Annotated in this window: 103 protein-coding genes and 1 pseudogene (1 of these 104 running past the window's edge); 44 read left to right on the forward strand and 60 right to left on the reverse strand. The window is 48.2% G+C overall.

Annotation, left to right across the window (positions count from 1 at the left end):
• The first annotated feature begins 873 nt into the window (after window positions 1-873).
• From AC5JR3_RS17960 to AC5JR3_RS17990, 7 genes are all read left to right on the forward strand, one after another.
• Window positions 874-2,820 carry an iron uptake porin gene (locus AC5JR3_RS17960; protein ID WP_495847925.1) on the forward strand — a complete coding sequence of 649 codons (1,947 nt, stop codon included), beginning with the start codon at window positions 874-876 and terminating at the stop codon, window positions 2,818-2,820.
• Window positions 2,821-2,971: 151 nt separating this feature from the next.
• Window positions 2,972-3,409 (forward strand): RrF2 family transcriptional regulator, encoded by a 438-nt coding sequence (locus AC5JR3_RS17965; RefSeq protein ID WP_495848070.1) that lies wholly within the window; start codon window positions 2,972-2,974, stop codon window positions 3,407-3,409.
• A 43-nt stretch (window positions 3,410-3,452) separates the two neighbouring features.
• Window positions 3,453-4,415: a cysteine synthase A gene (gene cysK, locus AC5JR3_RS17970; RefSeq protein ID WP_495847926.1), complete on the forward strand. Its 963-nt coding sequence runs from the start codon at window positions 3,453-3,455 to the stop codon at window positions 4,413-4,415.
• Window positions 4,416-4,602: 187 nt separating this feature from the next.
• Entirely contained in the window at window positions 4,603-5,307 is a 705-nt protein-coding gene (locus tag AC5JR3_RS17975) for a J domain-containing protein (RefSeq protein WP_495847927.1), read from the forward strand.
• Window positions 5,308-5,487: 180 nt separating this feature from the next.
• On the forward strand, window positions 5,488-6,360 hold the full coding sequence (locus AC5JR3_RS17980; protein ID WP_495847928.1) for a 6-carboxytetrahydropterin synthase: 873 nt from the start codon (window positions 5,488-5,490) through the stop codon (window positions 6,358-6,360).
• 248 nt (window positions 6,361-6,608) lie between these two features.
• Window positions 6,609-7,724: a tetratricopeptide repeat protein gene (locus AC5JR3_RS17985; protein ID WP_495847929.1), complete on the forward strand. Its 1,116-nt coding sequence runs from the start codon at window positions 6,609-6,611 to the stop codon at window positions 7,722-7,724.
• Between the two features lie 308 nt (window positions 7,725-8,032).
• Window positions 8,033-8,503 (forward strand): CAAD domain-containing protein, encoded by a 471-nt coding sequence (locus AC5JR3_RS17990; RefSeq protein ID WP_495847930.1) that lies wholly within the window; start codon window positions 8,033-8,035, stop codon window positions 8,501-8,503.
• A 514-nt stretch (window positions 8,504-9,017) separates the two neighbouring features.
• Here AC5JR3_RS17990 and AC5JR3_RS17995 read toward each other — a convergent pair.
• The 4 genes from AC5JR3_RS17995 to AC5JR3_RS18010 form a co-directional block, all read right to left on the reverse strand.
• Window positions 9,018-10,043 carry an S-layer homology domain-containing protein gene (locus AC5JR3_RS17995; RefSeq protein WP_495847931.1) on the reverse strand — a complete coding sequence of 342 codons (1,026 nt, stop codon included), beginning with the start codon at window positions 10,041-10,043 and terminating at the stop codon, window positions 9,018-9,020.
• 40 nt (window positions 10,044-10,083) lie between these two features.
• The gene (locus AC5JR3_RS18000) at window positions 10,084-10,716 is read right to left on the reverse strand and encodes a (2Fe-2S) ferredoxin domain-containing protein (protein ID WP_495847932.1); all 633 of its coding nucleotides are present in this window, start codon (window positions 10,714-10,716) and stop codon (window positions 10,084-10,086) included.
• Window positions 10,717-10,894: 178 nt separating this feature from the next.
• Window positions 10,895-12,109, reverse strand: a complete 1,215-nt coding sequence (locus AC5JR3_RS18005; RefSeq protein WP_495847933.1) for a GspE/PulE/PilB domain-containing protein — start codon at window positions 12,107-12,109, stop codon at window positions 10,895-10,897.
• 175 nt (window positions 12,110-12,284) lie between these two features.
• On the reverse strand, window positions 12,285-13,457 hold the full coding sequence (locus AC5JR3_RS18010; RefSeq protein WP_495848071.1) for a HetZ-related protein 2: 1,173 nt from the start codon (window positions 13,455-13,457) through the stop codon (window positions 12,285-12,287).
• A gap of 791 nt (window positions 13,458-14,248) precedes the next feature.
• Between AC5JR3_RS18010 and AC5JR3_RS18015 the strand changes: the two genes are divergently transcribed.
• Window positions 14,249-14,437 (forward strand): CsbD family protein, encoded by a 189-nt coding sequence (locus tag AC5JR3_RS18015; protein WP_495847934.1) that lies wholly within the window; start codon window positions 14,249-14,251, stop codon window positions 14,435-14,437.
• Window positions 14,438-14,791: 354 nt separating this feature from the next.
• On the opposite strand, the gene AC5JR3_RS18020 is transcribed toward AC5JR3_RS18015, so the two are convergent.
• The 6 genes from AC5JR3_RS18020 to AC5JR3_RS18045 all read right to left on the reverse strand — a co-directional run bounded on the left by AC5JR3_RS18020 (window position 14,792) and on the right by AC5JR3_RS18045 (window position 20,662).
• Window positions 14,792-16,144: a pentapeptide repeat-containing protein gene (locus tag AC5JR3_RS18020; RefSeq protein WP_495847935.1), complete on the reverse strand. Its 1,353-nt coding sequence runs from the start codon at window positions 16,142-16,144 to the stop codon at window positions 14,792-14,794.
• 279 nt (window positions 16,145-16,423) lie between these two features.
• On the reverse strand, window positions 16,424-17,041 hold the full coding sequence (locus AC5JR3_RS18025; RefSeq protein WP_495847936.1) for a TMEM165/GDT1 family protein: 618 nt from the start codon (window positions 17,039-17,041) through the stop codon (window positions 16,424-16,426).
• 377 nt (window positions 17,042-17,418) lie between these two features.
• Window positions 17,419-19,434, reverse strand: a complete 2,016-nt coding sequence (locus tag AC5JR3_RS18030; RefSeq protein ID WP_495847937.1) for a ribonuclease catalytic domain-containing protein — start codon at window positions 19,432-19,434, stop codon at window positions 17,419-17,421.
• 154 nt (window positions 19,435-19,588) lie between these two features.
• Window positions 19,589-19,804 carry a 30S ribosomal protein S18 gene (rpsR, locus tag AC5JR3_RS18035; protein WP_495847938.1) on the reverse strand — a complete coding sequence of 72 codons (216 nt, stop codon included), beginning with the start codon at window positions 19,802-19,804 and terminating at the stop codon, window positions 19,589-19,591.
• 62 nt (window positions 19,805-19,866) lie between these two features.
• The gene (rpmG, locus tag AC5JR3_RS18040; protein ID WP_495847939.1) at window positions 19,867-20,061 is read right to left on the reverse strand and encodes a 50S ribosomal protein L33; all 195 of its coding nucleotides are present in this window, start codon (window positions 20,059-20,061) and stop codon (window positions 19,867-19,869) included.
• 55 nt (window positions 20,062-20,116) lie between these two features.
• Complete coding sequence (locus tag AC5JR3_RS18045) at window positions 20,117-20,662, reverse strand: RDD family protein (RefSeq protein WP_495847940.1); 546 nt, start codon at window positions 20,660-20,662, stop codon at window positions 20,117-20,119.
• A gap of 152 nt (window positions 20,663-20,814) precedes the next feature.
• Between AC5JR3_RS18045 and AC5JR3_RS18050 the strand changes: the two genes are divergently transcribed.
• Complete coding sequence (locus AC5JR3_RS18050; protein WP_495847941.1) at window positions 20,815-22,059, forward strand: molybdopterin molybdotransferase MoeA; 1,245 nt, start codon at window positions 20,815-20,817, stop codon at window positions 22,057-22,059.
• Between the two features lie 199 nt (window positions 22,060-22,258).
• Here AC5JR3_RS18050 and AC5JR3_RS18055 read toward each other — a convergent pair whose 3' ends face one another.
• Complete coding sequence (locus tag AC5JR3_RS18055) at window positions 22,259-23,881, reverse strand: serine/threonine-protein kinase (protein WP_495847942.1); 1,623 nt, start codon at window positions 23,879-23,881, stop codon at window positions 22,259-22,261.
• Between the two features lie 406 nt (window positions 23,882-24,287).
• On the opposite strand from AC5JR3_RS18055, the gene pheT reads away from it, so the two are divergent.
• On the forward strand, window positions 24,288-26,753 hold the full coding sequence (gene pheT / locus AC5JR3_RS18060; RefSeq protein WP_495847943.1) for a phenylalanine--tRNA ligase subunit beta: 2,466 nt from the start codon (window positions 24,288-24,290) through the stop codon (window positions 26,751-26,753).
• A 141-nt stretch (window positions 26,754-26,894) separates the two neighbouring features.
• Window positions 26,895-27,164 (forward strand): YciI family protein, encoded by a 270-nt coding sequence (locus AC5JR3_RS18065; RefSeq protein ID WP_495847944.1) that lies wholly within the window; start codon window positions 26,895-26,897, stop codon window positions 27,162-27,164.
• 111 nt (window positions 27,165-27,275) lie between these two features.
• Here AC5JR3_RS18065 and AC5JR3_RS18070 read toward each other — a convergent pair whose 3' ends face one another.
• Both AC5JR3_RS18070 and AC5JR3_RS18075 read right to left on the reverse strand, forming a co-directional pair.
• Window positions 27,276-28,067, reverse strand: a complete 792-nt coding sequence (locus tag AC5JR3_RS18070; protein WP_495847945.1) for a cobalt-precorrin-6A reductase — start codon at window positions 28,065-28,067, stop codon at window positions 27,276-27,278.
• Between the two features lie 11 nt (window positions 28,068-28,078).
• Window positions 28,079-28,267: a hypothetical protein gene (locus tag AC5JR3_RS18075; RefSeq protein ID WP_495847946.1), complete on the reverse strand. Its 189-nt coding sequence runs from the start codon at window positions 28,265-28,267 to the stop codon at window positions 28,079-28,081.
• A 503-nt stretch (window positions 28,268-28,770) separates the two neighbouring features.
• Between AC5JR3_RS18075 and AC5JR3_RS18080 the strand changes: the two genes are divergently transcribed.
• The gene (locus AC5JR3_RS18080; RefSeq protein ID WP_495847947.1) at window positions 28,771-31,311 is read left to right on the forward strand and encodes a sugar phosphate nucleotidyltransferase; all 2,541 of its coding nucleotides are present in this window, start codon (window positions 28,771-28,773) and stop codon (window positions 31,309-31,311) included.
• 310 nt (window positions 31,312-31,621) lie between these two features.
• Window positions 31,622-32,158: a single-stranded DNA-binding protein gene (locus AC5JR3_RS18085; RefSeq protein WP_495847948.1), complete on the forward strand. Its 537-nt coding sequence runs from the start codon at window positions 31,622-31,624 to the stop codon at window positions 32,156-32,158.
• Window positions 32,159-32,169: 11 nt separating this feature from the next.
• Here AC5JR3_RS18085 and AC5JR3_RS18090 read toward each other — a convergent pair whose 3' ends face one another.
• Window positions 32,170-32,466 carry a hypothetical protein gene (locus AC5JR3_RS18090; protein WP_495847949.1) on the reverse strand — a complete coding sequence of 99 codons (297 nt, stop codon included), beginning with the start codon at window positions 32,464-32,466 and terminating at the stop codon, window positions 32,170-32,172.
• A gap of 464 nt (window positions 32,467-32,930) precedes the next feature.
• Here AC5JR3_RS18090 and AC5JR3_RS18095 point away from each other — a divergent pair, with 464 nt between their 5' ends.
• On the forward strand, window positions 32,931-33,224 hold the full coding sequence (locus AC5JR3_RS18095; RefSeq protein ID WP_495847950.1) for a hypothetical protein: 294 nt from the start codon (window positions 32,931-32,933) through the stop codon (window positions 33,222-33,224).
• Window positions 33,225-33,261: 37 nt separating this feature from the next.
• Window positions 33,262-33,633 (forward strand): cupin domain-containing protein, encoded by a 372-nt coding sequence (locus AC5JR3_RS18100; protein WP_495847951.1) that lies wholly within the window; start codon window positions 33,262-33,264, stop codon window positions 33,631-33,633.
• A gap of 118 nt (window positions 33,634-33,751) precedes the next feature.
• Here the strand turns inward: AC5JR3_RS18100 and AC5JR3_RS18105 are convergent, their stop codons facing one another.
• The gene (locus AC5JR3_RS18105) at window positions 33,752-36,898 is read right to left on the reverse strand and encodes an MFS transporter (RefSeq protein ID WP_495847952.1); all 3,147 of its coding nucleotides are present in this window, start codon (window positions 36,896-36,898) and stop codon (window positions 33,752-33,754) included.
• Window positions 36,899-37,054: 156 nt separating this feature from the next.
• Here AC5JR3_RS18105 and AC5JR3_RS18110 point away from each other — a divergent pair, with 156 nt between their 5' ends.
• On the forward strand, window positions 37,055-37,192 hold the full coding sequence (locus tag AC5JR3_RS18110; RefSeq protein ID WP_495847953.1) for a hypothetical protein: 138 nt from the start codon (window positions 37,055-37,057) through the stop codon (window positions 37,190-37,192).
• Between the two features lie 57 nt (window positions 37,193-37,249).
• Here AC5JR3_RS18110 and AC5JR3_RS18115 read toward each other — a convergent pair whose 3' ends face one another.
• The 5 genes from AC5JR3_RS18115 to fbp form a co-directional block, all read right to left on the reverse strand.
• Complete coding sequence (locus AC5JR3_RS18115) at window positions 37,250-38,620, reverse strand: cobyrinic acid a,c-diamide synthase CobB (RefSeq protein ID WP_495847954.1); 1,371 nt, start codon at window positions 38,618-38,620, stop codon at window positions 37,250-37,252.
• 63 nt (window positions 38,621-38,683) lie between these two features.
• On the reverse strand, window positions 38,684-40,051 hold the full coding sequence (gene opcA, locus AC5JR3_RS18120) for a glucose-6-phosphate dehydrogenase assembly protein OpcA (RefSeq protein WP_495847955.1): 1,368 nt from the start codon (window positions 40,049-40,051) through the stop codon (window positions 38,684-38,686).
• A gap of 150 nt (window positions 40,052-40,201) precedes the next feature.
• Window positions 40,202-41,731 (reverse strand): glucose-6-phosphate dehydrogenase, encoded by a 1,530-nt coding sequence (gene zwf / locus AC5JR3_RS18125; RefSeq protein WP_495847956.1) that lies wholly within the window; start codon window positions 41,729-41,731, stop codon window positions 40,202-40,204.
• Window positions 41,732-41,862: 131 nt separating this feature from the next.
• Window positions 41,863-43,023 carry a transaldolase gene (tal, locus tag AC5JR3_RS18130; RefSeq protein ID WP_495847957.1) on the reverse strand — a complete coding sequence of 387 codons (1,161 nt, stop codon included), beginning with the start codon at window positions 43,021-43,023 and terminating at the stop codon, window positions 41,863-41,865.
• A 92-nt stretch (window positions 43,024-43,115) separates the two neighbouring features.
• On the reverse strand, window positions 43,116-44,183 hold the full coding sequence (gene fbp / locus AC5JR3_RS18135; RefSeq protein ID WP_495847958.1) for a class 1 fructose-bisphosphatase: 1,068 nt from the start codon (window positions 44,181-44,183) through the stop codon (window positions 43,116-43,118).
• Between the two features lie 228 nt (window positions 44,184-44,411).
• Between fbp and AC5JR3_RS18140 the strand changes: the two genes are divergently transcribed.
• On the forward strand, window positions 44,412-45,494 hold the full coding sequence (locus AC5JR3_RS18140; protein WP_495847959.1) for an ATP-dependent 6-phosphofructokinase: 1,083 nt from the start codon (window positions 44,412-44,414) through the stop codon (window positions 45,492-45,494).
• A gap of 150 nt (window positions 45,495-45,644) precedes the next feature.
• Here AC5JR3_RS18140 and rbp read toward each other — a convergent pair whose 3' ends face one another.
• The 3 genes from rbp to nrdJ form a co-directional block, all read right to left on the reverse strand.
• The gene (gene rbp, locus AC5JR3_RS18145; RefSeq protein WP_495847960.1) at window positions 45,645-45,926 is read right to left on the reverse strand and encodes an RNA-binding regulator; all 282 of its coding nucleotides are present in this window, start codon (window positions 45,924-45,926) and stop codon (window positions 45,645-45,647) included.
• 327 nt (window positions 45,927-46,253) lie between these two features.
• Complete coding sequence (locus AC5JR3_RS18150; RefSeq protein ID WP_495847961.1) at window positions 46,254-46,469, reverse strand: ssl0294 family protein; 216 nt, start codon at window positions 46,467-46,469, stop codon at window positions 46,254-46,256.
• 287 nt (window positions 46,470-46,756) lie between these two features.
• Window positions 46,757-50,278, reverse strand: a complete 3,522-nt coding sequence (gene nrdJ / locus AC5JR3_RS18155) for a ribonucleoside-triphosphate reductase, adenosylcobalamin-dependent (protein ID WP_495847962.1) — start codon at window positions 50,276-50,278, stop codon at window positions 46,757-46,759.
• A gap of 189 nt (window positions 50,279-50,467) precedes the next feature.
• Here nrdJ and AC5JR3_RS18160 point away from each other — a divergent pair.
• Window positions 50,468-50,614 (forward strand): annotated as a pseudogene (locus AC5JR3_RS18160) (REP-associated tyrosine transposase); the annotation flags it as partial.
• Between the two features lie 182 nt (window positions 50,615-50,796).
• Here the strand turns inward: AC5JR3_RS18160 and AC5JR3_RS18165 are convergent.
• Together AC5JR3_RS18165 and AC5JR3_RS18170 are read right to left on the reverse strand one after the other, a co-directional pair.
• Window positions 50,797-51,375 carry a pentapeptide repeat-containing protein gene (locus tag AC5JR3_RS18165; protein WP_495847963.1) on the reverse strand — a complete coding sequence of 193 codons (579 nt, stop codon included), beginning with the start codon at window positions 51,373-51,375 and terminating at the stop codon, window positions 50,797-50,799.
• 87 nt (window positions 51,376-51,462) lie between these two features.
• The gene (locus tag AC5JR3_RS18170) at window positions 51,463-51,966 is read right to left on the reverse strand and encodes a pentapeptide repeat-containing protein (protein WP_495847964.1); all 504 of its coding nucleotides are present in this window, start codon (window positions 51,964-51,966) and stop codon (window positions 51,463-51,465) included.
• A 33-nt stretch (window positions 51,967-51,999) separates the two neighbouring features.
• Between AC5JR3_RS18170 and AC5JR3_RS18175 the strand changes: the two genes are divergently transcribed.
• Window positions 52,000-52,332 carry a hypothetical protein gene (locus AC5JR3_RS18175; protein WP_495847965.1) on the forward strand — a complete coding sequence of 111 codons (333 nt, stop codon included), beginning with the start codon at window positions 52,000-52,002 and terminating at the stop codon, window positions 52,330-52,332.
• Window positions 52,333-52,474: 142 nt separating this feature from the next.
• Here the strand turns inward: AC5JR3_RS18175 and AC5JR3_RS18180 are convergent, their stop codons facing one another.
• The 6 genes from AC5JR3_RS18180 to AC5JR3_RS18205 form a co-directional block, all read right to left on the reverse strand.
• Complete coding sequence (locus AC5JR3_RS18180; RefSeq protein WP_495847966.1) at window positions 52,475-52,867, reverse strand: hypothetical protein; 393 nt, start codon at window positions 52,865-52,867, stop codon at window positions 52,475-52,477.
• 350 nt (window positions 52,868-53,217) lie between these two features.
• The gene (gene cysE, locus AC5JR3_RS18185) at window positions 53,218-53,979 is read right to left on the reverse strand and encodes a serine O-acetyltransferase (RefSeq protein WP_495847967.1); all 762 of its coding nucleotides are present in this window, start codon (window positions 53,977-53,979) and stop codon (window positions 53,218-53,220) included.
• A gap of 161 nt (window positions 53,980-54,140) precedes the next feature.
• Window positions 54,141-54,689, reverse strand: a complete 549-nt coding sequence (locus AC5JR3_RS18190) for a hypothetical protein (protein ID WP_495847968.1) — start codon at window positions 54,687-54,689, stop codon at window positions 54,141-54,143.
• A gap of 504 nt (window positions 54,690-55,193) precedes the next feature.
• Entirely contained in the window at window positions 55,194-55,907 is a 714-nt protein-coding gene (locus AC5JR3_RS18195) for an alternative oxidase (RefSeq protein ID WP_495847969.1), read from the reverse strand.
• Between the two features lie 182 nt (window positions 55,908-56,089).
• The gene (locus AC5JR3_RS18200) at window positions 56,090-56,776 is read right to left on the reverse strand and encodes a phosphoribosylanthranilate isomerase (RefSeq protein WP_495847970.1); all 687 of its coding nucleotides are present in this window, start codon (window positions 56,774-56,776) and stop codon (window positions 56,090-56,092) included.
• 43 nt (window positions 56,777-56,819) lie between these two features.
• Window positions 56,820-58,535 (reverse strand): DUF3352 domain-containing protein, encoded by a 1,716-nt coding sequence (locus tag AC5JR3_RS18205; protein WP_495847971.1) that lies wholly within the window; start codon window positions 58,533-58,535, stop codon window positions 56,820-56,822.
• A 321-nt stretch (window positions 58,536-58,856) separates the two neighbouring features.
• On the opposite strand from AC5JR3_RS18205, the gene AC5JR3_RS18210 reads away from it, so the two are divergent.
• The 3 genes from AC5JR3_RS18210 (at window position 58,857) to AC5JR3_RS18220 (ending at window position 61,255) form a co-directional block, all read left to right on the forward strand.
• A complete protein-coding gene (locus tag AC5JR3_RS18210) occupies window positions 58,857-59,216 on the forward strand; it encodes a rhodanese-like domain-containing protein (RefSeq protein WP_495847972.1) in 360 nt (119 codons plus the stop codon).
• 270 nt (window positions 59,217-59,486) lie between these two features.
• Complete coding sequence (gene hrcA / locus AC5JR3_RS18215) at window positions 59,487-60,566, forward strand: heat-inducible transcriptional repressor HrcA (protein ID WP_495848072.1); 1,080 nt, start codon at window positions 59,487-59,489, stop codon at window positions 60,564-60,566.
• 35 nt (window positions 60,567-60,601) lie between these two features.
• Window positions 60,602-61,255, forward strand: coding sequence for a DUF2834 domain-containing protein (locus AC5JR3_RS18220; RefSeq protein ID WP_495847973.1), 654 nt, complete (start codon window positions 60,602-60,604; stop codon window positions 61,253-61,255).
• Window positions 61,256-61,430: 175 nt separating this feature from the next.
• Here the strand turns inward: AC5JR3_RS18220 and AC5JR3_RS18225 are convergent, their stop codons facing one another.
• A complete protein-coding gene (locus AC5JR3_RS18225) occupies window positions 61,431-62,066 on the reverse strand; it encodes a class I SAM-dependent methyltransferase (protein ID WP_495847974.1) in 636 nt (211 codons plus the stop codon).
• A 111-nt stretch (window positions 62,067-62,177) separates the two neighbouring features.
• On the opposite strand from AC5JR3_RS18225, the gene hemH reads away from it, so the two are divergent.
• Complete coding sequence (hemH, locus tag AC5JR3_RS18230) at window positions 62,178-63,341, forward strand: ferrochelatase (RefSeq protein ID WP_495847975.1); 1,164 nt, start codon at window positions 62,178-62,180, stop codon at window positions 63,339-63,341.
• A gap of 163 nt (window positions 63,342-63,504) precedes the next feature.
• Here the strand turns inward: hemH and AC5JR3_RS18235 are convergent, their stop codons facing one another.
• Window positions 63,505-64,089 carry a DUF4126 domain-containing protein gene (locus tag AC5JR3_RS18235; protein ID WP_495847976.1) on the reverse strand — a complete coding sequence of 195 codons (585 nt, stop codon included), beginning with the start codon at window positions 64,087-64,089 and terminating at the stop codon, window positions 63,505-63,507.
• 339 nt (window positions 64,090-64,428) lie between these two features.
• Window positions 64,429-64,662, reverse strand: a complete 234-nt coding sequence (locus tag AC5JR3_RS18240; protein WP_495847977.1) for a hypothetical protein — start codon at window positions 64,660-64,662, stop codon at window positions 64,429-64,431.
• On the opposite strand from AC5JR3_RS18240, the gene AC5JR3_RS18245 reads away from it, so the two are divergent.
• Window positions 64,661-66,055 carry a PrsW family glutamic-type intramembrane protease gene (locus AC5JR3_RS18245; RefSeq protein ID WP_495847978.1) on the forward strand — a complete coding sequence of 465 codons (1,395 nt, stop codon included), beginning with the start codon at window positions 64,661-64,663 and terminating at the stop codon, window positions 66,053-66,055. The genes AC5JR3_RS18240 and AC5JR3_RS18245 overlap by 2 nt on opposite strands.
• Before the next feature lie 530 nt (window positions 66,056-66,585).
• On the opposite strand, the gene AC5JR3_RS18250 is transcribed toward AC5JR3_RS18245, so the two are convergent.
• The 4 genes from AC5JR3_RS18250 to AC5JR3_RS18265 all read right to left on the reverse strand — a co-directional run bounded on the left by AC5JR3_RS18250 (window position 66,586) and on the right by AC5JR3_RS18265 (window position 71,875).
• On the reverse strand, window positions 66,586-67,218 hold the full coding sequence (locus tag AC5JR3_RS18250; protein ID WP_495847979.1) for a hypothetical protein: 633 nt from the start codon (window positions 67,216-67,218) through the stop codon (window positions 66,586-66,588).
• Window positions 67,219-67,323: 105 nt separating this feature from the next.
• Entirely contained in the window at window positions 67,324-68,961 is a 1,638-nt protein-coding gene (locus AC5JR3_RS18255) for a CHAT domain-containing protein (RefSeq protein WP_495847980.1), read from the reverse strand.
• Between the two features lie 95 nt (window positions 68,962-69,056).
• On the reverse strand, window positions 69,057-71,462 hold the full coding sequence (locus AC5JR3_RS18260) for a protein phosphatase 2C domain-containing protein (protein ID WP_495847981.1): 2,406 nt from the start codon (window positions 71,460-71,462) through the stop codon (window positions 69,057-69,059).
• 137 nt (window positions 71,463-71,599) lie between these two features.
• On the reverse strand, window positions 71,600-71,875 hold the full coding sequence (locus AC5JR3_RS18265) for a DUF6737 family protein (protein WP_495847982.1): 276 nt from the start codon (window positions 71,873-71,875) through the stop codon (window positions 71,600-71,602).
• 177 nt (window positions 71,876-72,052) lie between these two features.
• Between AC5JR3_RS18265 and AC5JR3_RS18270 the strand changes: the two genes are divergently transcribed.
• Both AC5JR3_RS18270 and AC5JR3_RS18275 read left to right on the forward strand, forming a co-directional pair.
• A complete protein-coding gene (locus AC5JR3_RS18270; protein WP_495847983.1) occupies window positions 72,053-72,382 on the forward strand; it encodes a hypothetical protein in 330 nt (109 codons plus the stop codon).
• A 238-nt stretch (window positions 72,383-72,620) separates the two neighbouring features.
• A complete protein-coding gene (locus tag AC5JR3_RS18275; RefSeq protein ID WP_495848073.1) occupies window positions 72,621-72,905 on the forward strand; it encodes a hypothetical protein in 285 nt (94 codons plus the stop codon).
• 4 nt (window positions 72,906-72,909) lie between these two features.
• On the opposite strand, the gene AC5JR3_RS18280 is transcribed toward AC5JR3_RS18275, so the two are convergent.
• Entirely contained in the window at window positions 72,910-73,254 is a 345-nt protein-coding gene (locus tag AC5JR3_RS18280) for an NAD(P)H-quinone oxidoreductase subunit M (RefSeq protein ID WP_495847984.1), read from the reverse strand.
• A gap of 151 nt (window positions 73,255-73,405) precedes the next feature.
• Window positions 73,406-74,629, reverse strand: a complete 1,224-nt coding sequence (locus AC5JR3_RS18285; protein ID WP_495847985.1) for an RNA-guided endonuclease InsQ/TnpB family protein — start codon at window positions 74,627-74,629, stop codon at window positions 73,406-73,408.
• 34 nt (window positions 74,630-74,663) lie between these two features.
• Here AC5JR3_RS18285 and AC5JR3_RS18290 point away from each other — a divergent pair, with 34 nt between their 5' ends.
• The 3 genes from AC5JR3_RS18290 to AC5JR3_RS18300 all read left to right on the forward strand — a co-directional run bounded on the left by AC5JR3_RS18290 (window position 74,664) and on the right by AC5JR3_RS18300 (window position 75,931).
• Window positions 74,664-74,816, forward strand: coding sequence for a RepB family protein (locus tag AC5JR3_RS18290; RefSeq protein WP_495847986.1), 153 nt, complete (start codon window positions 74,664-74,666; stop codon window positions 74,814-74,816).
• Window positions 74,797-74,952, forward strand: a complete 156-nt coding sequence (locus AC5JR3_RS18295) for a hypothetical protein (protein ID WP_495847987.1) — start codon at window positions 74,797-74,799, stop codon at window positions 74,950-74,952. The genes AC5JR3_RS18290 and AC5JR3_RS18295 overlap by 20 nt, the downstream gene beginning before the upstream one ends.
• Before the next feature lie 106 nt (window positions 74,953-75,058).
• On the forward strand, window positions 75,059-75,931 hold the full coding sequence (locus AC5JR3_RS18300; RefSeq protein ID WP_495847988.1) for a hypothetical protein: 873 nt from the start codon (window positions 75,059-75,061) through the stop codon (window positions 75,929-75,931).
• Between the two features lie 180 nt (window positions 75,932-76,111).
• On the opposite strand, the gene AC5JR3_RS18305 is transcribed toward AC5JR3_RS18300, so the two are convergent.
• The 3 genes from AC5JR3_RS18305 to AC5JR3_RS18315 form a co-directional block, all read right to left on the reverse strand.
• Window positions 76,112-78,787 (reverse strand): M16 family metallopeptidase, encoded by a 2,676-nt coding sequence (locus tag AC5JR3_RS18305; RefSeq protein ID WP_495847989.1) that lies wholly within the window; start codon window positions 78,785-78,787, stop codon window positions 76,112-76,114.
• A 267-nt stretch (window positions 78,788-79,054) separates the two neighbouring features.
• Window positions 79,055-79,510 (reverse strand): VOC family protein, encoded by a 456-nt coding sequence (locus tag AC5JR3_RS18310; protein WP_495847990.1) that lies wholly within the window; start codon window positions 79,508-79,510, stop codon window positions 79,055-79,057.
• A 206-nt stretch (window positions 79,511-79,716) separates the two neighbouring features.
• Window positions 79,717-80,226 carry a TIGR02652 family protein gene (locus tag AC5JR3_RS18315; RefSeq protein ID WP_495847991.1) on the reverse strand — a complete coding sequence of 170 codons (510 nt, stop codon included), beginning with the start codon at window positions 80,224-80,226 and terminating at the stop codon, window positions 79,717-79,719.
• A 161-nt stretch (window positions 80,227-80,387) separates the two neighbouring features.
• On the opposite strand from AC5JR3_RS18315, the gene AC5JR3_RS18320 reads away from it, so the two are divergent.
• Window positions 80,388-80,942: a gamma carbonic anhydrase family protein gene (locus AC5JR3_RS18320; protein ID WP_495847992.1), complete on the forward strand. Its 555-nt coding sequence runs from the start codon at window positions 80,388-80,390 to the stop codon at window positions 80,940-80,942.
• A gap of 109 nt (window positions 80,943-81,051) precedes the next feature.
• Entirely contained in the window at window positions 81,052-81,171 is a 120-nt protein-coding gene (locus AC5JR3_RS18325) for a photosystem II protein Y (RefSeq protein WP_495847993.1), read from the forward strand.
• Window positions 81,172-81,328: 157 nt separating this feature from the next.
• Here AC5JR3_RS18325 and AC5JR3_RS18330 read toward each other — a convergent pair whose 3' ends face one another.
• The gene (locus AC5JR3_RS18330; RefSeq protein ID WP_495847994.1) at window positions 81,329-85,060 is read right to left on the reverse strand and encodes a PAS domain S-box protein; all 3,732 of its coding nucleotides are present in this window, start codon (window positions 85,058-85,060) and stop codon (window positions 81,329-81,331) included.
• 601 nt (window positions 85,061-85,661) lie between these two features.
• On the opposite strand from AC5JR3_RS18330, the gene AC5JR3_RS18335 reads away from it, so the two are divergent.
• Window positions 85,662-85,985: a hypothetical protein gene (locus tag AC5JR3_RS18335; protein WP_495847995.1), complete on the forward strand. Its 324-nt coding sequence runs from the start codon at window positions 85,662-85,664 to the stop codon at window positions 85,983-85,985.
• Between the two features lie 261 nt (window positions 85,986-86,246).
• On the opposite strand, the gene AC5JR3_RS18340 is transcribed toward AC5JR3_RS18335, so the two are convergent.
• The 3 genes from AC5JR3_RS18340 to AC5JR3_RS18350 form a co-directional block, all read right to left on the reverse strand.
• Window positions 86,247-86,990, reverse strand: coding sequence for a hypothetical protein (locus tag AC5JR3_RS18340; protein ID WP_495847996.1), 744 nt, complete (start codon window positions 86,988-86,990; stop codon window positions 86,247-86,249).
• Between the two features lie 393 nt (window positions 86,991-87,383).
• Window positions 87,384-87,824, reverse strand: a complete 441-nt coding sequence (locus AC5JR3_RS18345) for a hypothetical protein (RefSeq protein ID WP_495847997.1) — start codon at window positions 87,822-87,824, stop codon at window positions 87,384-87,386.
• A gap of 31 nt (window positions 87,825-87,855) precedes the next feature.
• Complete coding sequence (locus tag AC5JR3_RS18350; protein ID WP_495847998.1) at window positions 87,856-88,647, reverse strand: SAM hydrolase/SAM-dependent halogenase family protein; 792 nt, start codon at window positions 88,645-88,647, stop codon at window positions 87,856-87,858.
• Between AC5JR3_RS18350 and AC5JR3_RS18355 the strand changes: the two genes are divergently transcribed.
• Together AC5JR3_RS18355 and AC5JR3_RS18360 are read left to right on the forward strand one after the other, a co-directional pair.
• On the forward strand, window positions 88,647-88,844 hold the full coding sequence (locus tag AC5JR3_RS18355) for a hypothetical protein (RefSeq protein ID WP_495847999.1): 198 nt from the start codon (window positions 88,647-88,649) through the stop codon (window positions 88,842-88,844). The genes AC5JR3_RS18350 and AC5JR3_RS18355 overlap by 1 nt on opposite strands.
• Window positions 88,845-89,072: 228 nt before the next feature.
• On the forward strand, window positions 89,073-91,559 hold the full coding sequence (locus AC5JR3_RS18360) for an ATP-dependent Clp protease ATP-binding subunit (protein WP_495848000.1): 2,487 nt from the start codon (window positions 89,073-89,075) through the stop codon (window positions 91,557-91,559).
• 89 nt (window positions 91,560-91,648) lie between these two features.
• On the opposite strand, the gene AC5JR3_RS18365 is transcribed toward AC5JR3_RS18360, so the two are convergent.
• From AC5JR3_RS18365 to AC5JR3_RS18375, 3 genes are all read right to left on the reverse strand, one after another.
• Entirely contained in the window at window positions 91,649-92,878 is a 1,230-nt protein-coding gene (locus AC5JR3_RS18365; RefSeq protein WP_495848001.1) for a DUF445 domain-containing protein, read from the reverse strand.
• A 114-nt stretch (window positions 92,879-92,992) separates the two neighbouring features.
• A complete protein-coding gene (gene ubiE / locus AC5JR3_RS18370) occupies window positions 92,993-93,697 on the reverse strand; it encodes a bifunctional demethylmenaquinone methyltransferase/2-methoxy-6-polyprenyl-1,4-benzoquinol methylase UbiE (protein ID WP_495848002.1) in 705 nt (234 codons plus the stop codon).
• Between the two features lie 215 nt (window positions 93,698-93,912).
• Complete coding sequence (locus AC5JR3_RS18375; protein WP_495848074.1) at window positions 93,913-94,869, reverse strand: response regulator; 957 nt, start codon at window positions 94,867-94,869, stop codon at window positions 93,913-93,915.
• A gap of 267 nt (window positions 94,870-95,136) precedes the next feature.
• On the opposite strand from AC5JR3_RS18375, the gene raf1 reads away from it, so the two are divergent.
• Window positions 95,137-96,231 carry a RuBisCO accumulation factor 1 gene (gene raf1 / locus AC5JR3_RS18380; RefSeq protein ID WP_495848003.1) on the forward strand — a complete coding sequence of 365 codons (1,095 nt, stop codon included), beginning with the start codon at window positions 95,137-95,139 and terminating at the stop codon, window positions 96,229-96,231.
• A 39-nt stretch (window positions 96,232-96,270) separates the two neighbouring features.
• Window positions 96,271-96,393, forward strand: coding sequence for a hypothetical protein (locus AC5JR3_RS18385; RefSeq protein WP_495848004.1), 123 nt, complete (start codon window positions 96,271-96,273; stop codon window positions 96,391-96,393).
• On the opposite strand, the gene AC5JR3_RS18390 is transcribed toward AC5JR3_RS18385, so the two are convergent.
• From AC5JR3_RS18390 to AC5JR3_RS18425, 8 genes are all read right to left on the reverse strand, one after another.
• Window positions 96,390-96,668 (reverse strand): Mo-dependent nitrogenase C-terminal domain-containing protein, encoded by a 279-nt coding sequence (locus AC5JR3_RS18390; protein WP_495848075.1) that lies wholly within the window; start codon window positions 96,666-96,668, stop codon window positions 96,390-96,392. The two genes, AC5JR3_RS18385 and AC5JR3_RS18390, sit on opposite strands and share 4 nt — an antisense overlap.
• Before the next feature lie 404 nt (window positions 96,669-97,072).
• On the reverse strand, window positions 97,073-97,315 hold the full coding sequence (locus tag AC5JR3_RS18395; protein ID WP_495848005.1) for a DUF4926 domain-containing protein: 243 nt from the start codon (window positions 97,313-97,315) through the stop codon (window positions 97,073-97,075).
• A 21-nt stretch (window positions 97,316-97,336) separates the two neighbouring features.
• Window positions 97,337-97,669, reverse strand: coding sequence for a DUF6883 domain-containing protein (locus tag AC5JR3_RS18400; protein WP_495848006.1), 333 nt, complete (start codon window positions 97,667-97,669; stop codon window positions 97,337-97,339).
• Window positions 97,670-97,785: 116 nt separating this feature from the next.
• A complete protein-coding gene (locus AC5JR3_RS18405; protein WP_495848007.1) occupies window positions 97,786-98,106 on the reverse strand; it encodes a hypothetical protein in 321 nt (106 codons plus the stop codon).
• Between the two features lie 155 nt (window positions 98,107-98,261).
• Window positions 98,262-98,711 carry a GFA family protein gene (locus tag AC5JR3_RS18410; RefSeq protein ID WP_495848008.1) on the reverse strand — a complete coding sequence of 150 codons (450 nt, stop codon included), beginning with the start codon at window positions 98,709-98,711 and terminating at the stop codon, window positions 98,262-98,264.
• 86 nt (window positions 98,712-98,797) lie between these two features.
• A complete protein-coding gene (locus tag AC5JR3_RS18415) occupies window positions 98,798-99,832 on the reverse strand; it encodes a DUF2891 domain-containing protein (RefSeq protein WP_495848009.1) in 1,035 nt (344 codons plus the stop codon).
• Window positions 99,833-99,978: 146 nt separating this feature from the next.
• The gene (locus tag AC5JR3_RS18420) at window positions 99,979-101,703 is read right to left on the reverse strand and encodes a glycosyltransferase family 39 protein (RefSeq protein ID WP_495848010.1); all 1,725 of its coding nucleotides are present in this window, start codon (window positions 101,701-101,703) and stop codon (window positions 99,979-99,981) included.
• 217 nt (window positions 101,704-101,920) lie between these two features.
• Window positions 101,921-103,789, reverse strand: a complete 1,869-nt coding sequence (locus AC5JR3_RS18425) for a glycosyltransferase family 39 protein (protein WP_495848011.1) — start codon at window positions 103,787-103,789, stop codon at window positions 101,921-101,923.
• Between the two features lie 147 nt (window positions 103,790-103,936).
• Here AC5JR3_RS18425 and AC5JR3_RS18430 point away from each other — a divergent pair, with 147 nt between their 5' ends.
• The 5 genes from AC5JR3_RS18430 (at window position 103,937) to AC5JR3_RS18450 (ending at window position 108,983) form a co-directional block, all read left to right on the forward strand.
• Window positions 103,937-106,393 (forward strand): ATP-dependent helicase, encoded by a 2,457-nt coding sequence (locus AC5JR3_RS18430; protein WP_495848012.1) that lies wholly within the window; start codon window positions 103,937-103,939, stop codon window positions 106,391-106,393.
• Between the two features lie 388 nt (window positions 106,394-106,781).
• Window positions 106,782-106,979: a 50S ribosomal protein L35 gene (gene rpmI, locus AC5JR3_RS18435; protein WP_495848013.1), complete on the forward strand. Its 198-nt coding sequence runs from the start codon at window positions 106,782-106,784 to the stop codon at window positions 106,977-106,979.
• A gap of 96 nt (window positions 106,980-107,075) precedes the next feature.
• Entirely contained in the window at window positions 107,076-107,432 is a 357-nt protein-coding gene (gene rplT / locus AC5JR3_RS18440; protein ID WP_495848014.1) for a 50S ribosomal protein L20, read from the forward strand.
• Window positions 107,433-107,569: 137 nt separating this feature from the next.
• A complete protein-coding gene (locus AC5JR3_RS18445) occupies window positions 107,570-108,343 on the forward strand; it encodes a transporter substrate-binding domain-containing protein (protein ID WP_495848015.1) in 774 nt (257 codons plus the stop codon).
• Between the two features lie 112 nt (window positions 108,344-108,455).
• On the forward strand, window positions 108,456-108,983 hold the full coding sequence (locus tag AC5JR3_RS18450) for a tetratricopeptide repeat protein (RefSeq protein ID WP_495848076.1): 528 nt from the start codon (window positions 108,456-108,458) through the stop codon (window positions 108,981-108,983).
• A gap of 10 nt (window positions 108,984-108,993) precedes the next feature.
• Here the strand turns inward: AC5JR3_RS18450 and AC5JR3_RS18455 are convergent, their stop codons facing one another.
• Window positions 108,994-110,910: a GTPase family protein gene (locus AC5JR3_RS18455; protein WP_495848016.1), complete on the reverse strand. Its 1,917-nt coding sequence runs from the start codon at window positions 110,908-110,910 to the stop codon at window positions 108,994-108,996.
• A gap of 147 nt (window positions 110,911-111,057) precedes the next feature.
• Between AC5JR3_RS18455 and AC5JR3_RS18460 the strand changes: the two genes are divergently transcribed.
• The gene (locus tag AC5JR3_RS18460; protein WP_495848017.1) at window positions 111,058-112,239 is read left to right on the forward strand and encodes a ComEA family DNA-binding protein; all 1,182 of its coding nucleotides are present in this window, start codon (window positions 111,058-111,060) and stop codon (window positions 112,237-112,239) included.
• Window positions 112,240-112,783: 544 nt separating this feature from the next.
• Here AC5JR3_RS18460 and AC5JR3_RS18465 read toward each other — a convergent pair.
• Complete coding sequence (locus tag AC5JR3_RS18465) at window positions 112,784-113,347, reverse strand: Uma2 family endonuclease (protein ID WP_495848018.1); 564 nt, start codon at window positions 113,345-113,347, stop codon at window positions 112,784-112,786.
• A gap of 254 nt (window positions 113,348-113,601) precedes the next feature.
• Between AC5JR3_RS18465 and AC5JR3_RS18470 the strand changes: the two genes are divergently transcribed.
• Complete coding sequence (locus AC5JR3_RS18470) at window positions 113,602-115,203, forward strand: histidine kinase N-terminal 7TM domain-containing diguanylate cyclase (RefSeq protein ID WP_495848019.1); 1,602 nt, start codon at window positions 113,602-113,604, stop codon at window positions 115,201-115,203.
• Window positions 115,204-115,312: 109 nt separating this feature from the next.
• Window positions 115,313-115,343, forward strand: the 5' portion of a protein-coding gene (locus tag AC5JR3_RS18475) for a protochlorophyllide reductase (protein WP_495848020.1). Its footprint extends 932 nt past the window's final position; only the first 31 of its 963 coding nucleotides appear in the window; its start codon is at window positions 115,313-115,315; its stop codon lies beyond the right edge, outside the window.

Raw genomic sequence — 115,343 nt, forward strand, 5'->3', positions numbered from 1 at the left:
ATGAGAACTTTGAGTTTCCTGAGGAAGTTCTTCCTCGTGGTAATGCTCTGTAAAACCAATCCGGATGTTTAATCCCAGTTAGTTTTACAATCTATAAATACCCTCACGCTTATTGGTGGGGGTATTTTCTTACACTGTGCCCTCAATTCTAGATTCAGTGTGTTACTCTGAAAGCAGGGATGAAAAAGGCCCTGAAACTCTGAAAATATTCAACCGTTTAGGGATACAGGAGGTGATGCCCATGACAGATAGTAGTAAACTCATGGGTCATCTGATTGGAGTTAGCCGGCTGCGCGCCGGGGCTGTTCTCTAGCAGTTAGCCCGGTTCTCTATGTATTTAGAGAACTAAGGTACTTGATACTGCGAGGCTAGCTAAGGAGTTCCTTCCGGCAGCCTGGTTTCAATCAGAAGACCCGCTAGACCGCTCTCACATTAAGTGAAGGTTTTATTACCTAAATCACTTCCCGTGGGAGCGGATAGTTTTTTGGGGGCTTTTTTTTAAGATGCGCCTGTAGGTAAAATGCAACTGTAGAACTTGCGGCGGCAACTAAACCTCACGAAAAGAGCTTTGACAACAAGTAATAATCGCTCTTTGAATGCATAAGACGGGTAACTAAAATAGTGCAAGGCTTTTATTAATCGCAAATAATTCTCAGGATGAGGAGGACTTTTAACTCTTGTCATCCCTAAATTAAATCTTATAGGAAATTATTATCTAAACCTCAATGCCTGGCTCGTCTCGGTTTCGGCAAATTCTCTAGCCTGAGAAAAAATCAAAGAGCCTGTAGATGTAGCCGCGCCTTCGTAGACGATGTACGATAGTTCTAGAAGGATAATCCTACTCTTTCTACAAAGGTGTGAGGTAAAGAGAATATGTCAAAAGTATTGTGGAAGTCGTTGCTCTTTAGCCCGGCTGTTTTAGGGGCAACCCTCGTAGTATCTGCAGGAGCGATCGCCGCAGAAAAGCTAGCTCCATTAGAAGCTGCTCAGCCCAACGTGGCGGAAGCGCCAATCATCGAAGTAGAATCCGTTGCGCTCGCTGCACCGACGGCTCCCATTGCTGAGACCATCCCAGAATTCTCCAGCAGCACCACACAGCTTCCGGTTGAGCTTTCTGCCATCCCAGCCGAAGCCGAGCCAGCCGTTGCTCCCGCCGCCGACACAACCCTTGCCCAAGCGGCTCCGGCTAACTCCGAAGTTTTACAACAAATCAACCGCTATAGCCAAGAAGGCAACAGCAATAGCCAAGACCAAGTCACCAATGTTACCCAACTGCGAGATGTCTCTCCTGGAGACTGGGCCTACGAAGCACTGCGGGAACTGGTAGAACGCTACGGCTGTATCGCGGGTTATCCCGATGGCACCTTCCGAGGAAATCGGGCAACCACCCGTTTTGAATTTGCCGCTGGTTTGAATTCTTGCTTGAACCAAATTGAGCGCTTGATTGCCGCTTCCACGGCTGACTTTGTCACCCGCGATGATTTGGAAACGCTACAGCGCCTAGTTCAGGAATTTGAAGCGGAACTGGCAACCCTAGGAACTCGCGTTGATAACTTAGAAGGTCGCGTCGGCTTCCTGGAAGACAATCAGTTCTCCACCACGACTAAGCTCAGCGGAGAAGCGATCTTCGCTGTCACTGACACCTTTAGTAACATTGACCTCAATCCTTTTGGTGGTGACGACGGTGTCGCTGTTGGTGACGCGGGAACAAACACAGTCTTTGGCGATAGAGTCCGTCTAACGCTGCAAACCAGCTTTACAGGTCGAGACACGCTGTATACTCGTCTAGCGGCTGGCAACCTTGATGCATTTAACGTTGCTGGTGATAATATTTCCGCTGAGGGTGTCCAGACCTTTAACATCAAGCCAGGACAGGATAACGACGTTCGGATTGACTGGTTGGCATACCGCTTCCCCTTTGGCAGCTCACAAGTGTATCTAGCTGCTTTTGGAGGAATTCATAGCGACTATGTTCCCACTCTCAATCCTTATTTTGAGGACTATGACGGTGGTAATGGAGCTCTTTCTACCTTTGCCTCAGAAAGCCCCATCTACCGAATTGGTGGCGGTGCAGGTGCAGCCGTCAGCTTAGGTGCTGGCCCACTACAGCGGGTTCTCGGTCCTAGTACAATTACCCTGGGTTATCTCGCCGGTGATGCTGCTAATCCTGGCGAAGATGGTGGCTTTTTTAACGGCGACTATGCTGCTTTAGCCCAGTTGAATTTTAATCTTGGCGATCGCATCGGCATCGGTGCAACGTATGTCCATGGTTATCACAATACAGCTAGCCCCATCTTTGGTTCTGGCATAACCGGAGACTCTCAAGCAATAAACTTACGTGATGGGGCTGCAAGTGGTTTAGTTGGTACCGCTTTGGCTAACAATCCGGCGCTAGTTACAGGTCTTGGTGGCACTCCAGTGGTCACTAATACCTATGGAGTAGAAGCCGCTCTCCGCCTGAGTGAAACTGTTTCAATCAGCGGCTTCGGTTCCTTCACCGACGCGATCCTGATTGGTCAGGGTGGTGCAGACATCTGGAGCTACGGAGCAGGAGTCGCCTTCTCTGACTTTGGCAAGGAAGGCAATATCTTGGGGATTTTTGGCGGTGTTCAACCGACCTTAAGAGGCTTGGATGAGAGTATTCGCCCTGCTGCAGGCTTTAGCCGTGACAACGCCTACCACATTGAAGCCTTCTACAAGTACCAACTAACGGAGAATATCTCTGTTACTCCTGGTGTCATTTGGTTGACCAACCCCGGTCAGAACAGTGCCAATGATGACGCTGTAATTGGTACCCTGAGAACTACCTTCACGTTCTAGAACAATTAATCGCTAAGGCATACAATTCTTAGCTTGATCATCTTGCCCCGCCGTAAGCGGGGCTTTTTTTCGTTCTAATTCTTAAACCAGCAAACCCCACCGGAGAACCGGAGTATACTGGAGAGGATTGCCTTCACACTCAATAGTGCCTGTGGAACTCTCCTGTAAAACGGAATATGCCCTTCTTGCCCTGTTAGAGCTAACAGGTCACTACAATGACGGAGAGCCGCTGCAAATTCGTCAGATTGCAGCGCAACAAAACATCCCTGACCGCTATCTGGAACAACTCCTGGCAACGTTGAGACGGGGTGGACTGGTACGGAGTCAGCGAGGAGCCAAAGGAGGCTATCTGCTGACGCGAGAACCTTGGAAAATCACGCTTTTGGATGTTATTAGCTGTCTAGAAGGCTCGGACGCAAAAGCCTCTAAGAGTGAGACCGATCCTAAAACGGTAGAAAGTGCCGTAGTGGTAGAAATCTGGCAGGAAATTCACGATCGCGCGAATGATGTCTTACGAGGATACACACTCCAGGATTTATCTGAAAAGCGAGATTCTAGGCGGCAGCTAGACATTATGTATTACATTTAGTCATTAGTCATTGGCAAAAGAAAATTAACACCTTATTAAAGCTATGCGGATTGCCCAAGATATTACAGAACTCGTCGGTCGCACGCCTTTAGTCCAGCTAAACCGCATCCCCCAAAGCGAAGGCTGTTTAGCGCGAATCGTTGTGAAGTTGGAGGGAATGAACCCCTCGTCTTCCGTGAAAGACCGTATTGGCGTCAACATGATTAATACCGCCGAGCGGGAAGGACTGATTATTCCAGGGAAAACCCTACTGGTAGAACCGACATCCGGAAACACGGGGATTGCCTTGGCAATGGCAGCAGCTGCCAAAGGCTATCAGCTGATTTTGACCATGCCAGACACCATGAGTACCGAGCGGCGAGCGATGCTGCGGGCTTACGGTGCTCAGTTGGAACTGACACCAGGTATTCAGGGGATGAGTGGCTGTATTCGTCGGGCACAGGAGATTGTTGAAACGACTCCCAATGCCTACATGTTGCAACAGTTTAGTAATCCTGCTAACCCGCAAATTCACTTTGAAACCACCGCTGAAGAAATTTGGGAAGATACTGACGGGCAGGTAGACTTTCTCGTGGCAGGTGTCGGTACGGGCGGCACAATTACTGGTGTTGCTGAAGCCATCAAAGCCCGGAAACCTGATTTTAAGGTAATTGCTGTCGAACCTTCCAGCAGTCCTATTCTGTCGGGAGGACATCCAGGGCCCCACAAAATTCAGGGAATTGGGGCGGGTTTCGTGCCCGATGTCCTAAAAGTCGAGCTAATTGATCAGGTAATTGTTGTTACCGATGATGAGGCGATCGCTTATGGGCATCGTCTTGCTCGTGAAGAAGGATTACTATCGGGAATTTCCACAGGTGCTGCTTTGAGTGCCGCTATTCGCGTTGCTCAACGCCCAGAAAATGAAGGACGATTAATTGTCATGGTGCAGCCCAGCTTTGGAGAACGCTACCTTAGTACACCCTTGTTCCAAGACCCAGAACCCAGAGCAACAGCCACTATTAGTTAATCATCTGTAGAGCCGTTGCACATAATGTCTCTACTTCAGGCAAACCTAAGACTGAATAGGTAGGTACAAATAAATGCAGGGGAACCTGGCAGGGAGATAGGGAAACGTGTTTCCTTGCTTTCCTTTTTCTCCAGGGATAGTTAGTCCTGTGCAACTCCTAAATTGCTCAGGATAAAATTATCATGTTATGGAAGATTCTGATAATTTCTACAACGAGTTACACGTCCGCTCCTCAGCGACAACCGCAGAAATCAAGCAAGCCTATCGCCGTTTAGCCAAGATCTTTCATCCTGACAGCAATAGCGAAACGGCTGACCACGATAAGATCGTGCAAATTAATGCTGCCTATGAGGTTTTGAGCGACCCTCATCGTCGTCACTCCTATGACCAACAGCTCCGCCGTCCCCAACCTCAGAAGCCGCAGCGCAATCGGCAACAACGCACAGCAGACGCGCAAGAACACTATCAACGCTACCGAAGCACAGCAAGAGATGCTGATGTGCATCTTGAGGATTGGATACAACAGGTCTATGTGCCGGTTACTCGTTTGCTGAGTCGTATTCTCAATTCTCTAGATGCTCAGATTGATGAGCTTTCAGCCGATCCCTTCGATGATGAGTTGATGGAAAACTTTCAGGCTTATCTAGAAGACTGTCGCGATTACCTCAACCAGGCGCAGTTGACATTTCGCTCTTTCCCTAATCCGGCAACGGTTGCGGGTGCAGCTGCAAGCCTTTACTACTGCCTCAATCAACTCAGTGATGGGATTGAGGAGTTACAGTTATTTACCCTCAACTATGACGATTACTACTTGCATACTGGTCAAGAACTCTTCCGCATTGCGGCGGGATTGCATTACGAAGCGAAAGAGGCGGTAAAAGATAGGTCATAACAGTGGGAAGTGCAAAGTATAAAGGATGAAAACACCACTGGGAAAGGAAATCGACAATATTTAGCTTTCAGCTATGGTGGGATACCTACAGCCTCTCAAACTCCCCACTACTCAGAAATTCGTCTATCCTGAAAGCAGTACTTTACGTAAATTTACATTTTGGGATTAGTTAAAGAACCCATGAAATGTATTGTTAACCGCCGCGCTCGGTTCTCCGCCAGCCACCGCTACTGGTTGCCAGAGTTGAGCGAAGCTGAAAACGTGCAGCAATTTGGTCTGGGTAGCCGATTTCCGGGACATGGACACAACTATGTCCTGTTTGTCTCCCTTGCGGGAGAGTTAGATGAGTATGGGATGGTGCAAAACCTGTCAGAAGTTAAACAGGTAATTAAGCGGGAAGTCACCAGCCAACTTGATTATGCTTATCTCAACGATATCTGGCCAGAATTTCAACAAACTCTTCCAACCACAGAAAATATTGCCAGAGCGATTTGGCAACGGCTTGCTCCCTATTTACCACTTGTACGCATTCAGTTATTTGAACATCCTGAACTTTGGGCTGACTATCAAGGAGACGCTATGAAAGCATATCTCACTATTAGTAATCACTTTAGCGCCGCGCATCGACTGGCTCGTCCTGACCTAAGTTATGAGGAAAATAGCAAAATTTATGGGAAATGCGCTCGTCCCAATGGTCATGGACATAATTACCACATGGAAGTAACAGTTCAGGGCGAAATTGATCCACGTACAGGGATGATTGTTGATTTAGGAGCGTTGCAAAAAACGATCGATGATTATGTTTTAGAGTCTGTCGATCATACTTTCCTAAACAAAGATATTCCTTACTTTGCTAACGTTGTTCCGACGGCGGAAAACATTGCTGTTTATATCCGTGACTTGCTGCAGGAGCCTATTCGAGAACTGGGTGCTGAACTGCACAAGGTTAAATTGCTTGAAAGTCCTAATAATTCTTGTGAAGTTTACTGTGAAGAATCATCCTCAAATTCAGCCGCTATTCAATCAAGTGAACGGACAATGACAACTGTGTAAACTAGGAAGCAAAACCAGTATTTTCATCAGTAAAAATACTGGTTTTTGAATTTATTAACAGAACCAGAATAGCTTTTGAAAGTATTTATCAGTGCTATAGGTCTTAATTTTCATAATTATTAGGAATTTATAAAAATAAAAATAAGAATAGCAATTTTATTTGTAAAGTTGGGAATAATAAAACAAACTATTGAGCTTTTTTTGCAGTTCATCGTTCAGACCTATGAAGATATTGTGAGGCAAGAGGTATGGATCGAAAATTTCCGTACCATGAGAGCGAGCCGAAGGAGAGTCTGCCTAGTGAGGAATACGGAACTGTAGTTCCCTCCCTAGAAAAGAGTCGCCAAGACGAAGTGTTGGCGCAAATCCCAACTCGCTTGAAGGGAAAAGCTGACCAATTGCTGGAAAAAGGAACCCAACAGCACCAAAAATGTGAATTTGACGTGGCAAAAGGGACGTTTCAGCAGGCGCTGAAGGCTTACATAGCTTTACAGAACCCTTGGGGAGAAGGTCGAGCCTTACATGGTTTGGGCTTGGTGTTTTATGCGTTGGGAGATTTTACGCAAGCGGTGGAGTATAGCCAACAAAGTTTGGCGATCGCTCAATCCATCCCCGATCAACGATTGGAATGGCAAGCTTGGGGGGTTATGGGTAATGCCTACCGTCATTTGGGCGACCCGCAAAAAGCGATCGCTTATGGACAAAAAAGCTTAACTATTGTCCAGCAACTAAACGACCGCACTGGGGAAGTGGCGGCGTTAAATAATCTGGGATTAGCGTACAAAGCGTTAGGGGACTATGCACAAGCACTCGGCTATCAGCAGCAAAGCTTAGTCGTTGCCCAAAGTCTAGGCGATCGCCAAGCGGAAGAACAAATCCTCAAGAATCTCGGCAATGCTTGTTACTCCATAGGCCTTTACGCCCAAGCCATTGAATACTACGAACAGCGATTGGCGATCGCGCGTCAGTTCGGCAACCTTCGCATTGAAGGACAAATTTTGCGTAACCTAGGTAATGCCTGCTACGCCGTAGGAGATTACACGCAAGCCATTTACTACGGCAAACAACGGCTGAACGCGGCACGAGAAAACAGTGATAAGCGTGCCGAAGAACAGACACTCGGTAGCATCGGAGTTGCCTACGATGCTTTGGGCAATTACGCCCTAGCCATTGAGTATTACGAACAGCGCCTTGCTGTTGCCCAATCCATTCCTGACCCTAGAATCGTAGAACAAGCCCTCGGTAGCCTGAAAGTTGCTTGCTACGCCTTAGGTGATTACGGCAAGGTCATGGAATATCAGAAGCAACATTCGGCAACACCAGTACCAGTGGCAAAGTTGGGTTTTCACTCCCAGGAAGCCTAGGGCTAATAAAAAATTGTGATGAAAAAAGGTAAATACTAAGAACCAGAAGCACAAAGGGAAAAAGAAATTTCCATTACGGTAGATTGAAGCTCGTAAATGGAGAAATTTTTTCCTGCTTTTGGTAGAGGTAAATTCATAACGTGCCTACCTGTTACACACTATTGATATAGATCTGCTATAGCCTATAAACTCACGGAGAGACTTTTGGTAAGATTAGCAGAGTTAGTCAGCCTACGGTCGCACCTGGTTGTCTTAACAAACAACATAAACGATAAAATATCCTAGCTTTAAGATAACGACAGGAAGATATGGCACAAAATCTGCAACAACAAACTGATTATGATGATAGCGTTTCCCCAGAAGCGGTAGCTGAAGCAAAAAAGCTAGACATGAATGAGGAGCAAGCCGGTTCTCTAGCAATGCTTCCTCCAGCCAAACAATCTACAGACCAACCTTGGCGGGAATGGGTAGAACCTGTTACTTCATTTTTGTCGGAACTACCTGACTACGTCGGCAATTTCGTTTCCGACTACAGACAGCCCTTGCTAACAGTGTTACTGCTCCTTTCCGGACTAGTGACTGTTAAGGTAACTCTGGCAGTACTGGATGCCATCAACGATATTCCTCTCTTGGCTCCAGTTTTTGAGTTGGTCGGAATTGGTTATAGCGCTTGGTTTGTGTACCGCTATCTCCTACAGGCATCGACTCGTAAAGAACTGGGAACAGAGTTTCAAGCCTTAAAAGGAAAAGTAGTGGGCAAAGAGCAACTCGATAGCTAAAGCTCTTGTAGTGTAACTTGGCGGTACTAGTCAGCATTAGCAACAACTCCAGAGGATTTTTGCCAATTGCCCTTGGCTCAGTCCTCCTATAAAGCTGACAAGTATCTCAACAACAAAAAATTTTCTTTGCAGATTAACGCAGATAGGTTTTCTAAATATCTGGGTTAGTCTGTTTTTGTATGGGTTAGTCTGCCAGAAATGCCAGGTGTCTACCCTACGAAACTGATGTGCAGGAGCTTCGGAGAATATTTAACGACCCTACCCGGCTCCACTTCCTCCTAAAAGGACTTTGTTTTGCTGAGGGTAGGAATGCATCTGTCGTCCACCTTAATTGCAAATACCGCAAAAGCTCTTCGGCTTTGGCTGGAAGTTAGCACCAAGTTACTGTTTTGTCTCCCCGCGTTCTTCATACCTGTCAAATTTAGTATGACGAACCGAACCCCTCAGGGGATTCAATTTGCCCTTGACTTATGCCACCTCTGTACTGAGCAGGCTGGGGTTGATCGCGAAACGTTTACGGAGCAGCTTCTGATTGAGGTTGAACCACGTAATTAGTATCAATCGGCTCTGCTTCTCCTGCTTGTACTAGCCCTTGATAGAGCAAAGCTGCTGCTTCAGCACGAGTCGTGATTTTGTTGGGATTGAGTTGCTGGCGATTGGGATGGTTAACGACTATTCCCGCTTCCGTCGCTGCTGCAACTGCTTGAGTCGCATAGTTAGGAATTTGAGCAGCATCCTGATAGGTTTGCAAAATTTGATTAGGAGCAGATCTTGGCTGCAAATTCAGTCCGCTTGCTAGAGCAACTAAAGCCTGCACTTTAGGAATTTGCTGAGTGGGTCGAAACGCATTTCCCGGATAGCCCTGCAAAAAACCATTTCTGGTTGCTGCTTGAATGGGTGAATACGCCCAAAAATCGTTTGCTACATCTGTGTAGTTAGGGGCATACTGAGGAGCGCCAGTAATCTCCTTGTCGCCAAATGCTTTTTCTATCTGCGCTGCAAACTCGGCACGGGTAACAGGGCTATTAGGGCGGAACGTGTTGTTACCAAAGCCCACAACAATGTTCCGTGCGGCTAGGGCTTCGATATAAGGACGTGCCCAGAAGTCTTGTGGAACATCAGAAAACTGAACAGCTTGCTCCGGAGTAGCTGGTGGGGCGATCGCCGTCTCGGCGGGTCGTTGTGCAGGTGGAACCGGGATAACCGGAACAAGGGGGGTGAGGCGCTCTGTGCGTCGTGGCTCTACGGGCACTATGGCACCTGGAACTGGAGCAGTGCGTCGAACCGGATCGGCGGCTTCTAGGCGATCGCGGCGAGGCGGATCTCCACCTAATGCGGCTTCTAATTGCTCTGCCCTCGTCGGTCTATCCACGTCAGGTCTTGCCGCCCCATCTAGTGGGTCGAAGAAGCCTCCTATCCCTCTAGGCACTGGACGTAGCGATATAAAAAGAATTGCCCCAATCGTGGCGAAGGCAACAACAACCCCCACTAGCTCATCAAAGCCGAGACGAGAAGGAGGCTCAGGGGGTGTATTAGTCATTTTTTTACTTCACTTTAACGAGCGGTAGGAGCATTTCCAGTCAACTAACTGGCAAAGCTTCTGCCTTGGTCTGTTCTAAATTTAGTTTAGCGGCAAAGTGTTTTTCAACTAATTCTGGAACATCTTTTGATTGCACGCCGGTATAACGGGATTTGTCAGGCATGAAAACCACACAAGGCCCTTTCTTACATTGCTTCATGCAGCCAGTGCCCTTGATCGCCACTTGGTCTTCTAATCCCTGTTGTTGCAAAGATTCCGCAACAGCTTGACAAACTGCTCCTGCCCCTCGCTTCTGGCAAGAGGATTTTTGGCAGACCATTATACAATCTTTGGTCTTAGATGCTGGCTTTGATTCAGCAACTGAGGGGAGGAAGACCTCTTGTTGTTTGGGAGGAACAGTGGGAGCCGTGGTTCTTACCGTCTCAGCTTTTAGCTTCAGCTCGCCACTTTTGGGCTTGTATTTCTGTTTACCGGAAATTTGTATCCAGTCTCCGGGTTCTAGTTCTTCCCGTAGGAAGCTCTGTAGCGCTTTTGATAGCTTGATGTAGTGTTCGCCGCTAGCGGTGGCTATCCGTAGGCGCTTGGGCTTTTCTTCAACATCACCTACAAAACCGACAAATCTTCCCTCAAGGCTGAACTTGGAGACTTGCGTTTTTTCTTTCAAATTTCCCACACTTAAATCCTCAATCTGCCCACTAGAATAACTCTATTGCAAATGAATGTCATCTAGTTTGGCAAATTTTTGTTGTTACGAGTCGTGAGTTGACAGGTTGTTTATGGTTAATTGCTCTATCAGCCGCCCCGATGATTAATTTTGTCCTTCATCCTTCACCCCTTCTCCCCCTGTACAACTACTCCTCCTCAGGCGCTTTAGTCTGTAGCTCTTCTAGGGCTTCTAGCTGTTGATCTACCCCTTCTAGAACCTGGTTGAGTGCTGGTAGGGCTTCAAGGGGAGAGGGATTAATGCGGGCGCGATCGCGAATTTCGCCTAATTTACGCTGTAGCTGCTGTGCTAGTCCCAATGCATCGGCACTGAGTTTGTCGAGTTGTTGCCGCTGATAAAATTTCAATGCCGCTCCCCGCAACACTTGCAGCGTTGCTTCTTCGCCATAGGTGCCCGGCATCACTCGCAGGCGCAGTAAGAGGCGTTCTTGGCGATAGCGTCGCTCAACTTCTATTGATTTCGCCTGTTGTACGGGTAGAGCAGGCAAGAGTGCCAAGCGCTTAACTTCATTAATGACACCTTGAAACAAGGACAAATCAAGGGCTTCTAGCACGGATTGCAAGACGCCGTTTTGACTCCAGAGAATTCGACCTTGCTGCTGTTGTCGTTCAAAGTACAGCCGACCGATGCCATCAATGAGTACCCGACCCAGCAATTCTGATAGCAGCTCTCGAGGCGGTAAGGTGGCTAGAAACTCCGAGGGATGCGACGCGTACTGTGCTTGCACGTCCAACCGGGGTAAGTTTTCCCAGCTGGGTGAAGCTTGAGGTCTTACGGTTTGGTGTTGTGGTTTGGCGTCTGCGTTCTCGCTACGCGATCGCTGTGAAGCTAAGGGTCTAGGTATCGATCGACCTGGCTTCGGTAAGGACTGGGTCGGCGGCTGGTCAAGGGAGGGCTGTAGCGGTTCGCCAGTTTCACTCGTTGACAGTGCCGCATCATCCAAAATCAACGTGGAGCGGCTCTGGCGATCTACTTGGGAAAGCTTGTCAGCAACCGCCTGTCGCGCTGGCGGGGGATTAGAGCTGTAGTTTAGATACGCCGAAAGGAAAGACTGATGGACTTCAGAGGTAATTAATTGCGGCTTGAGGGAACAGTTGAGATAGGCAAAGATCCGACGGGCATAATCCAAGGCGGAGAAGTCCTGGGGATTGACCATCCCCAGTTTCAACGATTTTCCTTCTAAAGCTAAAGGCAAAATCTGATGGTACAGACAAGCCTCAAAGGGCAGAATGCTATCAATCAACCGAAACATCTGCTCTGTATCGAACTCAGATGCTTGAGATCGATGGCTTTTTTGATGAGTAGTTTCAGACTGGGCGGGGTCGCCTGGTGAAAACACCATAACGGTTTAAAGAACCACAAGCTCGATTAATCCAGATACCCCTGAAAGCGCAAGTTTTATGAGTAGTAGATAAGCTATCCTAGCTGTCCCGTCTGTCTCAGGGCGCTCAGAGAGAAAGAGCAGGATTAAGAATAAAGATTTCAATGGCAGTGCGATCGCACTTGATACCTTCCCCTTAGAAAGTCCCTCGTATCGCTTGTGCTGCCAAGTAAAGTTTACTCCATTCCCCCATGACTTGATTTGTTTTCAAGTTTAAATCTTGGGCGATCGTGGCAATTGACTGACCAGATTTCAATAGTTCTAAGAGCTGGTGTTGGTCAGGAGTGAGGCTATTCAAGAACTCCTGCCACTGTACCGGAGTTAAGCCCAGGTTATGTTCTTTGAGGGAAGCTTCCAACCAATTAGCTACCAATTCTGGTTTACCTTTGAGGGAAAACACCCGAATCGCGTGGTAGCTGACTTTTTCCCGCAGCCGATAGATGTGCTTAACTGGCAACTCTAAGGCTTGGGCAATCTCCTCTTGAGAACGACCTTGGAGGTAAAGTTGCAGCCACTGCGCCGCCTCTTCCCCTAGATTTTCCGTTAGGTACGCGGCAAATTCCTGTTTAACTGCGCTTCGGAGTACCTGTTGCTCTTCCAACGTCTGGGCAGTTTCATACTCAAGAACTGCCTGATTGTCTAAGCGACTCACCGGAGAGTCGGTTTCATCTAAGGTGACTTCCTCGGAAACCAGACGTACAATGTCGCCTTGGGGGACATGGGTCATCCCACCCCGTTGAGAACGCCGCAGGAAGTTGACAAAGCGGTAGACCAGCAGTGGCTGATTACGGATCGGGCGCAGGCAGTATTCTTCAACAGTGGTGAGCAGCAAAGCATCGCGGAGACGAGCATTTTGCGTGCAATTCGCAATCCAGGCAATCTGACTTTGGATGTAGCGATCGCTATTTAATAACTCTTGGATCACTTCTTGTAAAACATCTGCCACGGCGCGTTGGCGATCGCGACTCAGGGCAACCCAAGTGCGGATTTTGTTGCGTAAGATGGCGAGACTGCCCAAACGCTGCATTAAATTCCGATAGGCTCGTTCTGGCCCCACACCCAGGTAACGAGAACGCAAAATCCGGTAGCGATAATCCATCCCTTGCTTGGCGATCGCTAGTTGGTAAGAATCTAGGTTTTCAAAACGCTCCAAATCCTCTCCCATCAACCAGCGAATGATACTGTTGCTCGTGGCGGGGCTTTGGTTAGGATAGTCATTGGCTAGCCGCAAACGCCATTTTTGTTCTAGTTCATCCGCCAAGTTTGCCATGAGACTGGGTTCCTCAAACTCTTGCTTTAAAGTTTGCATGACAACCTTCATTTCAGCACTTCCTCTGTGTTCGTCGCTCTTAATATTGTTGATTTCACCATATTTGTTTGCCCCTCCGAAGCGATCGCATACGCCTAATTGACCTTCGGTTATCACGCACTCGTCTGATGTAAACCCCCTAGCGACTGAGATTTGTATCTCTCTTATAGAGTGCCGCAAATCACAAGTCTTTATCCGTAGGACTTACCTGTCAGAAATTACGTTTTGTAAACTGACAAGCCTTCCTATATAACTCTCACCAAAGCCGATGCAGATTATGCGGCTAGAGCAAACTGAGCCGCAGTTATAAGGGTTTAAACAGAAGCAAAAATTAATTTTTAATCAAGTCGATAATGCGATCGCTTGGCTTTTAATTCATTATTCACGGCGTCCTCGCTGCCAAAATTGACTTTTAATAAATCTTCAGTTGTTTTATTGGGATACTTTCAGGTTGATTCGCCAGCAGCAATAACAATTCGTCAAGCGATCGCTGTTTGGAACGGTGCAGACGGCTACCTGAGCAAACCCTTAGACATATCGACCAAGCCAGCCCCCTATTCGCTCTTTAGTTGCGAAAGATTAAAGGATTGGCTAATTGCACACCTAGCAACCAACAAACTCGTAATAAGTTGCAGGTTGAGACAATCTGCTAGGACTGAAGTTTAAGAATTGTGCTTGTTAATGGATATAAATTAAACCTCTAACTAAAGGATGATGTCGTTGAAAGCACCCCTTAATCATACTTTAGTTAATAATACATGTTGTATTACCAATTTTATAGTAGGAAAAAAATGAGTATTGAAGATCGCGCTGAAGCCGTTGCCAAAAACATAGAAGGTAAAATTCAAGAAGCGGCTAGTGAAGTCACTGGCGACCCCAAAGATAAAGCCGAAGGGCAAGTCAAGCAAGACCAAGCGGCTGCCATGCACGCCAGAGAAGATCTTAAAGATAAAGCCAAAGACGTAATCGACAAAGCTTAGGTCTAATCAAGAGCAACTTATCTCACTTTAGCCGCGTGTAATTAGGTTCAAAAACAACCTAAAATCAGGTCATTCTGAGCGATATCAAAATTAGCGAGAATTACCGATATTCTTTTCTTCGCTACTTTTTCCTCAAAATGACCTTTTTATTTTAAAAAAAATTGAAGATTTTGTACCCGTTCAAATGGGCATTGAAACAATCTTTTCAGCATGACCCAGTTCGGTTTTTGAATAACAATCGTTGATACCGAACCCTTGCCACATCACAAATTTCATACTTCCTAATTCATCCGTTCGGTCGAGCTGACAATAGAGACCTTCACACTTTCTCCCCGGCTCCCATGCAAGTTGTGATTACAGCCGATACGACTGCTCCGGCCTCAACTCCTGCACATGAGTTTCTGGCGGCAAAATCGTTCCCGTCAGATCTGCCCCTGTCAAATCCACCCCCATCAAATTCGTGTGCTTTAGGTTTACCTCACTCAAATCCGCTCCACTCAAGTTTGCTACCCTGAGATTGGCTCTCGTCAAATCCACCCCTCTCAAATCTGCCCCGCTCAAATTCACTTGTTTCAAGCAGGCTCTGGTTAAATCCACTCCGCGCAAATCTGCCCCACTTAAATTAGCTCCCGTTAAATCTGCCCGCGTTAGGTCTACCCTTCTTAGGTCTGCCTCACTCAAATTCACCCGATTTAAACAGGCTTTCGTCAAATCCACCCCACGTAAATCCGCTCCAGTGAGATTGGCATCTTCCAGATTTGCTTGTCTTAAGCTGGCGCGATTCAAATCTACCCCTCCTAGATCGGCTCCCTGTAAGTTAGCAAATCTTAAATTAATCTCCCGCAGATCGCTGCCACTTAAATCAATCCGACTCAAATTTACCCCAGGAAGTGAGATGCCGGGAGCAATCAGATGTGCCCCTACCTGTTTGGGGTCGAATTCTTCAGGAAATCGGGTTTGCTGGGTGTAGACGGCGTTTTCAAAGGTGGCTCCTCGGAGTTTCGCTTTACTGAGGTCAGCTCCGGCGAGATTGGCGTATGCCAGGTTCGCACTGTCTAAGTTCGCACCGATCAAATTACAGTTTCTGAGATTTGCCAGTCTTAAATCTGCCAGCCGCAAGTCGGCTCCACACAGCGTTGCTTCGCTCAAATTGACACCCGTCAGGATCACATGAGGTGCAATTAGATAAGCCCCACTTTGTTTAGGGTCAAAGCCAATAGAAAAGCGGGTACCACTTGTATAAACAGCTTTTTGCAGATTCGCCTCATGCAAATCAGCTTCACTCAAGTCAGCTTCACTAAGATTAGCTCCCGTGAGGTTAGCACTTGCCAAATTGCTCCCTAAGACGTTGGCTTTTTTGAGATTTGCCCCTCTCAAATCTGCGGCTTTCAAGTCAACGCCTACTAGATTAGACCAAGTTAAATCAGCGTGTTGCAAGTTGGCTGCACCCATTTGTGCCAAATTCAGGCACGCTCCGCTGAGGTTACAGCGACTGAGATTTGCCCCGGTTAGATCGGCTTCGATTAAGTCGGTGTAACTGAAATTAGCTTCTGTAAGGTTCGCCTGTTTTAGGTTCGCTGCTCGAAAATTTTCTCCTTTGTAATCGGCTCGCCTCAGATCAGCTTGTTGCCAGTTTTTGGTTAGTGGGGTTGCTCGTCTGAGTTCTTCTGTACCAAGGCGTTTTCTATCAAAATCTACTCTGCTCATTTTTCCCTCCAGCAGTTCTTGGAAAAATGCACCCCTATCTTTCGAGAGCGTTGCCGCTACTCAAACGCCCGTTGTTAGTAGGATACGCTGAATTTTCGCATTCGTCTTTCAAAATCAGCGAAATTCCCCCTGACTTCCACGACATAGACGGAGAAAAGGCGAGTTATTGAACTAATTCAAGATGGTTCAGTGATGATTCGAGTCCCGTAACCTCCTTTTAAGAGAAGCAATAAAAGAAAGGCGTAGTTTTAAGAATGTTTGGAAAAAACTCTTATTTATCTACATTCCTTCAATTAAAGTAATCGCGGCAAAGATGAGGAATAAGGTACCACCAACATAGGCGATCGCTCGCTCGGAAATGTAAGAAGCAAGCCACCGCCCCCCCAAAACCGCGATCGCGGTACAAACACCATGACCTAAGGTTCCGCCAGCAATCACACTCCAAACCGAGTTATCCGCCGCTAAGGTCATCGTGGCTAATTGCGTGCGATCGCCCCATTCTGCTAGAAAGGTTAAACTGAACGCTTCCATCAACACCGCCAAACTCGTCATCCGACCGCGTTTCTCCTTCTCCGCACGCTCGACAAGCGCTTGGGCTTCTTCCTGTTCGTGCTTTGCCGCATTGGCAGGTATCTTCCGAGCTTGCCTTAATAATTGCAATCCAAAATAAACCAGCAACGCAATCATTCCATAATGAATGACGGCACGGGGCAGTAAGGTAAATATTTGTGCAATTGAAGCTGATAGTGCAGTCATTAACGCCAACGCACCAAAAGCTCCAGCAAATACCAAAGCTCTGGAATGGCGCATTGCTAAAACAGCGGCGGTAAAGAATGTTTTGTCGCCTAGCTCGGAAATTAAAATTAGTGAAAAGCTTGCTGTGAAATTCGTTACCATCTTCTCAAGCGTCCCTTATTGGTGCATAAGAGCGAACTTGAGGAGAATCAAATAGACCTCACCAAGCTCACTTTTGCAGATTGTGAACTTAGTGAAGGTCTCGTTACCAAAGGTTTAATTTATTTAAAACGCGCTATTCTCACGTTTTTGAGTACCTTTGTTGACTGAACCGGGCGATTACGCGCCAGTATGTCGATTCAGACAGTCGGCAAAATACCGTTAACTACTCCCCTTCTTATAGGTACAAATATACACTACTTCTGGTGGGTTAGTAATTTTCTCTACTTATGTATGGCGTTAGCCACTTTAAGAGAACTTTTCTATAAGCAGAGATTTAATCCCCGACAGACAAAGCAACTTCAGACTACTAACTACTCTCAGGTGATGGCGGACTGCATTTCTTGTTCCACTAACTCTTGGAACTGAATCACATCTTGACGGGGGTCAGCGTGAGCAACTTTAACTTTTAAAAGATCGCCCAACGAAACCGAGCGTTTAAAGCGCATTGCCAACTCTAGCCCCAAATCTTCGACCAGAATCAATCCCAAATTTTCATGTTCTCTGAGCCAGCGCAACACCAGCACCTGCCAAGCTTGATCGGAGTGACGCCGGAGATACTCTAAGCCCCAGTAACGATTGGTCTGACGTTCCACCAAGACGGCTTCCTGAGCCGTTGTAGTGACCCCTAGCATCACTTCTTGTAGCTGTTCGGCGCTAAAGGGTAGTGACTCACCCCGGAGATGGGCTTTGATTTGAAAGTGACTCAACAAGTCGGTATAACGACGAATTGGAGAAGTCACCTGAGTATAGGTTTCTAGGGCTAAACCTGCATGTCGGATGGGAGTGATGCTCATTTCACTGCGAGGCATACACCGCCGCAGGGCGCAGAAGCGGACGGGCCCAGCTGGTAGTTGTAACAGTTCTTCGTCGGAGGGGAGTTCTGGCTGAGGCTGACCGCGAAAGGGCAAAGGAATTTGATGAGTTTGCCCGTAGTGTCCTGCTACTTCCCCCGTAAGAATCATCATTTCCGCGACTAACTGCCGGGAAACGGAGTCGTCTAAAAGATCAATGATGATTTCGTCATCTTGTTTAACTTTGATCACCGACTCCGGCATATGAATACTAATGGCACCTTGCTCTCGTCGCCACTCTTGCCGTCGTTGTGCCCACTGAGCGATTTCGGTAATTTCTGGTTCTGCCTGCACCCCTAGCTGCAACATCTCATCAACATCTTCATAGGTGAGACGGTAGGTCGGCTTAATCAGGCTGGCGTGGATGCTGTACTCCTGAACCGCTCCCTTTTCATCTAAAATGATGCCGAAACTGAGGGCATAGCACACCTTTCCTTGTACCAAGCTCATTGGCCCAGTTGCCAGTTCTGGTGGGAACATGGGAATCATTCCCGTCGGCAGGTATAAGGTGGTGCTGCGACGGCGGGCTTCTAAGTCTAAGGCATCTCCTGGAAGGATCAAGCGAGTTGGGTCAGCAATGTGTATCCACAAGCGCTGTCGCCCGTCTGCCAAGGTTTCGATACTTACGCCATCGTCAATTTCTTGAGTGCTTTCATCGTCGATGGTGTAGACCTTCAGGTGGGTCAAATCTAGACGGTTAGGGTCTGGGTCGCTTGGTGGAGACTCCAGGTGTTGCTGAGCCACTTCAAGCACCTCACGACGAAAATGTATAGGGATTTGACTGCGCCGCAGAAATAGATTTTCGTGAGGACTCCACAAACCCAACTCTAGCAGCAGCTCAAAGCTCGCTTGGGCGGTTTGCGTACGTTCCAACGTTGCCAAAATTTCTATAGCTTGACGAGGGGGATTTTCTGGATGAAGTACAAAGCGTTCTAAGGATTCTAGTCGCAAGCGATCGCTGTCTTGCCATTCCACCGATCCCTCATTAAGTCTTTGGTGTAGACGGGCGAAGAATTCCTCTTGCTCCCGCAGCCGTAATTCTTCTACCGATTGCTGATGCTTAATGTCTGCGACCTGGGAAGCCGGACGAGTTTCGTAACTCTCTCCCTTTTGCTTGAAGTAGACCTTATCCTCCGACAGCAAGCAGTGAGCGGCGTAGCACAAAGGTGGGCTTTGATCGGAAAACAAGAGCTGCGCCATATCAGCACAACTCACCGCTCTCCCTTCTTCTACCAAGATTTCCCACGCCACTTCCAAACTAGAAGGGTCTAAATACGGTTCAACTTCCTGAAGAAAATCCGAGATTTCTGATGGTTTATAGTTACTCCCCGTCACTGCATAGGTCACTTGACGGGGATGCAGTGTATGGGACTGTCCCCGTTCATCTACCACAATCCAGTGTTTTTTTCCCTCTGGACGGTCTGCGGTAGCTAAACGGCGCTCTCCTGAAGAGCGAAATTCGATCAATGTTCCCTTTTCCACCAGTTTTGCGCTTCTCGGTGTGTCATCGGAGGACTTTTAACTAGTTTAGCCTTTTAGGGCATGGCGATGCCTGAGGCAACAATTTGACACTTGATGGTTCAATTGCCAATTATTCCCCTGACATCGCCACTCTGGCTCGAATTTTCGAGAGGCTTCACCCTTCTTTGTTGATAAACGGTAGCAACGCCACCAGACGAGCGCGTTTGATGGCTTGCGTCAGGTCTCGCTGTTGCTGAGCCGTCAATCCCGTAATGCGACGGGGCAAAATTTTGCCGCGTTCAGTAACGAACTTACGCAGCAGTTCCACATCCTTGTAGTCGATGGGGTCTCCTGGTTTGATTGGCGAAAGCCGTTTGCGAAAGTATGCCATGTTTGTTCAGTCGTCAGTGTTTGAATGGGTAAGTCAGTTATGAGTAGATAGCTAACAACGAGCTATTTAATTTCCTTGTGAACTGTGTGCTTATTGCAATGAGTGCAAAACTTATTCAGTTCCAAACGTGCTGTTGTGTTGCGGCGATTCTTCATCGTTGTATAGCGGGAAACACCAGTCGATCGCTTGTTCGGGTTGGTGCGACACTCGGTACATTCTAGGGTAATAACGATCCGGACACCCTTCTTGGCTGCCATAATTCTTTATCTACAAAGTTAACTAAGTGGTCTAGTCGAAATTAAACACAAATTTCTATTGTCTCATACGACGTTTGATTTGTGCAAACACTTTTTTGATACGTAGGTCGAGGGAAAATCCCCGACGGGTCTGAATCATGATCGTGTTCGCTACGCGGTCGTGAAACGCTTGTCGCGCCTCTTGATCCGCCAACGCCATGCCACAATCAGCCGCTAGCGGCGCAGTCAAGATCAGTAAGGATATCCCATTTGCCAGCCCAATGGTTAGCCCAATCATCGCTAACAACGAACAAAAGCCAAGGATACCTTCTCGTTTCATCAACATCAACACCCCAGGAATCCGGCTGTATTTAGCATCCAAAACTTTCATGTCTAACGCCAAATGGCCTAGACTCTGACCTTGATTTTTCAGTACTAATATCACCCGCAACGCTAGCCAGAGCAAGATAAACACCAGCATCTGAAGTAACGAAATTCCAGGAGCATTGCCCCTAAAGATCGAGCTAACTAGCCAAACCACTACAAAGTCAATGGCAAAAGCCGCCGCCCGTCGCTCAATCGGTACCTTCGGAAACTTCCTATGAACAGGCTCAATACTCATAAGCGATCGCCGACTTGCAGACTAGCTATTTCACATCTTAGCTTGAATGGCTAAGGGTTCATGGTTCATCGTTCATTGCCAAGATTCTATCAACTCATCCTCAATCCCCCTAAACTAACGAAAGAAGAGAAGTGACTGGACAAGCTATAGCAATGCTGCCTGTTAACGAAGCAGAGTCAATTATTCTTAATTTGGTGCAACCCCTTCGAGAGCGGGATGCTGAGGTTGTGGACTTATCAGCAGGGGCAGGGCGCATCTTGGCAGAACCTGTAACCAGTCAGCTTGATTTTCCTCACTGGGATAATTCCGCGATGGATGGCTATGCCGTGCGCTTTGCGGATATCCAAAATTGCGATCAACAGCAGCCAGCGGTTCTAGAGATTGTGGAAGAAATTCCGGCAGGTTATCAGCCTCAACGAACAATTCTATCGGGACAAGCTGCCCGTATTTTCACCGGAGCAGTGATGCCGCCGGGTGCGGATACGGTGGTGATGCAGGAAAATACCAAGCGCGAAGGCAACCGCGTCTTGATTTTGCAGGTAAGCGAACCGAAAACCTTTGTCCGTCGTCGCGCTGCCTTTTATCAGGCAGGAACGACGCTCCTCCCCCCAGGAATTCGGCTAAGTGCCCCAGATGTTGCCGTACTGGCGGCCGCTCAGTGTAGTCAGCTTTCCGTTTATCGGCGTCCGCGTGTAGCGATTTTGTCTACTGGGGATGAGTTAGTCACAGTAGACCAACCCCTGCAACCTGGTCAAATTGTTGACTCAAATCAATACGCCTTGGCAGCCTTTGTCGCGCAACTGGGTGGTATACCCCAAGCGTTGGGAATTGTCCGCGATGACCAAGAACAATTGCAAGAGGCGATCGCCCAAGCGATTACCACAGCAGATGTTGTTCTCTCCACAGGTGGTGTTTCTGTCGGTGACTACGACTACGTTGACCAAATTCTTAGCAACTTGGGTGCAGAAATTCACATCCGTTCCGTCGCCGTCAAACCCGGCAAACCCCTAACAGTTGCGACCTTCTCCACTGCCCAATCTTCAGTTCTCTACTTCGGCTTGCCAGGAAATCCGGTTTCTGCTTTAGTGAGCTGCTGGCGCTTTGTGCAACCTGCCCTGAAGAAATTAGCAGGTTTAGCGGATGGCTGGAAACCTAGGTTTATTAAAGCGCGATCGCGTCACGATTTGCGTTGCGGTGGCACGCGAGAAACCTACCTCTGGGGACAACTTCATCTCATTGATGGTGCCTACGAATTCTCCCTAGCAGGGGGTAATCACAGTTCTGGCAACCTAATTAACCTTGCCCAAACCACAGGTCTTGCCGTTGTGCCTGTTGGTCAGACCTTGATCTCAGCTGGTGAGTCAGTGCAAGTTTTACCAGTCGGTTTGACTAATTGAGCAAGAACCTCTTTGCCAACTAGAACTAATTTGATTATTAACGAAAAAATGTTCAGAGTTTTAATCCCGGAACATTTATTTATTCACCTGCCATTAAGTGCTCAGGGTTTAGGTTGTACAAGGATGCATAAAACAGCACAACGCCCTCGTGCTAATGGCTAATCCCTTACGTCACCAATCGCCAGTTCCCCATCCTTATTTACCAAAATCCTCTCTTCCCATTGGGCATGATCGTTGCCCAATTTGTCTTCGCTTGCGCTAGCTGTTCCTCATTAACCTTCGCACCCATGAGATTAGCCCCACACAAATTTGCCCCTCGCAAATTGGCGTGATTGAGATAGGCATAGCTCAAGTCAGCACCGCGTAAATCCGCACATTCTAAATCCGCGTAGCTTAGGTATGCCCAACTAAGATTGGCATCACGTAACAATGCCCGATTTAAACTTGCCCGCCCAAAATCCGCCTTAATGAGTTTAGCGCCCTGGAGATTGACTCTTGCCAACTTCGCTTGATGAAAAATCCCATCCGATAAGTCACATTTTTGCAGGTTCAGCAGATTTAAATCTTGAGAGGCAAAGTCTCTACGACCCTTGAGATAGGAAGTTAGCAGAGCATTTTCATCCATCTTTGCCGGAACTTTCGGCTTCCCGTTGGTTAACCCCCCGCTCCGGGGCGAATTTGGTGAATTCGGTTGATTAGGAGTACCTCGGCTACGCATTCCACCAGAGGTATAAGAATTCCCGCCAGTTTGCTCTTTTTTGGCTCGACGCTCCCGAATCGCCATCGCCAACTTCGAGGTAGCAGACGAGGTAGAGGAAACAGAACTCGGCGTACCCAACTCACCCGAGTAGAAGGGGTGACCTGTGGGGTTGTTGTGCAAAGTTTGTTTGTTTGCCAACCCCTGCGCCAGACTATCGAGGTAGGGTTCTAAGTCTAACGCTCTGAGAATTTCCTCAGATGACTGGTAGCGATACCGCACAGACGCTTCCAGCATTTTTCTCAAAACATCAGCAAAGTGGTCGCTGATGCTGACGTACTTCTGCCAGACCATTTCCCCCGTTGAGGGGTTGTAGTCTAGGTCTTTCGGTGACTTGCCAGTCAGGAGGAATATGCAAGTTACCCCCACCGCATAGATATCACTGGCATAAACAGGTCGCATTGCCATTTGTTCTGGTGGTGCAAACCCAGGGGTGCCGATGGCAAAATTGGTTAATGCGGTTTGGTCAGAGGTACTGACAGAGGCAGCTTGATTGACCTGGTTTTTCACCGCTCCAAAGTCAATCAGAACTAACTTGCAATCTTGCTCGCGGCGAATTAAGTTTGCTGGCTTGATATCGCGATGAATGACTTGTTGACTATGGATGTATTGCAGTAGCGGCAGGATTTCACTTAAAAACTGCTTGGCTCCGGCTTCGCTTAGTGGCCCTGACTGTCTGACTTGTTGCTGAAGGGTGAAGCCACTGATATACTCTTGCACCAGGTAAAATTGTTGCTGGTCTTCAAAGTAGTCGAGGAGCCGTGGTACTTGGGGATGATTACCAATCTTACCGAGGGTTTGGGCTTCGCGTTGAAATAGCTCCCGTGCCATTTGAAGCACAGAACCCACTGTAGTAGCTGGACGCAACTGCTTGATAACACAACTAGGTTCGCCAGGCAAGGATTCATCCATAGCCAGAAAAGTGGCTCCAAATCCGCCTTGACCTAAGGCTTTGGTGACCCGATAGCGATTGTGCAACAAAATTTTGGAACCACAGGCCTGACAAAGTTCGACATGCGGCGGGTTTTTAGGCTGAGGACAGGCAGGATTTAAGCAGTAGCTCATGCAGCATCACCGATGGGGCATTTGTCCAGGCTGGGACTAAGGCTGATTAGGCAAGCATTAAGCTTGAACATTGGCATCCTTATGGAAACATACCGCTGAATGTTCCCTGGGCTCAGAAAAGCCGTTGCTCAAAGAATTATTAGTTAAACCCAGGATATCCTACTTTTTCAGTCTCGCTGGCTAAGGTTAAAGAAATATTCCATGATTTACAGGGCAAATTCCTTAAAGAGTTGCTAAAGCTTAAAGGAATTTTGTATGAAGTACTTATGAAGATTCATCACACTGTTATCAACAAAGCCTAACACCTCAAACCCTAACAAACTACTTGCCCAAAAAACAATCAAGGCACTATCACTTTCGGAGGGTAAAATAGTCAGGCTAAGGTAGGTAAAATCACACAGAACCAATGCGGATCTCTTTGAGTTGGCTTCGGGAATTAGTAGACATAAGGTTGTCCCCCGAAGAGTTAGCCGAGACCTTGACCATTGCTGGGTTTGAAGTAGAAGACATTGAAGACCGTCGGCAATTTGCCAATGGCGTAGTGGTCGGCAAGGTACTCGACTGTCAGCCCCACCCGAACGCGGACAAGCTACGAGTCTGCCAGGTTGATATTGGAGGCGCGACGGATTCCTTAACCATTGTCTGTGGAGCAGCAAACGTCCGCGCTGGCGCTTACGTACCCGTGGCAACAACTGGTACCTATCTACCCACCGTCGATCTGAAAATCCGCGCCTCGAAATTGCGCGGTGTACGTTCAGAAGGGATGATTTGCTCGTTGGCTGAAATTGGCTTGGCGAAAGAATCAGCAGGCATCCATATCTTTGAAGAGGAAAATCTGCAACTGGGTAGCGATATCCGTCCCTTGTTGGGCTTAGACGATGTCATTTTAGACTTGACGGCAACCGCTAACCGTGCTGATGCCCTCAGTTTGGTGGGGGTAGCGCGAGAAGTGGCGGCTCTAACGGGAGCAAAGCTAAAACTGCCTGCTACTCCAGATATCCAGATTCCCGGTGGTGAAGGAAAAGTCAGGGTAAAAATTTCCGAGTCCAAAGCTTGCCCGGCTTACATGGGGACGGTAATTGAAAACGTCAAAATTGCTCCATCGCCCGATTGGTTGCAGCAGCGGCTGTTGGCGTCTGGGGTGCGCCCGATTAACAATGTGGTGGATATCACCAATTACGTGCTTTTGGAATGGGGACAGCCTCTCCATGCCTTTGACGGCGATCGCTTACAATCGATCGCGGGGGGTAACGATATCACTCTGGGGGTACGCTTTGCTAATCCCGGAGAAACCTTGCAAACTTTGGACGCTCAAACGCGCCAGCTACAAGCCCAAACGCTGCTGATTACTGCCAATGATCAACCCGTTGCCCTGGCTGGGGTAATGGGGGGAGAAGCCACAGAAGTCCACGATGGCACCCAAAATATCGTTTTGGAAGCGGCATTGTTTGAGCCTGTTGCCATTCGCCGCTCGGCACGCAGTCAGGGCTTGCGGACAGAAGCTTCTGCCCGCTACGAGCGTAGTGTCAACCAAGCAGAACTAACCGTTGCTTGTAATCGAGCGATCGCGTTAATTACCGAAATTGCTTCTGGGACTCCCACCTCTCAATCAATTGCTGACACGCGCCCCGATCCCGCTAGCTGGGCACGCTCGATTGAGTTACGCCTAGATCGGGTCAATCAGGTTTTAGGCCCCGTGGATTTGGGCGATGAGATGGGGGAGATTCTTGCGGAAGATATTGAGCGTATCCTGAGTGCTTTAGGATGCCACCTGGAACGGCAACCCTCTACCCTAGAAGAGGCGTCCCCGGTGTGGACGGTCACTGTACCGCCCTACCGCTACCGGGATTTAGAGCGGGAAATCGACTTAATTGAAGAAGTAGCGCGTCTCTACGGCTACGACCGTTTTTGTGACGAACTGCCCGAACAAGCCGAACTAGGGTATCTTTCCCTAGAACAAGTGCTGAGTCGGCAACTACGAGAAGCGTTAAGAGCCTCAGGGTTAACTGAGGTCGTTCACTATTCCTACACCACGGTTAATTCAGGGGACGATAAGCAAGTCGCGATCGCCAATCCCTTGTTTACCGAATATTCCGCCCTGCGAACCGAGTTGCTATCAGGGCTGATTGACGCCTTTGAGTACAATATGTCTCAAGGCAACGGTACCTTCAATGCCTTTGAAATCGGTCGCATCTTCTGGCGCGATGAAGAAGGACTAGAGGAAGCCGATGCGGTGGCGGGGATTTTTGGCGGCGGTACGTTTAGCCAAGGCAGTTGGGTCAGAGGTGGTCGCGAAGCTCCGATGACTTGGTACGAAGCCAAAGGCATCTTAGAAAGCGTCTTTCAGCGCTTGAAGCTGCACGTTGAGTATCAACCCAATCGTCAAGATGAGCGACTACATCCAGGGCGCACCGCCTCCCTCTGGGTACAGGGCAATCGCCTTGGCACTTTCGGGCAACTCCACCCGCAACTGCGGCAATCCCGGAGTTTACCAGATGCGGTGTATGGCTTTGAGTTAGACCTCGACACCCTCTTAGATGCCTTGGATCAGGAGGAAAAGCTGGTACCCCGATTCCATCCCTATTCCACCTATCCAGCGTCTGACCGGGATATTGCCTTCTTCGCCCCCCTGAAAGTATCGGTGGCGGAAATTGAACGGGCGACTCAAAAAGCCGCCGGGCCATTGTTGCAGTCCGTGGAAGTGTTTGATCAGTACAAAGGGGAATCGGTTCCTGAAGGACAGCGGAGTTTAGCATTTCGCTTGATTTATCGGGCTAGCGATCGCACTCTCACTGAGGAAGAAGTCGCATCCGCGCATCAAAATGTCCGAGAAGCACTAGTTGAAAAATTCGGTGTGTCCCTGAGAAGTTAGGGAATTAGCTATTTGCTTTTAGCCTGAAGATAGAATTTTTAATTTGAATCTTGGTGGCTGTTAGCAAATAGCTGAAACCTTAAGCAATACCTCAGCAAAGACTCGGAATCTCAACACTAATCTTCATAAAAGACTGTAATTATGCCGAAATATGTAATGTGGGGAAGCTATTGTGAGGACGTATTAGAAAAACGCGCTCCTTATCGCCAAGCTCATCTCGATGGATTAGCCAAACAAAAAGCCGACGGTGTCCTGATTACCCTCGGCCCCACCAAAGATGCTACTAAGGTCTTTGGTATCTACGAAGCCGAAGACGAAGCCACAGTCCGACAACTGATTGCAGATGACCCCTACTGGCAAAACGGTATTTGGACAAAATATGACGTACGGGAGTGGGTTCAAGCTTTTTAAGCCCTGAGCCGGGGAGAAAGTATGAAGTATGAAGTATGAAAGAGGTTATTGCTTCTCCCCATCCCCCTCTCCTTCTCTTATCTCCGTGCCCTCTGTGCCTGGTGTGGTTTATTAAAATCCAGGACTCACCGACTCACCAACTCCCCTCGTTTGGCAAAACTCTAAGGCGACGGATACATCACTGGTTTGCTGGGGATAGGTAATTTCTGGACGGGCAATAACTACTAGGGGGATAGCTAATTCAGCGGCGACGGTGCGCTTGATGGCTTCTCCTCCAGCCTTGCCGGAGGCTTTGGTAACCACCAGAGAGATGTCCCAGTGACGCCAGAGGGCTTTTTCTAGCTCCGAGGGGATGGGAGGACGGAAAGCGATAATTCGGTCGGCGGTGAAGCCAGCAGCAAGGGCAGCTTCTAAGGAGGCTACAGAGGGGAGAATCCGGGCAAATAACGTAGCGCGATCGCGCCAATCCTTAAACAAGGGCAAAGCTTTGTAACCCACTGTTAGCAGTACCCGTTGTCCCTCCAGATAGTTTCCATTAATTAATGTTTCAAAACTATCAAGATGAATCAACCCCGGTGTGGAAGTTTCTAGGGTGGGACGCTCAAAGCGCAGATAGGGAATTTGGTATTGACTAGCTAGCGTGATCGCGGATTTAGAGACGGCGATCGCATAAGGATGGGAAGCGTCTAAAATCGCAGTAATTTGCCACTTTTTGCAAAATCGCGCTAACTGAATATCATCCAGTCGTCCGACAACAATCTGTAAATGAGGACATTGGGGGTAAAGTGCTGTTGCTGCTGCCGTTGTCACGGTAACTGTACAGGGCAGTTGCAGAGCCGCGATCGCTTTGGCTAACTGGGCACTTTCTGTTGTCCCACCAATTAACCAGAGACGACCCACCATCCTTACGGCTCCTAGCCTTTGAGTGCCTTATTAAAGTTTTGACGATAAGACTTATTCGCCACAATCAGCGCCGGCCATAGCAACGATAAAGTAATGCGATTCGGCAAATTCCGGTTGAAGTTGGTTCGCCCAAAGCCTTTCCAAAACTTCCAAGCCCCGTATCCATACCCCAACAAAGCAAAAATAATTAGCAATTTCATCTAATCAACCCCTTAGTGAAAACTGACCAGATAGCCCCGGTCAAAGCAAGTAACCGTCCATATCCAAGCTTCCGTAGCCTTCGCTCTCTGACTGGGCTATTACTCCTTTGCTATACCCTTGAAAATACAATTGCCGCCAGATTGTAAGGGAGTCTACGGAATTGATTCCATCTACAGGGCAAAGTAGCATTGAACTAGTTCTAGTCTAGCGACTGCATCATTGTAGTGTCACCCTCACATTGAGGTAGGCAAAGTTTATTAAACTTTTGCTCAGTTTCACCCTCGCCGATAGTCTGTTGTCAGCCCAATCCCTGCCAGGATTTGGATGTTATAGGACGTAAATTCACCATTGAGAAAAGCTCATAGTATCACCAGAAGCAACTGGGTTCTTACTGAATCGCACCTTGTGGAGGATACCTGAAATTTAATTGTCGTAGGAAACTGTATAACGAGATGTACATAAAGACGAGACGACGCACCTCAAGACACACACAGGAGAAATTATGAGAGCCGTGCTGATGGCTGGCGGTTCGGGAACTCGGTTGAGACCCCTCACCTGCGACCTTCCCAAACCAATGGTACCGATTTTGAACCGACCGATTGCCGAGCATATTATCAATTTGCTCAAGCGCAATCAAATTACGGAAGTCATCGCAACGCTGCATTATCTGCCAGATGTAATGCGAGATTACTTCCAAGATGGCAGTGACTTTGGCGTGCAGCTCACCTATGCCGTTGAAGAAGACCAGCCTTTGGGAACGGCGGGTTGTGTAAAAAACATTGCCGAGTTGTTGGATGAAACCTTTCTTGTCATTAGTGGTGATAGCATTACAGACTTTGACTTACGTGGGGCGATTGAGTTCCACAAAAGCCGGAAATCTAAAGCAACACTGGTACTGACTCGCGTTCCGAACCCAGTGGATTTTGGCGTCGTTATTACTGATGAAGACCACCGCATTAATCGGTTTTTAGAAAAACCGTCTACTAGCGAAATTTTTTCAGATACCGTCAATACTGGCACCTACATTCTGGAGCCAGAAGTTCTCGACTACATGCCAGAAAACCGGGAATATGACTTCTCAAAAGAGTTGTTTCCCTTAATGCTGGAGAAGGGCGATCCAATGTACGGCTACATTGCCGAGGGCTACTGGTGTGATGTTGGTCACTTGGATGCTTACCGAGAAGCCCAATATGACGGTTTGGCTCATAAGGTGGAACTAGATTTTGCCTACGAGGAGCAAAAGCCTGGACTGTGGGTGGGTCAAAATACATTTATTGAACCCTCCGCCAAAATTGACACTCCGGCTTTAATTGGCAGTAACTGTCGCATTGGAGCGCGAGTACATATTGAAGCAGGAACAGTGATTGGTGACAATGTCACTGTGGGGGCAGATGCCGACTTGAAGCGCCCGATTCTTTGGAATGGGGCAATTATTGGCGATGAGGTTCATCTACGTGCTTGTGTCATTGCCAGGGGAACGCGGGTAGACCGTCGTGCCCATGTTTTAGAAGGGGCTGTCGTGGGTTCCCTCTCCACTATTGGTGAAGAAGCACAGATCAGTCCTGGCGTGCGCGTCTGGCCCAGCAAAAATATTGAGTCGGGGGCAACCCTTAACATCAATTTAATTTGGGGACACACGGCGCAACGCAACCTCTTTGGTCAGCGAGGCGTGCAGGGTTTAGCCAACATCGACATTACCCCAGAGTTTGCGGTGAAGCTGGGAGCAGCTTATGGTTCAACACTAAAGCCCGGTTCTCAGGTGGCAGTCTCCCGTGACCAACGGAGTATTTCCCGCATGGTTTCGCGATCGCTGATTGCGGGGTTGATGTCTGTTGGGGTTCACGTCCAAAACCTAGAAGCCACAGCGATTCCTGTAGCCCGCAAGGTTCTCCCGACGCTTTCAGTGGCGGGGGGTATCCATGTGCGGATTCACCCCGATCGTCCCGATTATATTTTGATCGAGATTTTTGACTCCAAGGGCATCAATATTTCTAAAGGACAAGAGAAAAAAATTGAAGGGGCGTACTTTAAAGAAGACTTGCGGCGATCGCAAATTCAAGAAATTGGTAATGTCAGCTACCCCAGTCAGGTGCTTGATGCTTACAGCACTGGATTTGGCAATCACCTGAATATTGAAGCAATTCGTAATAGTGGCTCGAAGGTGGTAATTGACTACGCTTATGCCGTCTCCGGTGCCGTGCTGCCTCAACTTCTAGCCAAGTTTGGTTGCGATGCGGTGGTGCTCAATGCCAGCTTGAACCAAAACTCGCTTTCTACCATTGAACGGGAAGCATTGCTCAATCAGCTTGGTCATGTAGTAGAAGCCCTGAAAGCTAATTTTGGCGTTCAGGTATCCGCTAACGGCGAACAGCTAATTTTGGTAGACGAATCAGGAATGTCTATCCGGGGCGAAATGCTCACCGCATTGATGGTTAGCATTATGCTGACGGCGAACCCTAGAAGTTCTGTGGTTGTGCCTGTGCAATGCTCCAGCGCCATGGAACAGTTGGCTCGGCGTCACGACGGGAAAGTGATTCGCACCAAAGCCAATCCTGCTGCCCTCATGGAAGCTTGCCGGACAAATCCCAATGTGGTGCTGGGTGGTAGCAGTGAAATGGGCTTTATCTTCCCCCAACTGCACCCTGGCTTTGATGCGATGTTCTGCATTGCGAAGTTGATTGAAATGCTGACGGTGCAGGAGCGATCGCTAGCGGAAATTCGCTCCGAACTGCCTCGCGTTTCCCACAAGACCTATACCGTGCGTTGCCCCTGGACTGTCAAGGGAGCGCTGATGCGCCATTTGGTAGAAACTCATCCGGCAGAAGAGTTGGAACTGATTGACGGGGTAAAAATCGTCAATCACCAACATGAAAGTTGGGTGCTAATTTTACCCGATGCGGGAGAACCCATGGTGCATATCTTCGCCAACAGTGACGACCGGGAATGGGTCGATAACACTCTGCGCGAGTATCGCAGCTACGTTCAAGATTTCGTTGAACAAGAGCAAGGAATGGAAGGCACCAAAGCCGAAGCCTTGTTATAAACCAATGGCGGCACCTTTTGTCACTCGTGATTAATTTCTCAAGCGAGTGACAAAAGAGCAGCAACCCTTAGGCTTTGTTGGTACACTTGTTCTATGAAAAGTCAGGAGGACGCTCTTTAAAATCCGGACTCCTCGATCTTTTTTGACCTGCCAGAAGCGATCGCGTTTTTATGCGCCAGCACAACGCTACCTGCAGCAAGATACAGTTGCATAGAGATAGGTGAAGATGCATCTCTTGCACAACAATAAACACAATTGTTGACAGATATGGCAGGCTGATAATTATAGAAAGCCCCAGGAGACATGAGACATGAACAGTTGCATCTTGATGGCACAGATCATTCAAGACCCAGAACTGCGCTACACCGCAGATAACCAAACTCCCCTTACTCAAATGGTTGTAGAGTTTCCTGGGCAGAAACCAGAAGACCCACCGACAACATTGAAGGTAGTGGGTTGGGGCAATTTAGCGAACGAAATTAAAGAAAATTATGCTACTGGCGATCAAGTTGTGATTGAAGGTCGCCTGAGTATGAATACCATCGATCGCCCGGAAGGTTTCAAGGAAAAACGCGCCGAATTAACGGCTTCCCGCCTGTACAAAATCGGTAGCAGCAGTAATTTTGCGTCCTCCGCCGCCGCACCGACTACCATCCCCAGCTCTGCGATCCCGACCTCTAAGTCGAATAATGTTGTTGTCCCGTTAAGGGCAAGCAAATCATCAGCCGCGAATGATGCCGACTTAGACAGGAATTTCAGTACAACCACAGCAGATTTACCCCGCCAATCTACTAAAACCCAAGCCCCACCTGAAGAGCCAAGAGACTTAGACGACATCCCGTTTTAACGCCTTTTCTTTTATAGATATTCCCCAAGAAACTCCAAATCAAAGGGGCTGTCTTCCCAACAGGGGGCAGGCACAAGCCAGAGGAGAGTACAAGCGATGTCCGCTTGAATTTCCTCTATATCATCTCGCTCAAAAAAGCCTTCCAGTGCATCTAAATCTCTATCCCTCAAGGGCATCAACGGTGAAGCATGATATAAGGCTTGCCGTTTTTTCTTTAGAGGAAAACCATTTAAAGCTGCTGTAGAGCTAAATTGAACTAGCTCCGAAGGAAAGGCACTGCTGTCGTCAAGGAAAGAAGAGATAAACATAGGGAGTGCATCCCGTGAAATACACCTAGGATTGTCAGTCTAGGTACAAGAGGATAAAAAAATTGTCAAAATCCTTGGGGACAAACAGCACGGGATGCGGGATGGCAGATATGGAGGCATAGTCAGATCACTGAGGTCAATGACTGCGTTCACCTTTAATGTTTCGGGCGTGAAACGCCTAAAAGTCTGCTGCACCCGTTAGTAACCGTGCTGCGGCAAGCGATCGCTATTTTTCGTAGATGCACAAGTTTTCTTTTCTTCAACGGCAATTAAACAGATTAAGTAGAAGTTACATATCTGAAGAATTGCTCAAAGCGCTAAAGTGACTGTATCCTAACCCAATCAATCATCAGTAGCCTTCTACTTAAAGAAGAACTTAAATATCTGCCTACAGTAGTGTTTTAGTTCTGAGTGCTGAGTAGTATTTAAGTTATGTAAAGTTATCTAGCTATATTTGTAGTCTTATGTTTCAACTTCTTTATCCTCTAGTTCATGCCATCGAGCCTTATTTAGTACCGTTGTGCTTTGTCTTCGCGTGGTCATTAGCTGCCTTGTTCGTTCTCACCCTCTGGACGAGCATCCAATCTGGCGCAGCGCAGCTAAAAACCATGCATCAAATCCCCTGTACGGACTGTCAGTTCTTTACAAATGACTATCATCTCAAATGCACAGTACACCCCTCGATTGCCAATTCTGAGGCGGCGATTAACTGTAGAGATTACTGTCCTCAAAAAAATGCTTATTCCGCAACAGAGTAAACAGTTTAACTGCGCCGAATTGCCAGAGAATTGAGGAATGCTAATTCAACCTCTCAATACCTGTCCAGAATTTGTTGCCGGAGATGGCACGCTGCTACGGGAGTTATTGCACCCAGACAAGCAGCCCTTGGAGTTGCGCTATAGTTTGGCTCATGCGATCGTGCCAGTCGGGAAAACCTCTATTCCCCACTCCTTAAAAACCTCTGAGGTTTACTACATCATCAGCGGTATCGGAGAGATGCACATTGACGCCGAAACCCAACGGGTTGAGCCGGGTGATGCGGTGTATATTCCTCCTAATGCCAAGCAGTTTATTCATAACTGCGGAGAAGAACCACTGGTGTTTATTTGCATTGTCGATCCAGCATGGCGCAAGGAAGATGAGACGGTGTACGAGGTTGAGGGATGAAATTTTCTTCTAGAAAGCGTTAGTGCATCGTACTCCCTACACCATGATCAAATCGCCAAAAAAAAAGCCCCCACTTCAGGGGGCTTGATAGGGTTATTAAATTTGAAGTCGTTAACTATTAACCAAACAAGGCGAAACCGCCTACAGCTAATACACCAGCGAAAGCCGCCACCGCTACAGAGGTAATCGCTGTACCAAATAGCCACCAAGACGCTGTTGCAGCAGCTTTTCGGGTTTCTTCCACTTGCTGCTTCGCCTTGTGCTGGAGTTCTTTAACTCGTTTTTGAGCTTCTCCTTGCAGGCGTTCGGCGCGACTGAGTACGCGATCGCGCGCCCCTTCAATCTGAGCGATTGTCCGGTTGGCATCTGCCTCAGAGATGTCCTCACGAGAGCTTAAGAGCGCGACTAAGGTATCCCGGTCAAATTGACCAACGCGATCGCGTAGCGCATCCCAACCTGCTTCTGGATCGTCAAACAGTTGGCGGAAGTCTTGCTTAATCCCCTCATAGTTGAGTTCGGGACGCTCCAGGGAGTTGAGGTAATGCTGAACTCTGCCAAAAACGCTATCGATGGCTGATTGTACCTGATGCTGAACTGCCTGAGCTTGTTCGACAAAACGATCGCGGACTGATTCGATATTATCCGCAATCTCGTTGGCTTCTGACTCAGAGATATCCTCTCGTTGCGACAGCAGTGACACCAGAGTACCTCGATCGAAATGAGAGAGGCGATCGCTTACACTCTTCCATCCTTCCTGCGGATCGTTGAACAACACTTGCAAGTCTCGCTTAATACCTTCGGGGTTAAGTTCTTCTTTGTTCGTGTTCCGCAGATATCCGGCAAGATCTGATTGGAAATCCCTGACCGTATTTTGTGCACGACTTGCCAAGCGTCGCGGTGCTTTGACAAGGCTGCGAATCGCATGTTGCAAGCGGTCGATAATTTGATTTACTTGCTCTTGGCTCAAGTCTTCCCGTTGACTGAGTAACTTAACCAAGGTTTCTCGATCCACTTCAGAGAGTCGTTTGCGTAGCGCCAACGTCCCGGCTTTCGGGTCATCCAGAAGTTTTGCTAAATCCCGTTGAATGCCTTCGGGGTCGAGTTCGTCTAGATTGGTGTTTTGCAGATACTGAGCAATCTGATTCGTCAGCTGATCGTACTGCTCTTTTGCTTGACCAGTTAATTGTTGCGGTGCGTGCAGGATATTGTGTCGCACGTCTTCAAACTGGTCGATGACTTGATTGATCTGTTCCTCGCTCAAATCTTGGCGCTGATTGAGCAATTGCACCAATGTATCGCGGTCAAAATGCGAGAGCCGCTTCCGTAGCGCTTTGACGCCTGCTTGCGGGTCATCTAAAAGAGTTTGCAACTCTTGCTTGATGCCTTTGGGATTGAGTTCTTTTTTGTCTGTGTTCCGTAGATAGGATTCTACCTTTTGCCCTAGTTCTTCTGCTTTGGCTTGGGCTTGGTCTTGCAGTTCTTGAGCTTCTGACAAGACGCGATCGCGAGTACTCACAAGCCGCTCGACAACTTGATTGGCTTCCTCCTCGTTGAGGTCTTGGCGTGACTCTTTGAGCATTTGGACTAAGCTATCGCGGTCGAACTGCGAGAGGCGATCGAGCAGCGCTTCAGTACCAGCCTCTGGGTCTTCTAGAAGCGTTTTGAAATCGCTCTCGATTCCCTCTGGGTTCAGTTCTTCCTTGTCAGTCGAGCGGAGATAATTTTCGACCCGACGACGGAGGTCTTGCGATCGCTCATTCCCTTCCGACTCTTGAACGGAGTTAGACACTTGTGTGCGGAGTTCTTCGAGCTGATCTGCAATCCCTGAAACTTTCTCAGAGTCGATATCATCTCGTTGATTGAGCAGTTGCACGAAGTAATCTGCATTCAGTTGCTCTAACTGCTGGCGAACAATTCCCGGAGCCGCTTCCGGGTCATAGATAACGTCTCTAAATTCCTGCTTAATCGTTTCTCGGTTGAGGTGCCAAGGTTTGGAATTGAGCAGGTAGTTTTCCACATCTGCCTTAATCGTATTAAAAGGTGGCGCGGGTAACTTATCAGTTACCTGATCAGCCGCCGCTCCAGCCTGCTGGGTGGCTTTATCTTTGAACTGCTGCAACTGGCTGGAAATTTTTTCCACATCTAAATCGGAGAGGTCTGTCCGCGACACGACTCTACCCAGTAGAGCGCTCACACCAAACTGTAAAGCTCGCTCCCCTAAAGTCTTACCATTACTGCCATTGCCATTGCCATTACCTTTGTCCGATCCAACGCCAACAAGTTGCCCTAGCCGAGCACTGAGCTGATCGGATGTTAGCTCCTCTGGACTGGCAGACTGGAGGAAGTTGAGCAGTTTTGCCTGGGGATTGGCTTGTTGCTGCTGACCTAATACCTGTTTCCAAGCACCTTCTAGCTGGTCTGCAAGCTGATTAATCTCTTGTTTTGATAAGTCTGTGCGACTGCTGGCTAAATCCACGAAAGTCTGACGGTTCACGTTTTGCAGAACGTCACTATCAGCTAGCGATCGCAACTCGGAACCACTGAGCAAGTTTTCAAACTCCTTCCGAATCTGTTTGAAGTCTAGCTGCGGTATCTGCAAATCTGCTACGTAGTCTTGCACTGTCTCCCGAACACTAGTTGGATCAACAGCCGAAGTCAATTCCCGGCGAACCGCCGCTACAGAGTCTTCAACAGTATTGACAATCTGAGCATTTGCCGCACTTCCACCAAGGGCTGTGGCGGCTACGCCCATGACTCCTTGTAAGCCTGCACCTGCGGTGTTAGCGAAGGAACCGACTACAGAACCAATTGCTGTAGAGCTAACCCAGAGTAGCAGCAAGAAGAATGCTGACCAAATGACAACCCCTGTAATTGCTCCCAGGGTGATGCTATTAATCAGGGTTAGCTTCACTGCCAGAAAACAAGCCGCAAATATGGCAATGTTGACAGTTACTAATGCCCATAACCCTACCTTAGATTCTACTTCGCGAACCTTGCCGCCCCAGCTATCAGCCGCTTCAGCTTCTAGGGCATTCTCTCCGCTGGAAATACCTGCGGCAATCGTAAAGTTGGTTAACAAAAATTGGAAGGCAAATGCCATGAGTACCCCAGCAACCAAGGCGACAAAAAATTGGGGACTCGAAAACATCACGATTGGCTCCGGTGGGGTTGTGACTGGCGGAGTCACTGCACGACCCCTGGGAATTTTGGCAAGCCAATGTTGAGTGCTGTACAAAGCCAGCAACATCTCTGTGTTTTGAAACATGGTTTTCTCTTTCTAATATTTGTGTGTAGTGAAGCTAGCGTTACCTTCAAAAATTTTGCTTGCTTCTGTAACGCCATATACTATTACCTCTACTTCCATAGTTAAAGTTAGAGATTTAAGTTAACTCCCTCTGAGGTGTGAATGTGGAGTGAATATTTGTATACAGGAATTTCAACGACGCGATCGCTCTTGAATTCGCAGCAACACACAAGAGAGCGATCGCGTTTTCTCTGCACAATGTCACACTTGATCGCTTTTGGATCGCTGGAATTGCAGACTCCTGACCTTGGTTAACTACATTACTGCAACAACTTAGATTGCTAAAATTTCAGCGAATTAATCTAACATTTGTTAATTTTTTAGCTGACAACGTTGCAAGAATTGCCGGGGAATCTCTGGACACCCTCCCCAATGCAAATGAATGTAAGAAGCATGTAGCTGAGACTGTTGCCATCCTTCGGTATTAACTGGACTTTGGGGATGATAGCCCCGTGTCTGGAAAAGTGGCTTTTCTGGGTTAGCTGTCAACTGGGAGCGGTGAAATTCGTGTCCCCAGACGACTTCGCCAGCCGATAAGAGGGAACTATCTTGCAATGCAGTTGCCTCTCGATATCCTAAAGTGAGACGCTTTCCCATCACCGCCGTTGTGGGCAATACTCCCACCATTGGCCAAGTTTGACCCTCAAAATCGGTAATGCCTTCCGAGAGGTACATCAAGCCGCCACACTCTGCATAAGTTGGCATTCCTGTCAAGATAGCCGCGCGAATAGCCTCACGCGCCTGCACGTTATCACTAAGCTGTTGAGCAAAGACTTCGGGAAAACCCCCGCCCAAGTACAGCCCTTGAATATCTGGTGGCAAATTACTGTCGGTGAGGGGACTCCAGGGGACGAGTTCTGCACCCAACTGTTGCAGCAGGTCGAGATTATCCGGGTAGTAGAAACTAAAAGCGCGATCGCGTGCTAAGGCGACTCTGATCAGTGCTGAGTACTGAGTGCTAAGTCCTGAGGGGGTTGAGTTTTGAGGGGTGGGTTTTGAGGGAGAAACTTGGGGCGCTAGAAGTGGTAATAGTTGTTTCCAGTCAAAGCATTCCTTTCCTAGTTCAGCAAGCTGGTCAACGATCGCATTTAACTCAGAAAGTTCATCAGTGGGGACTAAGCCGAGATGACGGTCGGGAATGGTGATGTTATCCTGACGCCGTAGAATCCCCAAAATGGGTAAATTTATCGATTGTAGAGCGTCTTGGAGGAGTTGTAGGTGGCGATCGCTGCCGACGCGATTTAGCACGACACCTGCTAGATGAATGCGGGGATCGAGAGAACGATAGCCGTGGGCGATCGCAGCGACGGAGCGAGACATGCGACTGCAATCAATCACCAATAGCACGGGCAAATCTAGCAGCCTAGCAATGTGTGCGGTACTTGCCCAGTCATCCTCTCCAGAAGCACCATCAAATAACCCCATCACCCCTTCAACGAGGGCGCAATCTACACCCTCTTGATGATGGGCAAAACACTCTTGCACGTAAGTCTCAGAAGTCAGCACCGGGTCTAAATTGCGGCAAGGACGCCCGGTAACTAAGGAGTGAAACATCGGATCGATGTAATCTGGCCCCACCTTAAAGGATTGCACCTGAGAATGTCGCCGCAAAGACGACAACAGGGCGAGCGTGACTGTTGTCTTGCCCACCCCACTGCGATCGCCAGCAATAATCAAAGCCATGTTGAACTGTATAAGGGCGGGTTTAGCCCACTCATTCTAATCAACAATCAAACCCGCTCCGACCTATTTAAGTTCCAGGATCTTCGCCATCTCTGCCAAGCTCTCTGTATAAAGCATCTCTCGACCGACGCGACGCAATTGCTGACTCAATAAGACCTCCGCCTTTTGATCAAACAATGGTGTCACCTGCTGAATGCGGCAAGACTGAGCGCCACCCCCAGCTTCCATCCGCATACATCCGGTGGTTTCCGAACACAAGACGGTGCAGCAGTCTGCCTCCATGTCGGTAGAACTCAGACGCAGGCTAATCAAGTCACCGGGAATGTCTCCCGAATCTGCGGTAGGAATTGCTGCCAGTTCCGCTTCTACGGTGCGTTGATCGGTGGTTGTAAACTTAATCCGCTTCAGGTCGTAGGTGCCACCTTCTTCGTTATAGGAAGCGGGACGCCACTGCAACCGACTTGCCAGCCAGCCGAGGAACATCAGGGCTTGTGCGGGATTGCCTTTTTCGTAGTCAATCGTCACCCGATCAACCGCCTTCAGTGATTCCCGGCGGTCTGGGGGATCAAAAGCCGCCGCCGTCAGCTCTTGCCAAGGAGCGAGTCTGCGCCAGTTCAAATCAACAATCGGTGTATCCTGCTTAACCAGTTCCGCCACTTTCCACAGGTCAGTCTCTGTGTCATTGAAGGAACTGGAGTCAATAACGATATTGTTGCTGATTTTGGCAAGGCGATCGAAAAGCCCATATTCTGAGTCCGGTGTAGCTTTCCACCAAACAATATTGGGAAGACCGCTGACCATCAACGCCGAGATCATGCCCCCAATTCGCTCCAGTGCTGTGGCAGTTCCCCGTAGGGTAATGTACTCGCAGCAAACGAGAGTATTCTGGTTGTACTTCTGGACTGGACAATAGGCTGAGACTTGGGCTGTGACGCCTTCGTCTTCACCCAGCATGGGACACAAGGCAATGATCCGGCAGGGATTAGTGGCAGCGATCGCATCGGCAATACCATTTCCCTCGCTTGCGGGATTGTACTGGATTTCATTCGCGCCACCGACAACGTCTTCTTTCCCCTGCTTAAGGTTCTCGAAGGAGCCTCTGAGCTGATTGAGGAGTTCGCGATCGCCTTTCCCCGTCACGGGCAGTTTATAGACTTTTTGTGCCGCTTTGATGGCGGCTTTCGTCTGAGGCCCATCGATGCCATCAATCGGGCCACGATAAAATCCCAAAGCGGCTAGTATTTGTTGGCTTTCAGAAGGCTCATAGACAACAAAATTGAACGTCGTTGCCCGCATGGCTGAGGGAATATCCTTGTTGCCGTTGTCACCTTCGCGACTTTGCCAAATTTGACCTAATTCTGCTTCAATCTCACTTAATGAGACATCTTTGGGCGGTTGTATAGAAACAAGAGGAGGAGACTGTATGCTCATAATCAATTGAAGTTAAAAACTTAGAGTGAGAAGATTGCAGGTGAGAGCTTCAAAGTGTAAAGGCTCAAAGCTTGCAGGGCTGTATCAACAAGCGCATTCTTCTGGAAGTAATATTGCTGGGCTTGCTTGTAACCAGGCTTTTCCCTACAATTACGGTCTACGCCAGCGACGACCATCGCGGTTGATCATTAGTTCTGCTTCTTTTGGTTCCCAGGTTCCAGCTTCATACTGAGGAATCTTGGTGGGATCAAAGGGAGATTCCCAGGCGGTCAATGCTGGTGTGACAACTCGCCAGGCTTCTTCTACCTCATCAGCACGGGTAAAGAGAGTTTGGTCTCCTAACATGCAGTCTAGCAATAAGCGATTGTAGGCATCCGCTGTTGCCATTCCGAAGGACGAACCATAGCTAAAGTCCATCTCTACGGAACGCGATCGCAATTCTGAACCCGGCATTTTCGCCTCAAATCGCAGCGAAATCCCCTCATTCGGCTGTATCCGCAACGTCAGCACATTAGGACTCGCTTGTTGGGCTGCCGACTGAAAGATCATGTGCGGCACTTCCCGAAACTGAATCGAAATCTCACTGATCTTTTTCGGCAATCGCTTTCCAGTCCGCAGATAAAACGGTACCCCTTGCCAGCGCCAGTTATCAACTAAAAACTTCATCGCCACATAAGTCGGTGTGGTGGACTTAGGATTTACCCCCTCTTCTTCCCGATACCCAGGAACGGGTTTTCCCTTCATCCATCCCGCCGAATACTGACCTCGCACGGCACAATTTTCCAGGCTGTTCAGGTCTGACAGATAGGTTGATTGAATCACCTTCACCTTTTCAGTGCGAATGCTATCAGCATCCAAGGAATTTGGTGGTTCCATCGCCGTCAGGCAAAAGAGCTGCATCAGGTGATTTTGCACCATATCCCGCAGCGCCCCAGAGCTTTCGTAGTAACCCGCCCGGTCTTCGACACCAACCGTTTCTGCCACAGTGATTTGCACATGATCGACAAACTGACGGTTCCACAGCGGCTCAAAAATCGCGTTGGCAAACCGGAAAACTAAGAGGTTTTGAACCGTTTCCTTGCCGAGGTAGTGGTCAATGCGGTAAACCTGACTTTCTTTGCAGACTTGCTGCACCACGCGGTTAAGGGTCTGCGCTGAGCTTAAATCTCGACCAAAGGGCTTTTCAATCACGATCCGGTTTTTTACCGTATCTGTGAGCATCTGGGCATCTCCCAGTTGGCGAATCGCTTCTGGAAAAAATTTGGGAGCTACTGCCAGGTAAAATACCCGATTGCCCATCGTTCCCCGTTTACCGTCCAGTTCATCCAAGAGAGCTTTCAGTTTCTGGTAGCTTTCTAGTTTGTCAATATCACCTGAACAGTAAAACAAACCCTGAGCAAAGTCTTCCCAGATTTCTTCCGAGCCGATGCCATCAGCAAATTCTTCAACTCCAGTCCGCATCTGCTCTCTGAAGTAGTCATGACTCCAGTCGCGACGAGCCACGCCAACAACCGTAATTTCTGGAGGTAAGCGTCGTTCCCGTTTTAGTTGATAGATTGATGGCACCAGCTTACGTTGGGTGAGGTCTCCAGATGCCCCAAAGATTACTAGAATCAACGGTTCGGGTATCCGCTCCTGTCGCAATCCAACGCGTAGGGGATTTTCTAACAATGTAGCCATATTTATTGCAACTGATTGACTGGAAAAATTAATAAGCACCTTGGTTAAAAACTTTAGGAGCAAAGAGGTTAGCTTAGTAGATTGCCAAATTGACTTGAGCGCTAACCCCCTGCTCCTAAAGTTGAGTCTGATTAGGAAACGGTTGCTAGGCGTTTTACTTTCTCTTCCAGGGATGCCATTAATGATTCAAAGGGTTTGACGAATTTGTCAATTCCTTCATCCAGCAGTTCAACCATCACTTCGTCGAGGTTGATGTCGATGTCGGGGTCTTTAAGACTTTCTATCAAGTTGTAAGCTTCCTCAACGTTGGCTTCAATGCGGTTGGCGGGATCGCAGTGGTCAGCACAGGCTTCAATGGTGCTAGGAGGCAGAGTGTTAACGGTATTGGGGCCTACCAGCTCATCGACGTACATGACATCGCTGTATTCCGGGTTTTTGGTACTGGTGCTTGCCCAAAGTAGCCGTTGCACGTTGGCTCCTTTAGCAGAAAGGGCTTTCCAACGGTCGCTTTGGATAATCTTTTTGAATTCCTGATAAGCAACTTTAGCGTTGGCGATCGCTATTTTGCCTTTGATTGTCTTGAGTTCGACTTCTTTCTCAATCCGGTCAACTCCGGCTTCCAGTTTGTCGTCAATAGCACCGTCGATTTTGATATCAATCCGGCTCAGGAAGAAGCTAGCAACTGAGGCGATTTTATTGATGTCGTTGCCCTCATTTACTCGCTTTTCTAAACCACGAATATACGCCATGAAAGTTTCTTTGTAGCTGTCTACAGAGAACAACAACGTGATATTAACGTTGATGCCTTCACTGATCACTTGCTCTACCGCTGGTAATCCCTGCTTTGTACCAGGAATTTTGATCATCACATTTTCACGACCAATTTCTTGGTAGTAGCGTCGGGCTTCGCTGATCGTTTTTTCGGTATCGTTGGCGATCGTTGGAGTAACTTCAATACTGACGTATCCATCCAATCCATGAGTTTCGTCGTAGATAGGTTTGAGGATATCGCAGGCATTGCGAATATCTTCAAAAACTAAGGATTCATAAATCTCTAAAACCGACTTCCCTTCACGGATACCCGCTTCGATGTCAGCGTCATAAACTGCATTACCCGCAATTGCCTTCTCAAAGATGGCAGGATTTGATGTAATGCCGCGTACGCCTCGGTTTTCAATGAGCTGCTTGAGTTCGCCCGACTCAACTAGGTCACGAGTTAGATTATCCATCCAGATACTCTGACCAAAATCTTTGACGATTCTAAAAATTGGATTGTTAGCTGTCGATGTCATATTTTTGCTCCAGTAATTGCTTTTTGATTGTTCGCTGTTAGCTTTTTTTTCGCTGTTTTTTTTGTTACCGACTCTTCATTCCTAACAGTTATTTAAGAATGTGCCATAGTGGTCTCCTTTTTATCTCTTACTCCTTCCTCAATGAAGGACTCCACAAGTTCCACATCCTCTTTGCTGCCAATAAATAAGGGCGTGCGAGCATGGAGTTCCTTGGGTACGGCATCCATTATCTTCTGCGTTCCTGTACTCGCTTTTCCGCCCGCTTGCTCAATCAAATAGGCCAGAGGAGCCGATTCATACAGTAATCTTAGTTTGCCTTCCGGTTTCTTGATTGTGCCTGGGTAGAGGAATACGCCCCCTTGGAAAAGGATGCGGTGAAAATCTCCCACTAATGCGCCACCGTATCGCGCGGTGTATCCTTCATGGCGATGTACGTAGCGGATGTAGTTGCGGATTGAATCTTCCCATTGCCAGAAGTTCCCTTCGTTGACGCTGTACACTGGGCCGTGCTGAGGAACCTGGATATTTTCGCTAGAGAGGATAAATTCACCCAGGCTAGGATCGAGGGTGAAGGCATGAACGCCTCTGCCAATGGAGTATACCAGCACGGTGCTGGGCCCATACAGAACGTAGCCAGCCGCAATTTGCTGATGTCCGTTTTGCAGCAAGTCGCGGGCGTCGCCGTCGATATCGTCGCCTTCTTGCTTGCGAATGGAAAATATCGCTCCAACGTTCAAGTTGATATCTACATTGGAGGAACCATCAATGGGGTCATACAGCAGGGTATAACGTCCAATTGGGCAGTTTTCCGGAATGTAGTAGGGTTTGTCCATTTCCTCGGACGCTAAGCGGCAAACTAGACCACTTTGCTTGAACACCGAGATAAATACATCGTTAGCATAGACATCCATCTTCTTGACGGATTCGCCTTGCACGTTCACGTTTCCTGTAAATCCTAATGCTCCTTCTACTAATCCCGCACGGGTAAGGCGTCGAGAAATCAATTTGGCTGCCAAGGCAATGCGATTCATGATTGCACTGAGGTCTTGGGCTTCGGCGCTAAAGCTTTGCAGTTGTTGTAGAACGTGACGAGACAGTGTTGTGCAATCTCGATCCAGAGCATACTCCTGATCTAGAGGTTGATTGATGTCTGCGGTCATAGTTTTGTTTTCCCTATCAAGTAACGCTCTTCATTGACTGGGCGGGGGTTTGGCGACCGATGCCATAATCGGCTGGTATAAATTGTGCAAATTGCCCTATCTCTATCTTAAGAAGGCGTGTCTGTAGAGTCGTCTAACTTTAGATGAACTACAGAAATGAAACTACAACTGACGCTGTAAAATCTGCCTGGAGTTAAATCTCCTACTCTCTGGAAGTATTTAAAGGATATGGGAGCACAGAAACGAATTGGCATTCTCACCAGTGGAGGGGATTGTGCCGGATTGAATGCGGTGATTCGTGCGGTTGTCCATCGGGCAATGGGGACTTATGGCTGGGAGGTACTGGGTATTTGCCGAGCGACTCAAGGACTGATGAGCCGTCCTCCACAAGTCATGCACTTTGAACAAGAGAAGGTCGATAGGTTGCTCTCAATGGGAGGAACGGTTTTAGGCACCACGAATAAGGGCAACCCTTTTGCCTTTCCGATGCCGGATGGGAATTTATGTGATCGCTCCCAGGAAATTATTGACGGCTACCATCAACTGGGATTGAGCGCCTTGATTGGGATTGGTGGTGATGGCAGCTTGGCAATTTTGCGTAAACTCGCGCAACAAGGGGGGATAAATTTCGTTGGCATCCCCAAAACCATTGACAATGATGTCGGGATCACGGAGCGGTCTATCGGTTTTGATACCGCCGTGAACATTGCCACCGAAGCGCTGGATCGCTTGCACTTCACCGCAGCCAGCCATGACCGGGTGATGATCTTAGAAGTGATGGGACGCGATGCTGGACACATTGCCATCTGCGCCGGGATCGCAGGTGGAGCGGATGTGATCTTGATCCCCGAAATTCCCTACACTCTAGAAAAGGTCTGCCGCAAAATCAAAGAGCGCCAAGCACAGGGCAAACATTTTTGTGTGGCGATTGTCTCTGAAGCGGTTTGCACGACAGGGGGGGAATCTATCACCCAAAGCGATCGCTCTGGTGCTTACCGTTTTGGTGGTGTCGGTCACTACTTAGCCGATCAGATTTCTACCTATAGTGGTGCAGAAACGCGGGTCACCGTCCTCGGACATACCCAGCGCGGCGGCATTCCATCGCCCCTCGATCGCCTGATTGCGGCGGCGTTCGGGGTCGCGGCTGTCGATTTGATTGCAGAAGAAAAGTATGACTGCATGGTCACTTGGCAAAACCGTCAGGTTGTACATGTCCCTATCGCTGACGCCATCAGCCAATACCAAGCGGTCGATCCCGATGGTACTTTGGTCAAAACGGCTAGAGGCTTGGGGATCTGTCTGGGAGATTAACTAGGGAAGCTAGCTGTATAAATCCCAATAAGCGAGTGATGGTCTTATTAACCACCACTCGCTTATTTGTGCCAACTTGAGAAATTTTTTCTCAGTTTTGCTAAAACTCCCTGTCTGGAAGCCAGTGCTATTTATAAAAGCGATCGCCCCCTAAAAACGCTCGCGATTACCTCCACCGCGATTGTTTTCTTCTCTGGGTCTGGCTTTGTTGACTCTGAGCTGACGCCCCATCCATTCAGCACCATCCAATTCAGTAATGGCAGAGTCTTCTTGGGCATCTTCTGTCATTTCAACAAAAGCAAAGCCGCGCATCCGACCTGTTTCACGGTCTGTGGGCAAGACAACTCGCTTAACCTCACCGTACTCAGCAAAGACTGAGCGCAAGTCTTCTTCGGTAGCTTGGTAAGACAGGTTTCCAACGTAAATGGTCATGTGGATCGAATCGATAATGCTGAAAGAGGACTAAAAGTTCAGTGTTACAGACAACAGCGAGACAATAAAGTCGATCAAAAACTGGTCTGAAATTAGGGTGGGAGTTTTACGACTCTATTGCTACGTCAGTGACAGCAATAAAGTGGACAAACTCAAACCGTGATTTTACTGAGCTTTATATTCGTCTTATAATAGCCTACCGATCTGAAAGTAGGGGTGATCTACCGCACATATTCTAGAACAGGAGTAATTATCAGGGATATTAGGTCAAATAATCCCCCTTATGCCTGTCTTTTAAGATTTCCGGTTTAATTCCCTTTATCCCCTTTAGTCAATCGAAATTGACTGAGGTCGATCTATTTGACCGTTGCTGCTATCGGTAGAAGCCTTTGTATAGGGAGATCCTGCCTGTTTATCTAGCCAGGTTTTGACAGGCTCGTCAGCCAAGTTCAGCCTCAGTACACCTGAAACCAATCCCCCCAAAAAAGCCAGGGGTTGTTTTGTAAAGTCTTGAAAAATAGGGGTCAGTTCAGTGAGGAACATGGAAAGTCTCCTTGTCGGTGCTGGGTTTATATACGTAGATGATTACTTATCTTTACAATCATCCTAGCGTGTTTCTTTTTGACATCCTCCCGCCACTAATTCGGAGTACCGAATGCATAGCGAGGGATGCCCTTCATCTCGCCGCCAACTTTGTATATTATGACGGGAGCCTTCTTGGGGTTGAAGGTAAAGCAATAGGTTGTAAAGAGCGATCACTACTAATTCTCAGGATGCAAAAAACCTCTAGAGACGTTGTCAGCAACGTCCCTAGTCGTTATGACTTGCCTCTACTCTGGTTTTGCCTCAGAGAACAGGCACTTATCTGAGTCGCACCCAGCCGGGCCAGATGCCTCTAAATAGCCAGAGTCGTATTGACTCAAAGCCGCCTGAAAGTCCTGAGTCACAGCACGTTTTTGCACATCCTGGCTTAACTGCTCATACTGCGATGCAGAAATTGGCTCGAAGGGCAAGCGGGGAAAGGTTTGCAAATCGTCAAACCGTGCCAGTAGCGCCGCAGAGATGTAGCCTTTATCTTCGCCAATCGCCTGGTGAATTCGACGGCTTAAGGCTTCAATTTCTGCTTCCCGCAGCTCTATGGTTGCCGAGGTATTATGCGTGACGTAGTGATACTGAACTTGTAGATAGAAATCCATCTGAGCCAAAGCCGAGAACTTGCTAATGTCGATGGCATCGGCTCCGGGTAAATCAGCCCAAGGTACAGCAACGGGAATTTCCACAAGCCACTCTGAGACACGGGGATCGAAGGGATCGTTCAGGAGATTCCCATTTTCATCCTTATCTGACTGTGAGGGAATAACCGCGTAGCCGTAATCAATACAAGCCTTAGCCACGGGGTCATTTTTCCCAAAGGTGATCCGACGAATAAAACGCTGGGCTTTGGGGGGGTGCCAGCCGGGACTGGCTCCAGTCAGGAGGGATTTGGTACCACTCGGCTGAACGGTAGTGCAACGGTTTGGGCGTTTGAGATTGTGGCGATCGCAATACTCCCAGATTACCCGATGCACGATCGCTTTCCAGCGACTTAAATACTCCGCCTCGCCCTGCTTAAAGGCTTTTCCTGCTTCTGTATCTGGTCTACCCGCTTCCCACCAGCGCAACCAGTCTACGCCAAACGCTGTCACAAAAAAGTCAAACAATCCCGTAAAGGAAACCCCAACAATTGGGTCTTCCTCTCTAGATTGGCGATAGCGTTCCTCTACAAAGCGATGGTTGAGGAGGGCAGCTACAGACAAAGCTCCTGCTGTAAAGGCTTCTTCTTGCTCTTGCTCGTTATGGGGATCGACTTGGTTGAGGTGAATTTCACTCAAGTTGCAGTGAAAATTTGAGCCGATAATTTCACCACAGGGATTGAGCGCGTATCGCTCTAAACGATGCTCAATCTGCTCCGGCGGCACCCCAGGTAGATGCTGTTGCAACCAGCGACGAGCTTCCTCTCTCCCCTGTGTATAGGCGTTGAGAAATTCTTGCCTGACGCTCGGCTCCTGCAAGATATCTGAGCTGGCGCGAGCTAGTGCTTCTGGAGCATATTGAATCGCCCCTTCGCCTGAATAAAACTGCTTACGAACTGCCTCAAGACACTCTTGTTCAGAGGGCTGGCGATGAAAGACGCGGGTATGATTCGCCATCCGTAGGGCATCTCGTTCGGGATCTATCCGCCAATTTCCCTCGGCATCCTGCATCCACAGATTATCTTTTGCCGTGGCAGCCAGGGTGTCGTCACTGTCAAATTGTCTCATCCCCGCGCTGTTGTGGGTCAGATAACCATCACAATAGAAACAGTGGGCTTCTTCAACTTCAATGTCGTAGGTGGGTACGTGGTCGTAGCTTCCTAGCCCTTTAACTGTGACGGGAATATCGAGCGAAACATCAGATTCTGCAATATAGCGTTCGTAGTTGGCTTCAACGGTGCGGCTACCATTGAAGCCCATCTCACGCATTTCGCTATAAGTGTAGGCAGCACGCATGATTGCTCCAGGAACTGTGAAGCCATACATTTTGAGCCTCTGCCGTAGTTCACCCTTGACCGAGTGCGGTGCAATTAGGGCGTTATAGCAGTTCTTCAGAGCCGGAATTGTGAGGTTATATTTTGCTTGCCAGTTCTCTTGTTGGGGTCGGGTGATATTGATACGACCCGCAATTCCTAAGCTGGATAGAACCACACCCACTTGGCGAGCAAAGGTACGATAGACAGTGGTCACAAGATAGGGAGGTCGATTGTTGATAGCGCCATCACTATCGACCAATCCTGCTAGATAAGCAGCGCGAATATCGACCGAGCCTTGCAAAATGAAGCTAGGAACTTCTAGAGGTTGGTTGGGTTGTTTGATGTAGCGGTAGAAGTATTCTGCCAACCGAATGGATGAACAAACAAATTTAACTGTATTTTCGCCATTAACAGTCACTTGCTCAGCCGTTAGCCCAAAACCAGCCAATGCATTAGCTAGCTTGGTTTTAAGTTGGGACACGAGGTGTGGGTCAAGCCCGTTGGTAGCCCACTCAACACGACCGTAGGGTTTGCCGTGCTTATTGCGACCTAGCGCAACATAACCATCTCCATGAGTAAAGCCAAGTAGCCAAGCCACTTCAGGTGTGAGGGTTGGGATCGTCAAAGGTTTGGCAGTGCGACTTTGCATGGGACGATCGCTCGTGAAGTCTGGGGGAAGCTGGGTCACAGTTCCGGGTAAGACTTGTGAGTTGTGCATGAGGCGATCGCCCTCAGCTAATGCAGCCAAATACTTCCAAGTGATCTCACCACTAGCATTCGCTAAAACGGCTTGGCGATGATTTAATGTGGCGCGAGGAAAAGTAGCATTAGTATCGATTTCGTAGACATCCTGCAAGCCCTGATCAAACTTGTTAATGACTTTACGGAAGCCTAAGGGAGTTTGTACCAAATCGCCAACCTGAATGTCTTTAATGGGAACTAGCCCTTTACTGGTATGAACCAGAGCATCTTCAGGCAAACAGCGCCTAATATTTCCGGCGACTATTGTGGCGGCGGCTTGGTCAATCAACAGACAGCATTCTACAGAGTTGAGCTTTCGTCCTACTGCCTTGTTGAGAATGGACGCGCAACGCTCGTACAGTCCTGTCAATTTAACGGGATTAGCTACACCTCCAAAGCCTTTGAGCGGTTCCCCCGCAGCCCGGACATCACTGACATCAATTACTACTGTTGATTCGCCTGAGAAGCGCTGATCGCTGGATAGTTCCAGCAAGGTTTGATAGGACTTAACCCACCCTTGGCGACTATCCCCTACATGCATGTAGACTTGATTGCCAACAATTTTGACTTCTGTCTCTTCGCGCCGCTCTCGTGCTGGGGTGCTGCCAATTTCACCCTGCATGGTGACAACCAAGCGATTGCGAATCGCGGGGAGTTGGTTAATATATTTCGGTTCGAGAACTGCACCTGTGCCACAGCCCATCATTGCCAAATCCATCATCAGACCAAAGGCACGCCAGTCTACAACGTTGGTAGAGGTGCAGTTGTAGGCTCCAGAAAAGTTTTCTGGCTTTTCTATCCACTCTGTTCCTCCCACCCACAACCAGCGCCCAGAGGGGAGGCTCTTGAGCTGAATCATCATCCGGTTGAGCAGGTCAGTTTCTGACTCTGTCAGTTTACCGAGTTTGGACAAAGCTTGAATGGTGCGATCGCATACGTCGTCCCATGTCTCTCGTCCGGTTTCTGTACGGCGACTGTAAGTTCTAAAGAACACCGGATTGGCAGCCGGAGCCGCCTTTGGAAATTTGTCTACCTGGCGTTGCCGCTCAAGCTCTCTGACCATAATTGAAGTGCTTGTAGGTTTAAGCTAAACCTTGACTATAGGCGATATAGATGTAGTGGTAAAGATTGAAATTAGCCGTTGTTTGCGCTATGTATAGGGCTTTGATTACTTGGCTTTCGGTTGCTGAGTAGGGGGCGATCGCCACTAATCGCTAGTAGGTTAGGATTTAGCGTCACGAAACCCAAGATCTTCAATCCGGTCAAACAGGGTTGGGTGAAGGTTGTGAAAGATTGGGAATATTCAAGTTTTCATCGGTATGTAGCGGCGGGAGTTTATCCGATGAATTGGGGGATGAATCAGGAGATAGCTTTTGAGGGGATGCTAGTGGGGGAATAGAGTGGCGGCTGTTGGGTTTCTCTGTCGTTCAACCTAACCTACGGGCGATTGCGATCGCACTAACTAAACTAGATTTCTTCTCGGAAATTCCGGATGATTTGGAAGAGCACCTTGAAAGCAGAAATGGCTTTGGGAGTATCCCAGTTTTCACTAAAGCAAACCTTTTGGCTGATTCGTCAGCTTTAGGGGTTGAAGATCGGTCCTTCAATATACACTCCATTGGGCAAAGTGACTTGCCAGAAAAAAGCTTGTTGAAAAGTAAAGAAACCTCTGACATCAGCTTTGGAAAAGTCAACTTTAATAATAGTCGCAAATTCGAGATCGACGTTGCTGAAATCAGCCCCATCAACGATATATTCAGCCATTGTGACGCCGTACATATTGGCTCCAGTAAAATCAGCACAGCTACAACCACCTTGCAAGAAACTTGCTCCAGTCAGATTGGCATCACACAGACTAGACAACGAGAGACCAGCTCTCCCCAACATAGTACCGACAGCAATGACTCCTTCCAAATTAGCTTCCCTCAGATCGCTTTGAGTCAAAGTAGCACCGCTCAAGATTGCTCCACTCAGATTAGCCTCTCTCAAATCAGTGAAGGTCAAGTCCGAACCACTGAGGTTGATACCCCGCAAGTCAGCACCGTGAAGATCGATTCTATAGAATCTGCGTTCAGAGTCGGCTCTAAATTTGATGGCGGAGAAGTTTCTTTCCCCAGCAGCATATCTACTCAACAGCTCTTCTTTGGTCATCTCAATCATATAAATGCCTCTTTAGGGTTTTGATTGCTTGGCTTTCGGTTGCTGACTAGGGGGCGCGCTACTACGAGCGATTGCGATCGCACTGATTCAATCTTCAACAGGATGGGAACCCTGCAAGAAAGTTCCATCGGGCAGAGTGGTGTCGAAAAAGAGAGCACTCTCGTACCAAGCTCCCTCATCGTTAGCTCCAGTCATATTGACTCCAGTCAGATCAACTCCAGTCAGGTTAGCCCCACGGAGATCAGCTTCCGTCAACTCAGCACGGATCAACTTAGCTCCTTCAAAAGTAGCTCCTTTCAAATCAGCACCGATGAAGGAGGTTCCAGTCAGGTTGGCGAGAGTAAACTGACATCGAGTCAAATTGGAGTAGCCAAAGTTACAACCACGCATATCGTTAGCACAGAAGTTAGTGCCACTAAAATCTCCCTCACCCAGAACCGCTCCAGTGATAGTTTGTCCGACCGGGTTATTCTTTTCCCAACCAGTCGCCCTACTCAAATCAGCATCAGTGAGTTCAACTCCAAAAAAATCTCGTTCCCCAGCGGCGTAACGCCGCAAGAACTCCTCAGCAGTCATTTTTCTGAGAGCCATAGCACATCACTCCAAAATACAAACGTATCCGCTTTGATAGACTTTCTCCAGACACAGATTCCCTTTAACCTCAACTTAGCTATTCAGGATCTCCCCACCGGACAACTAGCAGAAGCCCAAATTACCTCCTTCGACCCCTCTGGACGCCCCAACGGCGGCACCCTCCTCATCGACACTGATGCCAACCAACCCTCACCGACACTGCCTTCCGCGCCACCACAGGTGATGCAGTTGGCAAATACGACCTCCTCACCACCCTGCTGCACGAAATGGGACACCTCTCAGGCTTCATTGATGGCTACTCCTATAGGCGATATAGATGTAGCGGTAAAGATTGAAAATACCCAGTATTTGCGCTATGTATAGGGTTTTGATGGCTTGGCTTTCGGTTGCTGAGTAGGGGGCGATCGCTACTACGGGCGATGGCGATCGCACTCTTCCCAAAAAAAATCCCAGTGTTGACACTGAGATGAAAGTTGTAATTAAACTAGCGAATCGAAACTACAATTCATCCAAAAACGGACTTTTTCACCCCAAAAGCTGCTAAACCAGCTACTGCACCAGTACCCACAAATGCTGCTAAACCAACAGGATAAGCTCCTCCTGCAACAGCAAAACCTGCTGCTCCGGTTTGGTGGTACACAGTTCCGCCAGCAACTGCGCCAACTGTTGCAAAGGTTGCAGCTTCTTTAACGTTTTTGACGGCTTCCTTTGTAGCACCATGAACTGCCAGTCCAGCCACTGCACCAGCACCCGTAAATGCCGCCAATCCGATAGGATAAGCTCCTCCTGCAATTGCTAAACCGGCTCCACCGATTTGGTGATATACAACTCCACCAACAACCGCACCAACTGCCGCAAAAGTTGCAGCTTCTTTAGCACTTTCAATGGCTTCTATCAACTTCTTTACTCCTAAGAATTTTAACGGCAGAGGTTACTTGCAACCTTTTCCCATTCGATCATCTCCCACACAGACTAGGATGGGCTGTGCTGATTATGAAGAGTCTGTGATCGAACCTTAAAAGTTCAACTATTTGTAATTGTTTAAAATTGAGCAACGACAGCGACGACGATGGCAAGATTGATTCAACCGCCGTTGCTATTGGAACCAATCCCACTAAGTCTTAATTACTTAGTAGGATGGGTTAGCGAAGCGTAACCCATGTGGGTGTTGGGTTTCATGCTTCAACACAGCCTACAAGAATCAACGTTTTCACGCCTCATCTGCGTAAGTTCTGCCTTTGTAAGCCGCTAAATTCCACTACCATCTAGAAACTGCTGAATCTCTTTATCTCTGAGGCGGCAACTTTGAGTCGCGTCCTTCTCCTCAACCACAACATACTTTGCAGAGGACGTGTGAGCCAATGCTGGAGTTTTTGGCTGCGCTTGTAATTCTTGAATTTGTTGCTCTAAAGACTCAATCCGGTCTACCAAGGTGCGAATTACAGCCGCTTCTGAATCCGGCAAGCTACCATGCTCCAACGGATTAACCCGAACGCCGGAACGATAGACAATGCGCCCAGGGACGCCGACAACGGTGCAATCGGAAGGGACATCACGTAAAACGACTGACCCGGCACCAATCCGGACATTGTTGCCGATTTGAATATTCCCAAGAACCTTAGCCCCCGCACCGACCACGACATTTTCTCCTAAGGTCGGGTGACGCTTACCACCTTCTTTCCCTGTTCCCCCAAGGGTCACGCCTTGGTAAATCAGGGCGTAGTCTCCCACAATAGCGGTTTCTCCAATCACTACCCCCATCCCGTGGTCAATGAAAACACTTCGCCCAATAGAAGCACCGGGGTGAATTTCAATTCCTGTTAGAAAGCGGGAGAACTGGGAAATTAAGCGGGGGATGAAGGGAAGCCCCAGCAAATTCAACCAGTGGGCGAAGCGATGCAACAGCAGCGCCTGCAAACCGGGGTAGCAAAATAAAACCTCTAGCCAGTTGCGTGCCGCTGGGTCACGTTCAAAGATGATCCGGAAGTCAGCCAATAGCTCGGATAGCACTGGACTCTTGCTCTCACTTGGGTACAACAAACCATAGACTATCTTATCGTCTAAAGCTGCTTAACCGCCCCTTTCTAAGGGAACAGCAAAACTATCCCATGCTAATTTTTGGGAAGTTTTGCTTAATTTAGCTTTATAAAGGCAAAAATCGACTAAATTAACTATTCCCGTACAGAGATGCTGTAGTTACGCTTTGTACCTGCGTCTATTGCCCCCACCCAAACTTCATATTCGCCAGCTTTCCAGTTTTCAGCATTAATGCTGGGGTTTTGGCTGGAGTCGCTATCATCATTACAACGGATAATATTACCGCCTGTTTTTCTAATCACTAAGGTGGTGTCATAACCGCTGCTGTTGACTCGTACATTCAGTTTTGGAAAATTTTCATCCAAAATCAGAATGTGATCGGGGGTTGAATCTCCAAACCCTACACAGGGGTTGCCTTCAATGTCCTGATTGGCAATAGCTGACAAGGAGAAAGAACCGCCTGTATAGCCAGCGGCTGTTCCGGCTGCAGGTTCAAAACCCCGTTTTAATTTCAACGTCCCAAAATTTGTCTCTTGGGCAAGAATTGGTGCGGCGCTTAGAGCGGCAACTAATGCCAGACAACCCCAATGATACAGTTTCAACATTGCTGTTACCTTCCTACCCATACTTGCGCCTTGTTGATGCTTGACTCCGACTACCTGTCGAATCAAACTAGTCTTCATTCTTTTATTTCAACATACAAATTTTTTTTTGCAGATACAGAAGTGACAGTGGGCTTTCTGCCACATTGATTTTTTGGTTTTTTTTCTTCTTTATTGCACTCTAGAGAGAATATGCCTCTATTTATCCTGATTACACTGCTGTTGTTGGTTAGCTGGTTTTTTTCAGAAGTGCTGGTCTTAGTACCGTTAGATCTTCTACATTCCCTAAAACCCTTGACTTCTTTGAGCGTTTTTGTAGGTTTGTTATTCTTTATCTGGTGTTTTGGGGAATAGAACTAGGAATGGCGTCTTACCTCAAATACGTCGAATACTCCACAAGCGGGAGAGGGGATTTTGGGGAATTGTAGGTCATCAATTGAATTTGGTATCACCCGACAAATCAACAAACCTCCACTAAATTTAGTTCTTAGCGAAGGTTTGTATTTATCCTGTCGTTAGGCAGGAATTAGTAGGAGTTATTGAGTTGGTGATAGTTCATTCCTGATGGCTAATCCCGATCGCCATTTAGTGACCAGCAGTCACTAACTCAACGTCTTTATCCTTGATAGAGGGGAGAACAACTTTAGCCTCCTGAATGACCGGAGTGTGAGGACTCTTGAAGGTGTTTTGAGCATCAGGTTGCTGGCAAGCCACCATAGTTTTGACATGTTCTCCTTCGTCGTCACGGATGTTGACGAAGACATCATATAAGTTGTCTACGGCGGGGCGTCGCGATTCTGGTACGGTGCCAGTTTGGAACTCATCGAACATATAGAGGTCGCCGTCGCGGTAGTAGCTGATGGCTACTGGGGGTGCAGGTTGTGCCTTCTCGGCTTCATGCTCCACTAAGAAGGTGGCATAGGTGTGATGGGCGTGTTCTTCGACCATCTGCATGAAGTTATAGGCGGTGCGGGGTGTGATCAGGTAGAGGACAACTACGACCCAGTAGTAAACTAGGGCAGCACTTTGGGCAAGGAAGCGATCGCTCCAGCTATTGTTGCCTCCCAACGCTTCCATAATCAGCAGGTGATGCAGTTCGTTCCAAGATTCTGCGAAGTGGACTTTTAACCAGTCGGCTTTGCGCCACCAACCGAGAGTTTCGTAGAGGTGCAAAACGGAAAGGAAGGAAAAGTAAGGAACGCGAGCCACCGTTTCTAAAACATAGAATCGCTGATAGGGGCGATCGCGATAGAGCATGTCGATGGTAAATACGAGCACGCTAACGAGAAATTTAGTCATGCAGAGCCTCCTTTGAGGCGTCATGTCAGTCACTGAAATCTTTCAGCGAGGAAAACTGTTAAGTTTTGTTTCCCTATCTCGATCTTAGTGCGCCCAAGGAAGATTGGTGAGGTTAAGCGGGGGAATAAGCTACCTAGTTCTGTACTCAAAGGGGTGTAGTTTTCCTCACCCCGTTGATCAGTTTACTGGGGTAAGAAATCCTTCTCAAAACTCGAAGTCAGCTCCCGAAAGAACTGCGAGAGCTTGCGCTGATCTAATTTTTTGTGGGTGCGGACGCCACTACAAACATCGACACCAAAAGGATGAACTTGGCGTACCGCTTCACCCACATTGTCTGGGCTGAGTCCTCCCGACAGAAAAACGGGGATATCGACTAACTCCCGGATACGGCGGCTGATTGTCCAATCATGAAGGTGTCCTGTTCCTCCCAACTCTTTCCTCGTTGATGAGTTGCCAGAGTCAAGTAAGAGTCCGTGGACATGGGGGGCGATCGCGATCGCCTCCTCAATGGACTCTTCGCCAACGACATGAATCACCTGAACTAGGGAAATGCCTGGTAATGCCTGACGCAACTCTTGATGGGTTCCTGATTGCAGGCGGTGGCAAAGTTGAATGGTGTTGGCACCCAAGCGCCTTTGCTGGGCGATGATCGAGGCGGTGTCTGTTTTGCTACTCAGTAAAAAAGAAGCAACCATGGGCGGGACACTGGCGGCAATTTCAGCGATCGCGCCTTCAAAAAGGGTTCCTGAACCGCTGGGCATTTCTGAGACTAAGCCCAAGGCAGACGCACCGTAGTCAATGGCGAGTTTGGCTTCTTCGACACTGCCGATGCAGCAAATCTTGACTCTGGGTCTTTGGGTTGGTTGCACAAAATTTTTCTCTTACATGAGTCGCTTTTATTTAGAATGCCCATTAAGTAGCGTTGGCGTTACCTAATCGGAAAAATAATTTGCTGCGTTGGACACCATCCGTGCTGCCGTAGCTACTGATACTAAGCGATCGCAAATGGTCAAATAACGGTTTACCCGCGAGTTCGGCAAACCGAATTACAGGCAGTTGACGCTCGATTGCGGGTTGGGCGCTGTTCCAGTCTAGATAGAAATAGCCGTTATTTGGCGGCGGTAAGGGAGCGATCGCTGTTTGGAATTTCTCTTGGGCGATTAAAGAATTTGAGCGTCCTTCTAAGGCTTCCGCCATGGCTTCAATTGAGGTGGCGAAAACCTCGTAGTTCTCCACCTCTGCATGAACTCCCCGTACTTGTGCTTCTAGCTTCATCAAACCGTCATCTTGACTCGGAACTAGCTTCGTGGTGGTGATCAGCTTTGTCCAAGCCGTGATGGTTTGATTTCCCACGGAGAGATTGCCGACACTAAATCCTTCTGCCTTCGCCAGATTATCAAGATGCTCGATTTTCGCGTCTGCACCTGCGGTTTTCTCGGCAACAAAAATCCAGTCAGGATTGACCCGATCTGAGCGCGGGAGCAGGCTCAAGGCATACTCACCTTCTACAAAGCTAAAGATATCTTTGGCTAAATCCACGTTCCAACGAGATTCTAAGCTGGCAATGGATTGTTTTAGCAGTTGGGATAGGTCGTCTTGGGTGGCTCCCGCCGAAAGGCGAGTCCAGAGTTGATTTAAGTCCACACCCGCGACGGCTAATGCAGCTTTCTTAGGAATGTACTCCAACGCTTTTACAGGTTCAGAAAGGGTGAGTTTCGTGTCTTCCGTACTGGTGCCTTGTAGAGCGGTTTCGGCGACTAATCCCTGTTTGTCTAATGCCAAACCAATAGTCAGCGTCTGTGGTACTTGTGACGGGTCTAACTCCGGATTCGGCTCGTTGGCAATCAACGCCGCGATGGCAGGGAGATTGACGAAACTTAAGCCGATGCGGGGTTTCGTGAGGTTCTGTAGGCTCTGTTGATAAACGGGGGAATTTATCAAACTCAAGCTTTCTACCTGGACATTATTAATGGCACTACGCAAAACCTTGGGGCTGTTGGCAAATAAGACAAAGCGATCGCCAATCACTGCACTTGTCAGCGTGGAGGGAAGATTGCCGTTGTTTGCCACCGCCTCAGCCAAGGGACGACGATAAATTAAGTTGACGCCTTTGTATTGCTCAAAGGCTAACTCGTAAGTACCAGCGAGGGCTTGCTGGGAGTAGAACAGTTGCAAAAACTCCCGCGAACGTTCCGCATCCTTCGTCGTTACAGCTAGCAAATATCCAGGCTGCGCTCCATTTTGGCGATCGCGGTCAAAGTCCAAGGAAGTCACAGCGAGGGTGATTTCCTCACCCAACCAGGGCTGGATGTCGCGGCGATAGTCTAAGTCGGTATTCCCCAAAAGAGTTTGTTCAATTTGGTTGAGTTCAGTCCGCGATCGCCGACGGTTTCCCGGACGAGCGACTAGCTGCCGAAACGCTTCCAAACGGTCTGGATTGACCAGCAAAGACACCATCACGGGTGACTGTTTTGGTACAAACATCGCCGCCGTTGGGTTGGCGATCGCTCCACCCCGGAGGAGAGCCAAGGGACTTTGAGACGTGAGCCAGTAAAAGCCAACAGCAGCAGTTAAAAGCAGCCCGATAGCGACGGCTACCAGAATCTGGAAAAATGAGCGTAGCTTCATGCTAAATCCTGACATTACCTACGGGTGGTAGTCGCGCTCCTTGCGATGGCGCTTCCCCCACCGTATTATCTCAGCTCAAGGTCATCTCATCCAAGACCTACCGGGAGAGAGTTTGAGAAGGGTGATAAGTTTATCTTTAGGTATCCGACGATCACAGCCCCTAGAATGCAGAACTTAATTAATCCCTCAAACTTCCCGCAAGTTAAAAATTGCCATTCTTCAGCATCAAGATACATGGAAATGTCTGTATTGGATTTACGTAAAGGCTTTTGAGGGAAAAAGTCTGAGGATTTGTACCATAAAAATCATTCATAAAAACAAATGTCTGCTCAATTTTCTAGTCAACCCATTGCTGAAATTAGTGTTAACGAACTCGCAAGGCGTTTAACGGAGTCTCCGGAAAAATTACAACTGATTGATGTGCGAGAACCCCAGGAAGTGGCGATCGCTTGTTTAGAAAATTTTCATAATTTGCCCTTGAGTCAGTTTGCAGAGTGGTCAGAACAAGTCCCCGTGAACTTTGATCCCGATGCCGAAACTCTGGTTCTGTGTCATCACGGAGTGCGTTCAGCACAAATGTGTCAGTGGCTGATCAGCCAGGGCTTTAGCAATGTTAAAAATATTACTGGCGGCATTGATGCCTACTCCTGGCAAGTTGACCCAACCGTCCCTCAGTATTAATTAACATCACGCGCTACTCCTAGGGTTTTTGTTATCGTTAATTCAACCCTAGGTCTTACAGGTTGCTAGCATGGCTACACCAGCCCTGAAAACTGGCGATGTCATTTCACTTCATTGCTCCGAACATTGTGGCTCTGTATGCCGTCAGTAACCAAAGCCTTGATGCTTACAAAAAATCCGAGTGAGCAAATTTTTGCCCTCAATCATCACCTGGATTAATCACTGGCACGTTTTCAAACCGGATTAAGTTCAGCTATGGTTGACACCTCTATGCAAGTCAGTCTGAGTAATCGGCAACAACATATTCTTTGGGCAACAATCCGTCATTACATCGCGACGGCAGAACCCGTTGGTTCAAAAGCACTGGCGGTAGGGTATGACCTCAGTGTTAGTCCGGCAACCATTCGCAATGCGATGAAGGTTTTAGAAAAAGTCGGATTGTTGTATCAACCCCACACCTCTGCCGGACGCATCCCTTCAGATTCTGGCTACCGGGTTTATGTCGATCAACTAATGACCCCGTCAGAGACCATGGGGCGTAAAGTTGAGCATTTGCTCACAGACCAATGGAACAACGAACACGGCAGCTTTGAGGCTCTGCTACGGGGCGCAGCGCAAATTCTGGCGACGGTGAGTGGCTATATTGCGTTGATTACTATGCCTCAGACTCGCAGCACCTGTTTGCGACACGTTCACCTGCTGCAAGTAGAAACCGGGCGGATCATGCTGATTGTGGTGACAGATGCCTATGAAACCCAGTCGGTAATTATGGAGTTGTCCCCCTTGGCTGATGGTCAGTCACCGCCAGAGATTGACCCGCGAGAGTTGCAGATTTTATCTAACTTTTTAAATAGCCAATTACAGGGGCGATCGCAAGCGGAATTAGCTGCATTGGATTTGGGGGAGTTAGACCGGGAATTTGAATGCTATACCGATTTTTTACGTCTGTTACTGCTAGAAATAACTCGCCGCACCCAAACGCCCTCCTCCACATCGATCATGATTCGCGGTGTCTCTGAGGTTTTGCGTCACCCGGAATTTTCAGAGTTGCAGCAGGTGCAGAGTTTAGTACACCTATTGGAAGAAAAACAAGACCAGCTTTGGCCTTTAATCTTTGAATTACCAGAAACCCCAACATCAGAACGGCGAGTAACGGTGCGGATTGGTTCAGAAAACCCCTTAGAACCAATGCGAGCCTGTACCTTAGTTTCAGCCATGTATCACCAGAATAAAATCCCGGTGGGCAGTGTCGGTCTTTTGGGCCCAACACGTATGCTTTACGAAAATGCGATCGCCCTTGTAGAAGCCTCTGCTGATTACCTCTCTGATGCTCTAAGTCAGCCAGATTAGTAGTAGTGAAAAATAATTAGGATGAGATTCTCTTTATGGTTAAAAAAATTGGACTTTGGTTACTATGGTTGGGATTTATCAGCTACGCATTTCTCTTGGCTCCTCCCAACCAACCGGACACAGCAGAGCTAATTATTAATATGTCTACGGGCAAACTTGAGGGTATTAACCCCCTGATTGTTGCCCTGTTCTACATCATGGGAATTTGGCCCCTTATATATAGCTGCTTGATGTTCATCGATGGCAGAGAGCAAAAAGTTCCCGCTTGGCCCTTTGCAACGATTTCCTTCGGCGTGGGCATCTTTTCCCTGTTGCCTTACCTGGCTTTGCGTCAACCCGATCAAACCTTTAGCGGGTCTAAAGATATCTTTCTCAAGCTGCTAGACTCCCGCTGGACGGGCGTCTTGCTCAGTATTGCGACAGTGGGACTGATTAGCTATGGCTTGCAGGGAAGCTGGGCAGATTTTGTCCAGCAGTGGCAAACCAACCGCTTTGTTCACGTCATGAGTTTGGACTTCTGCCTGCTTTGCCTCCTGTTTCCCGTCTTACTCAAAGACGACATGGCACGACGGGGGTTAGACAATTCTGCTCTGTTTTGGGTAGTAGCACTGATACCATTACTCGGTTCCCTCATCTACCTTTGTCTGCGTCCACCCCTACCAGAAGCCAGTCAAGCCACCGCCTGCTAATGGCATTCTAGACAGGGAGCGGGGGTGCAGGCTTCGACGTAAGCTCAGCCGAACGGGGTGCAGGGGAGCGGGGGAGCGGGGGAGCAGAGGAGATGAGGCGATGAGGCGATGAGGCGATGAGGCGATGAGGAAAACTGATAACCTCCTTCATACTTCATACTTCACCCTTCATACTTCATACTTCTTTCCCCTTCCTCGCCTGAATAGCTTGCAAACTCCCACCTGCATGTAAAGTGCGATCACATTTCTCAAACCCTACCTGTTTGAGCAACTCAGCCAAGTCAGTTTCCAACAACTGCCAAGCTGTCTGTGTCTCGAACAACCACAAAAATAAGGTCAATCCTGGCAAAAACAGGACGTTAGTAGGTTGATGAAAATCGATCAGGGCAAAAACTCCCCCAGGTTTCAGGACTCGATAGACCTCATTGAGAATTTCTAGCAACTGGGAAGGATTCATCTCGTGCATTGCTACGCTGGTGTGAACCACATCAAAGTGATTGTCAAGAAAGGGCATCGCTTCTGCCAAGGCTTCAACGTAGGTGGCTTGGGGAACATTTTGCTGCGCTCTTTGTAAGGCTACAGGCGAGGCATCCAAGCCTGTGACCTGATGGGAAAATTGCACTAAAAACTCAGTGGTTTGACCCGCACCGCAACATAGATCTAACACTTGAGTATCGGTGTTAATATTTAATCCCTGCAATGCCAGATGGCGAAAGCGTTTCTCGCCACCGACACTCAAGGCAGCTAGTCGCGCGATCGCGTCATATAGCCATTGATATTGATAACTCCACGTTCTTAAAATTGTTGCCACGGCTCAGGTTTAGAAAATAATCTGTATTTCTTCATGCAACTACAAACTACCAAAAGAATATATTGTTAAAATCAGTAACAAATATGAAATTTTTGGAAAGCTGTTATCGCTATGGGTCGTGTTGGGGTTTTATTACTAAATTTAGGTGGACCAGATGAGTTAGAGGACGTTCGTCCCTTTCTATACAACTTATTTTCTGACCCCGAAATTATCCGCTTACCCTTTTCCTGGCTACAAAGTCCCCTCGCCTGGTTGATTTCAACACTACGTGCGAAAAAATCTCAAGAAAACTATCGCCAGATTGGTGGTGGCTCCCCCTTACGGCAGGTTACAGAAGCCCAAGCCCAAGCCCTCCAAGAGCAGCTACAGACAAAAGGGCAAGAGGTTAATGTTTATATTGGGATGCGCTACTGGCATCCCTACACCGAAGAAGCGATCGCCCGCATCAAGCGCGACGGCATTGAGCAGTTGGTAATTCTTCCCCTCTACCCACAGTTTTCCATCAGCACCAGCGGTTCTAGCTTCCGGCTGTTAGAACAACTTTGGCAAGAAGACCCGAAACTCAGCAAAATTGAATACACCGTTATTCCTTCCTGGTATCAGCAAACTGAATACTTGCAAGCGATGGCGGAACTGATGGCTGCTGAACTGGAGCAGTTTCCCAACCCTGACTCCGTTCACATCTTCTTTAGCGCTCACGGCGTCCCCATAAGTTACGTCACCGAAGCCGGAGACCCCTACCAGCAAGAAATTGAGGACTGCACTGCCTTAATCATGCAAACCCTCAATCGACCCAATCCCCACACCTTGGCTTACCAAAGCCGTGTTGGTCCAGTGGAGTGGCTCAAACCCTACACTGAAGACGCTCTGAAAGAATTGGGGGAACAAGGCGTTCATGACTTGCTCGTCGTACCGATTAGCTTTGTCTCCGAACACATCGAAACTTTGCAAGAAATTGACATCGAATATCGGGAACTGGCAGAAGAATCAGGTATCCACAACTTCCATCGGGTTCCAGCACTCAATACCCATCCCACATTCATTGACTCTCTGGCTAATCTAGTCATAGAAGCCATTAACACCCCATCACGCCAATTTTCTGAAGTTATTCGTCCAACAAAGACAGTCAAAATGTACCCTCAAGAGCGCTGGGAGTGGGGTATGACGACGACTGCCGAAGTTTGGAACGGACGGATCGCGATGCTGGGCTTTATTGCCTTAGTGTTTGAGCTAGTCAGCGGTCACGGATTGCTGCACTTGGTGGGTATCTTGTAGAAGGTTTGATCAAAATTCTCCGGCATTGGGCTACAAAAACTAACGATTAGCGATCGCAATCATTCTTAAAGCAAAGCATCTCAGACTCAATCGCCCTATGCACTTCCCGTAGGTGCCAACTCCCCTACTTCATGGGGTTTTACTGCAACAACTTCCCCCTTTATTAATCACGCTTCTGAGGGAACGGACGCGGAGAAGATGGGTGTCGCCCTTTGTACCAGCGATGCCAATACCTAGAACTGCGAACCGACAACCACAGCAGAAATAGGGCGATTAAGCCACCTGGGTGAGGGGCATCAAAAGCAAAAATCACTAAGGCAACACACAAGGCATCCTGGATAAAGACAACCCAGAGAGGCAAACCCCGGAGGCGATAAAACCAGCCGACTTGTACCAGTTGCAAAACAAAAGCAAACAAACCACCGACGAACCCGACTAGCCAGACAGATTCCACCGCTGCGTCAGTAAACTGAGCGACGGTAATGCTCATGATTGCACCCACAATTGGGCTAAGGAGAAGCTGGATAATCTGAAGTATGCGCTGCCCCAATAAGCTTTTGGAGGCAAATAGCTCAAATAACGACCAGGTTGTCAAAACGCCGAGGAGAATTGGTGGCGAAATACGAGACAAAATCGGTACACGCGACCAAAGATTGTCACTTTGCATCAATCCGATGACGAGTAGGGGCAGGGCGATTCTCATTCCTGCTGCCGCTGAAGCCGAAAGTACGGCTAAAAGTGCAATCATTGTGGCGCTACTATCTGTTAAAAAAAGTGAGTCGTCTATCTTAAAGTTGGTTACTAATAAATCCCAGATTTGTCTTCAAATCAAGTTTTCAATATTGTAAAAAGCCTACACTTGTGACCTCTCCTGCTCCTCAGCTGTGCCTCTCTCTATCAGTCTTACAATCAATGTCTTCGCAACCAGCAAGATTTAACAGATAGTTAGGCAAAAAAACTAACACTTTGTGTTTAGTGTAAAGGCTCAATAGGCTGTTGTGTGTCTGCTCGATCACAGATTGACGGAAATCACAGCGGTTTTTAATTGAGTGAGATACCTATAGGGACGTTGGCATTGGTGCGAAGCTCATAGGGCGGTTATCCCTACGGAGGTTGTATTACTCATGATAGGATGGCTCCCCCAGAAGGCTAAATTAAATGGAGTTGAGCCAACGCGATCGCTTGATGGGAAAGTTCGGTAGAACAAGCCACGGGTTTGATCTTCCTTTAGCTCAGTGTGGGATCGTCTAGAGTAGTCTAAGCCAATATCTTTGTCCGTTTGGTAGAACACGCTAAACAACTCACTGCTACTACTATCCATGAAGGGTCAAGCTTATAAGGGATTTTTGCGACAGTTATCGACGGGTGAAGCGGCAGGTCGATTGTTACCCAACCAGGAGCTACCGGAAGCTCAGGAACTGGCGCTAGGACGCGACCCCAGTTGCCAAATGGTTTTAGAGCCTAATCAGTATCCTGGCGTCTCCCGGCGTCATGTACTAATTCGTCCCGTGGCATTGTCAGACAATCAGTCCCCCGGTTGGGAAATTTGTGACTTAAACAGTGCTAATGGCACCTATATCAATGGGCGACGCCTGCAAGGATGCCAGCCTTTACGATCGGGCGATCGCTTTGTGCTAGGAGAGAAGGGGCCAGAATTTCTCTTTGAATCCCTACTTAGCTATAGCAGCAGTCAGGCACCTTCACCCCAGACCGCTTACCCGCCTACAGTCGCATCAGCAATCTCACAACCGCCCTTGAGTATTCCTGTGGGTGGTCGTCCCCCGGATGCTGTGACGTTCACCCAGCTCTTTCCCATTGTTTCTACAGGACGGGATTTGACTCGCAAAGCCTTCTTAATTCCCGGCATCTTCACTGTCGTCTTTGTGGTGTTGATGTTTGCGGCTGTAGGACAACCCATCTTTTTCAATCTGCTGCTAGCGGCTTATCTAGCGGGTGCGGCTTATTACTTTGTCTATCAGCTTTGCGGCAAGCGCAAACCCTGGTGGTGGCTATTGGGTGCGGCGATCGCTACAGGACTGATTTTAGTTAGTCCCCTGTTGTTGCTGTTTATCACCGTTTTTCGAGGGATTTTGCCCGGAAGCTTGCCCTCTCCCGGTGAGCCAATCAACTTTTTGAGCCTGCTGATCCGCATGTTTTTTGGCGCAGGGCTGATGGAAGAACTACTCAAGGCGTTGCCCGTGCTGCTAGCTTATTGGCTCGGACAGAGATGGCGATCGCCTTGGCGAGAACGTCTGGGAGTCTGGGAACCGTTAGATGGTATTTTACTCGGCACCGCTTCCGCCGTGGGATTTACCCTCCTAGAAACCTTAGGGCAGTACGTACCGGGAATTATCGATAATGTGACTCTGCAAACCGGGGAAGGCACAGGGCAGCTATTAGGTCTGCAATTACTAATTCCTCGCATTTTAGGCTCTGTCGCTGGACATATGGCGTACAGCGGCTATTTTGGCTACTTCATTGGGTTGAGCGTCCTCAAACCCAATCAGCGATGGCAGATTTTAGGCATTGGCTATCTCAGCGCTTCAGCGCTCCATGCCTTATGGAATTCAACGGGATTTTTTAGCGGCGTGCTTTTGGCGTTGGTAGGAGTCTTATCCTATGCCTTTTTAGCCGCTGCAATTCTCAAAGCTAGGGCATTGTCACCAACGCGATCGCAAAATTTCGCCACCCGTTTTCTCGAACCCCCTCACTAAAAAATATCAACGAGGAAGAAAGAGATTTCTCTCCCTCATCCCCTCATCACCCGATCAGTTCTACACAGGGAACTGACGAGAGCGTCATTAGCCTCAGCCAAAAAATATAAACGTAATAATTAACCCGATTGAAAGTAAGTTACCAAAACCGTAACTAACTCCGCTACAAAATTCTTGCTGCCTACAATATGTAGTGAAGGCAAAGCTGCCTTGCTCCCAAACCACCCAACTCTTAATGTCTGAGGCTTTGTTCTTAGTAAGCCTTCATAAATGGCCATTGAGAGCCACTTTCCAGAGATTACTCCTCTTCACTTGCCAGTCAAAGAATAGTGGCAATTGTTTCTCCTATACTCATTTCAACGGAAAGTTTCTAATGAACAGAGCAAATACAGAAAATTTTCTGTTTTACACTAGGACGATCAGACTTACCCGTTCGGGACTGAGTAGGTCTATTTCTTGGTAGGAGATGAGAGTTTTCCCAATTATTCAAATTGCTTAACGCCGAGGATCACCTATTGACTTGGCTACCATTACAGGGCGTCGTCATCACTAGTGGAATTTTGAATTTCCTTAAGAGCGGCATTAGCGATCGCCATACTCAAGCGCACTTGTTCTACCGGAGATAACTCCGCCCACTCTACAGGTCGAACAATACCTTGCGCTTCCAAATCCGTTACGTCTTGGCTTCCTCGCATCGTATATGCCAAAGGACGGGCAAACACGAGTAAATCTTCTTCTGCCCAATTAGAGAGCAGTGGTTGAATACAGCTGACTAATTGTTCGGCTAGAGATAACTGACGGGAAAAAACTTGTTGCGCGGAAGTAGCGATCGCCTCTAGCCAAGCTTGAGGTACCCGGTGGGCAAATTGTTGAGTTAGAGAAACTCTTACAGCTTCCTCGGTGGTTATCTCCTGTGATCCCCAGCAGTGATGCAATTGAGTGAAAAATGATTGCGAAGCTTGGGCAAGCTCCTCGTCTTCATACAAACTTGAAAATAAAAACTCTTGTTCTATCTCTGAAAAATACGCTTCTGCCTCTGGATCGGCAGGATTCCATGGATAACAATCATTAGTTTCTGGCTGCAAAATTGCATCAATCAGTTCTCCTTGCAGGCAGTCCCGAGCCTGTTCGCGATTTTGAAAGTGAATAGGTTGAATTACCATAGCGCCCCTTTTTTGTTTATGAATGAATGAACCCTGGTGTGTAGATACAGAAAGAAAATAGAGCGTTCCGTAACAAATCCCGAAATTTCTGTTTTTCTGGTGAAATCAGCGAGACATCTCTGTTGTTTCGATGACAAATTCCAGGGTTTGACCATGAGTACTGCCAAACTTTAACTGACTTCCCGATGGTAAAGGCACTTCCTGATGGCGTACTTTTTGCCAACCTTCTGGACGTAAAATTAGTGTCCCGTTGCGAGAAAAATCACGCAGAAAATACATCGGTCTTGGTTCGTCATCCGCAAAGGCATCGCGGTAGATAATTTCGGCATGTTGTTGACTAACCCACTGTTCCTGAATGACCAAGTCATTTTCTGGGCGTCGCCCCACTTTCATCAACCCACCTCGAATCTGCCACTGGCGATCGCTTTCTTCCACAGAGCGTAGTGAAGCAACTGGGGGCATCCCCCCTACCCAGCTTGGCGGTGTACTAGGAAGTTCTGTAATTCCCTCCTCTACCGAGCGAATCAGTTCGCCATCAAACTCTGGATGCATGTAGAGTACGGGCAAAGTCCAAGCGGGTTGATTAAATTTGTACAGCGTCAACAACTGCTGTCTTGCCACCGCCACCGCTTGGTCGATAGGCATTCGGAGGGCGAGGGCTTGGGCAAAGCTTTGAATAAAACTCAGCGCTTCGCGATCGGCAATTGAATCGCGCATTCCCAAGACAGCCGGGACACCATGATGGATCAAAACTTCTGCCAAGCTGCTTCGGGGGATAGTGCTGGAGCCAGCCTGGTCTGGTTGCGCCCCCCAACAAGCATTGAAGACACAGAGCGCTACCTGCGCCCGCACAAGCACTTGCGCCAATTCAGTGCCATTGATCGTGGCATCAGCACGTAAAAACAGCAAGCCACCGTCTGGTGCTGGAATACCATGACCAGCGTAGAAAAAAACATTGTAGGTGTTGTTTTCTAATACCTGAATCAATTCGGCAGGAGTCGGTTGTAGTAGGGTATCGACGTGACAGGCAACAGACCTGGCAAATTTGTTGCTATTGGCGTCTGGTTGTGCCCGCACCTTAAGTACATCTACCAAGGCGGAGGCTTCTTGCTCCAGCTCCAAACTCCCCACTGGTAGCGTTGAAGAGCTTGTATCCTGTCCTAAAACCAGCAAAATATTTAACGCCTGTTCGTTTCGCCGAGGCATCAGCGGCTCGACATAACTGGTGGTACGGCTAAACAATAATTGCTGACTGAGGGAGATCGATTGCTTACCTGCCATCGGCTGCATAATTTCCCAAGGCAAAGGAATGATCTCTGGGTCGCGAATTTCCAGGCGCACGCGTAGGGGTTTATTTTGTCCTTGGGCAATTCCTCGGCTTTGAGCCAAGGTGTTTTGAATTGGCCCCTCAAATAGCCACTGCCATAAGCTGATGCCCAGATGTTGCATAATCCGGCTGCTGTAGCTGGCGGTTTCGGGCGTCGGACTATTGCTCACTTCATAGGGCAACAGGCGTGCAGACTGAGTCGCGTGATGAACTAGGGGGACATGGGGCAAACCCCGCAGGGAAAACATTTCTTGCCAAGCTAACCAGGTCACCGTTAAGCTTTCCGGCCAAGTTGAGTCATGATGACCATAACCTCCAGGGTAGGGGGCTTTCGTGACCCAAATCGCAAAATTGTCTTGCCCGGTAGTCAGACGCGCGATCGCCAAACTGAGGCAAGGATTTTCCATACCAGACATTCAAAGCCCATTAAAGAGCGAAAATACCGTTTGTTATATCAGTTTACAGAGTCTTGGGCTTTCTTGGTGACGCTTGTTCAGGTTTATCTAGACCGCTAGCCTGTCGGGGAAGGGCTGGGTACAGCCTTTGACGGCACTGGGGTTGATGAGTCAGCGGGGATGGGAGGCAGCACAGCACAGCTATCGAGTTGAGCGGGAGTGGGCAAGAAATTAGGCTTAATTTGGGCGATCGCATCGGATGCTCTAATCCAGCCATCATCTCCCGGTTTTAGCTGATTATAGGTAATCGCTCTTGATGACTGAGCTGGGGAAGCTGGGGAAGAGGGAGAAAGCTCTGCCCCTGGTGTCGGCGGTTGTAAGTTGGAGGGATTGTCAGAAGTTGAGCAAAATCGCAACCTCAGCCAATCCTCTCCTTGCAAATCCGCTCGTTTAGCAATCACTTGTAACACGCTACCAGCAGGCGCTTGTCCCACAACTAATCGGTTCTGGGGCGCTTCCCAGCGGCGTCGCAGCAGCACCCCTGTTAATGGCTCCGAAACATTGGTAGTGGGGGTGGCAACTTGAATCACGGCTGGTGCTTCCAAGGAGGGAGCGGCAGCCGGACTGGTAGACAAATCGGTGGGTGAGGGGGTACTAGTCGGCAATGATGTAGACCGGGGAGCCAGACCAATTACAGGGTCAACGAAGCGATTGATACCCGGAATCAACAGATAAGCCAAGACTCCGCCTACCCCCAACAACAAAACAATTCCTAGTAACAGCCCCCAAGGCGTGCGAGTCGGCTCAGGTACTTGTAACTGCTGCGTTTTCATCCGCGAGACGGCTACCCCCTTGTCCGTTGGTGCCTCAAGATTAAGGGTGGGGTTAGGCAACGCGGTAGGTTGAGAGAAGGAAACAACAGCGCCTTCCTTTTCCTGTCCCGATGTCACCTGACAGTGAACGAGGGCTATTGTGACGTTATCGTGACCATTTTGCTGATTAGCAATCTCGACTAATCTCGTTGTGGCTGTTGCCAAACTGACTTGACCCTCAATGGCTGGCAAAACTTCCGTTTGCCAGTACTGCTCCACTCGGTCATTGTCGCTCAATCCATCAGAACACAATAAGAAGATACAGTCTTCATCTAAGACAAAGCGTTGGACAGAAGGGTGCAAAGTCGTTGACGAACCCATACCCAGCGCCTGTACCAATGAGCCAGAGGCTGACTGTTGCACGGCATTCCGATACAATGCATAGCCCAGGCGCACCTCGCGAGATGCCAAATCATCATCCAGGGTTACTTGCGAGCAGCCCGTGCGAGTAATCCAATAAACTCGACTGTCTCCCACATGAGTAATGTACATTTCATGGGCACGGGTCAGCGCCATGACTAAGGTTGTGCCCATGCGTTGGCGGTCTTGACGGTGTTCGCTGTCATTTTGGCGGCTAATGGCATCATTAGCGTCACAAGTGACTTGCTCTAAATGCAGCGCCAAGTTGGCTGGCTCCCAATTGGAGTTGACCAACAACTTGTCTACTCCCCGACGAATAGTGTCGATCGCTAAATGGGAAGCGACATCGCCCCCTTCGTGTCCCCCAATCCCATCACAGACAATTGCCACCGCCTCCGCCCCTAGCGGCGGGCTTACCAAGTTTCCACTCGGTGGGTAACAGGCATCTTCATTGCGGCGGCGACTGGGCCCGGTATCTGTTGCCGTGAAAATTTGGTAGGTACAGGCTGTGTTAGCAGAGCGCCCATAGTCGTTCAACCCTTGGTCTAGTAGTGCCACGAGCTGGTCTGAGGCTATTAGCTGTCCCTGTTGCAGATCGGTATAGAGTTGTTGTAAAAATTCCGCTACCGCTGGCGTTGTCGCTGGAAACCAGCGCGACCAGAACTGACCAAGTTGTTGCAGGGTAGGGGTTTGTTTGCTATCTAACTGCAACTCTTGTAAGCGGATCAGGGAGTTGTTAACTCGCAGCAGGTTAGGGTTCAGCAAACTGGAAGCGACGCCCTCACGGAGCAATGGCTGCCACAACTGAGCAAGCTGCCATAACCAGTTGAGCTGACGCCGTGGTGTGGCTTCTTTCCAGGCTGTGGATAATTCGGGCATCAACTGTCCCTCCAAGGCATGATTCGCACCACTGGCGAAGATGGCGGCTTCTTCTAGTAGCCAAACTGCCTTGGGCTGGCGTTTGCCTGGTAAGGTCAGCCGTCCATACACTTGTGGGACATGCAGTGTGTAGGGGGAAAGTCTGAGATACGGTGCAATCTGAGCCGGAATTTCCTCCGGTGTTTCGGGGGTTAGGCTGGGTTGGGTATCCAACAAAATTCGCGGACGGTCAAGGAGATAGCGATCGCCAATCAGTTCCCCGACTTGATAAGCCTCTGTCCCTGCCCCAATCACCCACAGATAACGCCTGAGCAGCGGCGTGCAGCATTTCTGGCAAAACTTATCCCTCTGGGAGTTGGGAGCCTGACAGCGGGAGTTAGGGCAGTAAAGTGATGCCGCAGTGTTTGCCATGAATAGTCTTCGCCACTTCAGTCGGTGAGTATTGGGCGATGTGTTGTACTTCCTCAAATCTGGGAAGTTAGCCCATGCAAATAACGTGCCAAAACAGGCGCTTTAATCACAGATTGTAGCGTCTGATTCTCCAGAGGTCAGGGTGGCGTCGGTTGATCTTCCACTGGTGTCTGATCTGGGGAGGATGGCGATGAATGAGCTAAGGCGCTGTAGCGTTGCATCATGCGCGGCCAAAGCCACAAAAAGTAGAACCACCAAAGTAAAATTGGCAGTGCTACTAGTATGGTTAACCACAAAGTTTGGGTGAGTAGCCAACTCCCCATAATCACGACCAATCCGGTTAAGAGAATTGACCAGGGCTGACACCACCAAGGCTTGTAGTCCCAAACATTGAAAGACTTTTGTGTAGACAAGATATAAACGGGCGGTTATTTTATGAAGTTATGTTGGGTAAGGGTCTTACCCATTTTAGAAATCGACCCTGAGGTTTTAGATTGGAAGGATGAAGATGATTCGTTGCTAGATAATTCTATTGTCGATCATCTTTACCTAGTTTAGTCAGTGACTATTTCTGCCCCTGGGCGATCGCTATGTCCAACTTTGATTTTGAACCCTCCCAAGAGCCAACGTTTGCTGATTTTGACGGCAAGACCCGCGCGGAAATCAAGGAGTTGATTGCAACGTTACAGAATTCTCATCAATTGCGCTACAAGCTGATGAACCTGGAAACTTGGGCATTGGCAGAAACGATGGATCAATTTCTTCCGGGTTTTTGGAGTCGATTTTTAGAAAATCGTCGCACAGCACTCAAGCAATTTATTGAGCAAAAGCGCCATTCTAATATAGGGACTGGTGCCCCTTGCCATCGTTCTGCTAAAAAAACAGAGCGAACTGAGGCTGAAAATCTCCCTGTTGCCTGAATCGGGTTCAAGAATGCTGAAAAGATAAATTTTCTCTAGTTGAAATCTACTTCCTCCTCAATACATAAATGGGGCAATTTTGTAACCTCAATTAATGGTTTTTGAGAAAGTGTCAATTCCCTCCGTAGAAAGAGGCGATCGCGGTTAATTTTTTTTACGATAAGCCCATAGAAATATCAAAATAAGAATACCAGGAGTTTTTATGGCTGAGCAAAAAAAAGTCGATCAGGAAGAGCAAATGGCACATGGGTCTGAACAGAAACCTGAAAGACCGGAAATGAATAGTACTGTCAATCCTGGCGATCGCGTTTCCCCAGGTCAGTCTGACGAAGAGAAATCCAAGCAAGTCGCTGTTGATGCTCCTGACATTACGGGCGATCATATCAAAGTTCCGACTTACTTTGAAGTTGATGAACCCGATGGTGAGAAGAAAGAATTACACCACGTTCGGGACGCTGAAGAAATTTCTGATGTGATTCGCCAAGCACGAGTAGACGAAGAAGGCAATCGCACTTGGCGCTAGTTACTTACTTGATGGTTTGAGGATCAATTTGTGGCAGTCCCATACTGTAGTTGAGAACGCGGCTGTCAAGGTTGTAACTAATTTGACCGCTCTGCAAAAGCGATCGCATGTAATGTTCGAGGTCTGAGCCAATACGACGGAGGTTATATTCTGTTAAATCCTCCCCGCTATAGGACTCAACCAGTTCATCGAACTGGCGATACATCTTTTGCAGGGCGTCTTCGTTCCAATTAAATTCGTTATCCGGGTCAATATCCAAGGTCAACACGTTGTCGCTTTCGAGCAATTCGTTGTCTTTTATCTCAGCGGTGTAAATCCGGATATGACGAGTTGTACATTTTATCAACATAGAAATTCTTTACATTCAACGTCACTATTTATTATGCTCCCTCCTGTGGGTCGCGAACATCGCCTTCACTTAAAGGCGGTCAAACAGAGGGTTGGTAGTTTTGGGACATCCTTGCATTAAGATCCCGTGACATACTCCCGACGCTCATGAGTCACGCAGAGAGCGCGGGCTTCTCAGTGACCCCTGGTATCCCATCGGGCGTTTCCTGAGCTTTATTGACGGAATGCCCTACCGCCAAGTGCTTAATATTGATAGCTGCGTTGTGGTCGCGGTCAATCGTTAACCCGCATTGAGAACAGGCGTGAAGTCTGTCTGCAAGTGTTTTCGGGACTTTCGTACCGCATCCAGAGCAGTTCTGAGTTGTGCCGCTGGGATTTACTGCAATTGTCATCAATCCAGCTCTTTCAGCCTTGACTGAGAGAATTGCCAGGAATTGACCCCATCCAGCATCGTTTACCGATTTTGCTAGTTTCGATTTAGCAAGCCCTTTGATATTCAGCTTTTCATGTGCGACGTGTTTCCCTTGAGATAAAAGCTTTTTCGCGGTTTTATAGTGAAAGTCTTGGCGCTGATTTGATACTTTCAGATGCGCCTTAGAGACTCGCTTAATCGCTTTTTGGCGACGGCTAGAACCTCTCTTTTGGCGAGACAGTGAACGCTGCAATCGTTTCAGCCGTTTCTCTGCTTTCCGGTAGTGTTGGGGGATTGGCTCGTCTCTCCCCGAATCGTCTACCAGAAACGCCTTAAGTCCCATGTCAATCCCGATGGTATTTTCCCGTGTTGGAACATCAGGCATGAGTACGGGTACAGACGAATCTTGCAGGGACAGCGTGATGTAATAGCCATCCACCTTCTTGATAATTGCCGCCGTTTTCACCGGGAATCCATCCGGCATCGGACGGTGCAGAATCATCTTGAGTTTGCCAATTTTCGGAAGCTGGATGAACCGCCCGTTGATATGTTCTGGTTTGACCGGATCAGGAAATGCCAGGGAACGGAATCGCCCTTGACCCTTGAATCGAGGTTTACCGCTTCGCCTTCCATTGCTATCACCGCTCAGCCATCGGTCGAACGCCTTCTCCACTCGTGCAATCACATCTTGCAGGGTATGGGAAGGAAGCTCTTTATATTCAGGAAACAGCTTTTTCGAGTTCACCAGATCCCGTTTCTGACAATAGAAGTCAGGACGAGCTTTCAGCTCTGGCAGATGGCAGACGAGTGGACAGGCATTGACATCGCAACGATTTTGCTCGTACCAGTTGAATCGCTCGGCTAACCGATAGTTGTATTGACGGCGGCAGAGTTCAAGCCAGTGCTCAATTGTGGCTTGCTGTTGTTTTGTCAATCGCAGTCGATACTGGTAAGAGGTTCTCATGCTATTACTGTAGTGCAATATCCACTACATAATCATGCCTAAAACGATACTAAATATTAGAATTGAAGAGTCAGAAATGGAATTACTTAAACGCTACTGTCAGCAATCGGGCAGAACCCAGACCGATGTGATCAGAGAGTTAGTGAGGGGACTCAAGCGAAAAATCGTTGGTCAATCCGACAAGTAAGTTGCTCGTTTGCTCAATCTCACCTTACAACGCCTACGGCATTGGTCAGGTGAGTGTCGTCAACTCACTGGCATTCTTCAAGGGCGTTCACCCGAAGCGGGTAGAGCGTGGGGCTGCTGCTGCCATAGCTCAATAGGAGTTAACTAGTAGCGTTGCTCTCATTAAAGAGCGATCGCGCTAAACTTGTATACTCTTAATTAAAAAAGCCAGGGCTAACTACCAATTCGCGACCTAAACAATAAATGGTAGATCCAATCGATGACATCGCGCTTCAAGCTCGCCAAGGGAGTGTAGCGGCGATTATCCAAATCTTGAATGAGCGCTTGGCAGAAGACAACGTGAGAACGCGAGCCGTTTTCGCCGAGGGTGTTCTCCAGCTTCTATGTGAGGCAGCAAAACCAGAGCAACTAGAGCAATCAACATTGGTAGCGAAAGTTCGGCAGAACTTAGAAGAAATTGCCCCGCGTAATATTCGGCGTGTCCGAATTAACAGCCGGATCGTGCGCGAACAACAGTTACTGTGGTTAGAAGAAATTAACCGCGATCCGGAAACTCAACTGCTGTGGTCAGAAGAAATTACACTGGCAAAACCAAACTTCTTCAAGCGGCGTACCGAGGAGAGGAAGCGTCGCCTCACAGCCCCGAAAAAAAAGCCAGCCCTTCCTAAAGTTGCCTCCACTTCCCTGCGGGGTAAACGCACTTTCTGGCAAGGGATTGCGGGTGGTGCAGGCATAAGTGTGGCGATTTTACTTGTCGCTTGGCTACTGTATAGCCAGCTAGGGCTAAGACTCCGCCGTCAAGGACAGACAGAGGTTTCAACTTCTACTGTTGAGGCGATCGCTTCCCCCTCCCCAGCCGTTTCCCCCTCTCCTACCCCTGACCCTTTTGTTGAAGCCGTGCGACTAGCAGAGCAAGCCGCCGTAGCGGGACAAACCGCTAATACCCCGGCTCAGTGGTTAGAATTAGCCGCTACGTGGCAACGAGCGTCTGACTTAATGGGAGCCGTACCCCCCAATGACCCAGCAGGGCGATATAAGACGGCTCAAAACCGCATGGTGCTTTATCGCCAAAATAGTGAAGCGGCGCAAAAAGCAGCGAGAGCTAGCCGTTCTTAGCTGCATAAAGTTAGCCGCCGCGAAAGGGAAGCGCGAACAGTGTAGCTGGGAAGACGGAAATCCGCCTATCCCAGTTAATTTTGCTCACAAAGTCGGTGAGTTTAAGATTTAACCAGCAAGCTTGCTTTGGGAAATCAAGGGTGTCCTCACCTATGGGTTGACTGCGCTTAAGGGTCTGATTTAAGGGGTAGCGGGTACAGCCGAACCAGCGGTGACGATGACTAGATGATCGGGATGAAGTAATTCCTTCGCTGCCTGATTTACCTGTTCTAAGGTGACTGTATTGACTTTGCTGATGTACTCTCGCAGTTCGCTGCGGTCTAACTTATACACGGCATTTTCCAGAATTGTCCCCGCTAAATTATCGGGATTGGCGAGAGAGACAGGGTATTGGTTAGTCAGAAACTGCTTGGCAGCATTCACTTCACTGCGGGTGACTCCCTCTTGTTGAATTTGTTTGAGTAGAGCAAGGGTGGCAGCGATCGCGTTTTGCGTATCTTCAGGGGATGTCTGCATCCCAATCGCAAAGGAACCCCCATTAATCCCGGCTTGAAAATCGCTGGTAATGCCGTAGGTTAACCCTTGGCGATCGCGAATTTCAGTTCCTAAGCGGCTGGATAAGGTGTCTCCGCCTAGAATCTGATTCAGAACAATAGCAGGGTAGTAACGGGGGTCTTGACGAGCGATCGCGGTTGAACCCATATAAGTTACAGATTGCGATTTGTTCGGTAAGACGGGATTGAGCCGGACGATTTTTTCCGGTAACGCTACGGGGGGAAAGTTCAGCGTTGGCGGCTTACCCTTTACCTGCCAGTTTTCAAACTCACCTTCTAGAAGCGATCGCACTTGTTGGGCATCAAAATCACCCATCAGAGTCAAAATCATCGTGTCAGGACGGTACTGTTCCTGGTAAAAGCGCAGGATATCGTTACGGGTGATGCGTTTGAGGCTTTCTAGGGTAGGGAAAGAGGAAAAAGGATGATTTTTCAGGTAAATGCTCTGCCTAAAGGTGGTTTGCGCCAAGTAATCCGGGTCATCCAGTGCCACTTGCAAATCGCTTAACACCCGCTGACGGCTCAGTTCTAACTGATCGGGGGGGAAGATAGCCTGTTGCAGGACATCGCTCACCGTCTGCACCAGGATTGGTAGATCCCCAGACAAACTACTCCCCCCAAAGTAAGTCCCTTCACGAACGGGATAGAAACCCAAACTAGCGCCCCGATCCTCTAATATTTTCGCCAGAGTTAAGGCATCTTTGGTTTGGGTGCCGTTCATCAGGTTTTCTGCCGTGAGATGGGCTAAACCCGCTTGCTGTATTGGGTCAAAGGCGGAACCTGCTTGCAGGTAACCACTGAGGGAGACAGTCGGAGTACTGCGATCGATCAAAAGCAACACGCGCAGACCGTTTTTCAGTGTAAATTCTTCCGGTAACGGTTGCGTACTGGGGGCAGCTCCTTGGGCGACAGCAGGTAAATATTGAGCAACTTCCGCTGGATCTACAGGTTCGTCAGGGCTAAAGTCTTCTATTGTTTGGCGAAAATTGCTATCAGCACTACTTTCTTCCTCTGTAATCGTTGTCGGCTCAAAGAAGCCAACCGTACGATATTCTGGCTTCAGGTATTCCTTCGCTACACGCTGCACATCCTGGGCACTAACTTGAGCGATCGCCGCTAAATAGCGGTCAGTGAAGCGATAGTCACCCGAAATAGTCTGGTTATCACCTAGCTGGTAAGCCTGACTGGTGACATCCCGACTCTCTAAAATCGCATCAGCTTGTAACTGGGTTTTCGCCCGTTTGAGTTCTTCAGGGGTCACGCCTTGGTTTTGTAATTGTGCGATCGCTTGTTGTAGTATCCGTTCAATCTTCTTCAAGTCTTGACCGGGAGATGCCGTGACATCAAAGCCATACCATCCGGCTGCAACTAAGTTGAGAGCATACCCACTGGCATTACTCGCCAGTCCCGACTCCACCAACGTTTGATAAATTCTACAACTGCGCCCTGAGGTCAAGATGTAATCCATCACATCCAGCGCCGCCACATCAGGATGGTTGATATCCGGCAGAGGATACACCACCTCCAATAGAGACGCACTCCCGGTCTCTCGCAAAACTACAGATTCTTTGTTGAGAATAGGCTGGCTAGTGACGGGTTGGCGATCCTCTGTGGATGCCTGAGTTTTAGGAATGTTACCAAAACGATCTTTAACCGCTGCGAGTACTGCGTCCGTTTGGAAGTCGCCCACAATCACCAGCGTGGCATTATCTGGGCTGTAGTAGGTGTGGTAGTAATTTTTAAGTTGTTCAACGGTAAAGCGCTCCACCTCTGCCTTAGTCCCGCCAATAGGTAAACCATAGGCACTATTGGGAAAGGTCGCCCGCATCACTAGACGATCCAAGCGGTATTCCGGATAATTTTCATCGCCCTGCAACTCCGAGATTACAACTCGTTTCTCACTGGCTAACGCCGCCGCGTTAATCAGGGCATTTTGCATCCGGTCGGCTTCTAAAGTCAGCAGTGCCTCTAATTTGCTTCGCTCTGCTGTTGCAAAATAGGTGGTTTTGTCATAGCTGGTAAAAGCATTAAAGTCACTACCTAAGGCACTCAGTAGGCGACCAAACTGAATGGGGCGAGTTTTAGTGCCTTTGAACATCAAGTGTTCAAGCTGGTGCGAGATGCCGTTTAAGCCAGGAGGTTCGTCACGGGAGCCGACCTTGTACCAAACTTGTACGCTCACCACAGGGGCGGTATGTACTTCTTTAGTGAGGACAGTCAGCCCGTTTTCTAGGACAGTTTTACGGACGTTTTGAGTCAAGGAGAGTTGGTTTTTTGCTGCTGGTACAGTGGCTTTAGGCACAGGGGTTTCAGTCGAGTTAACCTTAATAAAAACAGTACTGCACTAAGGCAGGGGCTGAAGAGTAAGCCGGGCAGAAGGTGGCGACGCCAGAATTTGAAAATAGACATAAATGTAGCCGCCAACTGGCTACCCATTGAGTAGAAGCCGTTCACCGTTTTGGAGACTTCCGCAAAATTCAGGATCTAGTAGGGGTGTTGGCGGAATCGGTGCGAAGTGCCTCTACATCATGTTTGTATGGAATAGGAGTGAGAACCGCTATATGGGCATTCAAGGGTGGGAATTAGGGGTTGTACCCAAAACGCGAATAAATTCTAAAGGAAGTCCATCAGCATCGGCAATAAAGGTAACTTCGTAAACGCGATCGCCAATCATTTGCTGGGTGGGTTCTAAAAGCACTTTCAGCGGTTGAACCTGTCCGGGACTTTCGATAGCTGCATTCTGGAAACTGGTTTTTAGGTTTCTCAGCCAGGTTGGAAGATCATTTGCTACCTCCGTCAAATCAAAGGACAAATGATAATAGCCAACATAATGCTCATCCCCAAATGCATCCGCTGCTGGTTTGGGTTCAGGAATCTGGATCAGTTCAATGCGCCCTCCCAATCCCTCCATCCAGCAAGCTAGAGTAATCCCGGCGGTAAATCGTTCCGAGATAGTAAATCCGAGCTGTTCGTAAAACGCGATCGCGCGATGAATATCTGCCGTGCGAATCGAAGTGTGGTGCATAAGGGATGAGAGAGTCCTGAGTCGGTGAGTCCTGAGTTCTGAGTCGGTGAGTTTTGAGTCGGTAGGGAGTGGGGGAGCAGAGAGAATGAGGGAATGGAGAGAAGTGATATCCCCAACCTCTTACCTCCTACCTTTCATACTTCATACTTCACCCTTCACCCTTCATACTTCACCCTTCATACTTCACCCTTTCCTACCTGCTTTTGCTACTCAAACATCCGGAAGTAGGGATAGCGGACAGGTACGCCCAGTTCTTTTTCTAAATCAAAATTAATCACTTCCCAACAAGGCTCTTCCGTGGGTTCAGGACTAAACTCTACTGGTAAGCCATAAAGTCGCGGTCGTGAAGGTTCGGACGCTGCTCGCCAAGGGGTACTGCGTTCTAGGTAAGCGCTAACGAGTTCTTTATAACGACTAGCAATAATGACTCGCGTTGCTCGATAGCCCTGAGTATACAGGCGGTCTAGCGCTTCATGAATCTCAAAGCGAATGCCATCAGGGTGGGTATGCTGGCGGTACCATTCATCGCTCCATCGACGCCAGTGACGCCCAGATTGTAAGTGAACCAGTTCCTCCGTTTTGGGGTCTGCCTCAAAAGCACCATGACGCGGACATAAGTACGTGTCCGTTAGTGTCAATGCCGCAATGGTCTGACGGCAGTGAGGGCACTGAATGTCTGGGCCAAATATGGGGTACTGCAAGCCTGGATTGATCATCAATTGCGTGGGGGAATTTTTAACGTATATACCAGTACCAGTGGCTTTATTATATCTGGGTACATGCTTAACCTGCGGTTTAAGTGATGCTTATCTAGCGTGCAAGAATTTAAGTTAGTTTGCAGGCTAATTGACATAATGGCTGACGTACCTCTTAAAAAGTGAACGATTTCAATCCCCTCCTATCTTCTCCAGGTGCTTACTGGTCACCGCCTGACCTTTCTCAGGCATCGTTTGTTGCTCCCAATGCTGTGGTTATCGGTCAGGTGTCGCTGGCGGCGGGTACTAGCGTCTGGTACGGTGCGGTTTTGCGAGGCGATATAGAGCGCATTGAGATTGGCAACTCTACAAATATTCAAGATGGGGCAATTCTCCACGGCGACCCTGGGAAACCAACAATCTTAGAAGACTATGTGACTGTCGGGCATCGTGCTGTGGTGCATTCAGCTTATGTGGAACGGGGCTGCTTGATTGGTATTGGGGCGATTATCTTAGATGGTGTCCGTATCGGGCAGGGAAGTATTATTGGTGCTGGGGCGGTGGTTAACAAAGACGTTCCGGCGCGATCGCTTGTTGTCGGGGTTCCTGGCAAACGACTGCGCGATATCCCCGATCATGAAGCCGCAGAACTGATCGAACACGCGCGGCGCTACGAACAACTGGCGTTAGTACATGCTGGAAAGGGAACAAATTTAGGATTCTCTGCTCTGCACTAACTACCATGAAGTTCTTGAAAAGTGGTGTCAAAAAATGACAAAATTAAGTTAAGACTATAAAAATGAGAACGGTTCAAAAATCTTCAAGCATTAAGCGAGGGAACTGAAAATGGATATCGATTGGCGTATTGTAGTGGTTGCATCTCCCCTTCTCCTAGCGGCTGGCTGGGCAGTTTTCAATATTGGTGCAGCGGCGCTCAAGCAAGCCCAAGGCTTCCTCAATCGGTAAAATACAGCATCAAATTCTGCATTTAGACCCAATAAGCCAGATGTTTTTCAAGTCGTGAAGGCATCTGGCTTTCACTATTTTTAACTAACTGGGTTAATCTTAATTCCGCTTGTATAGCAGTTGTTTGTCGTTCTCCCCATCACCCCATCACCATCGCTCATGTTAATGGTATTTCAACAGTAAAGCAGGTAATCTTAGCTGCACTCTCGGCTTTGATTGAGCCACCTAAATGCTCTACAAGCTTCTTGACAAGTGCCAACCCTAAACCTGTGCCGCCCTGCTTCCAAGGATCAGCATTGGGAATGCGGTAAAACTTCTCGAAAATGTAGGGAAACTGATTAGCCGGAATCTCAACGCCAGAATTGCTGACACTAAGCTGAAGTAGTCCTGAGTTAGCCTCGGCTGTAATGGTAATCTGTTCTCCCGGTGGCGTGTACTTACAAGCATTGTTGAGTAGCTCTGCCACGAGGCGTTCCAAGCTAGATGAATCGGAGACTAATTGAGGTAGGTGAGAGGAGATGTCAAGTTGCAAGATTTGTTGGCGGTTTTGAGCACGCTCCTCAAACGGTTTTAAAACTTGGGGGAACCAGACTGGAAGGTCGATTACCTCTAAGGTCAACGGTTGAGTCCCTGCCTCTAAACGTTGTAGATCAAGCAGATCATTGATTAAGTTGGTTTCCCGTTTGCACTCACTGTGCAATATCTGCAAGTAGCGGCTGGCTTTGCTACCCTCTGCCAGTGGTTTTGCTCCGGTGGCATCAACTATACCGTCTCGATTTAGAGTGATTTCCAACATCTGAATTGCCATTTTCATGTTGGATACAGGCGATCGCAATTCGTGGGAAACGGTGCTGAGGAATTCATCTTTGAGGCAGTGGAGTTTTTCTAGTTCCTCAACTTGTGCTTGTGCTGCTTGGTAAAGCCGCGCTTGCCGAATCGCGATCGCGCATTGATTTGCCACCTGCTGCACAAATCGAATCTCTAATTCACTAAAGACATGAGCCTTCTGCTTAAATAACCACAGGTCACCCAACACTCCTTGGTTATCAAAAATAGGACAGGCTAGTGCAGTAACCCAATCCCGAACAGGATAAAATTTGCAAAATTGAAAATGCTGACCTTGCAGCAACTGACCGTAGAATTCAGGAAAGTCCGCTAGTTGACAGACTCGCTCCTGAGATGTAGCTCTTGAACCTGTATATTCGTAGCGGGTAGTGGAAATACCTTGCTCAATATCATATAAAGCCGTATCGCAGCAGCATACCTTCAGCCCCAAAGCTAACTCTTGCACGGCAGTTTGCAAAATCAGATTTTCATCTAGGCTATCGCGGACTTTGTCGGTGACGCATTTTAGCCTGGCTTCAAACTCAAGTGCTTGCTGCAACTGAGCGGTGCGTTCTTGGACTTGACGCTCTAAATCAGCATTGAGCAACTGCACCTGTTGATAGAGTTCTGATTGCTGAATGGCGATGCCGACTTGCGTTGCCAATGAAGCAAGCAAATCAATTTCTAACTGCTGCCACTGTCGGGGTGCTGTACAGTGATGGACAATCAAGAGTCCCCACAACTTTTCCCCTTGCCGAATCGGGACGATTAAGTTAGCTCTGACTTGAAGCTGAACGAGTAACTCAATATGACAGGGGTCTAGACCTGCTGTGTAGATATCCTCTGTGGCTTTGGTGCGACCCTCTTTATACCGTTGAACATACTTTTCCTCAAAGCAGGGGTCGTGTATTTTCGTTTTTAATATAGAAGTCCAACCGTTAGCAACGGACTCCACGGCTACAACTCCACTCCAGTCAGGCTGGAAGCGGAAAATGACGGCTCTGTCAGTTTGGAGAAACTGCCGTACTTCTGCCACCGTAGTGTTCAGAATCTCCTCCAGATTTAAAGACTGGCGGATGCGCTCTTGCATTGCCGATACCAATCGCTCCCGCTCGTTTTGCTGCCTCAGTGCCTCTTCAGCCGCTTTGCGCTCAACAATTTCGCTCTGCAACTGCTGGTTGGTATGTCTCAACTCTGCGGTACGCTCCTCAACTCGGATTTCCAGTTCTGCCTTCGCTGCTTGCAGCGCGGCTTCGGCTTGCTTGCGTTGGGTGATATCGCTAAAGGTGCAGATGACTTGTTTAACGCTGCCATCGGTGGCTAACTGCGGCTCGGCATTGACTAATAACCACACCCAATTGCCAATGGTGGGACAATAGACTCCCATGACGACATTCCGGACGGGTTGGCGGTTGGCGATCGCCTGCGGTACAGGATGGGTTTCCCCAGGAAAGGGCGATCCATCTTCATGAATCACGCTCCAATCGGGGTCAAAGGATGTTTTGCCCAGCAGTTGGCTTTCAGTCAGACCAAGCAGAGCGTTCGCAGCTTGATTGCACAGCAGAATTTCAGAATTCGCTCCATTGAGTATCACCCCCACTTGCAAGTCTTGAACCAGTCTCCGAAAGCGCTCTTCGCTCTCCTGGAGCGCCTCCAGCGCTGCCTGCTTGGCTTCAAACTCTGAGGCGTGGCTCATGGCAGCCCCCAGCAATCTCGCCATTAGCTGCAACGTGTAGATGTCCTGACGGTCAAAAGCACTAGCCTTTGGTGAAAGAACTTTCAGTACCCCGACAGTCTTGCGGTTGTAATCAAGGGGGACGAGAATCATCGAGCGGACTCCCACCCGCCTACAGGCAGCCAGATCAACCCGTGGGTCTGTTTCTGCATCCTCGCAGGATAAAATTTCACCCGTCTGCACGCATTGCCCTGATAGGCTGGAGGTAATCGCCAGCCTCAACCCAACGTGCTCGCAGGCGGTGCCGCTGGCAGCACGATAGACCATTTCATCCCCTTCGACCAATTCAAGAACGGCTCCATTGGCTTTGGTGAGGTTCTGCGTCCGCTCGACAATCAGATTCATCAGCGCGTTTAGATCGAGATCTAGTATGGCGATGTCGTGCAGAGCTGTATTGATGGCATAAAGACGCTCCGCATCATCGCGCAGGGCATCAAAAGCCCGCTTGCGGTCGGTAATGTCACGCAAGATGCTGAGATTGAGATTGGGGGCAAATCGACAAGCGGCATACTCAACAATGCGTGGCTCTCCATCTGGGCGAATAAAGGAAAATTCCCCAAAATCACGACCTGCCCGAACGTAAGCTCTGTAACGTTCCTCCACACTGGGATACTCTGTTGTCACTAGGTCGGATACAGCCATCTGCAACAACTGTTCTTCTGAGTAACCTAGCAATTCGCAGGTGGAGTGATTGACGCGGATGTAGTTGCCGTTGTCGTCGGCGATCGCGATCGCATCCATACTGTTCTCAAACAAAAGCCGAAACTGTGCTTCGCTTTCGCTCAGTACCTGATTCACCTGTTGGCGATGATCGGTCATGTCTTCACAAACCACAAAAGCAACTGAATTCGAGCCAGTGCGTACAGCAGGAGGAGTCATTTTTGCCCAGAAAAAGCTGCCATCCTTGCAACAAATGCGAAACTCCCAATTTCCAACACTAGTTTCTGATTGTGTTGCTACAGAATCCCAGTTTTTTTGAATTGAGCGCGGCACAAAGGCAATGAATTTTGCTTGCAGACCTTCTCGATCTTCAGGATGAACAAGACTAAAAATTGACTTTTCAGTTAACTCTTCAACGCTGTAACCCAGACGGCTCACTCCAAACGGATTTGTAGAAAGAATTACCCCCAAGGCATCGAGAGTCAAATAGATAATTGGCATCTCCTCATACAGAGTGCGATATTTTTCTAGTTGTTCTTGGATTTCTTGCAGTGCTTCTTTTAACTGATAAAGGGGTATTTCTGCATCAGTATCGCTCCGATGCGGTTGGTTAAAAGCAGCTTTATCTTGTAAACAGTTATGCCAATTTGACTGGTGATTGGAGTTCATTTTATAAATTTATATTTTTCCTTTTTAAGAGATAACTACATGTTGTATTAACCCTTGCCAGTTCAAAATAATCAGGTAATTGAGTTACGACTTTCCTGTGGCAAATTTAACTACCTTAAAAGCGGTTGCTCTCTAATTTAAAAATTCCACAGCCAATTGAAGGAATACATTGTTACAAGAAATGTCACTAAATGAAGAAAAGCAAACTTAGATAAATATTGAGTATGGCTCTTACCCATTACTATAAATGAAATACCTTGGCTGTTGTCAATTAACAGGGTTTTACTCCCCCAGAGACGGCTCCTACAACTTGAACAGCCACCCATACCTATAGAGAGAATACTTAAATTAGCCTTAGCAAGCAAAAAACACAAACAGGATTAGCGCCAAATCGAAGAGCAACAAAAAAGCCCCTATGAAAACTAGGAGCTTGCTGTCTCAATCAAGATGCCCCTATTTCTGAGGGCAATCCACTTTGTTCACAGATTATTGCCTTGGTAGTAGAGAAGCTTCTACCTAGAATCCTCCTTTAGGAGTAGAAAGCCCAGAAAGTAAGGTCAGAAAGCTTTTTAGGAACATCCTTCTGACTACATTGTGCCTATTGTCACTAAAAAGTAGTGATAACGATCGCATCAAAACCGCCTGCGTTATCACCTGTCCCCTGAGGTCTTTTAGCAATACTAGTGATATCGAGTTCCGTTGTGTAGCGATGCAGGCTCCTATCCTTCTTCCTGGCGCTCTATCTGAATTATTTGTTCACGCCACCAACACGGGTCGCATCACTCTGGCTGACCGCTATGGACTGATGGCAGCTTTGTTGCAAGAAGAACTCGACTCAGAAGAGAGGCGGGCAATTGACAGACTACTAAGAGCTGTACGCAAGGGCAGTTTAGTTGTAGTAAATGATCTAAGTGCGATCGCTTAACCATACCGCGAAGAAACTTAAAAAAATGTGCTTTGCTACACCTTTGCAAATATTTGAAGAATCCCCATCCTCAAAACCTACGTAAATCTCTTTGAGGGGAATTTAAGGGATTTTCACCACGCTAGAATACCTGTTTTTCTGTCAGGAGTGCGTCAACTACCCTGCTTATTTGCAGCTTTTCCGGCTTCTAGCTAGGAATGAGCGCCCGATCGCTTTTCTATAACCCAATTCCTAATCCGCATCTTTTGAAATCCCTGAATGTCAAAGGCGAACCGCAATTGTATAAGATGGTCGCTGTTTAGCTTCTCGTCGCGTCTTCACCAAACGAAAGTCACCATCGATATACAAATGTTCTAGCTGAGGAATTGCCTCAAAGGTTTTTTGAAATCTTTTCGCCGTACTCACCTGATCCAAGTTGGCTAGTGATGGTGATTTAAATGAATCTTTTGTTTGGGAAGGCTCCTGAAGACGAGAGTCCATGAATTTTGCAAACCACTTCTCGGCTTTATCCCTACTTAGAGGAACGGCTCTAGAGCGCAAGGCTTGCTTGATGCCAATATTTTGGATATACCACTGACCCTCTACAATTTTGAACTGTTGCACGATCATCAGGTCGTAGGCGAACAAAATTGAGGATAATTTCCGCAAGAAAGGAATTTTCAACCCTGGCGCATAGCGGGCAATGTTGGCATAGTAACCGTCGTTGTGAAAGATTTGGTAAGATTCTTGGCGTATACGCCCTGGTATAGTGTCTTGGAAAGGGATAGTAGACCAAATCGGTGTCCAATCGCCAAGCACTAGCGAGACTTGATCTTCTGCATTAGGAAATGGATTGCGCTTGCTCAACTCATCAAAAAGTGGTGCTAGTTCGTTCTTAGCAAAGCGCACTTTTTGGTTGAGAGAATCTGTGTCTCGTGTGGAAGTCAGTCGCAAAAGTTCCTGTTTCAGTTCTTCTGTACTGCGATGGGAGAGATCATCCAGGTTTATTACTTGATTGGAACTCACGGTTAATATTTGAGATTTTTTAAGCACCAGAGGGCTGCACTACTACGCCACCCTTAATAAATAATATACTTATAAAATTCTTGTCCTATCCCTATCTAGGGAAATAATAAAGGCTAAAAGCTATCAGTTTTTGGTAAACAGTATTTCCTCAAATGTGGATCTGTTGCCTCTATTTTTAGAGGCTGTCTTTAAAGAACTGTAAATTCTTGGAGATCCCCCTCTCGTCCCCCTTAAAAAGGGGGAAGCTAGATGTTGCTTCGCCTTTGATATCACAGGGAACTTTCAAGAGATTTTGTTCCCCCCTTTTTAAGGGGGGCTAGGGGGGATCTATCCAATCGTTGGGCAACCTAGCCAGTTAACATTACTTTAGAGACAGTCTCTTAGATTAAGTAACTATAAATTGACAGGTTTTACATAATTTCTATCTAGTCCCCGTTTAACCCAAAGTATGCATTCTTGTTCAGTTTTGAATAATCTGGGAGCCGCAATATTATCTAACCTTGTGGGGGGATAGTGGTCGTAAAAATACTTATCGGCGGCTTGGTAAATAATAATTAGATTATGGCGATAGGTATAGCGAGATTTAAAATGATCGCTGTTACTTTTTATATCTGAATGTTCAGCTAAATGCTGTTTTGCTGCGTCAATAAGCTTGAGCAGGTTTCCTGAATAGATATCCGCTGGATTAGTTGACTGATGAAACTTTCCTTTATGCCCTAACTCGGAAAGTAAGCGATAAGAGTAAATCGGTTGACCCACAACTGTTTCTTGAACAAAGGGGACGATCAGATGCCCCCGATCGGAAACTGATTTTTCGTAGAGAAATTGAGTCATATTTATCGAGTCAAATTTTCTCCTCTCTAGTTTAGCGAATGATCGCGATCGCCTGATTTACTTGTGGTTTACCAAAGCGTTTCCAGGCATTCCCGCCGCGTAGAAATAACTCCATCCAACGCACAGGTGCTTCCCCCGATGGCGTTGACCATCCCGAACTTCCTGGTGAAAATGCTAGTGTCCCTTCTGGTACAAGGAAACTCCCGTCTGAGTACACGGCATCACTAACCACATCCCCAATCCGAATCACCACTTTTGTCTGAGGTTCTAGATTGACCGTTAATGCCGGGATAGTCGTTTTGATGTTGCCGTAACCATCATTCCACGCAACGCGGTCTAGCGGTGGATCGGGGATTTGATCGGGATTTAATGCTGCACCTAAGAGGCTAAAATCGTTTTGAGCGATCGCTGTTGCTGCTTCTGGAAAGACATCCCGCGAACGAAATTGCGAGCCTCCACGGGATACATTGACCACATGTAGCTCTTGCGCCTGATTTTTGATAAAAGAAAGACTGTAACCCGCATTGACGCCAACTACTTTCACTCCATTAGGAAGCCTCGCATAGGTGAGTCCTTCCCCTTCATTGTCCTGCCGGGGCTTAGCATCATCCTTACGGGGAGCGCAGTTGTGATAGATTAGCCGCTCTTGGGGGCCGGGGTTAAGACCAAGCTGGGCAATCCAGAACCCTGTAGCGAGGGTACTAAAAGGCGGTACGGAGAGTAACTGAATTTGGGCATCAGGCAGTGCCATCAACAGACGTTGTGAAACCTCAGCAAAGGCTGGGTCGCCTGTTCCGTAGTCGGCAATAACGCAGATGAACATTGCTGTTTGCTGGGGATAACGGGTTGGTCAGTCTGAATTATGAGAGCAGCACCAGTAGTCGCGATCGCTTGCAACCACCTACTACTGTACCTACCTTTATTGTTCCATCAGTCGCGACTGAATGCGTCTTTTTAGGAAGGGGATTGCTAGGGTTTAGCCAGAATCCTCGCGATCGCGTCAAGTTAGAGCTTTACTAGTCGGCAAATACCCCCCAGCTCTACGGTTCTCCTCACGGCTTACTTAGTTCTATCGCGTTACCTTAGATAAGTAATGTAAACAAAAGTTTACATCCTGAGAGTGAGGGATCAAAAGCAACGGAGTGGTTTATTGAGAGGTAAGTGAGATAGCACCACAGAGATTCTTGAACACCCACCCAGACCAGTATTCAGCCACCACCTAAGCAAAAAGGATTTAGGTAAATTACCATGTTTGAACAATTTACAGAAAAAGCTATTAAGGCAATCATGCTTGCCCAAGAAGAAGCACGTCGCCTAGGTCATAACCTGGTTGGGACAGAACAAATCTTGTTGGGATTAATTGGAGAAGGAACTAGCCTCGCTGCAACTGTGCTGGCTGAGTTGGGTGTCACTCTAAAACAAGCTCAAGTAGAAGTTGAAAAAATTATTGGTCGGGGTTCCGGCTATGCTCCGGTCAACATTCCCTTCACACCAAAAGCAAAGCGCGTTTTTGAGCGTTCTTTTGAAGAAGCCGGTAAGTTGGGACATGATTACATTGCTCCCGAACATCTACTGTTAGGACTCCTGAGAGATGGAGAGGGTGTTGCCGCCAGAGTCTTGCAGAACTTAGAAATTGACGGAGCGCAAGTCCGCTCATTGATTATCCGCAAAATGGGTGAGGTGGCGGCGGCGGCTCCCATGGGAAAAAGACGTGAAACCGACTTCATGGGTCGCCCTACTGCTCAAAAGACAACTCTTGATGACTTTAGCCGGAACCTGACGAAACTTGCCATAGAAGGCAAACTTGACCCGGTTGTTGGTCGCGCCAAAGAAATTGAACGGGCGGTTCAGATTCTCGGTCGTCGCACCAAAAATAACCCCGTTCTGATTGGAGAACCGGGAGTTGGTAAAACAGCGATCGCGGAAGGACTAGCGCAACGCATTGCCGACAAGACCATCCCTGACTTCTTAGCCGATAAGCAAGTGATCAGCTTAGATATGGGTTTGCTGATCGCGGGGACTCGCTACCGGGGTGAGTTTGAAGAACGGCTTAAGCAAATCATGACGGAGGTAAGCACTAAGGGCAACATCATTCTCGCGATTGACGAAATCCATACCTTAATTGGTACTGGTGGCGTCGAAGGCGGTATGGATGCTGCCAACTTAATGAAGCCTGCTTTAGCGCGGGGAGACTTGCAGTGCTTGGGTGCTACTACCCTCGATGAGTACCGCCAGCATATCGAGCGCGATGCCGCACTAGAGCGTCGTTTCCAACCCGTGATGGTGGGTGAACCTTCCGTTGAAGAAACCGTTGAGATTTTGCAGGGTCTGCGGGAAACCTACGAGCAGTTCCACAAAGTCAAAATCACAGACGTGGCGCTAGAAGCAGCGGCGGAACTTTCAGACCGTTACATTAGCGATCGCTTCTTACCCGACAAAGCAATTGACTTAATCGACGAAGCCGGAAGCCGCATCCACTTGAGAGACTCGCAGTTATCTCCTGCTGCTAAAAAGGTGAAGCAGGAACTGCGACAAGTCACCCAAGAGAAAGATACAGCCGCTAGAGATCAAGACTTTGTCAAAGCAGGTGAACTGCGCGATCGCGAATTGGAACTGGAAAAACAACTCTCACAGATTCGTGAAAACAAAAACACTGTTGCTCAAGACGAGGCAGATATCTCCGTTGTTGACGAAGAAGACATCGCGGAAATTGTTGCCGCTTGGACAGGAGTTCCCGTTAACAAGCTGACTGAGACAGAATCAGAATTGCTGTTGCACCTAGAAGATACCTTGCACCAACGCCTCATTGGTCAAGAAGAAGCCGTTACCGCTGTCTCTAAGGCAGTTAGACGCGCCAGAGTGGGCTTAAAAGACCCCAACCGACCGATTGCCAGCTTCATCTTCTCTGGCCCCACTGGTGTTGGTAAAACGGAACTAGCGAAGGCATTGGCATCCTACTTCTTCGGTTCTGAAGAAGCGATGATTCGTCTCGATATGTCCGAATTTATGGAACGCCACACTGTTTCCAAGTTGATCGGTTCGCCTCCGGGATTCGTCGGTTATGACGAAGGCGGTCAACTCACCGAAGCTGTGCGTCGTCGTCCTTACACAGTGTTGCTATTTGACGAGATCGAAAAAGCGCACCCTGATGTCTTCAACACGTTGCTACAACTGCTGGATGACGGTCGCTTGACCGATTCCAAAGGTCGCACGGTGGACTTCAAGAATACCTTGATCATCATGACCTCAAACATTGGCTCTAAGGTGATTTCCAAAGGAGGCGGCGGACTAGGATTTGAGCTGTCTGATGACGCTGTAGAGTCTCAGTACAACCGCATCCGTTCCTTGGTGAACGAAGAACTCAAAGAATCCTTCCGTCCTGAGTTCCTCAACCGCCTTGATGAAATTATCGTCTTCCGTCAGTTGACGAGAAATGAAGTCAAGCAAATCGCTGACCTGATGCTGCGGGAACTTCAAGTACGCTTAGTTGAGCAGGGTATCACCCTAGAAGTCACCGACCGCTTTAAGGATCGAGTGGTGGAACAAGGCTATGACCCCAACTATGGTGCTAGACCGTTACGTCGGGCAATTATGAGCCTCCTTGAAGATTCCTTGGCGGAAGCGATGTTATCGGGTCAAGTCAAGGATGGCGATATCGCGCTCATGGATGTTGACGATGACGGTAAAGTGCAGGTCATGGCTCAACAACAGCGACAGTTGTTACCCGTTGGCTAAGAGACAATTTACCTAATTCTTTGTTATGGGGTGGGCATTTTGCCCGCCCTTTTTGGTGGGGCGATCGCTCTATTTTTTCTATATCCCAACTACCGCAACAGCAGAATCACCGTCTGAAGCAACCCAATAATTAAGCCCAAAATACCGCCTAAATTAACGATCGCCTGCAACTCGCTTTTAACAATTCCTTGAATGGTAGTTTCCAATTCCTCCGATGAGGTGGCTCTGACTCGCTCAACAATCACCTGATCGATTGACAAAATCGGAATTGCCTGCGCCACAATTTTTTCTAAATCTTTCTCGAAATAACGATCTAAAACCGACGCCAATTCCTGACTCACTAACTCCAGCGAAGAGTTAACAACCGTAGAGCTTTGGAGGCGATTGAGGACAAGGGTTGCCACATGCTCCCAATTTACGGATTGACCGAGTCCCGTTAAAACTTCTGAGCCACGCTCTTGAACATAGGCACGAACTGTGTCCCGCGTGGTTTTGCGTAGCTGTCGCACCGTTGAAACAGGCAAGTTTTGCAAAGAGAGGTTTTGTAACCAGTGTTGAATCCGTTCTCGCAGTGACAAGGAAAGAATCAACTCGGCAAGGCGCGTATTCGCCGCCTCCTTCTCATCTAAGCAAAAGGTTCGCAGGCGTGTCAGGGTGTTGCGTAAACCAAACAAGTTTGCCACTACCCAGTATGTCCCGCTGGATTTCTCCCGAAAGCCTTCATCAATAATCTGAATATTCCGGTCTGTTAGGAAGTCAATGATCGCCTGTCGCAAAACATCCGGTGGTAAAGCCACCTGCAACAACCAGTTAGACAGATTACGAGCTTGAGCGTCAGTGAGTTGGAATTCCAACAAAACCTGGTCAAAAATTTGGTTGATTTGGGCTTCTAAAAAGTCCTCCCGCCGTGCCAATACTTTCAGCAATCGGGGTAGGGACTGACCAAATAGATCATGGAGAATCCCAGAGAGAATTTTGGCAGTTTTCTGTTCTCTATCGGAACGAACTTGGTCTAATGCCAGCTTTAACAGCCAGAGAACTGCGCTTTGCACCCGTTCTGTATTCAGCAGGCGTTTGGCGACTTGTTGTAACTCTGTTGGCGTCAGCAGCGACCCCATGATGGTGTCGGCAATTCGTTTTGCCAAGCGCTCCTGGTTACGCGGAATCAATCCCGGCGTGAAGGGGAGTTGACGTTTTCCGATATAAATCGCCCGGTAAGGACGAAACAGCATTTTGATGGCTAGATCGTTGGTGAAGTAGCCAATGATTGCCCCCGCGATTGGAGGCACGAGATAAATCCAGAGATTAGCTAAATCCAAAGCGAAAATTCAGGAATGCAGCGGGTAAAAAGAGGTTTGAAGTTTGGGTTTTGAGTTTAAGACTATACAATGCTTAAACTTTTTAACCGACAACAAATCCATCTCTTTCCCATCTTAGGCTTTTGTCACCGTTAAAACTCCCATCATCCCAAAGGCAATGGGATAGTGGGTGGCGATCGCAAATCCGGCAGCTTTGGCAAGCCTCACTTGCTCTGTACCTAAAGGGAACCGATCCAAACTAGGAGCAATGTAGGCATATTCTTCCTGCAAGCTTAATTGTTTGGCGCTGGGAACAACGATTGCCTCCAGATACCACTTGAGAAAAGCGATGGATATGGGGTCAGTGGGGCGATTAAAGTCCAAAATGGCGGCTTTTGCCCCTGGCTTGAGAACGCGATGTAACTCCCTTAGACAACGGGGAATATCTGTTACATTTCGTAATCCATAGCCGATTGTGGCACAGTCAAAAAAATTGTTCTCAAAGGGTAAGTTGAGAGCGTCGGCTTCTACCCAATGAATGGAGAGAGGAGGAAATTGGCGATCGCTGCGTTGACGAGCGATCGCTAATAACTCCGGAGCAAAATCTGCCCCATACACTTGACCCGTACTTCCTACCTGACGAGCCAGCAACTGAGCCAAATCACCACTCCCGCAGCACAGATCAAAGGCAACATCCCCCGGTTTCGGTTGACTCCACTTCACCGCCATCCGCTTCCAAATCCGATGCTGACCCAAACTTAAATCATTGTTGAGTTGGTCATAAACCGGAGCAATGCGGTTAAATAAAGCGCGAATTTCTGAAGGTGGCGGTTTAGTCATTAATCGGGGGTATGAGGACGGATTTTGCCGGGGATTGAGGGTGACGAGCCACAGCTGTTTTCAACTCACCTTTTATTAGTCGTCAGTCGTGAGCATTCATTAACAACTGATACCAATTCTCTAACATGCTTGCTACAGATACTTTTCTTGCTCCCCTTTTAAGGGGGGTTGGGGGGATCTAGGTGTAGCCTCTTAAAAGGGAAAGGGTATGAGGACTAAGAACATAACTCATGGGTACGGGTACTAGTGAGGGCTAGACCGACTTGCTGCGCCGATAGGTGAATCAGCCTTACCTCATCTTCGCGGAGTTTGCACGGCTGCTTCCACTGGAGAGAGAGTACGGCTAGGACTTGGGAACGGTAGACAATCGGGACGACAAGATGCGCCTGCACTTCACTGGTTTGGTAATGATCGGTTCCGGCGGGTTGGGGTGTATTGGGTACATTCAGCCAAACTTGAACAGCCTGAGTAGCGATCGCTTCACTTACTAAGGGGTCAGCTTTCAGCCAATTCTCAAACTTGTCAGACGTGGAGTGACTGCCTTGGGCTGCTGTTAACTCGTCATTGTCCACGAGTTGCAAAATACAACCATCCGCCAAAAACTTCTCCTTGAAGGTTTTGGCAAGCGGTTGTAGGGTGGCTTCGACACTTTCTGAGTCTTGCGCCACCTGCACAATTTTTGCTAGCAGTTCTGTTTGTGCCTGTGCCCGATGTAGCTCTTCTGTCCGTTGCTTGAGCAGTTCGTAAGTTTCCGCTGCCCGTTGAACAACCGCTTTTAGCTCATTCGGGTCCCAAGGCTTAGTAATGTATTTATAAACTTGCCCAGAGTTAATTGCCTCGACCAAGTCTTCAACATCGGTAAACCCGGTCAAAATGATCCGTACTGTATCTGGGAATTGAGGAACCGTTTTGCTCAAGAACTCTGTTCCCTTCATCTCTGGCATCCGTTGGTCAGAGATGATAACGGCAACTTCTCCCTCACTAGATAATACAGAGAGGGCATTGACACCACTTTCAGCTCTGAGAACTTGAAAATCACGTCGGAACGTGCGGTAGAGCAAGTCCAGATTATCTGGCTCATCATCCACCACTAGCATTTTTGGTTTTTTGGGGCGTTCTACACTCATTAATTGGCGGCTGATACTATCAAGCTCGGCGATCGCTTTGTCCATAACGATACAACAAACTCCTTGAGGCAAATCCGGACTGTCAAACAACCGGCTGCAAGGGCTAAGTAATCCTTACAGATTTTTCCACAACAAGCCAATCATAAACTCACGATCCTTGATCAGGCTAACTGGCATTTCTAACCCACTTCTACTGTCATTCATCTCGCCCCCAAATCTGTATATTATGGCGGGAGCCTTCTTAGGGTTGAAGGTAAATTAGAAACTATTGTGCCCTAATCTCCTGAGCTGTAAAAACTTCTTCACACCATCATGACTGAATCATCACCAGGCATTCCTGAGAGTAACCCTCAACCCGACGCCACAACTGTAAATTATGAAGATTTGTTATTGTTGCTACGACGCAAAGAACAAACCTGGGTCGAGTGGGGACAGGCTTGTGCAACCCTGCAAAAAGCTGGTTATAACTCCCAGACGATTTTTGAAGAAACTGGATTTGAGCCAATTCAGCAAAATCAAGTAATTGTTGCGGCTCAAGTTTACGCCAGTATTGTCAGTGTTGGGGTATCTGAGGAAGTGCGATCGCGCTATTCCAAAACGGGTAGCGATTCGCTCTACGAGTTACGTATCCTCAACCAAGTTGAACGCGCTGCTGCTGCGGAATTACTCTACTCCAAAAACCTTGACTCCGAAGGCGCAAAAGAAGTCGCCAAGGCAATGAAAGAGTTTTCCCGCTACAGTACCCTTCCCGAAGGATTTACTGAGCACCCCGGCGATGGAGTAGCTTTCTACTACTGGAGATTGGCGCGACAACAAACGGATTTGCAAGAACGTTCCCGGCTAATTGCCCGTGGTTTAATGTTTGCCAACTCTCAAAGCGCACGGCAACAAATCGAGAAGTTGCTAACAGAACCCACTAACTCAACGAAACGCCCTGTCCCCACACTACCTCTTTACCGGATAGAAGCCGAGGATGAGCTACCGTGTCTCGTTCCTGTCGCCGGACAGTTTCCCCTAACTGCTGCTGATGTGAAAAACGTTCAACCCCTCAAAAAAAAGGGAGCCTTTCAAATCATAGAAGCCGTTGTTGGTCAATTAGTGGTGACTATTCCTGGTTGGAAAGTGGTTCTAAATGCCCAAGATCCCGTCGCTATGGTCTGCAATAGTAGCCAGTTACCCACTAAAGTCCTTGGTAAGCCGGAAGACATGCTGGTACTCATTGACCGTGGCAACACAACCTGGGACGATGGCAGCTACTTTTTAGTAGACAAATCAGACAATGTGCAAATTCAGTGGACGGATACAGCGCCTGATGCGCCAATTTTAGGACGCCTGCTTTTGATAATGCGTCCGAAGAAAATTATTGATGAACCCTTAAACCAGGATGTTTGGCAGATTGATGAATAGTTATTAGGGATTAGCGATCGCCAAAGGAAATAACTGTAGGTGGGCATTACCAAGATGGGTGTCACCTCAACCTTAAATGATGTAGTACTGCCCACCACACGAGTAATTGTAGGGTGGGCTGAACCGCCCAATACATCAGCCAATGACAATGGTTTCATTTAGCAATAGCAACGCACATCTTCGCCGCACTCATCAGCTAAATAGCAGAGTGCTCGAAACCGTAAGCTAACCACTTCTTCATACAGTGGATTCAGTTTGCACAACGGTGGAATCTGCACAAGGGTGCGACCAAATAGACAAATATCTCGCTCAAAGGGGCACTGCACAGGAATCATACGACAGAGCAAATGGGCAAGTGTAGTATTGCGGATGTTCAGCCCATTGAGCCACTGACGAACGGGGTATAACCCGTCGAATGGAAGTGTTTGAGGATTCATTGAAGAGCCAGTTTGACAAGGAGTGTCTTTGCCTTTGATCCGGTTCAAAATAAGGTTCAACATAGCTGTATCTGCAGGAGTGTGAATATTCTGACTATGGGCTATGTCTGTAGCTTACTTATAATCCCGACAAATTAAAACACTGTTACTATATAAATAATTTTTATATAAAATAACTCCTGCTTAACCCTCTTTTCGTGAAGCTAGGGGAACACCCAAAACCTCCTCATTCTCGTTTTCACCGTCTCCACCCCTGCTTCGGCAGATAATTTGTTCTGGTCGTAACCCTAAAGGCTCGTAGGTGCGCCTGTGCGGTCTAACGTTGCTGTTCAGCAGCTGTCAATAACTTTTAAAACTCCACCAGTAGCTTGGGGCAGTCCGTTGCAACAGCGTTGTTGTGCTGGTCAGGCTGTGACCATTTCAGCTTTCGTATCAGGCGGTGCTGGCTCAAAACGTAATACCATAATTTGTTCGGGTCGTAACCCTAAAGACTCGTAGGTGCGCCCGTTGCGATCGCTAAACTCAACTTCAAACGCTGTACCATTCGCTAATATCTCAACCACTGTCCCAACTTGTCCCCGCCACAGATTGTATTGGGGTAGGTCAGCCGTCAAGGCTACAACATCTAACAACTTGGGTGTATTCATCGCGCTGATTACCTCCACTAATCAAAGAGGATAGCAGGTCGTTAATTTTGGAATCTCCGAACCATGCTCTATGATCCAGCCACTCCGTAGGGTTGCAGTTCTATTCTGCCATTCGATTAAGAAATCTATAGTGTAACGCTGCCCAAACTCATCCTGCCTTCCTAACTGGGCTTCGTGAGTTTTAACAACTTCAAGTAGAATTTGACGCAATTCCTCTGCATTGTCAGTCGTCATCCCAAGGATTGAGGAAAACAGCCGAGCTTTGTGCTTACCGTCATCGTGTTCAAGATTGAGGCAGTAGTCACGCAGTTTACGAATATCAACAACTGCATTCTCTGCATCTGGGATAAGCATAGAAAAGTTGCCACGAGTGAGCAGCCCTCAGTTTATCCTGAATGCCAACACTTTGAAGCTGTTCACTAACCTTAACCCCCCGTATTGCCAAGCCACTACAAGAGCAGCGATCGCATTTAGATTTTTTGAGCAACGATGCATATCATTCCATTAATAATTTCATTTTGAAGTACTTGTAGTTCTGCTTTTTGTAGCTGATCGCAGACCCAATTCTTATCGATACGTAACTTCGGATAAAAACTGGTATTCAACAACCATCGCTCTCCCTCTTTCCGATAGAGCAAGTCGTAAACTTCCACAATGTTTTCACAATACTCAAGAAAACAGGTGAGAATGGTTGATTCATCACTTTGGACAGGGATAAAGCGCTGTGTTCCCTGCGGTTCCACAGAAACGTATTCGCGGAAAGTTAAAATAAATTTTCCCTTTGTCGCCAACGCACTCTCAACACTCAACAGTAGAGAATTCAATGAAGAAATATACAGTCACTGTGCAAGCGAATTGTTAGGCTTATGACTTGAGCTCACTAACTTCTAATCCCACCCTACGACCATGGGCGAGTCCATTCTGGTCAAGCGGAATTCTTTCTATACTACTCGCTCTCAAATCGCTCAAACAGTTGGTTAAAGTCGCTGGGTTGCGCCTCGTAATTTAACATCTGTTCGCTCAGAATGACCCATTTCTGCGAACTTCGAGTCCATAAGTTGCCAACAGGCTTGAGCCAACTTGTATCATCCAATGTTCCAGGTTTTACGTTGGTAATTTCGGAGTTTCGAGCCGGGTTATGGAATAATCTTGTCCCACATTCCTCACAAAATAAGCAACTCACTTCACGTCCGCTATCAGAGACTCGCTTCCATTGTTTCGGTTGCCCCTGAAGAATTACAACGGCGGCACGAGGAACAGGCATTGACATGCCAAAGGCACTCGAAGATTGCTTTTGACATTCTTTGCAGTGACAGGCATAAAGCGTGAGAGGTTCAGCTTGGATCTCGTATCGAATTTGCCCGCACTGACATCCTCCAGTGTAAGGAGCGGTCATATTTCACTGCCTTAAACTACTTGGTCATGTTTATTATGTGCGATCGCCCCAACACCGTGTTCGACCTCTGGAACTACTCGAAGTATCTAGCTACATAATCCACGCGCCGTTATGAGATAAATTGCAAACGTTCCTAACCAGTGACTACTAGCATAATGATCGCTGGTAACATCTACCAGTCCGCACTGACGATGTAAAACAGCAATAGAACGAAGCGTATCGAGCCGAGAATCACTATCGAGTAAGTGAGAGATAATACCTTCAATCATCCACGCTCGACTAAGGTTTAAACCCCGAAAATGAGATTGTAAATAGTCGTTGGAATTGTCTACTTGTAAAGGTTGTAATGATTGTAAAGCTTCCTCTGTGAGTAATTGTGGAAGAAAATCGGTAAGCCAGCTCGCAAAATCTGCTGGTGAGAGAATGCGCCGCATTAAATCTGCTTCTGCAAGGCAGGGAGAAACAAAATCATAGCCCAACGGCTCAAAATTTAATGGATAATTTTTGTCGTTCAGATAAAATTTTTGTGCCTTACTGTTGATTAAATTTACAAAGTTTTCCTGGTTCTTACTTCGGGCCCAATCGAGTGCTAGGCATAGGGGGAATGCCGTGTTAAAGTGCGTTCCTGTGCGATTGGGAAGTTCAAGTCTTTGCAGCCAGCGATAAAAGTTATTGGCGACTAACGTTTCTAACGGCTCTAAAACAGACAGCCATTCTTTCCCTTGGGGATCATTCCATTCCTGTAATTCCATCGCCAGTTGCAATAGCCATGAAAATCCATAAGGACACTCAAAGAAGGGACATCGCTGTAAATAGGCAATCTCTCCTTGAATTTTTTCTGAAGTAAGGGTTTGTTGCAGTGCTTCCCTTACCGTCGTCTGAAATTCAGCTTCAGGAAAATAACGAGCTAACCGTGCAAGTAACCAATGTCCATGTACGGCGGAATGCCAATCCAGACAACCATAAAACGCTGGCGTCAATTCTCGTGGTGGCTTAATATCTTCATCGCTTTCAAACCAGGAAATTTGGCTGTGTGGATACTCCTGGTTGATGCAGTTCAGCACCAATTGAACAAACTTCGCCGCGATCGCTGCATCAATCTCCATTGGTTTGAGCTGCATAGTAACTGTTGTAATAACTGTAGGGTTGCCATTAGCACGATGGGGGTGTCGTCTCAACCTTAAAGGCTGTAGAACTGCCCACCATCCCTAATGAAGATGTTTGAAAATGTTTCAGGATTTTCTTTGACAATGCTCACCCGACAAACTTAAGGACGAAGTTGACAGCGGTAGAGTTGATGAGAGACATATTCGGGATGGTTCTCGATGGGGTCGAGGGTGCAGAGGGTTGAGGACGCGATCGCTATTTCTTTGACATAGCATTGACGTTTCATTTGCCGAATAACAGTCCAGAAATTGAAGGGCGGGGAAGGAAGGGTTGAAGGAGCAGATAGCGGTGGCTGGAGTAATTGATAGCGAGATTGCCGATCAAAGAAGGCAAAATAGGCAGTTGCGCTGTCTCTAGAACTACCTTCTTTTTCTGCCGTTGTCCTGAGTTGATCGAGGGCGAAAGCAAAGCTTAGTCCCGTCGCTACCTGCTGAGAATTTGTGTATTCCATTACAACAACTACAGGTTTTGCTGGTTCTAAATTCAGGTTTTGGGCAACTTTGTCGGGAGGGTAGGTTTTTTGAAAAGCTAGGTTGGAGGTAATAAAAACCCAGCTTAAGATACCTACGAAGATTGGGAGCAGGATTGTTTTGCTGGAACCTAGAGCGATAAACTTGTGCGTCAGATGAGCTAGAGGCAACTTCGGCTCACTCTGGGGATTTTGAGGTGAATGGCGTCCCGCTTCTCCCAAACTGACACCTAAAAGAGCGCAGACGGCTGGGTAGTAGACAAAGTGATAGCGGGGAGCAACACTCAGGTCTTTGCCCAACAGATAGATAATTACAAAGAATTCCCCTACTACACAAAGGGTGAAGCACAACAGCGTAAAGGTTGGCGGTTGAGTTTTGGGATGCTGCCAGAGTTGCTTAATTCCCCGCCAGCTTGTAAAAGCAATCCAGCCAGCGAAGCCAAGCATTAGTAGTATCATCGGCAATGCGATCGCTAGGGGCTGACCTTCCACTGGCAGCACAATCACCATTAATATCCCTGCTACTAGAGCCTGAAATAGGGGCACAATATTTTGTGGTGGTGGCAGCCAGCCTGCTTCCGGGCTGGTGAAGTGGTCGATCATTACAGGGAACCAAGGCAGGTAGAGTAAGGCAATACCGACGATTGACAGGCTGAAGGCGAGCCAACTGTAACGAGCCAGAAACTGACGCTGCTGGTACATCAGCACAATCAGCGTCAGAACTTGGGCGACGGTTGCCAGGATGAAGAAGTAGTGGATGTACCAACCGATGCTGTTAGTAATTACCCAAAATAGCCAAACTCCGATTCGTGGCGGCTGTTGGGAGTAGAGGTTTTGCTGAATTTTGATTAATGCTACTAGTGCCAGTGAGATTAGCAGTACAGCTAGGGTGTAGTGACGTGCTTCTTGAGAAAGATAGATCCCAAAAGGAGAAACCGCCATCAAGACAGCTCCCAGCAAACCCGCACGGGGAGAAAAAGCAACGCGGTTGAGGAAGTAAACGGCGAGGACACCAGCAACACCAAATAAAGCCGGAAGCGATCGCAGTTTCCAAGCCAGGGATAGCTCTAGGGGATTTAGCCAGCGCACCCACTGATACATCAGGCAAAAAAATAACGGCGGATGGGTGTCCTGAGTTGCCATTGTCTGGACAATGTTCGGACAGCTTATCGGCACTTGCTCTGTCAAGAGTTGCTGGATCAAAGTGGAGAGCGGCAGGATTGTCTCCAGAGGAACATCTTCTAAGCTGTGTCCCAGAGCGATTAATGCTGAGATGATTTCATCTAGCCAGAGCGCCTTGGAGTCGAGGTGCCAAAACCGGAGGATGGCAGCCAAGACAACTACTCCCGCTAGCATTAAATAATGTCTTTGAAACTTACTAAGGCGGCGGTTACTGATATTGGCAAGCAAAATTCAACGACAACGATACTACATTGTTCTAAGCTCTGAGGGAACAGCTATCCCCAGCTTTAGCTATCTGATCAGATTCTCGTAGTGCGATCACGTAACGCACTCCTCTATCTAAAAGCTAATACTATTCAAAACTTACCCCCTCAGGACTCAGAACTCACCACTAAGGACGTTGACAGCGATAGAGCTGATGAGAAATGCCTTCGGGATGGTGATGGATGGGGTCGAGGGTGCAGAGGGTTGAGGGAGCGATCGCTATTTCTGGTACATAGTATTGCCGTGCCATTTTCGGAGCAACAATCCACAAATTGAAGGGAGGGGGAGGAAGTACTGAGGGTTGAGATAACGGTGGCTGGAGTAACTGATAGCGAGATTGTTTATCGGAGAAGGAAAAATAGGCAGCCGCGTTATTTTTAGAGTTACCCTGATTTTCTGCCGTTGTCCTGAGTTGGTCGAGGGCGAAAGCAAAGCTTAGTCCCATCGCTACATCCTGGGAGTCTATATATTCCACTACAACGACTACAGGCGTTGTTGATTCTAAGTTGAAGTTTTGGGCAAGTTTGTCAGGGAGGTAGGTTTTTTGAAAAGCCAGGTTGGAGATGATAAAAACCCAGCTAAGAATGCCCACGAATATCAGAAGCAGGATTGTTTTATGGGAATCCAGAGTTAGCCGTCGGGAATTATACCAAGCGGCAAGCAAAGGACGAGGAAGAAACAGCTTTGAGGAGACAACGCTCCCGTTTTGAGAACTAGTCGTCACAGAGACAACCGGATGAGGGGACGGGGATACTCTGTCATAACTTCTATTTGTGTCAACCAAAACCCTGTTAGTTAAACGAGCTAAAGGTAACTTCGGCTCACCTTGGGCGCGTTGAGGTGAATAGCGTCCCGCTTCTCCCAAACTGGCACCCAAAAGAGCGCAGACGGCTGGGTAGTAGACAAAGTGATAGCGGGGAGCAACAGTTAAGTCTTTGCCCAACAAATAGATAATTACCAAAAATTCTCCCACTACACAAAGGGTGAAGCATAACAGAGTAAAGGTTGGCGGTTGAGTTTTCGGATGCTGCCAGAGTTGCTTAATTCCCCGCCAGCTTGTAAAAGCGATCCAGCCAGCGAAGCCAAACATTAGCACTATCATCGGCAATGCAATCGCTAGGGACTGACCTTCCACTGGCAGCGCAATCACCATTAGTACCCCCGCAGCTAAAGCCTGGAATAGAGGCACAATATGTTGTGGTGGTGGCAGCCAGCTTGCTCCCGGACTAGCAAAATGATTAAACATTACAGGGAACCAAGGCAGGTAGAGTAAGGCGATCGCTAATACTGCCACACTGAAGGCGAGCCAACTGTAACGAGCCAGAAACTGACGCTGATACATCAGCACTATTAAGGTAAAAACTTGGGCGACGGTTGCCAGGATCGCAAAGTAGTGGATGTACCAACCGATGCTGTTAGCAATTACCCAAAATAGCCAAACTCCAATTTGTGGCGGCTGTCGGGAGTAGAGGTTTTGCTGAATTTTGATTAATGCTACTAGTGCTAACGCGATCGCTAATATCGCTAGGGTGTAGTGACGTGCTTCTTGAGAAAGATATATCCCAAAAGGAGAAACCGCCATCAAGACAGCTCCCAGTAAACCCGCACGGGGAGAAAAGGCAACGCGGTTGAGGAAGTAAACGGCGAGGACAGCAGCAACACCGAATAAAGCCGGAAGCGATCGCAGTTTCCAAGCCAGGGATAGCTCCAAGGGATTTAGCCAGCGCAACCACTGGTGCATTAAGCAAAAGAACAATGGCGGATGGGTAGACTGACTGGCCAGCGTCTGGGCGATGTCTGGACAACTTGCTGCTACTGGCTCGGTAAATAGTTGTTGAGTAAAGCTGGAGAGCGGCAACAGCAGATCTAGGGGAACATCTTCATAGCTGTGTCCTAGAGTGAGTAATGCGGTGATGATTTCATCTAGCCAGAGCGCTTTAAAGTCGAGGTGCCAAAACCGGAGGATGGCAGCCACAACCACTACTCCAGTTAGCATTAAATAGTGTCTTTGAAACTTACCAAGGTGGCGATTACTAAATACCAATATTGGCAAGCCAAATTCAACGACACAATCCTACATTGTTCTAAGCTGTGGGGAAACAGCTATCCCCGGCTTTAGCTATCCCATTTCTGACGGATTCAGATGTCCCAAGACAACAGTACCACGGGCACACCAGCGACTTCTTCTTTATTTGCGCTCCGAGAGCAGGCATTGCTGCGGTTGCATAATAGCTTGCGTTCTGGGCAACAGAGCTTGGCAGAGTGGCAGGGAGGGGAACTAGCCGTTTCTGCGGTGCCGGGAGCGGGAAAATCTACCGGGATGGCAGTAGCAGCAGCCGTGGCGATCGCTCGCTATCAATTGCACGGACGGCGGCAGCTCGTTGTCGTGACGTTTACGCGATCGGCGGCGGCGAGCATTAAAGGGAAAATTCGCAGTCATTTGCGGGATTTATCCCTACCACAAAATAGTTTTATAGTCAATACGTTGCATGGTTTGGCGTTAAACATTTCCAGCCGCCATCCCGACTTATCAGGACTCGACTTGAGCAATGCCACGCTGATCACCCCGACTCAGAGCCATCGCTTAATTCGCGCTTGTGTGGAGCAGTGGATTGCCCTAAACCCCCGCCGTTACTCGGTTTTGCTGGAGGGACGGAGTTTTGATGGGGAAGAAACAGAACGGCTGCGGCGTCAGTCGGTACTGCGGACGGAAGTATTACCCGCTCTGGCGAGTACCGTAATTCATGAAGCGAAAAGTTCCGGGTTGCTCCCCCAGGATTTATGGCGGTACAGCCAACAGCTAAAGGATGAGTACGAGATTTTGAGCGTGGCGGCGGGCTTGTACGAACAGTATCAAACCTATGCGCGATCGCGTAACTTTATTGACTACGACGACATGATTCTCGCCGCCCTACGGGTGTTAGAAAATGACGCCGTGCGTCGCCATTGGCAAGAACAGGTGTTTGCCGTTTTTGAAGATGAAGCTCAAGATTCTAGCCCGTTGCAAGCACGGTTGTTGGAGATTTTAGCGACTTCGGAGGTGGGGGAGCAGGGACGCGGGGGAGCGGGGGAGCGGGGGAGCGGGGGAGCGGGGGAGCGGGGGAGCGAGGGAGCGGGGGAGCGGGGGAGCGAGGGAGCGGGAGAGAGAAACCCTCAGCCTCTAGTTAACTTAGTACGGGTTGGCGACCCCAATCAGGCGATTAACTCCACCTTTACTCCCGCCGATCCCAAATATTTCCTCGACTTCTGCCAACACTGTGATGCTCAGGGGAACTTGGCAACAATGGATCGAGCCGGACGCAGTACTCAAAAAATTATTGAGGCGGCAAATTTCCTCCTCGATTGGGCAAATCGGACGTATGGTAGGCAATCGCTAAATAACCAAAGCTCTGAAAACTCAGGACTTTTCTGGTTCCAGGCGATTCGTCCGGTTGACCGAGGCGATCCGCAGACCGATGCCAATCCCGCGCCTACGGGTGGGGGACTGGAAATCTACACGCCGCGCGATATTTATCACACCGTAGAACTAATTGGCGATCGCGTCATCAAGTTATTCGCTGAAAATCCCCAAGGACGAGCCGCGATTTTAGTGCGGGAAAATCGTCAAGGTCGCTTTCTGGGGGAGAAACTGAGCTACCTAAAGCGGCAGCATGGCATTGAAGTATACGATGTCGGAGAACGCGATCGCCACTCCCACGTCCCCGGCGAAATCCTGGCACTGCTGCAATTTATCGACCGTCCCCATTCCCCAGATTTCCTAAAAGCAGCGTTAGAAGTCCTAGTACAGCGTCAACTGATTCCCCAGCAAGACCTAAACGCCCTTGCCACCTTTCCCGAACAATTTCTCTATCCCGGCCCCCTCGACCCACCCCAGACCCCACTGGTGCGCGAGAGTCGCCGTTACTGTTCCAGCTTGCTTCGCGCTCGCCTAGAACTCCCCCACTACCACCTAATTTCCTTCCTCGCCTTAACCCTAAACTATGACCAGTCGGAATTGGCGACAGCCGATAAATTAGCCGAACGCATCGCCAAACAAACCCTCGGTAACAGTTCTATGGGGGCAACTTTAGAAGCCCTTGCGGAAATCGTCACCTCCGAACGCTTTGAACCTGTGGAAACTGAAGATAGCGACTCCCGCTATCTGCGCGCCGGACAACTGACGATTATTACGATGCACAAAGCAAAAGGGTTAGATTGGGACTACGTCTTCCTCCCCTTTCTCCACGAAGATACAATTCCCGGTACTCCTTGGGTACCGACGGCGGCTCAGTTTTTAGGAGACTTTACCCTACCAGAAGTTGCCAGAGCGCAAATTCGTGCCAGCCTCCACGGAGTATTTCCCTTACCAATGGCAACAGAAGCATGGGAACAAGCAGGACAACTCAAAACCGCTGAGGAGTTCCGCCTGCTTTATGTTGCTATGACGCGGGCAAAGCGTTTGCTGTGGATGTCAGCGGCTGAAAAAGGGCCGTTCCGCTGGAATACCTTTAGCGGTCACGCAGCGGATAATCTACAGCAGAAAAAACCCTGTTCTGTATTACCTGCCCTCAAGCGCCAGTTTCCTCAAGCGGTGGTTTCTTTGTCCGCGCTGCCAAGTTAAAAAACCGCCGAGCATTGCAGCAGGTTTGCTGGGGATGTCGGCGGAGGAAGTCTGTATGTAAATCTTTGTAGCTTATGCGCCTTGAGAGTCTGAGGCTTTCCGTCTGCGTGTAAACAATAGACCTCCTGCACGAATCAAAATTCGACCCCCCTCTATCCCCCCTTGGTAAGGGTGGAAGTTAAGAAAAATCTGGCTCCCTCCCCTTACTAAGGGGAGGGTTGGGGAGGGGTATAAGGTATTCATGCAGGAGGTTTAATGCTGATGCCCCTATTGCACCCAAAGCGATCGCTGTAGCGGATTTTGGAATTGTCACCTTGATTTTTGGTTTGCCCTGTAGAGGCTACTCGTCGTATCATTGTAGATTGTGCCCTTATTAGAATTTTGGTCTATGCCTAAACTAAAAACCCGCCGAGCAGCAGCAAAGCGCTTTCGTGCTACTGGCACTGGCAAAATTAGACGCCGTAAGGCTTTTAAGAACCACTTACTAGAGCACAAGACCTCAGCTAAAAAGCGGGAGTTATCCCAGCTTGGTCTAGTAGATGAGCGCGATGCTGATAACGTGCGCTTGATGCTGCCGTATTTGTAGAAATCTTAGAGGGGAGGAGAGTAAACAGCAAAGGGTTACCTCCTTACCCTCTACCATTCAAGTTTCTAGCAACCAACCAAAAACCAAAAACCAACGATGACACGAGTAAAACGCGGTAATGTCGCCCGTAAGCGACGCAAAAAAATTCTCAAACTGGCTAAGGGGTTCCGGGGTTCTCAGTCCAACCTGTTTCGCACCGCTAACCAGCATGTGATGAAGGCACTGCGGAATGCTTACCGCGATCGCAAAAAGCGTAAGCGTGATTTCCGTCGCCTCTGGATTACCCGCATCAATGCCGCCGCCCGCCAACATGGTGTGAGCTACAGCCAACTGATGGGACAAATGAAGAAAGCCGACATCCAGCTCAACCGCAAGATGCTGGCACAATTGGCAATTCTTGATCCTACTAGCTTCACTAAAGTTGTGGAATTAGCCGGACAAGCCAAAAGCTAAATGTTAGTTTCTGCACAGTCGCTAATGGCTAGCTTGCTAATCGTTAAAAACATTAGCAGTTAACCCATTAGCAAGCTCGCCTTGATTATTGAAAGCCGATGAGAAGTTGTCGAATTTCAGTCTCCAAAGCCGATCAGATGCGTTTAAAAGTTTTGGCTTGGTTAATCCTAGGGTTGAGCATATCGCTTTTGGCCCTGCCACCGATTCGCGCCGCCGAATTAGCCAAGATTGAAAAACGCGGCGCGCTGGTTGTTGCGGTTAAAGACAACCTTCGTCCTTTAGGGTTTCGTGACAGCACTGGCAACTTGCAGGGGCTGGAAATTGATATCGCTAAACGTCTAGCAGAAGAACTGCTGGGAAATGCGGAGGCGGTGACATTCCAGCCTGTAAGTAATCGCGATCGCCTCGATGTAGTTGTGCAAGATCAAGTTGACTTGGCGATTGCCAGAGTCACCGTCACCGACGCTCGCTCCCGCGTAGTGGACTTCAGCCGACCCTATTATCTAGACGGTACAGGTATAGTGACCAACAACCCCGCCATCCAACGCTTAGGGGATGTTGCCACCGGGAAAATTGCCGTAGTGAATGGCTCAAGCACAATTGCGGTAATCAAACACACACTCCCGGCGGCAAACTTAATCGGGGTAGACTCCTATGAAGCGGGGCGATCGCTTTTAGAGAACGGGGGAGCGGATGCCTTTGCGGCGGATAACAGCGTTTTGACTGGCTGGGTGCAAGAATATCCCCAGTACCAGATGCTACCTGTGCGGCTATCAGGAGAAGCCTTGGCTGTGGTGATGCCCAGAGGGTTACAGTATGTTGCGTTGCGGCAGCAAATCAATGCCGCGATCGCTCGATGGCAAGCATCCGGTTGGTTGGCTGAACGAGCCGCCTACTGGGGGCTACCGTAAAACCTGTGTTGTAGCCATCGTCAAGATTGAGATGGGGATAGCAGTTACTCTGCTGGAATTTTTCCCCGGTAAGATAGGAAACAGACTAAAACCTGCACGACTTTACCAAACAATGGATAATACTCTTCCAGTTATTTATGTTTCTGTCTTACTGTCTTTGCTAGCTAGCATCACCTGGCTAGTCATCCGTCAAGTCTTTAAAACTCGTAAGGTTGAGAACTCCCTCACACGCATACAAAACAAGTTACAAACTGAGCTAGGGACGGTACAGGAGTATTACGAACTAGGCAGTATTTATTCAGATAAGAAACTCTTTGCCCAAGCAAGCAAGCTCTTTCAAAAAGCCCTGAAAGCCCAGGATGCCGAGGAAGAAAAACTTGCTCCTATCTACAATGCTTTGGGTTATGCTTACTTTGCTCAAGAGCAGTATGACCTCGCCATCCGTCAGTACAAAGAAGCCTTGAAGGAAAATCCAGAATACGTTACCGCCTGGAATAACCTAGCTCATACTTACGAACGTAAGCAGTTAGCGGCTCAAGCCTTAGAAGCTTATGAAACGGTGTTGAAGTTGGAGCCGAAAAATGACACGGCCAAGCGGAGAGCCGAATCGCTACGGAAGCGGTTTGCTCCCTCTAAGTAAGCTGAATCAGTCAAACCTGATGTAGATAGTAGTCAAACCGCTCCTGTAGTTGTTCAACCGTCAGATTCTGACTCCAGTACTCCACTAGGGCGTGACCAAATGCCCAAGCGTTGCGCTCTGGTGAGGCGGGATTTTTTAGCAGTAGGGGCCAAAGGGAGAGCAAATCAAAGCTGAGAGGGTTTTCGCCAGGATTCAAAAGGGAGAATAGGTCATAAGCCATTTGCAGCTTGCCAATGACAACGGGCAACTGTTCCACCGGAATTTGCTGTGCCAGCAGATATGCCAAGTTTGGAGAGCCAGTGGATAGGGTGGAAATAAACTGGAGGACAGGACTTTTGAGCAGTGCGGCTAGTCCCTGAGTGGTTGCCATCTGGAAGGTGTAGCGATCGATGATTTTAGCAGAGGCGGCGGTGCGGGCTTCTAGGTTCCGCAAAAAGCGGGCAAGCCGGAGTTGTTTGGCAGGGGCGATCGCCTCCACTAGTGCGATTGAGAGCGCCTCCACTCCCCAAGCGGCTCGACCTGTTTTGATGTCCCCGGTGACGACGGGTAAAACCAGATCGTTACAGAAGTCGCCCAGGCGTTGAGCGCGATACTCAGTCGCTTCCCGGATCGCTTTTTCCTTGGGGTGATCGCCCCATTGCCAATCGTAGGGCGGCTCCCATTCGCGGATGGGACGCAGACGATCTACCTGAGTGACAATGGCGATCGCAGGTAAGTCGGCAACATCCGCCTTGATGTCTTTGAGAAAGTCTGCATCCATTTGCAAGGCAGGATCGAGGGCTGGAGTGACGAGCAGCAGCAGATCGGCATGAGTAGCATAGTCAAGCACTACCTCCCGCAGATCCCCCTGATTCACTTGCTCGTAACCGGGAGTATCCCAAAGCGTGAGTGCTTCCCCAGTTTGGGTCTGCCAATGGTAATTTTGAATTTTATCGGTAGTGGGCAACACATCGACGGCGGCGCGGTCTGCCTGAAACAGCGTATTAATCAGGCTACTTTTTCCGGCTCCGGTTCGCCCCACGAGCAGAATATTGACGGGCTTTTGCTCAATGTCCTCGGTGGGTTCGGCTTGAGTCAGGATTTCTCGAAGGGTTTGGGTCTTTGCTTGGGGTAGCGTCGGTGTAGAAACAGAGAATTTTGCAGGGAGTAGGGTGCTACCACCGTAGAGCGCGATCGCCTGCCGACATAAGTTCCTGAGAGCTGCTTCTCGTAGTAACTGGCTGAGATTCACCAGTAATTCTTGAGTTGCCTGATTGCTAGAACGCTTAGTGGCTCGTTTTGCTACCGCCGCCACAGGATTAAAGAACCACTGTGCCCAGTTCCAAGCTTGCCAAAGCTTACGAGCGGATGGTTCCAGCCTGCGGTAGACTTCGTAGCCCTCGTATGCTTGCCCAACCGTGACCTGATTGAGGGCAGGGGATAGTTGTTGCATCCACCGATCTAGGTCATCCACTGTTCCCCGAATCAGGCTGTAAGCCTGGGGAACGTAAATGTCTAATAGGGGATACTTCACTTCCGGATGGTAAATATTAGCGATCGCGGCGACTAGATCCTGGCATCGCTGCCAAAAGGTTTGCCAGTCTTCCCAAATTGGGCGATCGCTCTGTGCCGTTTTCAGGATTTCTTGGAGCGCACCTTCTGCTTTCTTTGTAGCGTCATTTCCCGCAGGTATTGCTGTTGTCTCGTCTGAAGCAGGTTCCAATTCTTCGCTGACTTGCGCCATTACTGCTTCTAGTTGATCTATCGCAGGTCGAGTCCACTTCACCAGCAGCCAACGCCACCCTACTAATAAAACGGTAAATACGCCCCAAATCCAATTAATGCCCCAATCGTGAATCTGCACCCCTGCGGATATCAGCAAGAAACCGACGATTATCGCGATCGGAAGTGCCAACACCACCCACTGCCACACCTTTAATTGCACCATTGCCTCACACCTCAACTAGACGGCTTATACCGCTATTGTCGCTAACATTCGTTTGTGAGTGATAGGCCTCTTACTGTGGGATAGCATGGCGAATAACGGTGTTAGATAACCGTAGGCATAGCTGTCTTAATCATTCCAGAATTTTCTATGGTTAATCTCAAGGAAGAAGCTCTCAAGTTACTTAAAGAAGCACTGGACGAGTTGGAAGCTCCGAAGGGAAGTGTCCTTTCAGGAATACAGAAGTTATTGAGAGTGGCGCGAATTATAGGTGAAGAAAATATTTCTAAATGGTGCGACATACAGCTTGGTAAAGTAGATTATGCTTCCCCATTCATAGATTACATTGATGCTTTAGTTGCATCTGAGGAAAGTAAGGGTAAAAAGAATGAAGAACGTATTACTGAAGGAGTAAATAGACTAAAGAGATTAGAGGAATTAGGTATAAAAGCTGACGATGTCACCTTCCTGATTGATGAAGCAGGAGGTGGGCTAGCAGGCATTGATTTTATAGAAGAGAAATACGCTGATCTCGTTAGGACAAAGAGAAATAATGACGGTCAATTCTATAAGTCTAATTTATCGCGCCGTATTAGCTACGTGCGTAGAGCAGCGCACGATAAAGCAACTAACTTATTTAACAAGTTGGCATTTTCCGAGACACCACGAAGTACTTTCGATTATCTCCGAGAGGAGGTTGATGATAAACTTCTGGATTTGAATCCTGAGTTAGCTGAGAAGTTGATGGTCGCATTCAAATCTGTCTCCAGTGAGAATCCAGAAGAATGGTCACACGCCTTGACAACCTGTAGACGCCTGATAGAGGGGATTGCTGACGAATTGTTTCCTCCTACTCAAGAGACGAACAACGGTCGTAAGTTAGGGCAAGCTCAGTATATCAACCGACTATGGGTTTTTATGGACAAAGCAATAGAAAGTGAATCAAATAGAAAGCTTGCAAAGGCTCACATTGATCTCCTCGGTAGTTATCTAGAAAATATCCATAAACTCACGAATAAAGGCGTTCATGCTGCTCTTAGAAAATTAGAAGCAGTCAAAACAGTCTTTCACACATATCTCATGCTCGCAGATATTCTTGACTATCTAAAGCCAGGGGAAGCAAAGTTGGAAAAGCCTCTGAACATACACGTAGCAACACTTGATGAGCTGGAAAGCTTTTTAGGCGTCAGTCGAGCTGTTGCTAAGGAGATCGTTAAGCTCAGAGTAAAGCACAGTACACTAACTCCGAAAGCGTTAGGACAGATACCTGGGATTGGGTCAAAAATTGTGGCAAAGGCAGAAGATCTGTTTTCATTTGAACCAGCCAAATGATAAAGATAGCTCTAATGGTTTAAGCTTAGGGTAATGGGCGATTGTAGTGAATCAACAGATTCAACGACATCTTAGAAAAGTTCAGTCTGAGAAAGTTTGTGAAAAGGATATCTGCTCCATTTATGGTTGATCGTCTGTATGAACCGAGTATCCTTTCATCTGAAGAAAGACTCTTCAGAGATTATTTTGAGCAATTGGTGTCTGAGTTCGGATCTGATTATGAAATTTGGGTCAGGAATGAGGATTTCAGTCGCATGATAGCAGCAGGTGTAGTGAACCGTCGTTCAGAAGTAGCTGTGACTATCTGCTTCAAATACAATGGCAGTGCTATTTCTAATCCACTCAACGCATCAGTAATCGAGAGAGTACGGCATCACCTCAGGTCATCTACTATAGAGGACTTGCAAATTAACTGCCCATCTTAATTCAGGAAGCGGCGATCGCACTTCCCTTCACCAGGCAAGAATTTGATTAACTTCCGTCCGACAGCCTGTATCAAGAAGCAAAATGCGATCGCTCGTACCAAAAAGCCAGCAGCGATCGCTTATTCCAGTAGCCAACCAAACAAATCTCCCAAAGTGACACGGAAATCCTTGGCAAATTCTGGTACTGGCAAACACGCTTCTGGTTCATCAAAAACTTCTGTTGGTCGATCTGGCAAATAGACGAACACTGATTGTTCCTCTGGATCAATTAACCACCCCATCTGAGTCCCAGACTTCAGACAGTGCAGAATATTTTTTGTTACTTTCGTCTGGCTTTGGTCAGGGGAGAGAATTTCAATTGTCCAGTCTGGCGCAGTCGAGAAAATATTCGCAACCCCACCATTTTCCTTACGCGGAATTCGTTTCCACGTAAATACAGAAATGTCAGGTACGATTGAGCGCCCGCCAAAAGTACAGCGAAGCTCTGAAAAAGCTCGTGCAATCCGCTGTAGCTTGAGTATTACATTGATTGCGGCTGCCAACTCAGTCTGAATTGCACTGTGTTCTCCTTGAGGCATTGGCGATTGAATAATCCGTCCGTCAATGTATTCACTAGCCGGTTCAGTTTCCGGAAGTTTCAGAAACTCTTCCAGTGTCGGGACTTTGGTGGGTGTTTGTACCATTTTTTACGTTTGAGGCAGCTAGTCACACCGCTTTTACCTGTTATTCTACAAAGCGATCGCTCAATAGTGTAACTTGGCTGCAGCTGAACTATTCTCCCAGTAATCGCTCAATTGAAGCTGCAATATCACTCTGATGATGTGCCAATAGAATTCTCAAATTTTGAGCACTGAACCCTGAGTGCGGATAAGATGACGAATGAGCCGTAATTAACTACTTATAGCGGTTAATTTCTATAATTGAGCGCTTCACGCTCATGCGTTTCCAATACAATCCCTATTTTGCCATTCTTAGCATTACTGTCATCCTTTCAGCCACCATTGCCTTCGTCGTATGGCGGCGTCGCTCCACCCCTGCCAGCACAACCTTTGCCTGGATGATGATCGCGGCGACTGGATATGCTGCCGTTGCTGCCTTAGAGTCAGCTGCGATCGCTATTCCTGATAAAGTTTTCTGGTCGAAGCTAGAGTATGTCGGTTCCGGCAGTCTGATGACGCTTTTCCTAATATTTGCCATCCAATTCACGCGCCAGAAGGAGTGGCTGAAACCTCGGAAAAGGGCATGGCTATGGGTCATTCCTATTTTTAATATGGCTCTGGCGGCAACGAACGAATGGCACAACCTCGTCTGGACTGGCTTCTCGCCCGGTTCTAGGGGAAGCAATGTCCTCATCTACCACCATGGTCTTGGTTTCTTTTGGGTGATGGCATGGGTTTATGTCTACACGCTTACAAGCACATTACTCCTGGCTAAGGCGGCTTTGCGACCTTCTGCCTTGTATCGCCGTCAGTCCAGAACGGTGTTAGTGGGTGCCCTTATTCCCTTGCTAGGCAGCAGCGCCTACATGCTGGCTCTCACCCCTCCTGGTCTGAACATCACTCCCATGTGTTTTATGGTGACGGGGCTGTTTTTTTCTGCCAGCCTCTTTCGCTTCCGCCTGTTTGACCTGATTCCGGTGGCGCGTGACACGTTAGTCGAAAGCATGAGTGACAGCGTATTCGTTCTAGATGTGCACAACCGCATCGTCGATATCAACCCGGCGGCAAAACGTCTCATCGGAACGACAGGGGTATGCGTCGGGCAGTATGTCGATGAAGTTCTAGCAAGATGGCCTGAGATCGTTAGGCTTTGCTATGACAACGAAGATTTCGAGACAGAGATTTTGATGGATTGGGTTGATCCTCGCTATGTGGAGTTGCGGATTTCACCGTTGCGCGATCGCCTCGGAGGTTTAACGGGACGACTGGTGGTTTTGCGCGACATCACTCAACGTTATCTGGCGGAAACTAAACTCCGCAGTGCCAACGAACGGTTGCAAACTCAGCTACTGGAAATTGAGGCGCTGCAAGTCAAGCTACGGGAACAGGCAATTCGCGATGGGCTTACGGGCTTATTCAATCGCCGTTACTTTGAAGAGACGCTTCCCAAAGAACTGGCGCGGGCAGCACAGGGGAAGTATCCGCTGGCAATTATTTTGATGGATATCGATTACTTCAAGAAAATCAACGACACCTTTGGTCATCAGGGTGGCGATCGCGTATTGAAGGTATTTGGAAACGTGCTTCGCCGTCACACCCGATTTAGCGATATGGCCTGTCGATATGGCGGTGAAGAATTTGTATTAGCTTTGCCAAATATGCCGTGGGAGCAGGCGTGTCAATGTGCCGAGCAAATACGCTTATCCTTTCAAGTCTTGGGTGTGGAATCTGGAGAACAGGAAATATTTGCTACGGTTTCGGTGGGTTTGGCAATGTTCCCCGATGATGGTGAAACAAGCGATGACTTATTGCAACTGGCAGATAAAGCCTTGTATGCCGCCAAAGCAGATGGACGAAATTGCCTCAGGTTTTCGCGCTGAAGCTTCTTTGCCAAAAAGCCCAACATAGGATGCGGTAAAACTACGGTCTAGCTGAGAGTGACTTAAGATTTTAAAGTAAAGTCAACACGGTTAATAGAGTCGGAACAGAATGGAACCTCAGCAGAAGCCAACGGTTGTCA

The sequence above is a fragment of the Kastovskya adunca genome, from assembly GCF_059505785.1.

Excerpts from the sequence above, each read along its gene's own strand:
- AC5JR3_RS17960 (WP_495847925.1), top strand. The coding sequence starts at position 874 with ATGTCAAAAGTATTGTGGAAGTCGTTGCTCTTTAGCCCGGCTGTTTTA.
- cysK (WP_495847926.1), top strand. The coding sequence starts at position 3,453 with ATGCGGATTGCCCAAGATATTACAGAACTCGTCGGTCGCACGCCTTTA.
- AC5JR3_RS17975 (WP_495847927.1), top strand. The coding sequence starts at position 4,603 with ATGGAAGATTCTGATAATTTCTACAACGAGTTACACGTCCGCTCCTCA.
- AC5JR3_RS17980 (WP_495847928.1), top strand. The coding sequence starts at position 5,488 with ATGAAATGTATTGTTAACCGCCGCGCTCGGTTCTCCGCCAGCCACCGC.
- AC5JR3_RS17985 (WP_495847929.1), top strand. The coding sequence starts at position 6,609 with ATGGATCGAAAATTTCCGTACCATGAGAGCGAGCCGAAGGAGAGTCTG.
- AC5JR3_RS17990 (WP_495847930.1), top strand. The coding sequence starts at position 8,033 with ATGGCACAAAATCTGCAACAACAAACTGATTATGATGATAGCGTTTCC.
- AC5JR3_RS17995 (WP_495847931.1), bottom strand. The coding sequence starts at position 10,043 with ATGACTAATACACCCCCTGAGCCTCCTTCTCGTCTCGGCTTTGATGAG.
- AC5JR3_RS18005 (WP_495847933.1), bottom strand. The coding sequence starts at position 12,109 with ATGGTGTTTTCACCAGGCGACCCCGCCCAGTCTGAAACTACTCATCAA.
- AC5JR3_RS18010 (WP_495848071.1), bottom strand. The coding sequence starts at position 13,457 with ATGCAAACTTTAAAGCAAGAGTTTGAGGAACCCAGTCTCATGGCAAAC.
- AC5JR3_RS18015 (WP_495847934.1), top strand. The coding sequence starts at position 14,249 with ATGAGTATTGAAGATCGCGCTGAAGCCGTTGCCAAAAACATAGAAGGT.
- AC5JR3_RS18020 (WP_495847935.1), bottom strand. The coding sequence starts at position 16,144 with ATGAGCAGAGTAGATTTTGATAGAAAACGCCTTGGTACAGAAGAACTC.
- AC5JR3_RS18025 (WP_495847936.1), bottom strand. The coding sequence starts at position 17,041 with ATGGTAACGAATTTCACAGCAAGCTTTTCACTAATTTTAATTTCCGAG.
- rpsR (WP_495847938.1), bottom strand. The coding sequence starts at position 19,804 with ATGGCATACTTTCGCAAACGGCTTTCGCCAATCAAACCAGGAGACCCC.
- rpmG (WP_495847939.1), bottom strand. The coding sequence starts at position 20,061 with ATGGCAGCCAAGAAGGGTGTCCGGATCGTTATTACCCTAGAATGTACC.
- AC5JR3_RS18045 (WP_495847940.1), bottom strand. The coding sequence starts at position 20,662 with ATGAGTATTGAGCCTGTTCATAGGAAGTTTCCGAAGGTACCGATTGAG.
- AC5JR3_RS18050 (WP_495847941.1), top strand. The coding sequence starts at position 20,815 with ATGCTGCCTGTTAACGAAGCAGAGTCAATTATTCTTAATTTGGTGCAA.
- AC5JR3_RS18055 (WP_495847942.1), bottom strand. The coding sequence starts at position 23,881 with ATGAGCTACTGCTTAAATCCTGCCTGTCCTCAGCCTAAAAACCCGCCG.
- pheT (WP_495847943.1), top strand. The coding sequence starts at position 24,288 with ATGCGGATCTCTTTGAGTTGGCTTCGGGAATTAGTAGACATAAGGTTG.
- AC5JR3_RS18065 (WP_495847944.1), top strand. The coding sequence starts at position 26,895 with ATGCCGAAATATGTAATGTGGGGAAGCTATTGTGAGGACGTATTAGAA.
- AC5JR3_RS18070 (WP_495847945.1), bottom strand. The coding sequence starts at position 28,067 with ATGGTGGGTCGTCTCTGGTTAATTGGTGGGACAACAGAAAGTGCCCAG.
- AC5JR3_RS18075 (WP_495847946.1), bottom strand. The coding sequence starts at position 28,267 with ATGAAATTGCTAATTATTTTTGCTTTGTTGGGGTATGGATACGGGGCT.
- AC5JR3_RS18080 (WP_495847947.1), top strand. The coding sequence starts at position 28,771 with ATGAGAGCCGTGCTGATGGCTGGCGGTTCGGGAACTCGGTTGAGACCC.
- AC5JR3_RS18085 (WP_495847948.1), top strand. The coding sequence starts at position 31,622 with ATGAACAGTTGCATCTTGATGGCACAGATCATTCAAGACCCAGAACTG.
- AC5JR3_RS18090 (WP_495847949.1), bottom strand. The coding sequence starts at position 32,466 with ATGTTTATCTCTTCTTTCCTTGACGACAGCAGTGCCTTTCCTTCGGAG.
- AC5JR3_RS18095 (WP_495847950.1), top strand. The coding sequence starts at position 32,931 with ATGTTTCAACTTCTTTATCCTCTAGTTCATGCCATCGAGCCTTATTTA.
- AC5JR3_RS18100 (WP_495847951.1), top strand. The coding sequence starts at position 33,262 with ATGCTAATTCAACCTCTCAATACCTGTCCAGAATTTGTTGCCGGAGAT.
- AC5JR3_RS18105 (WP_495847952.1), bottom strand. The coding sequence starts at position 36,898 with ATGTTTCAAAACACAGAGATGTTGCTGGCTTTGTACAGCACTCAACAT.
- AC5JR3_RS18115 (WP_495847954.1), bottom strand. The coding sequence starts at position 38,620 with ATGGCTTTGATTATTGCTGGCGATCGCAGTGGGGTGGGCAAGACAACA.
- opcA (WP_495847955.1), bottom strand. The coding sequence starts at position 40,051 with ATGAGCATACAGTCTCCTCCTCTTGTTTCTATACAACCGCCCAAAGAT.
- zwf (WP_495847956.1), bottom strand. The coding sequence starts at position 41,731 with ATGGCTACATTGTTAGAAAATCCCCTACGCGTTGGATTGCGACAGGAG.
- tal (WP_495847957.1), bottom strand. The coding sequence starts at position 43,023 with ATGACATCGACAGCTAACAATCCAATTTTTAGAATCGTCAAAGATTTT.
- fbp (WP_495847958.1), bottom strand. The coding sequence starts at position 44,183 with ATGACCGCAGACATCAATCAACCTCTAGATCAGGAGTATGCTCTGGAT.
- AC5JR3_RS18140 (WP_495847959.1), top strand. The coding sequence starts at position 44,412 with ATGGGAGCACAGAAACGAATTGGCATTCTCACCAGTGGAGGGGATTGT.
- rbp (WP_495847960.1), bottom strand. The coding sequence starts at position 45,926 with ATGACCATTTACGTTGGAAACCTGTCTTACCAAGCTACCGAAGAAGAC.
- AC5JR3_RS18150 (WP_495847961.1), bottom strand. The coding sequence starts at position 46,469 with ATGTTCCTCACTGAACTGACCCCTATTTTTCAAGACTTTACAAAACAA.
- nrdJ (WP_495847962.1), bottom strand. The coding sequence starts at position 50,278 with ATGGTCAGAGAGCTTGAGCGGCAACGCCAGGTAGACAAATTTCCAAAG.
- AC5JR3_RS18165 (WP_495847963.1), bottom strand. The coding sequence starts at position 51,375 with ATGATTGAGATGACCAAAGAAGAGCTGTTGAGTAGATATGCTGCTGGG.
- AC5JR3_RS18170 (WP_495847964.1), bottom strand. The coding sequence starts at position 51,966 with ATGGCTCTCAGAAAAATGACTGCTGAGGAGTTCTTGCGGCGTTACGCC.
- AC5JR3_RS18190 (WP_495847968.1), bottom strand. The coding sequence starts at position 54,689 with ATGAAGACTAGTTTGATTCGACAGGTAGTCGGAGTCAAGCATCAACAA.
- AC5JR3_RS18195 (WP_495847969.1), bottom strand. The coding sequence starts at position 55,907 with ATGACTAAATTTCTCGTTAGCGTGCTCGTATTTACCATCGACATGCTC.
- AC5JR3_RS18205 (WP_495847971.1), bottom strand. The coding sequence starts at position 58,535 with ATGAAGCTACGCTCATTTTTCCAGATTCTGGTAGCCGTCGCTATCGGG.
- AC5JR3_RS18210 (WP_495847972.1), top strand. The coding sequence starts at position 58,857 with ATGTCTGCTCAATTTTCTAGTCAACCCATTGCTGAAATTAGTGTTAAC.
- hrcA (WP_495848072.1), top strand. The coding sequence starts at position 59,487 with ATGCAAGTCAGTCTGAGTAATCGGCAACAACATATTCTTTGGGCAACA.
- AC5JR3_RS18220 (WP_495847973.1), top strand. The coding sequence starts at position 60,602 with ATGGTTAAAAAAATTGGACTTTGGTTACTATGGTTGGGATTTATCAGC.
- hemH (WP_495847975.1), top strand. The coding sequence starts at position 62,178 with ATGGGTCGTGTTGGGGTTTTATTACTAAATTTAGGTGGACCAGATGAG.
- AC5JR3_RS18235 (WP_495847976.1), bottom strand. The coding sequence starts at position 64,089 with ATGATTGCACTTTTAGCCGTACTTTCGGCTTCAGCGGCAGCAGGAATG.
- AC5JR3_RS18245 (WP_495847978.1), top strand. The coding sequence starts at position 64,661 with ATGAAGGGTCAAGCTTATAAGGGATTTTTGCGACAGTTATCGACGGGT.
- AC5JR3_RS18240 (WP_495847977.1), bottom strand. The coding sequence starts at position 64,662 with ATGGATAGTAGTAGCAGTGAGTTGTTTAGCGTGTTCTACCAAACGGAC.
- AC5JR3_RS18250 (WP_495847979.1), bottom strand. The coding sequence starts at position 67,218 with ATGGTAATTCAACCTATTCACTTTCAAAATCGCGAACAGGCTCGGGAC.
- AC5JR3_RS18255 (WP_495847980.1), bottom strand. The coding sequence starts at position 68,961 with ATGTCTGGTATGGAAAATCCTTGCCTCAGTTTGGCGATCGCGCGTCTG.
- AC5JR3_RS18260 (WP_495847981.1), bottom strand. The coding sequence starts at position 71,462 with ATGGCAAACACTGCGGCATCACTTTACTGCCCTAACTCCCGCTGTCAG.
- AC5JR3_RS18270 (WP_495847983.1), top strand. The coding sequence starts at position 72,053 with ATGTCCAACTTTGATTTTGAACCCTCCCAAGAGCCAACGTTTGCTGAT.
- AC5JR3_RS18275 (WP_495848073.1), top strand. The coding sequence starts at position 72,621 with ATGGCACATGGGTCTGAACAGAAACCTGAAAGACCGGAAATGAATAGT.
- AC5JR3_RS18280 (WP_495847984.1), bottom strand. The coding sequence starts at position 73,254 with ATGTTGATAAAATGTACAACTCGTCATATCCGGATTTACACCGCTGAG.
- AC5JR3_RS18285 (WP_495847985.1), bottom strand. The coding sequence starts at position 74,629 with ATGAGAACCTCTTACCAGTATCGACTGCGATTGACAAAACAACAGCAA.
- AC5JR3_RS18290 (WP_495847986.1), top strand. The coding sequence starts at position 74,664 with ATGCCTAAAACGATACTAAATATTAGAATTGAAGAGTCAGAAATGGAA.
- AC5JR3_RS18300 (WP_495847988.1), top strand. The coding sequence starts at position 75,059 with ATGGTAGATCCAATCGATGACATCGCGCTTCAAGCTCGCCAAGGGAGT.
- AC5JR3_RS18310 (WP_495847990.1), bottom strand. The coding sequence starts at position 79,510 with ATGCACCACACTTCGATTCGCACGGCAGATATTCATCGCGCGATCGCG.
- AC5JR3_RS18315 (WP_495847991.1), bottom strand. The coding sequence starts at position 80,226 with ATGATCAATCCAGGCTTGCAGTACCCCATATTTGGCCCAGACATTCAG.
- AC5JR3_RS18325 (WP_495847993.1), top strand. The coding sequence starts at position 81,052 with ATGGATATCGATTGGCGTATTGTAGTGGTTGCATCTCCCCTTCTCCTA.
- AC5JR3_RS18330 (WP_495847994.1), bottom strand. The coding sequence starts at position 85,060 with ATGAACTCCAATCACCAGTCAAATTGGCATAACTGTTTACAAGATAAA.
- AC5JR3_RS18345 (WP_495847997.1), bottom strand. The coding sequence starts at position 87,824 with ATGACTCAATTTCTCTACGAAAAATCAGTTTCCGATCGGGGGCATCTG.
- AC5JR3_RS18350 (WP_495847998.1), bottom strand. The coding sequence starts at position 88,647 with ATGTTCATCTGCGTTATTGCCGACTACGGAACAGGCGACCCAGCCTTT.
- AC5JR3_RS18360 (WP_495848000.1), top strand. The coding sequence starts at position 89,073 with ATGTTTGAACAATTTACAGAAAAAGCTATTAAGGCAATCATGCTTGCC.
- ubiE (WP_495848002.1), bottom strand. The coding sequence starts at position 93,697 with ATGACTAAACCGCCACCTTCAGAAATTCGCGCTTTATTTAACCGCATT.
- AC5JR3_RS18375 (WP_495848074.1), bottom strand. The coding sequence starts at position 94,869 with ATGGACAAAGCGATCGCCGAGCTTGATAGTATCAGCCGCCAATTAATG.
- raf1 (WP_495848003.1), top strand. The coding sequence starts at position 95,137 with ATGACTGAATCATCACCAGGCATTCCTGAGAGTAACCCTCAACCCGAC.
- AC5JR3_RS18390 (WP_495848075.1), bottom strand. The coding sequence starts at position 96,668 with ATGAATCCTCAAACACTTCCATTCGACGGGTTATACCCCGTTCGTCAG.
- AC5JR3_RS18395 (WP_495848005.1), bottom strand. The coding sequence starts at position 97,315 with ATGAATACACCCAAGTTGTTAGATGTTGTAGCCTTGACGGCTGACCTA.
- AC5JR3_RS18400 (WP_495848006.1), bottom strand. The coding sequence starts at position 97,669 with ATGCTTATCCCAGATGCAGAGAATGCAGTTGTTGATATTCGTAAACTG.
- AC5JR3_RS18410 (WP_495848008.1), bottom strand. The coding sequence starts at position 98,711 with ATGACCGCTCCTTACACTGGAGGATGTCAGTGCGGGCAAATTCGATAC.
- AC5JR3_RS18415 (WP_495848009.1), bottom strand. The coding sequence starts at position 99,832 with ATGCAGCTCAAACCAATGGAGATTGATGCAGCGATCGCGGCGAAGTTT.
- AC5JR3_RS18420 (WP_495848010.1), bottom strand. The coding sequence starts at position 101,703 with ATGCTAGCGGGAGTAGTTGTCTTGGCTGCCATCCTCCGGTTTTGGCAC.
- AC5JR3_RS18425 (WP_495848011.1), bottom strand. The coding sequence starts at position 103,789 with ATGCTAACTGGAGTAGTGGTTGTGGCTGCCATCCTCCGGTTTTGGCAC.
- AC5JR3_RS18430 (WP_495848012.1), top strand. The coding sequence starts at position 103,937 with ATGTCCCAAGACAACAGTACCACGGGCACACCAGCGACTTCTTCTTTA.
- rpmI (WP_495848013.1), top strand. The coding sequence starts at position 106,782 with ATGCCTAAACTAAAAACCCGCCGAGCAGCAGCAAAGCGCTTTCGTGCT.
- rplT (WP_495848014.1), top strand. The coding sequence starts at position 107,076 with ATGACACGAGTAAAACGCGGTAATGTCGCCCGTAAGCGACGCAAAAAA.
- AC5JR3_RS18445 (WP_495848015.1), top strand. The coding sequence starts at position 107,570 with ATGCGTTTAAAAGTTTTGGCTTGGTTAATCCTAGGGTTGAGCATATCG.
- AC5JR3_RS18450 (WP_495848076.1), top strand. The coding sequence starts at position 108,456 with ATGGATAATACTCTTCCAGTTATTTATGTTTCTGTCTTACTGTCTTTG.
- AC5JR3_RS18455 (WP_495848016.1), bottom strand. The coding sequence starts at position 110,910 with ATGGTGCAATTAAAGGTGTGGCAGTGGGTGGTGTTGGCACTTCCGATC.
- AC5JR3_RS18460 (WP_495848017.1), top strand. The coding sequence starts at position 111,058 with ATGGTTAATCTCAAGGAAGAAGCTCTCAAGTTACTTAAAGAAGCACTG.
- AC5JR3_RS18465 (WP_495848018.1), bottom strand. The coding sequence starts at position 113,347 with ATGGTACAAACACCCACCAAAGTCCCGACACTGGAAGAGTTTCTGAAA.
- AC5JR3_RS18470 (WP_495848019.1), top strand. The coding sequence starts at position 113,602 with ATGCGTTTCCAATACAATCCCTATTTTGCCATTCTTAGCATTACTGTC.